This window comes from Actinacidiphila yeochonensis CN732, assembly GCF_000745345.1.
Lineage (GTDB): Bacteria > Actinomycetota > Actinomycetes > Streptomycetales > Streptomycetaceae > Actinacidiphila > Actinacidiphila yeochonensis.
Genome location: NZ_JQNR01000002.1, coordinates 111,883 through 221,497 on the forward strand (window position 1 = coordinate 111,883; position 109,615 = coordinate 221,497).

A 109,615-nucleotide genomic window follows, 5' to 3' on the forward strand; every position below is an offset into this window, starting at 1 on the left:
ACGGGCTGCCGAGGGAGTCCAGGAGGGGGCCGACCAGGGAGCGGGCCACCGGCATGTCCGCGTCGCGCCAGCTGGGGTGGGTGTCGATCAGCTTCCACAGGGCCGGGCTCATCGGCACGATGTCGAAGCGCTCCTCGGCGCGGACGTCCTGCGGGTCGCGGGCGCCGTCGGCGTCGATGAGGTGGCCGTCGTGCGGGCGGACGGCGGCGAGGTGCGAGAGCTGGCAGATGCACAGGCCGTCGGCGACGGCGTCGCCCATGCCGCAGGAGTCGTACTCGTCGGCGCACTCGCGGTCGGCCAGGACCACGGTGTCCCAGCCGGTGGTCTCGGCGACGGCGCGGGCCAGCGCGTGGCACTGGCCTTCGGTGAACGCAGTGCGCGCGGTCTCGTCGAGACGGCCGGGCGTGACCTGGAACTCCGCTCCGTCGGCGCCCAGGACGGTCACGGGCCGGTCGTCGGGAAGTCCGAAGGCGTCGGTGAGGAGCTGGATGAAGGTGTCCAGCTTCTCGTCGGCCTCCAGGGCCGCGACGCGGCGGGTCTCCTCGTACGCGTCGAACTCGCCGTCCATCACGCCCTCGACATCGCAGTGCTCCTTGAGCGCGGCGTGGTGGCGGGCGGCCATCTGGCGGTAGTCGGCGAGGATCTGGTGGACGACGGAGCGCGGGTCGGGCGTGGCGGGCAAAGGCGGTCCTCTCGGCAGCGAAGACGGCGCGGGTGCGCGTCTGCGGCGCCGGTGCCGGTGAGCGGGCACGTTGACCTCCGGGTCGTAAGCGGGGTGGGCGGGCGGTCGGGGGTGCGGCGGCCGGGGCCGCCGCACCCGGTCAGGCCGACGGGGCGGCGTGGGCTTCCTGGGCGGCCTGCTGCTGCATCGCCCGCCCGCGGTTGGTGATGTAGGTGTTGATCGGGACGGGCTGGCCGTTCTCGCCGGGGACCTGGAGGTCTTCGAGGTAGCGGCGGCGGACCGTCTCGCGTACGGCCCCCAGCTCCTCGAACGAGATGTCCGGGCTCATGACCCGCAAGATCAGTTCCTCGACCGGCTCGGGCGGCGTCATGGGGGCGCCCGCCTCCAGCCAGGCGCGGATCTTCGCGCCGAAGTCCTCGCCGGAGCGGTGGACGACTTCGGAGCCCAGAGCCGCGCCGAGTGCCTTGACGACCACGATGCTGTGGTCGGCCTCCAGGGCGGCGGTGATCTGGAACTCGTACTCGATGCCGTCGCGGGCTTCCGGCTTGCCGCCGAGGCGGCGGATGAAGTTCCGGCCCTGCTCGTCGATCTCGGGCACGTAGTGCGTCTTGGAGCGCAGGGTGACGATCACGTGGCCGGGATAGTTGAACAGGGCGTCCATCATGCGGCGTTCGCGCGGGCGGACCTCGCGCCAGCCCGCCTTGCTGTCCCCCGCGCTCTGGGAGGCGTCGTCGGCCTGGTCCCGCACTCCGCCGTTGCCGCTCCAGAACAGGCTGAACGAGTCGACCACCACGACGTCGTAGCCACGGGCCGCGCAGTCGGCGAGCGCCGCCACCAGCACCTCGGGCGAGCAGAACGTCAGCGGCGGGCAGACCTCGAAATCGACCTCGTCGGCGTACTGGGCCGCCTGCCCGTGGGCGGTCTCGATCATCCCGATCCGGCCGCCGAGAGCGGCGGCGACCTTCAGGGCCACGGGCGTCTTGCCGGACCCGCTGGGACCGCTGAGCGCGATCCGGCCGAAGGTCTGCGCCTTGACCGCAGGAACGAAAGGGAACTGCGAGTAGTGGATCAGCTGGCGCGGCGGAGCGCCGGACGGCTGCTGTTCATATGTGTCCGTCGTCAAGGTTCCTCCGGAGCCTCGAAGCAAGTCAGCGCGCGGTCCCGGTCCCGGAGCAGGGATGCCCATCACGAACTCCAGAGCCGGGACCACCAGCGCCTTTGACACATATAACATACCACATTGGGCGGTGTTTTTCCAGGTCAGAGCCTGTTTTCCGACTCCGAGAATCAGTCCGGTTCGGGGAACTACAGCAGCTTGTACGGCCGGCCGTCGTCGTCGAACCCGTCCGGCTTCTCCTCGGGCTCGGCCTTTCTGCGCTGCCCTCGCTTCTTCTTCTGCTCTTCGAGGGTTTCGCTGTACCAGAAGGGTCGGAACAGCTCGTCGTGCCCGTCCGGCTCGGGGATGACGCCCTTGGACCGCATCTGCTCGAAGGATTCGGTGGTGGCGTAGCCCAGTTCCTTCGCGGCGTGCGGGACGTAGTAGCGGTGCTTCGGCTTGCGACTGGTGCCGGTCGGGTCGATGGTCGGGCGAACAGGCAGCCAGCGGCCGCCGCCCTTCTCCTTGATCTCCTCCACCAGCGAACCGTCGGGGTTCATGTAGCCGACCGCCTTGAGGTAGGCCTCGACCACCCGGCGGGGGTAGCGGGGGCGGTCCTCGTGGGCTTCGGGGACCTCGATCTCGAGGTCGGCCGCCACTTTCTGCAGCGCGGAGGGCAGCACCGGCTTCTTGTTCTTCGCGTGCTGCGGCGGAGCCTTGTGCCATCTCTGCGCGGTCTGCCGGCTGACGCCGGCCAGTCTGCTGATCTCGGTCAGGCTGAGCAGCTCGTCGCCACGGGCCATCGAATTCTCCTGTCACTTAAAATGTACCTCGATGAGCGTACCGGTAAGTTATACGTGTCGCACAGTGTGTTGCGGGAAACGCCCCGCGCGCCGGCTGGAACCAGCCGGCGCGCGGGGCGGTGGATCAACGAAGGAACGTCGGTGCGGGGGCATTCACCTGCCGACCGGGGTGCGGTCCGGATCCTCCGCCTGCCGCCCGGGGGAGGCCGGCTCGCGGCGGGCCACGTAGGTGCCCGAGCGGGGGCCGGCGACGGTCAGGCCCCGCTCTCTCAGCAGGCGCAGCGCGTGCTGCGCGCAGTTGGCCGTGTAGTCGTACTGCTCGGCGACCTGGCGTGCGGAGGGCATCCTCGTCCCGGGCGGGAACGCGCCGTCGGTGATCATCTGCTCAAGCAGAGCGGTCAGCTGGAGGTAGCGGGGTACGCGGCGGTGCGTCAGGGGGCTGGCGGCCGGGGCCGGCTCGACGGGGACGAGGTCGTCGAGGCCGGGCAGCTCCAGCGCGTCGCAGGCGGTGTGGTCGGTGACGAACACCCCGCGGGTGCTGCGGTCCAGCAGCCCTTCGCCGACCAGGAGGGACTGGGCGCGCTCGATGGTCTGCAGGCCGACGTGGTACTGGGCGGCCAAGGCCCGCTGGGAGGGCAGTTGGGCTCCGGGGCGCAGGTGGCCGCCGTGGATCTGGGTGCGCAGCAGGTCGGCGAGCTGTACGTGGATCTTCGTGTCGAAGGACTCGACCAGCGGGGCCTGATCGCGGCCGTCGCCTCTCCACGCCCAGCCGTGATGGAGGACGACGGCGTAGTGCGCCGGGCCGCCGGCCTGCTGCCGGGCAAGGTAGTCGGCGTTGTACGCCGCCGCGGTGGCCAGGGCCGAGTCCCGGTGGGGGCGCTCGAGGACCTCCTCGAACTCGGTGAGCCACACCGCCCACGGCTGGTCGGGGTCGCCGGGACGTATGCGGTCGGGGCCGAAGAGGTTCACGTCGGGGTCGCTTTCGGGGCGGAGCGGGCGGTCAGGCGAAGGTCAGGTCGCCGCAGCGGCAAAGGTCGTGCCCGCAGGGGAGGCGGTCGTCCTCGGTAAGGCGGTGGGCGTGCCGGGCGGCCGGGTGTCCGCATACGCACGGCGCGTTGGGGAGACCGGCGGCGGCGCTGCGCGTGTACCGCTCCGCGAGGGCGGCGTTGACGTCGCGCTCGGCCTCGGCTTCCGCGAGCTCGGCGCGCAGACCGGCCTCGTCCAGCGGGCCGGTCATCTCGGTGGTGTCTATCCGGGCCAGCGCCGTGGCGATGGCCGGCTCCAGGCGGGCGTAGGTGAGCAGCAGGCGCAGTGACTGGGCGAGTTCGTCTGCACTGCGGGCCACCTGGGCGTGGCCGGCGGCTGTTAGGGCGTGGTCCATCTCATCTCCGCACGTGGGCTGTTGGGCGCCTCGGCCGGCTCCGGCCGGGTCCCGCCGCACAGGGCGGGACCGGTCCGGGAGCGGAGGGGGCCGAGCGGGGTCAGCGCAGGATGCCGGCGGCGCGGGCCGCGGTGAGGTAGGGGCCGAACTGTGCGGTGATGCCGTCGTACAGGGCGGCGTCGCCCACGCCGTCGGGGTCGGGCACGTGGAAGAAGCCGGTGTTGTCGATGCCCGGCAGCTGGTCGACGGTGCGCAGGAAGGCGATGTCGTCGCCGAAGCCGACGAAGCTCCAGAACATGGGCAGTTCCTTCGCGGCGGTGAGCATGTCTTCGGTGTCCTGGCGGTCGTCCCGGTCCGGGCTGCCGTCGGTCTGGAAGAGGACGAACGCCGGGTCGCTCGCGCCGGACTTCTGGTAGTGGTCGATGACGGCCTTGATGGCGTTCGTGTAGCGGGTGCGGCCCATGCGGCCGAGCCGCGCGTGCACCTCGTTGATCCGGCCGGTGTGGTTGCCCAGTTCCAGGACGGTCGTGCCGTCGAGGTCGGTGGAGAAGAACATCACCGGGACCTGGCCGTCGTCGTCCAGGGCGCGGGACAGGCCCAGCGCCCGCTCGCCCAGGTACTGCATGGTGCCGTCGTTGTAGAAGCGGCGCATGGAGCCGGAGCGGTCCAGTACCAGATACACCGCCGCACGCTGCCCCTCCAGACCGTTCTTGGAGAGGCTGAACGCCGCCTTCTTCGTCAGGTCCAGCACACCCGTGCGGGGCCGCGCCGGGACGGGGTCGGCGGCCGGGACCGGAACGGGCGCCGCGGCCGTGACCGGGGCAGCCGCCGGGGCGGGGGTGGGCTGGGAGAGGGAGGAGAGGAGCTTCTTGAGCATGTGCGTCCGATCGACAGGAGGGAGATCGCCTCCGGCGGGGCGCCGGAAGGACGGTGGGGAGAGGTTGCGGCCGCGGGCCTGTGGACAGAGGTCAGCCGCCGGCGGGCGGGTCCATCTGCCGGCCGGGGCGGTAGAGGGAGGCGAAGAAGGCCAGGTGGTCGCCGATGCCGCGGGCCCCGGCGAGGGGGTGGTGCAGGTCCGGCCACGCGCAGCGGGCGAGGGCGGCGTACGCCTTGCCAGCCAGTACGGTCACCTCGGCGCCGCTGACCGCGAGGTCGTGCGCCTGACGGCGCAGCACGTCACCGGCGACCGTGCCGTGCTGTCCCGCGCGCAGGTCGTAGTGCAGGATGCGGTCCTCGGCCCGGAGCAGGCCGAACTTCGCGGAGAGCACGAGGACGTGCGTGTCCGTGCCCGCGGCGAGGGCGTCCGCGGCGCGACGGGCGGCGCGGTGATAGCTCCCGACGTACATCTCCTGCGCCTGGGCGACCGGCAGGCCAGCCTTGGCGGAGGAACAAGGAACCAAGATCAACCGGGGGTTGGGCTCGTGTGCCGCACGCTCCCGGCCCCGGTCGGTGATCAGGCACCGGGGGGAGCGGGTGTGCGCGCCTTCCGGCTGCCGTGGCACCGGCTCGGCCAGGCCGCGTTCGACGAGGCCGACGAGGTCGTGGACGAGAACGGAAGGCGGCAGGTGGCCGCGCGGGTGGCGGACCGCTGCGTGCAGGCCCGCCCGCTGCCCGGTCGTCAGGTCGGCGGCCCGGGAGCCCGTCACCGGTTCCGTCCCTCGTCGACGAGGGCGAGCGGCATGGGCAGGCCGTAGTGGTGGGCGAGGAGTTCGGCCGCGGCCTGGTAGCCGCCGCTGGTGCGTCCGGCCTCGGTGCCGTCGGCGTCGGTGACGATCCAGAACGACTCGGGCGACGGGCCGCTGGTGGCGAGCGTGAGGATGCCGCCGACCCGGTCCGCCGGGTGGCCGTCGAAGCGAACGGCGCGCCGGAACGCATCGAGCACACCGACGCGGCGCATCCGGGCGGTGGTCTGGGCCGTATGCGGCATCACGGCCCGGGCGGACACCCGGTCGCGGCTGCGCCGCACGTCGGTGAACGCGGCGGACTCGATCAGCGCTGCCGCGATCCGGTCCAGGGCCTGGTCCCACTGCGCACGGACGACGGTGCCGGCGCGCGGCAGCGACAGGCTGTCTCCCCGGCCCCAGACGACACGCACCCGTTCCCCGTCGGGGGACACGCTGTATCCGGTGCCGCCGGCGGCGTCGTCATGGGCGGGCAGGTCGCTTCCGGCGAGGGTCGCACGGGCCAGCCGCAGGTCCCACCGCTCCGCACCGGGTACGGGTGCGGGGTGTCCGGTTGCGGGCACGGCGGAGTCCGGCACGGGCTGCTCCTTTGCCGAGACGGCGGATCGGTGGCCGGGCGGGCACTGCGGTGAGCGGCCCGAGCGGCAGCAGTCGATCGTCAGCTCGATCTGCTGGAGGTTCTTGCGGTCCCAGTCGGCGCCGCGCTCGGTGTGGCTGGTGCGGCTGTCCATGATGTGCGAGCCGCCCGGCCACTCCGAGGGGTTCCACGGGCTGTAGTGGTTGTCGCGCCAGGCGTAGGCGATCTCCCGGTGAACGGGACACAGATCGCGGGGAATCGGGGTGCTCAGCACGTGGTCTCGCGGCTCCTCACCACTCCAGAAATGACACGTAAAATATAGCCAATGCTCGAAGTGGAGTCAAGTTTTATGTGTCACTTGGGAGGTCGTCGAGACCGACTGGCCGCGCCGACAGCACCTCGGTGCACTCCCACAGCCGTACGGACTGCGGACAGGGAAGCCACGCCAGATGCGCGCGGACCGCGTCACCAGTCGGCAGCTCCTGCGGCCCCGGCTCGACGGCGAAGAAGCGGCGCGCCCGGGCCACAGCAGTCTGCGGTGGCGCGGCATCCACCGACGTGAGACGGCCCGGCCCGGGCAACTGCCCCTCCGTGATCGGCCGGCGCAGTACGGCGGTCGTGATCTCGGTGATCTCGATACGGGACACCCAGGGCCGTTCACTCGCCAGCCGGTAGTGTTCGCGCACGCCGTCCGCCGAGTCGAGACGGTGTGTCGTGTACTCGTGCAGTTCCAGGTCCCCGTGGCGGCGGTAGGAGCTGACCGACCACCTGGGCCGTCCCTGCTCCACCGCCACCACCGACCGCTCCAAGGTCACCGTCATCGCGCGCCCCGTCAGGCCTTCGCAGCGGGTTCGGGCAGGTGCGTCGAGCCCCAGGAGCGGCACGGAGCGCACGGGTGGTCCGTCCGCAGGGCCGGGCCGGAGCGACGGGCGGCGCCGAAGGTGCAGTCCGCGATCGCGCGCGCCAGCGCCGGGTAGAGAGCGGCCATCGTTTCGTCCAAGGTCTCGCCCAGCGGGATGCGCCGACCCGCCAACTCGTCCGAGGCGGACAGCTGGAGGGCGCCGTCGCGCTCGCTCAGGTGCAGGACGTGCGGGGCCAGGACAAAGCCCTCCCACATGGCCGGCACCCCGTCGAGCTTGAGTGCACCGGTGAGGGCGCCGTTGCGGAACTGCCGCGCGGTGGCGAAGTAGTGGCTGGGGGCGAAGTGGCGGCGCCCCTCGGGGCTTTCGGCGTTCCCGCCGAGCCGGTCCATCTCGGCGGCCCAGGCCCACAGGGTCAGCGGCGGCTCGTGGTGCGGGTCGGGGCGATTGCCGTACGCGGACAAGCCGGTACCTCCAGGATCAGGGGCGTCAGGGACGGGTGCTCAGCGCGAGCCGCGAACGAGGACCGGCGCATCGGCGTACCCGGCGTTCGCCTCGGCGCACATCACGTCGAGGCAGGTCCGGCTGACCTTCAGGTGGTACGCCCCGATACGCCGGTCGGGAAGGAAGTCGGTGCACTCGCCGTCGCAGCGCTCGCACAAGCCGTAGGTGGTCAGCTCGAAGCAGCCCTCGCACCGCTTGTGCCGGTCAGTGCCGAGGAAGTGCCCGGGGTACGGGCGCCGTGTCAGCCGCCCGCAGTCCGCGCAGGTGTACCAGCCCAGCTCGTTGAGGCCCGCCTCGGTGACCGCGTACCGCGCGCTGGCGGTCGTACGGGTTACGAACTCCCGGCGCACCAGCGAGTCCAGGACGCGCAGGGTGTTGGAGAGGCTGCCGATCCGCCATCCACTCTCGGGCGTCCACGAACCGGCGTTGAGGCGGGCAAGGGAATCCAGGGCTCGCCGCTGACTGCGGCCGAGCGGACGGTTGGTCAAGGCATCTCCGGGTCGGGAGTCGGCGGCTGAGCGCGAAGGCGCCCAGCCGCCGGGCGGGCGCAGGGGTCAGGCGGCGCAGGCCGGACAGTGGTTCTGGTCGTCGAGAACCTCGGTGTCGTCGCCGCAGGTGAGGCAGAGATCCGAACCGGCCACATAGGTGTCGGCCCGGCGCAGAACCTCGTCCCAGTCGATTCCGCCTGCCGCCATCCAGATCTGGAGATCGGCGACCAGGTCGGCGGCCGCGGTCTCCAGGTCGTCCTGCGAGCCGTAGCCGTTGTCGACGTACTGATCCACGGCCAACCGGCCGCGAAGAGCTGCTGAGTTCATGGCGGACTCCGTCCGTCCGGCCGCGGCGGAACCGCGGGTGCCGATGGAGTACGGCTCAGCGGGACCAGGACTGGGCCCGGCCCGCACACCGTCTGCTCGACACCCGCTCTCCCCTCTGCTCAAGCAACCCGGGCCGGTCTCCCCGACCCTCATTGACACATTAAATGTACCTTGATGGGTCTCTGCTGTCAAGTTTTATGTGTCACGGAGGCAAGGTGCAACTTCCATGAGTTGACACATAAAACTTGACTGCGTTCACGGTGTGGAGGTATGCTTTATGTGTCATCAGGTTGAGGGTGAGGGAGAAACCCATGAGCAACAAGCGCGGTCAGAAGGTCTCTGCGGTCATCGTCGGCGTTCACCGGGACGGCAGCGACTGCCCCGTCACCGGCGAAGACGCCCACCAGCACACGCCCTCCGGCCGCCCGCTCAGCCGCGACTGCGCAGCACACGGAGGCCGTATCCGCTTCGAGGTCCGCTGCGACTGCGGCCACAACATCCCGGCCGCCTTCAAGCTCCTCGCCATCGAGCACAAGGCCCTCCACCTGGCCCTGCACCGGGGAGCGCTCACCGTCACCCGCGTCGTCGACGACGGTGAGGGACCCACCGTGATCAGCAAGACCCTCACGCTCGCCTCCTGAACAGCGTGGCCCCGGCTCCCGGCGCCACGACGGCGCCGGGAGCCGCCCGGACCCCCTCCGCAGGCACACCAGCACAGCCTGACCGCACAAAACCAGCCCCCGCCGCCCACTCACGAAGGACGCGCCCCATGCCTGCCGGCCGCCCGATCGCCCTCGCCGCCGCTGTTGCCACCGCCCTCACCCTGCTCACCGCCTGCGGGCACGAGCCCCTCAAGCACGGCACGGTCAAGGACAAGCGGGGCCACTCCGCCTACCGCACTCCCACCTACACCGACAAGTACCGCAACACGAACTGCCGCACCGTGGTCACGAACGCCCTCACCCTGTCGTCCCTCACCGGACGCACCGGCGGCGGCTTCAGCAAGCCCAAGTCCGCCCCGCCCGCGAAGAAGGCCGCACCGCCCGCCTCGCCCAAGAAGCAGAAGCACTCCCGCACCACCAAGCAGGTGTGCGACCGCATCCGCGTCAGCCACCGCCGGACCGGCTGGCACTGGAACCCCGCCCACTGGGAGCTGAAGCTCAAGCAGAGCGGCCGCACCGAGTGGGTCACGGTCAACAAGACCACCTGGGACCGCGCCCGGATCAACCACAAGATCAAGATCTGACCCTCACGCCCCTCCGTCCTTTCGCCCCCGCAGGCCCCGCCTGCGGGGGCGATCTCTATCCACAGGCGAATCGCCGCACCGTCGGAGTACCCCGCGGGCAACAGGCCCGCTCCGACTCACGGTCACGGCCGTGCTCGCGGAAGGACCGCCGCCGGTGCACCAGCAACTCCAGTGGATCGTCACCATGACGGGCAGCCTCTTCGTGCTCGTCATGGCGACCCGCGCGTTCTCCATGTGGATCAAGCAGGAATACGGAGCTGCCGCGACGATGCTCGCCGGCGCCCTCGTCATCTCCGTAGCCGTCTTCTCCCCCGGCTTCGTGACCGGCCTGGCAGACAAGGCACTCGCCACCCTCACCGGCAAGGACACCCCCGAACCGAAGCCCGCGCCACGTCCCCACCCCGGCCCGACCGGCTCGGACATCCCGTGGACGCCCCTCCTCGCCGGCCTGGGCAGCCTCGCTGTCCTCGCGCTCCTCGGCGGCCTCGCCATCGCCCTCCGCGCCCAGCACCGCCGCCGAACGGCCGAGCGCCAACGCCGCGCCGACCTGGAAACGCGCCACGACACGGTCCGCGACGCCTACGCCGACTTCACCACCGACATCCTCGCCGTCCTCGACCGACCCGCCCTCAGTAACATCACCGTCCCCCAGACCGAGCGCCTCATCCTCGCGCTCGACGCCGCCCGGGACGCACGCAGCACCCCGGACACAACCAACTATCGAGCCTGCGTAATCGAGTTGGAGATCGCCTGGAAAGCCGCGGACCAACATGCCCGCAAGGCCGGCACCGCGCACCTGGCCCCCCACGAGCAGCGCGCCATCCAGCAGGCACGCGCCCTCCTCGCCACCGCCCTCGACAACGCCGGCAACACCCACGAACGCCACGCCGCCTACCAGAAGGCCATCAAGATCATCAATAACATCATCGAGATCCCCCACGAGGCTGCCACGGCGATCGAGACGGCCACCCGGTACGCGCTACCGAAGAAGTGACCGGACCCAGCCCACTTCGTCCGGTGACCGGTGACCGGAGTGACCCGAGAGCGCAGGCGGGCGTGGAAGAGGTGGCAAGAGATCCTGAGAGTGAACTCTTCCGGATCGACCTGCGGCGAGTTCCCGACGTTCGCGGAGGTATGACACGCTCCTTGGCCTAACTTGCCGCCGTCTAACGGGAGATGAACTGATGAACGCCACCCCTGAAGTCGCCGCAGCTGCTCAGGAGCGTTCCGGCGGATGTCTGTGCGGACGGATCCGCTTCACCGTCAGGGGCAAGGCCGTCTACCCACACACATGCAGTTGTCCGCACTGCCAGAAGCTCGGCGGCGGCCCGATGATGTGGTGGGCCGGCTTCGCCCCCGAGGATGTCAGCTGGACCAACGGGATCGAGCCGACCTGGTTCGAGACGTTCGAGGGCGAGGCTCAGCGCGGCTTCTGCCCCACCTGCGGAAGCCGTCTTGCGGCGGTCGACAGCGATATCCCGGAGATTGGCATCGTCGTTCCGGCCCTGGACGACACCACCGGTGACGATCTCGTCCCCGTCAACCAGTCCTTCCGCGACAGCTCCGTGCGCTGGCTGCCCCAGGTGCCGGACATCCAGGGCAGCTCCGTCGGCTGAAGCGCAGGAGATCCGGGGTGGCTTGGGGAAGAGGGCAGTTCTTTGCCGTGACCCGCAGAGCCGGGGCGGAACAAGCGGCATCGGCCAGTGGCCGCCGATAGACTCACAGTGACCCTTGCCGCTATATGACGGCGGCCAGCTACTTCAACCGGGGCGCCTTCGGCGGCCCTTAGATTGAGGCGTTCATGCAGGACGACCGACCCGTGGTCGGCGTGATCGACTACCGCACCGGAAACAGCCAGAGCGTGGTTCACGCGCTGAACTTCCTCGGTGTGCCGAACCGTCTGCTCACCTCGCCCGCGCAACTCGATGGCATCGACAGGATCATCCTTCCTGGTGTCGGATCAGCCGGGACGACGATGACCTACCTGTCCGAAGCCGGATGGCCCGAGGCGCTTCACGCTCGGGTTATCGAAGGCAGCACCCCTTTCCTGGGCATCTGCGTGGGCCTGCAGGTCCTCTTCGACACCAGCGAGGAACAGAACGCGACGTGTCTGGGCTGGTTGCCCGGGACCGTACGGGCCTTCAACGGCGCCGACGTGCGGGTGCCGCAGATGGGCTGGAACCAGGTACACCGCACCTCGACGCATCCCTTCCTGGCCGGCCTGCCGGAAGCGGGTCACTTCTACTTCGTGAACAGCTACTACGCCGACCCCTCGGACAGCAGGGATGTCGCGGCCACTACGGAGTACGGCCTGCCGTTCACCTCTGCGGTCGCGCGCGGCAACATCATGGCCACGCAGTTCCACACCGAGAAGTCCGGCCCGCTGGGGCTGGATCTCCTTGAGCGGTTCGCCAAGACCCCGCAGGAGGAGCTGTGCCCGGCCTGAACGCCGCGACCGGGCTGACCACCCGGCTGATCGCCTGCTTCGACATCATCGACGGTCGGGTCACCAAGGCCCGTCGCTTCGAGGACAACATCGACGTCGGCGACGCCGCCGAGGTTGCTGCGTCGGTGTACGCGGACGGTATTGACGAGATCATCTTCTACGACATCCTCGCCAGCGCGCAGCGCCGCCAGGCTGACCTGGCCACGATCCGCAAGGTCGCCGAGACGGTGTTCGTGCCGCTGACGGTGGGCGGCGGGATCCGGTCGCTGGAGGACATGCACGCGGTGCTGGCCGCCGGCGCGGAGAAGATCAGTCTGGACTCGATGGCGGTGCGCAATCCCTCGATCATCTCCGAGGGGTCGGCCGAGTTCGGCCGCCAGTGCATCGTGCAGTCCATGCAGGTCAAGCGCGTCCCGGTCACGGCCGAGATTCCCAGCGGGTACGAGGTGTTCATCGACGGGGCCCGGCAGGCCACCGGCATGGACGCCATCGTGTGGGCGCGCCGGGGCGAGGAGTTGGGGGCGGGGGAGATCTGCGTCAACTCCATCGACCAGGACGGCACGCACGAGGGCTACGACCTGGAGATCACCCGCCGGATCGCCGAGGCGGTCAACCTGCCGGTGATCGCCTCCGGCGGCGCTGGTTCAGCCGAGCACGCGGCGGCGGCGTTCACCGAAGCGGGCGTGTCAGCGGCGATCGTCAGTTCGCTGCTGTACTCGCCGCGCATGGAGCGCACCGTCCCGGTCGGGGAGATCAAGGCCGAGCTCGCCAAGCGGTACGGGCTCCCGGTCCGCCTGGTCTGAGCACGCTCCCTCCCGGAAACGAAGCCGGGCCCGGCCGCTGAACGCGGTCGGGCCCGGCCTTGTTTTCCGGCGCCGCACGGCCGTCCCGGGCGTACGGCGGGTCAGGGGCGGTGTGCGGTGACCAGGTGGCGGCTGCTGTCGGCGGTGAGGGGGCGGGCGTCGTAGCCGCCGAACTGCTCGTCGACGACGAAGCCGGCGGCGTGCAGCAGTTCGGTCAGTTCGGCGGGGATGTAGAGGCGGACCGAGCTGTGGCTGGTGTCGGTGGTGCCGTCGTCGTAGGCGGTGGTGGTGTGCCGGTTGAGTCTGCGCGTGGCGGGGTCCCAGGTGACCTGCTGGGCGGTTTCGGCGCGGTCGCCGCGGACGGTGCGGGTTCCCATGCCGGTGGTGTCGGGGTGCGGGGTGAAGTGGTCCATGGCCATGCGGCCGCCAGGGCGCAGGACACGGAAGGCTTCACGGAGAACGCCGAGGTCCTCGTCGGTGGTGTCGAGGAAGCCGAAGGAGTTGAACAGGAGCAGGACGGCGTCGGCGCAGCCGTCGTCCAGAGGAAGGCCGCGGACGTCCGCGTGCAGCAGGTTGATCCGCTCGCCGTCCGCCGCGGCGGTGGCGGCGGCGTGGTCGAGGAGGTCCTGGGACAGGTCGATGCCGGTGGTGTGGGTGTAGCCGCGGCGGGTCAGCTCGGCCGTGTGCCGGGCGAAGGCGCAGCACAGGTCGAAGATCGTGTGATGGGTCTGCAGGGCGAGGCGGGTGGTGAGGAAGGCGACGTCGCGTCGGGTGGTGGCGCCGTCGTGGCTGCCGTAGCGCTCCAGGTAGCCGGTGCCGCGGTAGTTGCTGATCCACCACGGGTCACCGTCGGGCGTCGGGGCGGGCGCGGGGGCGGGTTGGGTCATGTCCGGTTCTCCGTGGGCGGGGTGCGGTGAAGGCGGCCGTCGGCGTCGGGCAGGCCGCGGGGAGCGGTGAGGTAGGCGCGGCCGACGACGGCGCCCCAGCCGGTATGCCACAGGCGCGTCAGGTCGGCCCACCCGGACAGGCCGCCGGCGTACCACAGGGAGGCGTGCGGGTGGCGGCCCGCGAGGCGGTCGAGGACGTGCCAGGGGGGCGGGGTGCGGTGGGTTGCCGCGCGGGCGTCGGTGATCAGGACGGGCTGGGTGCCGCCGGTGGCGTCGAGGAGGGCGTCCAGGGCGTCGGTGAGCGCCACGCTGGTGGTGCGGGTGAAGCCGTCGGTGACGATCCGTCCGTCCACGGCGTCGAGGGACAGCATCAGTTGTCCGGCGTCGGCGAGGGTGGTGAAGTCCGGCCAGGCGTGCGGTTCGAGGCGTCCGTCGGGGAGCAGGCCGGTGGAGCCGAGCAGGACACCGGCGGCGCCAGCGTCCAGGAGGCGGCGGACGGCCGGGTCGCGCGGAGCCAGTCGGCCGCCGGCCCACAGCCGGCCGGGGTGGTGGCGCACGGCCGTCTCCAACAGCGCGGTGCTCGTGCTGGTGCCGGTGGAGCGGTCGAGGTCGATGACGGCGGTGGGCACGTCGTCGTAGAGGAGGTCGGCGAGCAGCCGTCCCGGCGGCAGGCCGGGGAGGGAGGTGACCGTGCCGTGGCGGACGTCGACGTTCACCCGCCACGGGCCGGTCGGCCCGGCGGGAGCGGCAGTGGGCAGTGTGCCCGTGGCGGTCGCCGGGGTGGGGGTGGTGGGCATGGGGGCGCCTCCGGGTTCAGGCGGCGGCGAGCGCGGCCGGGCGGGGGACGGGCGGTTCGTTCCAGGAGGCGGCGTGGGCGAGTTCGGCCCGCATGGCGGCCAGTTGGGCGGTGGTCCAGGTGCCGGTACTCACTGCGAGGTCGAAGCTGGCGGCCATCTGCCGGTGCAGTGTGCCCGCCGTACGGTGGGCTCCGTCGCTCAGGTAGGCGCCGGTGTCGCCGCGCAGCAGGTGTCCGGTCAGGCGGGTCTGGATGCTGTGGTGCAGGTTGGGGCGCAGGCTCGGCAGGTCGGCGGCGTCGGCGATGTCGTGCCGGCCGGAGCGGTGGTAGAGGGTCCAAGCGGATTCGACGCTGCGGGTGACGGCCCGACCGCCGAGCTGCTCGACCAGCTGGCGGCTGGCGCGCAGCGTGTCGCCGTAGCCCACGTTGTCGTCGATGACCAGCACGGTCGCATCCCGGGCCGCGGCGGTCAGGCGGTCGCGGTAGGCGCGGGGGGCTGTGGCGCGGTGGCGGACGGTGCCGCCGGCGCCGAGGTAGGCGACGTTGCCCTGGTCATGGAACCCAAGACGGACCAGGTGCACGTCGACCGGCCGGCCGAGCAGGGCGGGAAGGACGGTCCGGGCGGCCAGCGCGAGGGACAGCGACCCGTACAGCGGGGCGAGGACGGCGGTGACGTCGGGCCGGGGTGCCAGTACGTGCTCGGCGAGGAAGCGCAGCTCGTTGCCGATCTTGACCGGGTTGTCGAGCTCCCGGAACGTCCGCCAGCCCGCCTCGTGGGCCTGCAGCAGTGCGAGGTCGCCGGGGTCCGGGGCGAACGGGCCGGCGGCGCGGTGGCCGTGCAGCGCGGCAGCGGTGGAGGTGGCGGTCTCCAGCAGGCGTTCCAGCGCGGCCGGGCGCGGATCGTCGGTGAGGCTGGGGCGGTCGGTGAGGCCGTGCCACAGGGTGTAGGCGCCGGCGGCGGCGAGGTTGTGGAGGTTGTCGAGCAGCGCGTGCCGCAGTGCAGGGGCCTGCCCCGGCGCCCGGTGGTCCAGGCGGCCGAGGGCTTCGCCCAGCGCCGCCCAGGACGGCAGCGCCGTACGGGGCTGGTAGTAGGCCGGGCCCCGGCTGAGCCGGATGGTGCGCGCGCCCGCCGCGGGCCGGGGCCCGCCGGCGGCCGGGAGGAAGGTGTCCAGCAGGGCGGGGTCCAGGCCGGCGTTGGCCGCGAGGTGCAGCTCGGCGGAGGGAATGCGGACCAGGCCCAGCAGGTCGCAGGCGACGGCGCTCCCGGAGACGGGCGAGGCGGGGTGGGCCGTGTTCGCCCGGGGCGGGGGCGGGAGAGTGGTAGCCGTGGTGGTCACGTGGGCTCCGTTTCGCGGATCGGCCGGCGCGCGGCGTGGTCGCACAGCGCTCTCAGGCAGGAGGCGAGGCTGGTGAAGCGGGTGGTCGGCGGCGATCCGGGCGGGGGTTGCCCGGTGGGGGTGATCCAGACCGGGTGCAGTCCGGCGGCGCGGGCGCCGACGATGTCGGCGGTCCACTCGTCGCCGACGTACAGGCACTCCTCGGGCCGGACGGCCAGGTCCTCGCAGGCCTGGTGGAACGGCGCGGGATGCGGCTTGCGGTGGCCGTTGCCCAGCGCGCACACCACGGTCTCGAAGTACCGGTCGAGGCCGGCCTGTTCGAGCTTGGCGTGCTGCTGGTCGGCGTCGCCGTTGGTGACGACGCCGAGCTGGTAGACCGCCGCGAGGCGCCGGAAGGCGTCGACGGTGGCGGGGACGGTGCGGATCGCGCGCATCTGCCGGTGGGCGAAGTCGTCGACGTGGGTGGCCAGTTGCCGCTCGCTCAGTTCGATCCCGGCTTCGCGCAGGGCGGTTTCCCAGACGTGGCGGCGGGCGGCGGTGTGCGAGCCGAGCGGGGCCAGGGCGCGGTCGTAGTCGCCCCACAGCCGGTCGGAGGTGTGCACGTAGGTGGAGGCGATGGCGGCCGCGCTCACGCCGGGGTGGGCGCCGGCGAGTCGGGCGGCGACGGCGTCCAGGGCGTGCTGCCAGATCGCGCGGGTGGGGATCAGGGTGTTGTCGATGTCGAACAGGACGGTGGTGACCGCGGGCATCGGCGGCACGAGAGGCTGGTGGGGGGTGGGGGTCACTGGGCTGCTCCGTGGCCGGTCATCCGAGCGGCCAGCGCGAGGGCGGCCAGGCCCTCGGCGGCGGCGGGGGCGTTCTCGTCGCGGGTGAGGCGGAAGTACAAGTCCGGCATGAGCAGGCCGAGGATCCGGGCCCGGTCCAGGGGCAGGCCGTCGAACCGGTCCAGCAGCCAGGTCGTTTCGAGGAGCTGTCCCCCCAACGGTTCGGCCAGTGGGCAGGTGACCTCCAGGACGCCGCGGTGTTCGCGGACCGCGGCGTCGGCGAGCAGGCCGGTGTGCTTCAGGCAGGAGCCGGCGAGCTTGGCGAGCGTCTGGTCGAGGTCGTGCATGCCGGCGAACTCGGCGTCGATCACCCACCAGCGCGGCTCGGTCGGGTGGACGAGGACGTTGCCCAGGTGGAGGTCGCCGGTGGCGTGGACGAGCCAGCCGCCCGGGGCGGCCGGGGTGAGGGAGCGGCGCGCGAGGTGCATGAGGGAGCGGCAACTGAGGTGGGTCGGTGCGCCGTTGAGGTGAAGGGTGTGGTCGGCCCAGGGCCGCAGCCGGTGGGCGAGCTCCTCCACCCAGCCGGACAGCACCGCGGGGGTCTGGAGCGAGTGGTCGACGTCGTCCTCCCGGCGGGGGGTCAGCGTCGCGGTGGCGCCGTGGACCAGCCGGGCGGCCACCTCGCCCAAGACCGTCAGGAATCGCCCCGGGTCGGTGGCGGCCAGGTCCCGCAGGGGGACGCCGTCCACTTTCTGGGAGACCAGCGTCGCGTCCTCGCCGCGGTAGTGCAGCGCGGTGGCAGGCACGGGCAGATGCCGGGCGAGGGCCTGCAGACCGGTGTGCTCCCGTTCGGCGAAGGCTCGGCCGCGACCGGGCTTGACCACGACCGTGCCCGCGGTCGTGCGGGCGGCGAACACCGGCGTGCTGCTCGGCCGCAGCTGGGCCAGCGCCCCGTCGGGGGAGGCGTAGGCGGGCGCGGGGGCGTGGCAGTCCTCCGGGATCTCCCAGTAGGGGGCGGGGACCTCGTCGCGGACGCGGTCGACGGCGGCTGCGATCTCGTCGGTCAGCGGCAGCGGAGCGGGGCGCTCGGCCAGCAGCGCGGCGTCCAGCAGTCCGGCGTCCAGCACCGTCCAGCGCGCCTGGTCGTCCTCGCCCGCGTACAGCAGTCGGATCCGGCCGCCGCCCTCGGGCAGGAGCGCGGGGTAGAAGGCGTAGCGGGAGTCCGGGCTGCCGGGGCCGCCGCGGTGCAGGACGGCGCCCAGCGGCCGCCAGGTCAGGCCGTCGCGGGAGTGCGCGGCGGCCAACGAGCGGGAGGTGCCGGCGCCGTAGACCATCAGCAGGCCGCCGTCCGGGGCGGGGGCGACGGCGGGGCAGTCGGCGGCGTACGCGTCCGGGGCGCCGGCCGGGCCGGTGGTGACGACGACGCCGTGGTGCTGCCAGACGATGCCGTCGGTGGAGGTGGCCAGGTGGATGCGCCGGTGGTGGCCGTCGCGTCCGGCGTACCACATCCACCAGGCGCCGCCGCGGTGCAGCACAGCCGGCAGCAGCACGTGCTCGCCGTCGCTCGCCCCCTCCTCGGCGGCGGGGGCGAGGGCAAGGTGGGGGGCGGCCCAGGTGGTTCCGCCGTCGCGGCTGACGGTGCGGTAGATCGACCAGGCCCCGCCGTTGGGCCGGGCGCTGAAGTAGGCGTGTAGCGCCTCCTGTTGGACGACCAGGCTTACGCCGGTGACGTCGTCGCAGCCGTCCGGGACCGGCAGCGGGCGGGCGCCGTCCAGGGACACAGGCTCGTCGGGCTCGGGCAGGGCGGTGAGGACGATGCGGTTGCGGCCGCCGGTGTACCAGGGCTCGGGGGCGCGGCCGGGCAGCTGCCGGGGGATGTAGGTACGGGCGTCGGCCGGGCCGGTGGTCACGGCCAGCAGGCGGCGGCCGCGGTGGCGGATGAGGGCCGGGGCGAAGGTGATGCGGCCGTCGGTGCCGGCCAGCACGCCGCGGTGGCGCCCGACGAGGTCCGCCCGTCCCGCCTCGGTGCGGGTCCGGGTGCGCGGGCGCGGCAGTCCGGCCGGTGCGGCGGACAGCAGGAAGTGATCGCCCGCCTCGAGGAGTTCGCTCACCTGGGTGGTCTCCCGCACCGCGCGGCTCAGCGCGGTGAACGCCGCCTGGTCGGCGGCGCACTGGTCGACGTACGGGCGCATCCACGCCGCGACGCCCTCCAGCGAGTACCGGCCGGTGACCTCCAGTCCGGCCGCGGCCAGCAGGTCCTCGGCCTCGGTGAGGCGGTGGGTGCGGGTGGGCGGCATGTAGTCGTCGGCCGACACCGCAGGCAGCGGCTCGTAGCGGCCGTGGTCGAGGTATCCGCCGCCGGTCAGCGCGGTCATCTCCGTGAAACGGCCGCGCTTGAGCAGGTCCCGCAGCACCGAGGTGCGGGTCAGGAAGATCGCGTGGAACCGGCCACCCGGCGCCAGCGCGGTCGCGGCCCGGCGCACCGCCTCAAGGGCATCCGCGTCGTCGAGCAGGTGGTAGAGCGGGCCGAACATCAGCACCGCGTCGAACTGGCCCGGCGGCGGCGTCAGGCGCTGCGCCGGGCCGTGCTGCGTGCCCAGCAGGTGCCCTTCCAGACCGGCCTGGCGGAAGCGGGCGCGGGCGCTGTCCAGGCTGTTCGCGGACAGGTCGGACAGGGCGACCATGTGCCCGCGGCGGGCCAGTTCCAGGGCGTGGACGCCCGGGCCCGAACCGATGTCGAGGATGCGGCTTCCCGGGCGCAGCCCGGCCAGGACCTGCTGGTGGATGACCTCCGTCTCCAGCCGGTGGTAGGGGCCGGAGCGGGTGCGCTGCCACTCCCGCTCGGGGTCCGCGTCGTAGAACGCGGCCACCCGCTCGATGCTGCTGCCGGTCGCGGGATCAGCCGCCGTCCGGCCCGCCGGGAAGGCGCCAGAGGTCCCCATCGCGGTGGAGCCGGTCGCGGGCGGCGAGATGGTCGAGATGGGACTCAAGGAGGTCGGGGTCGATGTCATGGCCGAGGTCACGCAGCCTCTCGTCGAGCTGGGCGGTGGTCAGGGGGCCGGCGGCCAGCAGGCACCCGGCGGTCTGGTCGGCGTCGCGCAGGACCCGCCAGGGCAGGACCAGCGCGGGCAGGTCGGACATGGACCAGGCGGTGAAGTGCGGCGCCGGGTCCGCGGTGTCCGAGGCCGCCAGGCACGCCAACTGCGGTGCGTACAGAGCGAGGTGGTTGAGGAAGAAACGGGCGGTGCGGCCGGAGTCGACGACCTCGTCCACCACGATCAGCGGCTGCCCCGGCGGCGGCGTCCCGGGAGCAAGGAGCCCGTCGGCCGCGGCGAGCAGCTCCAGGCCGTCGGTGCGCTCGCCGCGGCGCCGGGCGGCGGCGGCCAGCACCGTCGAGCCGGGCAGGAGATCGGCCAGGGACTGGGCGGTGATCCACCCGCCCTGCAAGATGCCCACCAGCGTCACCGCACCAGGGTGGGCGCGGCGGATCTGCCCCGCGACGTCGGCGGCCATCTGCTGGTAGGCCAGCCAGGACACCATGCGGGCCCGGCGGCCGGCCCCTGCGGTGAACACCAGGTCCTCTACCGGCACGTCGGCAGACGGTTGCGGGCGCGGGCTGTCAGGCATCGCGGACCTCCGGGGCGTAGCGGCCCCACAGCAGTGCCAGCAGCCGGTCCGAGCCGCCCGCCACCCGCGCGAACGCCTCCTCCCACGAGCCTTCCTCCGGACCCCCGTCGGCGCCGACGGGCGGGGTGGGAGCCTTGCGGCGCGCCCACAGGCTCGGCGCGGGCGGCAGCGCCCCGCCCACGGCGCGCACGGCAGTTTCCAGGCCGGCCAGGTGCTCGCCGACCCCGCGGCCGAGCGCGGTGATCTCCTCGGGGTGGTTGAAGGGCGTGCCCACGTCCAGCGTCAGCGGCACCAGGTACACCGCGGCCGGGACGCCGGTCAGGGCCCGGCGCAGTCCGGCGTGAGTGCGGCCGGTGAACACGCTGTCGTCCAGGTGCACCACCACCTGCCCGCCGGCCTCCAGGCGCCCGGTGCGCCACGCGGTGCCCGAGACCCGGGCCATCTCCTCCTCGTGGACCGAACCCCGGGCGAGCGCGAGGCGGACCCGGCCACGCTGACCGGCCGGCAGCATCCCGGCGAGCACCGGACCCGCGGCCATCGCGCCGAATGCCTCGCTGACCAGCAGCACCGGCGCGCCCGGATGTGCTGCGTCTAGCGCCGGCCATCGGGTGTGGGCGACCGCGGCGATCTGCCACAGCACGTCGCCCTCGCGCACGGCGCGCACCGCGTCCGCCGCGACCTCGGGCCCCTGAAGCGCCCGCCCCAGCTTGCGCAGGACCTCCGGGATCCGGGCATCGGAGCTCAACGCGGCGGCCCGCTCCGCCCAGGTGGCCCGATCGTACGGACCGGCCTGACAGCCGTCCGGCTGCCACCGGTTCCAGGCCGCCTCGGCCAGCAGCGCACCGAGCCCCTCCAGGACCTCGTCCAGCACCCCGGCCGCCCCGCCGTCAGCGAGGACCGCGGCGCTCCACCGCGCGGTGCACACGTCCTGTACCGCCGATTCCAGGAACGCCAGCCACGCCAACCACGCGTACCACCCGGCCGGTTCGCGCGCCGCGGGCTCCGCCAGCGGACGGGCGAACTCCGCGTACCGGGGCCACCGTTGCTGGACGGCGGCGAACCTCGGGCCGGGCGCGGGAGCGCGGCCGGGCAGGTACATCTGCGCGTCGGCCGCGTAGTAGCCGAAGCCCCGCAGATACACCCAGCCCCCGCGCACCACACGGTCGTCGAAGAACACACGTGCCGCTGCCGGAAGTTGGTCCTCCCGGGCGGCAGGAAGGCGGAACCCGCCGCCGTCCGCCAGATGCTGCGCCGCCGCGACGCCCGGCGGCAGGCTGATCGCGACGTCGGCCCGGAGCGCCGCCGTCCAGCAGCGCTCCAGCTCCCGGCGCTGCCCGGCCATCTCCCTCGACCAGCCGAACAGCCGCCGTCGCACCGGCAGCACCAGGCCCGCCCGGCGAGGCTCGGCGGGCGCGGTGGGGACGGCGGCCCGGGCGGTCATGCCGCCACCGGCAGGGCCAGGGCCTGCGACGCCTCGGCGAAGGCGGCGGCGTAGGCGTCGATCGTCTCCTCGGTGTCCTGGTCGGTGACGCTCACGCTGATCCGGCCCACGTTGTAGACGCTCTCGCCGCGGAAGGGCCCGCACCGCCGCGGCCGCCAGGTGCCGTCCGCCGCGCGCAGCGGGACCGGACGCGTGAACAGCGGCATCCCGGACAGCGAGCCGACCGACGGGTAGTGCGCCGGAACCCCGGCGTCCTTCAGCCTCCGCAGGTAGGCGTCGACGTCCACACCGGGCCTCAGCTCGCCGGGCTGGATTTGCGGCCGGTAGGAGAACCAGCCGCCCATGCCAGCGCCGGGCCGCACCACCGGCGGCCGCACCCCCGCAAGGCCCTCAAGGCCCCGGCTCAGACGCTCCAGCAGCGCGCGGCGAGCCGCCAGGCGTTCCACCAGGTCCGCGGCGTTGGCCAGGCCCACCACCGCGGCCAGCGGGTGCATCCGCATCTTCAGCCCCAGCCCGGTCTCCCCGAACGCCGCCAGCTCCGGGTCCTTCAGCAGCAGGGCGCGGCCGCGGTAGTGGCCGGCCAGCAGAGCCCGCTCGCGCCACTGCGGGCGCGCGGCGCTGAACAGTCCGCCCTCACCGGCGGGCCAGGACTTCCTGTCCTGCATGCTGCCGACGCAGATGTCGCCGAACGTCCCCACCCGCTGCCCGCGCAGCGTCGACAGGTAGGCGTGGCTGATGTCCTCGATCAGGTGCAGATCCCGTTCGCGGCAGATCCGGGTGATCTCCTCCATCGCGGCGGGGTGCCCCAGGTAGTGCGTCACCGTCACGCACCGGGTCAGCGGGGTGATCGCCGCCTCCAGCGCCGCCGGGCACAGGTTTCCGGTGTCCGCCTCGACGTCGACGAGTACCGCGTTGAGACCGGCGTGCAGCGCCGGGCTCAGCGAGGCGTGGAACGTGGTGACCGGTCCGATCACCTCCGAGCCGGGCGGCATGTCCAGCGCGAGGTAGGCCGCGTGCAGTCCGGCGGTGCCCGAGGAGAACGACAGCGGATCCGGCAGGCCCAGGACCTTCTCGATCCGCTGCTCCAGCTCCCCGATCACGCCGGAGCCGTCCGCCACCGACAGCGCCCCTCCCGCGCGAACGTACTCCGCGAGCGCAGCCGCGATCCGCTCGCGCTGCGGACCCGGCTCGAAACGGTGCGGCATGGCGTCCTCCAACTCCCGCGTACCGGACGCCGGTAGGCGGCCGTACGCGTCGTGACAGGTGGCGGCGACGGCCCAGATGGTGGCCGGCCAAGCCGTCGGCGCGGTCGGCCGGCGGCGGGCTCACCAGCACACAGCGCCCGAAGAGGCTGCGGCAGGGGGGACCGGAGAGAACGTTGAGAATTTCGCGGCGAGAGCGAGAAAAGCCGAGAATTCGCGCCCCACGCAGGAGATCTGACGTAGCGTCCGGGCGTGATGACCCTCCGCGACGCGACGTCGGCGGACGCCGGGTCGGCGTCCGCGCCCCCCTTGAACCAGGCCCTGGCCGCCGCCCTCCAGGCAGCCCGGTGGACACCCCGTGATCTCGTCCGGGCCCTCAACCCCCGCCTGGAAGCCGCCGGCCAGCCCACCTTGCACCTGACCGCCGGCCGGGCCTGGCTCAACGGCACCCGGCCCCGCTCCGCGACCGTGCGCCGGCTCGCGGCCACCGTCCTCACCGAGGCCACCGGCGAACCCTTCAACGCCGCGGACCTCTGGGGAGAACCCGCTGCGGGCGGCGCGAAGGCCGAGAAGACCGCCACCGACGACCTCGTCGGCCGCCGCTCGGTCGCCGACGTCCTGGCCACCGCCACCGCGTGGACCGCCACCGACCCGCAAGAGCAGGCCATCCTCCACCCGGCAGGCGACAGCCAGCTCCTGAGCGCCGTCTGGGACGCCACCCGGCAAAGCCCGCTGCGCACCGCCGCACCGGGCACCCAGGAGCAGGTCCTGCCCGCGTTCGTCGACGTCCTCGAAGGCCACCTCGGCCGCCTGCGGCGCCTGGACGACACCGCCGGAGGCGGAGCCCTGTCCCAGCGGTACGTGCGCATCGAACTCGCCGGCGTCCTCGACCTGGTCCGCAGCAGCAGTTACACCACCGACGTCGGCACCCGCCTCCTGGCCACCGCCAGCGGCATGGCCCAGCTCAGCGGATGGATGGCCTTCGACGCCGACCTTCACGCCGCCGCCCAGCGCTATCAGCTCCTCGCGATCCGCCTCGCCCGAGCCGCCGGCGACACCACCACGGTCGCCAACGTCTTAGGCATGCTGGCCTACCAGCACGCCGCGACCGGCAAGCCCGCCGCCGCCCTGCGCTACGCCGAAGCCGCCGTCGACCACACCGCCCGCAGCAGCCCCGTCGTCCGCGCCCGCGCCTGGGGCCGTATGGCCACCGCCCACGCCGCCGCCGGCGACGTCAGTGCCTTCCGCGACGCCACCGACCGCTGCCGGACCCTCCTGGAACACCGGCGCGACGACGACCCTCCCTCCTTGTACTACTTCACCCCCGAACAGGTCTCAGCCGAGGCCGGCCACGCCCTCGTCGAACTCGCCGCCACCAACCCCGCCCACACCAGGCGCCTGCTCGCCGAGGCAACCACGCTCCTGTCCCCCCTCACCGACCACGGCCCCACCAGCGGATTCCCCCGCTCCGCGCTCCTGCACGGCATCCACCTCGCGCATGCCCACCTCCTCGCCCGCGACCCCGACGCCACCGCAGCCACCCTCCTGCAACTCGCCGACCGGGTACCCGACGTTCAGTCCATCCGCTGCCGCAACCTCCTACGCCGGATCCGCCGTTCAGCAGGTGCCCGTATGCGCGCACCGGACGGCGCCCGTGCGCTCACCGCCGTCGACAGGGCACTATCGGCTACATGACCTTCGTGCCCACCGCCTCCGACGCCCCGGCCGCGATACGCCTGACGCCCTCCGTGATCGCCGCACCCTACGACCACCCGGACGCGCGCCGCCTGACCCAGGCCCTACGCGCCGAACAGCACACGTTGTACGGCTTCGCCGACGACCCGGACGCCACCCCCGAGGCGGACTTCGATCCGCCCGCCGGCCTGTTCCTCATCGCGAACGTCGGCGACGAGGCGGTCGGGTGCGGAGGCGTACGCCTTCTCGACGAGCACACCGCGGAGATCAAACGCATGTATGTCTCTGGCGTCGCCCGCGGCCACGGAATCGGCCGGTATCTCCTCGAACGCCTCGAACAGCACGCTGTCAGCCGCGGGGCAAAGCGGATCATGCTGGAGACCGGGCGGCGCAACTCGGCCGCCCTTGCCCTCTACCACCGCGCCGGTTACCTGCTCTGTCCCTCCTACGTTGCCGGACGCGACCCCCAAGTCAACCGGGCCATGACCAAGGCCCTCGGCAGCAGCTCACCGCGATAGCCGGGGGACCGCCCCGTCCGGCGCCGGCCTCCTGCCAAGGAGGGTGAAGTACTCCGTCGCGATGATCGACTCCCGCTCCGCTGCGGGAAGCCGGGACAGGATTCCGGGAAGGGGCCGCTCCCGCGCCGCTCCACTGCGGTGCGCCAGGATCGCGGCCAACTTCAGGTCCGTGCAGTCGCTCACGTCGACCGTCTCAGTGACGTGCTCGTCCGGAACGCTGAGCACCTTCTTACCGACCCGTGTCAATAGCACACCCAGATCGCCCACCCCCGAATCCGGGTGCGTCGCGGCGTACAGCGCATCGGGCTGCCACGGATCCCCGGCCTGCGGGTAGAGGTGCTCCGGGCCCGCGGCGTGGAACGCCAACAGGGCCAGCCGCCTGGTGGGTGCGGAGGTGGTCCGGATGGCCAGTCAGCTGGCCGTAGGCGCGGAAGAGGACGGAGGCACGGGTAAGGCCCTTTCCGGCGAACGCGGTCGCGGGCGTGGTCGGTGGCGGCCTACCGGCCGGGGGAGCCGTACGGCTGGAAGTGGGCGGGCGGGTGATCGAGCGCGAGGGTGGCGTCCCAGGCGATCAGGCACTGGGCGCTGGGAACGAACAACGGCTGGGGCAGCGCGGTAAGAGGCCAGAACCGCCAGGACCCGATGGCCTCCTCTCGTTGCTGGGGAATGCCAGACCAGCGGGTGACCAGGACGGGCACCGTCAGCCGTACGACGTCGCCCACCCGGTCCAGGAGCGTGCCCAGCACCTGTACGCCGTCGGGCTCGGCCACGAGGCCGGCTTCCTCGCGGAGCTCGCGAACAGCGGCCTCGGCAAAGGTCTCGCCCGGTTCGACGGTCCCGCCGGCGAGCTCCCAGGTACGGCGCCGGTGTTGGCCGAGCAGGATGCCGTCCGGGCCGTGCACGATCACGCCGACTCCGAGGGCGGTGTTCGGCGGAGGAGGTGCGCTGGTGCGGGGGCGGCTGGGCACGCGTTCCGGACGGCGGGCCGTGTACAGCCGGTAGGAGACCGCGTTGTCCGCCGTCGGGGAGTCGATCGCCGTGACCGTTTCCAGAGTGAGGCCGTGCTGGACCAGGAGGTCCTCCCAGAGCTGCACGCTGAGGACCCACATGTTCACCGGGTGGTCCTCGGTCGTGCCGGGCAGCCGCAGGATCTCGGGGCGCGGGGTCACCTCGGTTGAGGGCCCGGCGCCGCCGGAGTTGGTGTGCAGCGCGGAGAAGACCAGGCGTCCGCCCGGTTTGAGCCCGTTGGCCAGGGCGGGCACCAGCCGGCCCGGGTCCAGGTACGGCACGGAGCCGACGGAGTAGATCAGGTCGTACGGGTCGGCAGCACGCAGGTGGGCCACCGCGTCGGCGCACACCAGGTGCAGGCCGGGGTGGTCCGGGTAGCGGGTGAGGGCGCGCTGGTGCTGGGCGGGTGAGGCGTCGACGGCGGTGACCTCGGCGCCCAGGGTGGCCAGGTGCGCGGCGTGCCGGCCGAGGCCGCTGCCGAGGTCGAGGACACGTAGTCCCGCCACCTCGCCGAGGACGCTGATGCCGGGGCCGGTCTCCGGGATTCCCCAGTCCCACCGGTCCAGCTCCGGCAGCTGAAGTCCTCTGGTCAGCTGGTGGGTGCCGTAGGTGTTCCAGATGTCGAGGGTGTCCTTCTCGGTGGTCACCGAGTCCTCCAGCGGAAAGGGGTGAGTGGGAGTCAGGGGCGCAGGGCGTAGCAGCGGAGCACGTCGAGGTCGGCAGCCTGGGCAGCGGACCAGCCGGCGGTGAGGATTTCGGCCTCGGCGGGGCTGATCCCGAGACCGTGGAGGGGGTCGGTGCCCTCGCGGCGTCCGGCGATCTCGGTGACCACCCAGAACGTCCCGCCCGGGACAAGGAGGTGGCGGACGCGGTTAAGGAAGGCCGCCTTGTCGTCCATCCACCGGTAGACCAGGCGGCAGGTGATGACCGCGTATGCGGGCTCCGGCAGCGCCGTGAGGTCGCTGGTGGTGATGTCGCCGCACCGCCACACGGGACCGGGGACGGGGCCGTCGTCGTGGGCGGCGGCGAGTGCGACGGCGCTGGGGGAGATGTCGATGCCGGTGGTGCGGTATCCGAGCTCGTGGTGAAGGTGGCGGGCCAGGGTGCCGTCGCCGCAGCCGAGGTCGAGGGCGGGGCGACTGCGACCGGGGCCGAGATGTTCGGCCATCAACTGGGTTTCGGGGCCGTCGAGTTGCCGGTAGCGACGGCCGCCCGCCCAGAGCGGTTCCCAGTACGCGGCGGTCGAGGTCGTCGTCATGAGGCTCCTTCACGGGCGGGCGGCACGGCGGTGCGCGCGGGCGGGACGGGCATATCCCGCAGGGCGCAGACAGGGGAGGCGAGCAGAAGGATCACGGGGACGATCTGGAGGACTGTGCCGACGGTGAGGGTGCCGCGGACGCCGAGGAAGAGGGCCAGTGCGCCGGCCGCTGCGGCGGCGAGGGGCCGGGCTCCGGCGGTCACCGTGGTGCTCGCGGCCTGCATGCGGCCCTGGAAGCGGGGTTCGCACAGGATCTGTCTCAAGGACCGCTGGCTCGTCCCGGAGGCTGTGGCCCAGAACAGCTGAACGGCCAGCGTTCCGGCAAGCGCGATCTGCCAGCGCAGTCCGGACCCGGCGAGCAGGAGGGGGATCTGGGCCAGTGGGCTGACCGCGAACCCGATGATGATTGTCGGCCCGATGCCGATTCGGGAGGCGATGCGCGGGGCGAGGAGCGCCCCGGCCAGGCTGCCCGCGCCGCCGACGCCCATGATCACGCCGAACGCCGTCGGGGATACGTGCAGGTCGGCGAGGAGGTAGTACGCCCAGTACGTGTTCATGACCGCCAGGCCGAAGCTGAGCGTGGACAGGGCCGCGATCACCGTGCGGATCGTGGGCTGCCCGGCCACGTAGCGCAGGCCCTCACCGATGTCCCGCGCGAGGGTCCGGCGGCCCCCGGGCGGCGGTGCGGCGACCGATTCGGGGGTGCGGATGCGCCACACGAGCAGCGCGGAGAGAAGGTAGGAGAGGACGTCGGCGAGGAGCGAGCGGGCCGCGCCGACGGCGCCGACCAGCGCGGCGCCCGCGTTGTTGCCCGCGCTGTCGGCCACCGACGAGGCCGCGCCGAGCCTCGAGTTCGCGCGCTGTAGCAGGTGAGGTTCGACGAGGGCGGGCAGGTAGCTGATTGCGGCCGCGTCGTGCACGATCTTGGTGATGCCCAGCACGACAGCGACCGCGTACAGCTGGCCGATGCCGAGCACCCCGGCGAAGGCTGCGGCCGGGATGGTCGCGAGGCCCGCGGCCGCGGTGAGGTCCGCGGCGATCATCTGGGGCCGCTTGGCGTACCGGTCTGAGAGCGCGCCGGCCGGGAGCGCCACGACGGCGTTCGGCAGTTGGCCGAGGATGGCGAGCGCGGCGATCTGGGTGGTGGAGGCGTGGAGTTCCAGTACGGCCAGGGTGGGGAGGGCGACGGTGCTGACCGCGGATCCGGACAGGCTCGCGCACTCGCTGGCGACCAAGCGGCGCAGATCCGGGGTGGTGACCGTCGCGGCCTTGGGCGGCTGGGTGGAGGTCGTCACCCGGCCTCACCGCCCAGCAGTTCCGGGGCGATCACGTTGGCGTAGAACCGGCCGGTGGCGAAGTGGGTGAGGACCGCGTGGGTGAAGGGGTGGCAGTCGGGCGGCGGGGCGGACGGGTCGACCCACACCAGCTCGGTGTGCTTGTCCGGCTCGCGGTTGTACGGGGTGCCCTCCCACTCCCGCACGGTGAAGGCGGCGCCGATCACCCGTTCACCGTCCGCCGCGTGGAAATGGAGCAGCTGGCACAGCCGCAGGCGGTCCGGGCTGATGCGGATGCCGACTTCCTCGGCAAGCTCGCGCGCCGCTCCCTCGTTAAGGAACTCGCCCTTCTCAAGGCGCCCTCCGACGACCGTGAGCATCCCGGGTGAGTGCCACGACGTCTCCTGGTGGCGGACGGTCAGGACCCGTCCGTCGCTGGGCCGTTGGAGCAGAACCATGACGTTCCCGATGCTCCGGTGGACGGCGCTCACGACCGGTCCTCCCTCATGAGCCGGTCCAGGGTCCGCCGGCCCCGGGCGGTGACCTCGGCGTCGCCGTTGTCCGGGCCCCAGGCCAGGCAGTTGACCGCATCCAGCGCGGTCAGGCAGCGCAGCGCGTGCCGCTCGGCGTCGGACAGCTCCCGCCCGTAGGACCGGAGGAACGCCGTCTCGCGGTCCGGATGGTCGGCCCACTGGGTGGTGGCGAGGATGACGAAGTCCTGGACACGGGCGGCGGGCCGGGACCGTTCGAAGTCGACGAGGGCGAGCCTCTGGGACCACAGCCAGTTCCTCGGCTGGTTGTCGCCGTGGATGTAGCCGACGGGCACCGGGCCGACGCGGCGAAGGCGCGCAGCGTGATCCCGGATCAGCTGCTGCTCGTCCTGGGCGAGCCGGGCCCCGGCGCGAGCCAGGTACTTCTCCGCTCCGTCAGCGGCGGCGGCCAGAGAGGCTTCGGCCTCCAGGCGGTCGCCGCGGTCGAGTTCACCCGCTTCGTGGAGCCGGGCGCAGAGCGCCCCGGCCTGCTGGTGCACGGTCCGCCACCCAGCGACATCCAGGCCGAGTTCCTTCACCGGGGCGCCGAGGACCGCGGTGAGCAGCAGGGCCAGGTCCTGGGCGCGGCTGTCGATGAGGTGGGGCGCCCGGGTGTGTCCGAGGGCGGGGACGATGTGACGGTAGGCCCGGCTCTCACGGGTGAAGAACTTCACCGAGGGCGACACCTTCAGGTAGTGGTGCACCCCGCGTTCGCCCTCCAGGTCCCACACCCGGGAGCGATCCCAGTCGTGCGAGGCGTCGCGGACGGACACGACGGGGCCGATCCGTTGTTCCGCCCAGTGCTGCAGGGCCGCGGGCAGCGGCTTCGTCGGGCTCATCCGGCACACCTCGCGCCCGGGTGTGGGACGGCGGAGCGCCAGGGCACACCGCCATCAGGTTCGGTGCGGTCGGGGAACACGGTTCCTCCCGGTAGGGTGTGGGTCGCGTTGGTCGTCGGGGCGCCGGATCGGCCGACCAGGCCGGCGGATCGGCCACACCCGGCTGTTGGCGGCGGTCGGGGTCGGCTCAGGACTGCGGCGGCCGGGCTCAGGTCGGATCGGGTGCGCCGCCGGTGCGCTGCTCCAGTTCCCACAGGGTCCGGAAGAGCCCCGGTTCGCGGGTGAGCTGCGCGTACGTGCCTTCCTGGACGAGGCGGCCCTGGTCAAGGACGACGATCCGGTCGGCCACGGCGACGTTGGCGAGGCGGTGAGTGATCAGAAGGATGGCGCGGTCCTTGGCCAGGTCCCGCAGGCCGGTGAAGACGTGGTGCTCGGCTCGGGCATCGAGGGCGGCCGTGGGCTCATCCATCACCAGCAGCTCGGCCTTCCGGTGAAAGGCCCTGGTCAGGATGACGCGTTGCCACTGCCCGCCGGACAGCTGGTGGCCGCCGAACCATTCGCTGGTCAGGAGGGTGTCGAGGCCGGAACGCAGAGCAGGCAGCATGTCCGCGGCTCCGGACGCCTCGCAGGCCGCCATGAGCGCGGCGTCGCTAGTATCGCCCTGCCCCAGGGTGACGTTGTCGCGCAGCGTCAGCGGCAGGTAGGTGAACCGCTGCGGTGCCACCGCCACGTGCTTCCACGCCTCCCACGGCTCCAGCCGCGCGGTGGTCGTGTGGTCCCAGGCCACTTCCCCGGAGGTCGGCAGCAGCAGCCCGCAGATCAGCCGGGACAGCGTCGTCTTCCCCGACCCGTTCTCCCCGACCAGCGCCACGATCTCCCCGCGCCGTACCTTCAGCGACACCCCGGCCAGGCTGTCCTTGTCCGCGCCGTCGTACCGGTAGGTGACGTCGCGGACCTCGAACCGTTCCGGCGGCGCCGGCAGCACCTCGGAGCCGCGCGAGGCCACCATCGCCTGACCGTGCGCGTTGTCGATGAAGTTCTGCCAGTCCTGCACGTACCAGCCGGTGCGCACCAGCCTCGCGCCTCCGTTGATGATGCCCCGCACCGAGCCGGTCGCCGTCTGCAGGGCGAAGACCGCGCCCCCGCCCGCCGCCAGGTCCATCCGGCCGGAGACCAGCAGCCACAGCAAGGTCGCCCAAACCGCCGCCGAGGCGACTCCGCCGGCCGCCGCACCGGCCAGGCCCATCCAGGCCCCGGTGTTCGCGGCCTCGCGCTCGGAGACGTTGACGGAGGCGGCCAGCCGCCGGTAGCGGCCGAGGAGGAACGGACCGGCGAGACAGGCCCGCATCTCCTCGCTGGACTCCATGTAGGACATGTGCCAGCGCAGCTTGTGCAGCATCCGCCGGCGCCCCGACGTCTCCAGGCTCGCGAGGTACACCACGCGGGCCGCGCGCACGTACGCGGCGGCCTGCGGCAGGCACGCCAGCAGAAGCAGAGGAAGGAGAATCGGGTGGATCACGGTGAGGACGGTCGCGCCGGCGGCGAGGGTCGCCGTGGCGGCCAGCACGTCCTGGGCTTCCTCCACGAGGTCGGGAGTGACCTGCGCGCCGCGGTCGGCGATGTCGTACTGGTCGTTGTACCCCGGCTTGTTGTTCGCCGCGGCCTCGGCGCCGAGAGCCGCCTCGACCATGCTGACTTCCGCGGCCCGGGCGAGCACCGGCCGCAGACGCCCGGTCAGCCAGGTCACCGTGACCCCCAGCAGGGCGCGCAGCCCGGCAGCCACCGCGATAACGGCCAGCTGCGGAGCCGCCTCCCGCAGCCGCTCGGTGATGTCGCCGGAGGCGATCAGCGCGCTCAGGGTCCCGGTCACGGCGAACAGGCCAAGCGCGGCCAGCACGCCGGTGCCGATCTGGCACGCGAGCAGCCCGGCCGTCGCGCCCCGGTCCACCTGCCACGCCATCCGCAACGACCGGCGCACCAGCACGGGCAGGCGCCGCGCCATCGTGGTCGTCGTCATCTGCGCACCGGCCTGGAGCCGGGACTCGTCCCGGTACTGGAACTCCTCCTCCTGCGCCGCGCCCCCGCTGTCCGGAGGAGTCCCCTCCCCTTCGTTCGTGCTCGGCTGTGCTGCTGTGCTGCCCGAGGTCAAGTCGATCCCCCTGTCGGTCGGTCACGGCTGGTTCGCGAGGCTCAACGACATAGCCCGGATATCGAACACACGTTTTTCGGTCGGTCCTGAAGTCCCGGGATAGAGCGTTCGAGGAACCGTGGAAACAGCACCGACCCAGCTCTCGCAACGGCACTGCCACAAGAGGCGGTTGGCCGAATCGCCGAGGTTCCCAGGCGCCGTACGCCAGCGGGCGCGTTGGTGCGTATGGGGCCCGTCGGACTTGTAGAGTGCGGGGCTTCCGGTACGCCACGACCCTTGTGGAGCTGACTGTGCACGTGCTTGGTGGCCGCCCTCGAGCGGCCCATCTCGGCGGAACCCTCCTCGGGCCGAGCGGAGGGCGATGACCTGTGGCGATCGCTGATTGCGACATCGCGGGAGTGCTCACCGCCTACCTTGAGCGCTACCCGCAAGAGGCCGGACAACTGGCCGAGCCTCTGCGGCTCCTGGCCGAAGGCCGGGGGGTCGCCTCGCGGCGGACCTTCCCGATGCACGTCACCGCCGGCGCGCTGCTGGTCCGGGACCACGCCGAGGTCCTCCTGATCGAACACCTCGCGTACGGGATCACTTTGCAGCCAGGCGGTCATCTGGAGCCGACCGATACGACGCTGGTCGGCGCGGCGCTGCGGGAGCTGTCCGAGGAGACCGGCATCGACCCCGGACAGGTCGCCCTCGTCTCTGCGCACCCTGCCTATGTCGAGTTCGGCCAGGTGCCGGCCAGGCCCGCAAAGGGCGAGCCGGACCACTACCACCTGGATTTCGGCTATGTCTTCACGACGGCCGACGCCGAGGTCGGGCGTATCCAGGAGTCCGAGGTGACCGGCGCCGCCTGGTACCCGCTGGATCTCGCGGAGCGCCTCGTCGGGCCCCGGATCGCGCGGGCGGTCACCACATCGACCGGAATCAGGTAACCCCTCTGCCACCGGGAGCTCTCGTGGCGGTCGGCTGACGGGCAGGGAACATGCCGTCGTAGAAGACGCCGGGGCAAGCGTGTTCGGCGTCATGCCTCTTCCGGCAGCTCGGCGACGATCACGAGCCAGCTCGTCACGGTGACGTCGTCTGGCTTGGTCTGGGCGGTGGCCTCGGCGAGGATCGCCATCTTCTGCTTGTAGGAGAGGGCACCCTCGGGGTGGGCGAAAACGGGAATGGAGAGCCAGGCCGCCCTCTCAGCGGTCGTGGTGTGCTGGCCGGTGACCTCCGCGGCGACAACGTGCAGCCCGGCATCGGCCAGCAGCCCGGTGATCATGGGGAGCGGGAGCTTCGGAGGGACGGCGGTCGTCGGCGGGACGATGCCGTAGTCCCGGGTGGCGATCTGCTCGACCAGTGCGCTGAGGGAGGGCGCGGTCGGCGGGGGCAGCGCGTCGGGGTGGGTGACGCCGGCGAAGGCGCCGCCGATGTTGAAGACGAACCGGCCTCCGGGCCGCAGTACACGGTGCACCGCAGTGATCACGGCGGCGACGTCCGTCTTCCACACCGCCGAGTTGCACACGACGGCATCCACGCTGCGTGCTGGGACATGGTCGGCCAAACCTTCGGCAGGGGCGTTGATCCAGGTCAGCCGGGGGTCGCTCAGGAGTCGGCGGCCGATGTTCTGCATGGCGGCGGAGCTGTCGAGGGAGACGACGGTGGCGTCGGGCGGCGCCAGGGCGAGGATCGCCTCGGCCGTCGTACCGGTGCCGCCGCACAGGTCGACGATCACACGGCTGCGGGTGAGGCCGGCACGCGCGGCCAGATCGCGGCTGGAGGCGCTGTACATGGGGTAGGCCCGGGTGAAGGCGGCGTAGGTCTCGGCGGTGGTGTCGTCGTCCCAGCCGGTGAGGGCGTCGTACTCCAACGGGTTCCTCGTTCTCCTGGTCGGGTGCCGCACGTGGCGGGCGTGGAGTGATCTGGATCCGCTCGAACCGATCCGAACCGAACCGAACCGGCGGTGCGGGGCCGGGTGTTCTGCGTGTCCTTGGAGCCGGTCGGGTCGCGGTGGGCTCAGTCGAAGGACGGCTTGACGTTGCGGCTCCGCTTGAGCTCGAAGAAGCCGTCCGTCGCCGCGACCAACGCCAGGCCGTCCCAGAGCTGTCCGGCGGCTTCGCCGCGGGGGGCCGGAGTGATGACGGGACCGAACAGGGTCGTGCCGGCGATCCGCAGGACGGGGGTCCCGACGTCGAGGCCGACCTCGTCGAACGCCTCGTGGTGCGAGTCCTTGATGCGCTGGTCGAACTCCGTGCTGGAGGCCGCCGCGGCCAGCGAAGCCGGCAGCCCGGCCTCCGCCAGGGCTTCGGTAATGACGGTGGGGTCCTCGCGGCGCCGCTGGTTGTGCAGCCGGGTGCCGATGGCCGTGTACAGCGGCCCCAGCACGGGGCGGCCGGCGTGTTCGGCGGCGGCGGCGCAGACCCGCACCGACCCCCAGGCCGTGTTCATCAGCTCCCGGTAGTCCTCGCTGATGCCCTTGCCGCCCCGCTGGTCGAGGTTGAGGTAGGCGAGCGACATGATCCGCCAGTCGGCGCGCACCGGCCGAACCTGCTCGACTTCCAGGAGCCAGCGGGAGGTGATCCAGGCCCAGGGGCACAGCGGATCGAACCAGAACGGGACCTGGACCTCGTCGCCGCGGGTCTCTTCGGTGATCGTCATGATGCGTACCGTCCAATCTGCGAGTGGCACTGCATGGCTCGTCGTCGGGCGGATGGACTAGATGTTGAAGAGCCCGCCCTGGACTGGGATGTTGCTCTTGGCGGTGCGCCCCGCCACCTTCACCAGGGCGGCGAGGTCGGCGAGCTGCGCGGCGTCGTCTGCAGCACCGAGGAGGCGGAGGAACACCTGCGCGGTGACGTCGACGTCGGCGTAGGCCCGGTGGCGGGCGGCCGGCTGCGCGATGGCGAAGTGCGCAAGCAGGGTGTCGAGTTTGTAGTTCGCCAGGCCCGGGATGAGGTACTTGGCGAGGGGGATGGTGTCGAGGAAGTCGACACGGGACAGGGCCGGGCAGTGCTCTCGGGCGTTGTGGATGACGTTCGCCTCGGTCGCGGCGTGCTGCGCCACCAGCAGGTACCGGCCGCCAGGGGTGAAGCGCCGGTCCAGGGCGCCCATGACGTGCGCCACGTCCGGGGCGCCTGCCAGTTCGGCCGCTGTCAGGCCGGTCTGGGCCGTGTCAGCCGGTGTCACCGGGGCGAACGCGGGCGGCCGGATGAGGGAGGTGCTCCGGCCCGCCTCCGTCCACGCACCGTCCGGGCAGCGCAGGGCGAGAGCGGCGACTTCGATGGGCTGCGCCGGGTAGCCCGTCGGCGTCGTCGTCTCGAAGTCGATGACCACGAACGTCGTTGCCCGGAAGTCAGGGTCGTCGGTCAAACTGCCCATAAGTTCGCCGTTCATCTAGGTTGGGTGGCACCGCTGGCGCGCGCCCTGCTCATCGAGGAGAGCACGTGCCAGCGCCTGCCCGGGTGGGTTCTCGTCAGTGCCCGATGAGCCGGACCACGGCCGCCGTGGCCGCGGGCAGATCCGGCGCGTTCCAGAGGCGCTCGCCGGTCCAGGTCTCGCTCAGGGACCGGTAGAGGTCGGACATCACCGACAGAAACTCGTCTGGCAGGGGGGTGGGAGTGGGCCACCGGTGCCGGGGCACGCCTTCAGCGATCAGCTGGTTGACGGGGACTTCGAGCCCGTTGTTGACGTACCAGTTCCGCAGGACCTGCTTGCCGCAGTGCACGCCGTCGAAGAGCAGGCGGCTCTCGTCGGGCGTGCCGGGGCTGTCGGCGAGCACGAGGCCGCCGTCGGCCGCCACCACGAATTCGAGTTTCCCGTCGCAGTGCCGCAGGCCCACCGTGCGCGCGTGTTCGGTCAGCACGCGGTTGACTGTGACGGTGGTGTCGAGCAGGGCTTGGAACCGGTCGTCGTCCAGGCCCGTGAGGCGTTGGGCTTGTGCCGCGTCGATGTACTGGTTGACGTCGTCCAGCATGGTCGCGAACTCGAGGAGCGGGTCCTTCAGTTCCTCCCCGACCGCGGGGAGGGAGCTGAGTCCGGCCTGGGCCGGGGTGAGGGTGCCGGCTGCGAGACGGCGGTGGACGGAGCTGCCCTGCGGGAGTTCGGTGCGGACAAGGACCTGCACGGGGAGCAGGGTGTTGCGGACGTCGGGGGCCAGGGGCACGGCGTCCGGGGCGGGTAGGCGGGCGAGATCGAACTCGATGTGGCGGGGGGCGGTGAACCGGCGGAAGTGGGTTCGCACGCCGGCCGCCTCCAGCAGGGCGAAGTTGAAGGCGGCCATGCGGGCGATGGCCTCGCCCTTGCCGGGGATCAGGTCCGGCATCCGGCCGTAGTGGAACACCGTGTAGGCGTCGGTGTACTCGAAGATCCCGACGCCCGCACTGGATTGCGTGACAGGGGTGGCGACCTTCAGGTTCTTGGTCGAGTGGAGGACGGGCATCATGCTCCTCTGCTGCGACGGCCGGGAGCCGTCACCGGTCGGAATCGGCGGTGGACGGCGCGGGGACCGATGCGGGGCCGCTTTGGGTGGCCGCCCGGCGGGCAGCAGCCAGCCCGAGCGCGCAGCCGGGCGGCATCGGAACTCCGGCTCGTGACAGCAGACCCGTGGTGTCTTCGCCGCTATCGCCGGTGGGGGCCAGGTGGCCGTCGACCACCCTGAGCACGTGCATGCCGGCGGCGAGCGCGGAGGCGATGCCGTCCGGGGCGTCTTCCACGGCGAGGCAGCGCTCCGGCGGGACGCCGATGCGGCGGGCGGCCTCCAGGAACAGGTCGGGGGCGGGCTTGCCGCGTGCGGCGTCCTCCCGGGTGACGACAGCTTCGAACTGGGGGGCCAAACCCAGGGCCTCGATCCCGGGATGGACGAGGATGCGGCTGGCCGCCGACGCCACGGCGCAGGGCAGCCCGGCTTCGCGCGCCGCGTTCAGGAGCGCGACGCTGCACGCGATGGGGGCGATGGTGTTCATGTGGGCCAGGAGGTGGGCGCGGCTACGGCCGATGATCTCGTCGTGGGGCAGCTGCCGTGCGCCCGGCAGCGCGGCGAGCAGGTCGTGGATGGACAGGCCGAAGCGTCGGCGGTACCAGTCCGTGTCCAGGTCGAGCCCGTACGGCTGGAGTGCCGCCCGCAGCGACTGCTCCTGGTTGGCCGTCGTGTCGGCGAGGGTTCCGTCGAAGTCGAAGATCACGGCCAGGATGCCGTCGGGGATGGCCGGCGAGCAGCTCGCGCCGAGGGCAGGGTTCGGGCTGCTCGGTACAAGGGTCCTCTTGTTCATGTCGGCACCACTTCCGCGCGCTGTCCGCAGCACATGCACGGCGCCCCCTCGCCCGCCCACGGCTCACGCAGGCAGTCCAGGCCGGACCCCGCGCCGCCGATCCAGTCACGGATCTGCGCGGCGGCCTCGTACTCGTCGATGACGCGCCGGTCGATGACGCGGTAGCGGGCCGGGTCGGTGGCGGCGACCTGTTCGAACAGCGCGCACGCCCGGCGCATGAATGTGGCCTGCTCGGGGGTGAAGACCCGCCGGTCGCGACGCTGCGCGCGCACCAGCGCCTGGTCGGCGTCGTCGGTGACCAGGATCGTGAGATCGGGCAGCGGCCGGTAGAAGGAGGCGAGGTCGAGCAAGGCCAGGGCCGTCTCCAGAGCTTGGTCCGGGCGATCGGGGTGCAGCAGCAGTGCCTGGCACACCGCCGTGGTGTCGACGCTGCGGCCTTCGACGACCGTGCGCCCACCGGCCAGGTCGGGGAGCAGGGTGTCGAGGTCATGGCGCTTGATGGCCATCAGGAGGAGAGCCTCGGCCATGGGGGTGCCGCCGCGGAGGAACGGGTCGCCGGTGCTGGCCGCGCGCAGCGCCTGGAGCAGGGCTTCGCCCAGTCCGGGGCGTCCGTTCGCCCGCTGGGAGAACTCGTCCAGCATCAACGGCTTCTGGTCGAGGGCTTCGACGGCGCGGTTGGTCAGGTAGGTCTTGCCGACGCCGTTGAGTCCTTCGGCGGAGATCAGCGGGCCGCGCGTGCACGCGTGGCGTACCGGGGTGATCGTCACGGGCGGGAATCCTTTCGGAGACGAGGACAGGGCGCCGGAGCGGCATGCGCGGACGGGTCCGGCGGTACCGGCTTCCCGGTCGGCGGTCACGGTGCCCACGCGGCGGCCGCCTGGGCGATGACATCGGCGGAGTGGTCGAGGGTGGCCTGGGTGTCGCCCTCGGCCAGGACGACGGCGAGCGTGTGGTCGAGGATCTCGGCCGTGCCGCGGCAGGGCTGCTCCGGCCGGGGGAAAGGGGGCCGGGTGTCGCAGGGCACGAGGCGGAAACTGCCGGTGGAGTTCGGCACGCCCTGCTGCGCGAGATGTTCGGCGAATGCCCGGGGGCTGGGTAGGCCGATGTGCAGCAGTGGGGAGAAGCCGTTCCAGTCCTCATCCGCGGCAGGAGCGAGGGCGGTCAGGCCCGGGACCCGCTCCAGGGCGTTCAGGAGGTAGCGGGTCTGGGCGCGGCGCCGTTCGATCAGATCAGGCAGGCGGCGGAGGTTGGCCAGGGCGAGAGCCGCCAAGGGGGCGGCGAGGCGGGAGTTGGTGGCAAGGCGGCTGAGCGGGGCCTCTCCCGGTGGGGCGGGCTGCCAGTGGCTGCGGAAGGCGCGCGCGTGCTCGGCGACCTGGCCGCTGGCCGTGGTGAGGAACCCGCCTTCGCCGCTCCACAGGATCTTGCCGTCCTTCATGCTGAAGCAGCCGGCCGTGCCGACCGTGCCGGCCAGCCGTTCCTTCCGGACGGTGCCGACGGCCTGGGCCGCGTCCTCGACGACGGCGAGCCCGTGCTCGGACGCGAACGCTGCCAGGGCGCCGGGGTCCCCCATCCGGCCCCACAAGTGGACCGGGATGATCGCCCGGGTCCGCGCGGTGAGCTTCCGGGCCGCGTCCTCGTAGTCCAGGTCCAGGGTGGCCGGGTCGCTGTCGACGAACACCGGCGTGGCCCCGAGCGTGCGAAGGGGTGCCACGGTCATGATCACGGTGAGCGCCGGGACGAGGACTTCGTCCCCCGGCCCGATCCCGCAGGCGGACAGCGCGGTGTGCAGGGCTGCGGTGCCCGAGGACACGGCGACCGCGTGCGCGGTGCCGAGGAAGTTCGCTGCTTCGTCCTCGAACAGCCGCAGATGGACCGAGGCCGCCGGGTCGGGCATGGCCGACAGACTGGCGGTCATCTCTCGGAGGAGCGGCGACTTGTCGGGGGGCGGGGGCAGGGTCATCGGCTGGACTCCTTGTTGAGCAGACGCGGCATGTCCAGGACCAGGGGCCACATGTTCACGCAGTCCCGGCTGAAGTGAGCACAGTCCGTGCACACGGGCCGCCCGTCGAACAGGGTCCGGGCGTCCGCCCCGGCGATCGTGCGCCGCCGCTCGGCGGGGGTCGCGGCGATCCGCCGGTCGGACGGGCAGTCCCACAGCGAGCCGTCCGGCTGGACGAAGAACAGCTGCGCACCGCCGAAGCACTCCTGCACGCGCCCGCTGGCCTGGGTGGAGATCGCGGAGACGAAGCGCAGCATGGAGCCGGGCGATGGAACCTCCAGGCCCGCCGGGTCGGCCTGCAGACGGCCCAGTTCCTGGGCCACGGTCACCGTGTCCTCGGGGGTGTGCGCGAGCTCGTCGAACAGCTTGTGATCGGGTGCCAGGGAGATCGGCTGCGGCACGAAGTAGTCCACGCCGAGGTCGGCGCCCAGCCGCGCCACCTGGGTGATCTCCTGCGGCGCCGGCCGCATCACCACGCTGTAGATCCCGACCCGCGGCGCCGGGCCGGTGCCGCGGGCCCGCAGCAGTGCCTGGATGCCGGCCACCACGTCGGCGTGGCCGAACTTCCCGGAGCGCGAGGGCCGCAGGCGGTCATTGGAGGCCGGGTCCACGCTGTCCAGGGACACCGACACCCCGTCCACCTGCAGTTCGACGAGACGTTCGGCGATCCCCGGCCGGGTGAGGGGGATGCCGTTCGTGGCGATGACCACCTCGCATCCCGCGTTCTTGATGATCTCGATCAGGTCCAGGGCGGCGGGCCAGTCCAGCGGCTCGCCGCCGGCGATGACGACCCGCTCGACCGGGGAGCCCTCCAGGGTCCGCGCGAACGCGGTGATCTCCTCCCGGCTCAGGTCGTTGCGGGAGATGTGCGACAGGATGCCGAGCTGGTCCGGCGGGCTGGTCTTGTGCTCCTCCACGGTGCCGAAGTAGCAGTACAGACAGGCCACCGCGCAGCGGGAGCGCAGTCCCCACAGGAGCGTGATGTCACGACGCATGGACGGCCTCCCGCCGCTGGATCAGGTCCTCCACGGCCGCCCGGAGTGCCTTCGCGCTCTCGTCCCGGCTGCATCCGTTCACGTCCAGCACGGTGAACCGGTCGGGGTGGGCGCGGGCGAAGTCGCCGTAGAGGACATCGGCCTGTTCGATCACCACGACGTCCCGGCCGTCGAGCACCCGGCCGGTCCGGGCGGCGAACCGGCTGGTGGCGACCTCCCGGTCGCCGGTCAGCAGGACCGTAGCGTCGGGAGCGGGGCGCCAGGGGGCCATCGTCGCCAGGATGCGCTCTGCCAGCGCGAGAGGCTGTACGCCTGGGTGCTGGGCGGCCAGGATCACCGCCTGGTAGATGGCCGTGCTGTCGACCCCGCGGTCTTCGAGGATCACCTCGACGCCGGTCAAGTCGCTCTCGCTCAGGCGCTCGTACTCGCGAACCTTCAGGGCGAGGAAGGCCAGGGTCTCCACGACGGGATGCCCCGTCCGCAGGAAGACGTCCCCCGTCGAGCGGAGGGCGGCGATCACCTGGCCCGGCAGCGTGTCGCCGTCCTGGTCCGTCAGTTCGCTCAGCCGCAGGCACCGCGGGCCCAGCTCGGCCGCGACCGCACGGATCGCCTCGCTCTTGCCTACCCCGTTGAGACCCTCGACGCTCACCCACAGCGGCCGGACACGGCCGGCAGCGGCACGGGGCCCGGGAACGGTGGGGGCCGTCGCCCTCCGATCTGCGGCGCGCCCGGCCGGGGGCTCCAGTTCAGCGCTCATGCTGCTCCTCCCAGGGGAAGACGACCCAGGTGTCCGTCAGTGAGGCGATGTAGTCGATGTCGCGGTGGGGGGCGGAGCTCTGCGTCCAGTTGGCCCGGTTCACGGCGAGGACCGCGGTGCGTACCCGGGCGGGGCCGAGGTCATGGATCATCCGGGCCGTGTGAGCGAGGGTCACGCCACTGCCGGCGATGTCGTCGACGAGCAGAACGTCAAGGCCGGTGAGGTCGCCGAGCGACGCGGGGTTGCGGACGGTGGGGACCGTGCTCTTGGCGGCGTTGATGCCGTCGCTGGTGGTGCGGGTGACTTCGACGGTCCGCACGTCGCGGATCGCGAGCCGGTGGGCGAGCCACGCGGCCGGGATCATGCCGCCGCGGACGATACCCACAACCACCTGCGGCATCCCCGCGGCCGCCACCTGATGCGCGAGGGTTGCCGTCGCGGTGGTGAGGTCGTCCCACGTCAGGAACAGCGGGCCGGGCCGATCAGCACGTAACGGTGAAGTCGACGATGGTTCCATCTGCTCTACCTCCTTATCGGTCGACTCGCCTGCCGGTACCTGGGAGCGCGTCACTGGGCGGCGGCGAGGGTGAGGAACTGCTGGGAGAGCACCGGGTCGCTTTTGAACCGGCCGCCCACCTGCAACGTGGTGGTGCGGGCAGCATCCATCCGCACGCCCCGCATGCTCATGCACAGGTGCGTACCGCGTACGCGGACGGCGACGTCCTCGCGCCCGATCACGTCGGTGAGGTATCCGAAGAGTTGGCGGGTGAAGCGTTCCTGGACCTGGAGCCGACCAGCGAAGCGCTGCGCGATCCGCCCGAATTTGGACAGGCCCAACACCTCACCGTCCGGTACATATCCGGCGGTGACCTCCAGGCTCATGGGCAGCATGTGGTGCTCACACAGCGACCAGACGTTCATGCCGCCCACGATGACCAGCTGGTCGTTCAGCTGGGATTCGGTGAAGCAGGTGTCCACTGCGGCGCCGTCGGGGGACAGGAACGCCTTCCACCAGGCCGCGACGCGGCCCGGGGTGCCGATCAGCCCGTCCCGGGTGGGATCCTCGCCCAGCTCGACCAGGAGCTGGGCGATCAGGCCGGCGACGCGGTCGGTGTCGATGCCCGGCGCGGACCGGGCGGGTGCGGGTACGGCGGCACTCAGGGCCGTCTCAGGGCCGGTGACTGACGTCGTCATGGGCTTCTCTCGCTTCCGGGGGCAGGGGAACGAAGGGGCAGGGGCGGGAGATCAGCGGCCTCGCGCGTCCGCGAAGGCCAACACGTGCAGCCGGGTGGTGAAGTACCAGTGCCGGGCCGCGACCGCGTCAGCGAGGACCCGGGTCGTGGCGGTGATCTCGTCTGCGGTGGTGCCCTCGGGCATCACCCACACCGGCGTCAGCCGGTGCGAATCGGCGAGCTCGGCGATGCGGTCGAGGTCGGCCACCGAGGAGGCGACGAACTTGAACGTCGCTCGCCCGGACGCTGCGAACGCCTCGAGCACGGCGGGCACCACGCTCTTGGCTTCGTCCATGCCGAAACTGGCGATCTTGGGCGACACGTTGAAGCGGACCCCGCAGACCACCAGTTCGGGCACGGGCGCGATGGTGCCGTTCGTCTCGAACTCCACCCGCTTCCCGGCGGCCAGCAGTCCCTGGACGAGCGGCACCAGGCGGGCCTGCTGGAGCAGCGGCTCCCCACCGGTGATCACGATCAGCTCCACCGGCGAGGACGTGGCCCAGGCCACGAGGTCCGCCGCCGTCTGCTTCGTCGACTCCTTGCGGGGGTCGAAGTGGTCCCAGTCCCACGTGTACTTCGTGTCGCACTTGGTGCAGCTGAGGTTGCACCGGGACAGGCGGATGAACAGGGCGGGGTGCCCGCAGCTCGGGCCCTCTCCCTGGAAGGTCGGCACCTTGACGCCGAAGCACTCCGCGACGATCAGCCGGAGTGCGGCGTCGCTTGCCGCCGGGTCGATGTCGACCGGCTCGAAGGTGGTCACCGCTCCTCCACGTCGAAGCGAGCCCAGCTGCTCGCCGTCTCGCGTACCAGGACGGCGACCAGGCGGCCGGGGATCTTGGGCTGGAGGTTCTGGATGACCCAGCCGGCCAGGAACTGAGCCAGGCGCTCCGAGGTCGGCTCAAAGGGGAGAATCTCGTGCAGGTTGCGGTGGTCCAGCTCGGCGGCCAGGAACTCCTTGAACGGGGCGAGCGCGCCGAAGTCCGTCACGAAGCCGGGCCCCTCCAGGGTGGGAGCGGTCAGGATGACCTCGACCTCGTAGCTGTGGCCGTGCTGGCGGGCGCACTTGTGCTCGGGCGCCAGCCCGAGAAGGCGGTGGCCGGCCTCGAATCCGAACTTCTTGCCGATGGTGAAGGCCCCGGGCGGCAGCTGAACGGAACTCAAATCCATGATCTTCCTTCGAGAGTCGATGACGAGGCGGCCATGGCCGCCACAGGGATGCGCATCGAGTCGGCCGCCGGCGGCGATCCCTGGCGGCTTGGGCGCTCGCTCCTCGTTCCAAGACCAGAGCAGACGGGCGGACCAGGGTGCGGTTCAGAGCGCGGTAGACGCCGCTCATCACGATGCATTCGCGACTGACTAGCCGTCATTGCCGGTGTTCTGTAGGAACATTGACGGGTCTGCGCAATGTCCGTCCGAGGGCCTCGTCGGCCTGGACGGCTCAGGGATTTGGCCGAGCGGCGGAGGGCCGGGCAGTGGGCGGAGTTACCCGAGGTCGGCGTGCGGAGATCCAGCGGGAGGCATCCCGGATTCGTGCTCAATGTCAACGAGACGGGCACACCCAGGAACGGATCGTGACTATCCTCCGGACGGCGTTGCCAGAGCTGACAGCCCTGGAGGCGTGGCGCCTCGCGCTGGGATGGTCGCGGCCACAGGCGATCCGCGAGGTCGCCGCCGTCTACCGGTCCGATGGGCTGCTGCCGCCAGGGCTGACGCCGGCCACGCTTTGCCGGTACGAGCACGGGCAGGAGGAGCCCGGAGACGAGTACCGCCTGATGATCTCGCGAGCGTACGGGGCACGCCCCGACCAGCTCGCCCTGGAGACACGCCACCTGTGGTGCAGCACCTGCGCGTCCCCGCCCCCGCTCCACTACGGTCAGTTCCAGCGCGAGGAGACGAACACCAGTCGAAGGGGATCCATGACGACCGCCAGTGGCCTGCCTGCCATCCGCGAATCCGTGCAGTGGGCCGTATCGGAGGCGCCGGACGACTTGCCCGCCCTCGCTGCCCTGGCCGAGGCGGCCGTGGAGCACTACGCCCTCAACTACAGCAAGCACGCCCCGGCCATCCTCTTCGGCGAAGTCCGGGACACCCGCAACCTGCTGTCCAACGCCATCGCAGCAGCCGAGCCCGCGATCGGCCAACGCCTTCGCCGCCAGGTCGGCTGGCTCTCCGCGCTCCTGGGGAATCTGTGCTTCCACCTGGACGACCGGCCGGGCGCCCGAGCACACCTCACCCTCGCCTCGACATTCGGCCAGTCCACTCAGGAGCCGGCGCTGACCGCCTGGGCCAGCGGAGCGCTGTCCATGGTCGCCGCCGCCCGGCAGGACTGGGACCATGCACGCGAACACGCCGACTACGGGCTCCAGCACGCGCCAGCGGGCCTGCGCCGTGCCCAGCTCCTGGGCTGGGCCCTCCTCCCCACCCTGGCTGCCCTCCACCGGGCATCGGAGGCCGACGACGTCATTGCAGAGAGCGACTCGATCATGGCGTCCGGCGTCGGGCTGCCCGGCCGCTTCGGATACGACCTCGCAGAGCACCGTCTCCACGTCGCTGAGGCGTACCTGACACTCGAACGCGGCGACCGGGCTGCCGACGTGGCACGCCAGTCGGTGGCCGCCGCACCCGAGCAGACCCCCGGCTGGGTGGCTGCCACCCTCGTCCTTGCCCTCGCCGAAGCCCGCGACGCCCCGGAGCAGGCCGCCACCCGCGCGCTCGGCGTACTCGACCTCATCCCAGCGCCGCGCCTTCGCGCGACCTCCCGCCACCGCTTGGTGCGTCTCGGCCGCCTGCTTGACAGTGCCACAGTCACTCCAGCTGCCGAACTCGCCGAGCGACTGCGAGCCCTTCCGGAACCGATCCGCCCGGACGGAACCGCTGCATAGCCGCCCCGGACGGTCAAGGAGCCGCACCTCCGGTGAGGGACACTCCGAGCTAGTTGCTACAGGCGCGGGTGTGGCGGTACTAGGTCGACGGCGCGTCACGTGATGACCTGGGCGAGCTGCCCCAGCCGGGAGATGACGACGGTCCGCTCCGCCCGGCAGGTACCAGCCCCGCTGGTTGTAGGTGGGTAGGAGCAAGGCGATCTCACCGTCCAGTTGCCACAAGGCGAGGGATCCGGCCGCTCGGGGATGCCACCGGGGCGTATCCGGCTGAAGCTGCCGCCGGTGGCGGCGCAGCAGCGTGGTTATCGCCCTGCTCATGAGGTAGTGCGACGGTTGAGGATGTCGTTGAGTCGTTCACCGTTGAGGGTCAGGCGGAGGATGTGGTGGTCGGAGACGTCCTCGTCCACTTCGATCACGTCGAACCCGGCCACCGCGGACAGCAGTTCGGGGGTGAGGTAGGCCCGGTCGACCCGGCTGTCGGGGCCGTGCGTGTCGCAGGCGTTGACGGTGCGTGAGAGCGCGGTCGGGCTGCCGTGGGCGGAGGTCGCCCAGTACAGCGCGGCGTCCTCAAGGCCGGCGGTGCGGAAGGCAGCGTCCGGGCGGGTGTCCGGCACTCGCTCGCCGGACGGGCCGGCGTAGGAGCGGTGAAGTCTGTGGGGCTCGTTCTTGATCGAGGCGAGGTCCGGCAGTGTCGGATCTCCCGGCGTGCCCGGTGTCGGGTAGGAGTTGTGGTCGCCGGCGAGGACCGCGGGCAAGGTGTGACGCTGCCCGTCGGACGTGGTCCAGCCCTTGTCCGCCCAGGTGGTCGCCCACTCGGCCTCCAACTGGCGCTGCGTGGAACTGGCGTAGTTGAGGTGGATGGACACCGCGTTGAAGGGCAGGGCGTCGGGGCCAGCGTCCTCGTATTTCAAGGTGAGGGCGGTGGGCGGCAGGACGAAGTGCGGCCCACGGCTGTGCGACCAGTCCCGGACGACGGTGAACTTCGCCGGGTTGTAGAACACGGCCGTGCAGGACTCCTGGCCGAGGACACCCTGCATGTCGAGCGTGCGGGCCTGCGCGTTGAAGATCGTGCCGCCGTTGTCGCCGGCGTCCCAGAGTTCCTGGCGGAAGAGGATGTCGGGCTTCAGCCTCTTCAGCAGTTCGTCGCCGGCACGGCGCCGGTCAGGGTCGCTCTTGCCGTTGTTCTCGAAGTTCCAGCAGAGCAGCGTCAGCGGTTTGGCACTCATGCGTGAGTCGTCCCTTCCGGGGTGGTGGTCAACGGCTTCTCCGTTGCGACGGAGCGGGTCAGGGCGGCGCTGGGAGGAAGCGGGGAAATCTCCCGCCGAAGGGCTTCGGCCATCCTTCGGCGGGAGATGACGACCTCGACCGCGTGGTGATCCGAGAGCCCTGTGGTGTCCAGGACCTGCACGGCAAGGACCGCCTGCACCAGCCAGGGGTCGAGGTAGACACGGTCGATGCGCTGTCCGCCGCCCTGGCCCTCAGCCGCGTGTCCGGCGGTCGGTCCCAGCGCGCCGGTCATGCCCAACTGACCCGAGGCGTAGCGCGCCGGATCGTGCAGCCCGCATCCCAGCAAGGTGTCGTCGAGGTAGGTGCAGCTCACGCGGGACCCGCCGGGGCCAGCGTTGGTGCGGTGCCGCACGTGGGTACGGTCCGTGACGGCCGGGCTCGTCCAGTCGACGTGCGCGACCTGTTCGCCATGGAGGAGGGGGTATTCGTTGCAGTCTCCGCCGCCGAGGAATGCCGACCCCTTCTTCATCTTGTCGGCGAGAGCCGTGAGTTCCTCGGCTTCGCGCTCCCGACCGCGGGGGGAGTTGAAGGCGGCATGCCACGAGGACACGACCAGGTCGACCTCGGGCACTTCGGCGAGCTGGGTGACGACGATGGTGGGTGGGGTCCGCCAGTACCGCAGTTGCTCCAGGCGCTCGGCGCGCGGGAAAGTCTCGGGGCGCAGGAAGAGGGCGGTGGGGTTGCGGCCCGACCCGTTCGGACTCAGGAAGCCCTTCATCCCCAAGATGTCCTCCGCCGCATGAAGTCGACGTTGGCCGTCCAGGTCGCTGTAGGTCGCTTCCTGGCGAAGGATCACGTCAGGGCGGCGGGGCGCGAGAAGCTCCTCGTGCGCTGCCCGCCACCTCGGCGGGTGGTCTCCGTTTTCCTGGTCCTTTCCGCCGTCCTTCTCCAGATTGAGGGTGATGACGCGCACGACCGGCTCGCCGTACTCCTTGAGCGCCGAAGACGTGGGCACGGGTCCTCCTTGGGGTTCGTCGTAGAGCTGGGGCGGGTCAGGGGATGGTCGCGGCGGCGATCTCGCGGTCGAGGTCGACCACGGTCACGTCGTGGAGGGAGATGGCCAGACGGGAGCCGAGGAAGAGGTGGCGCCGCGGATCGTCGAAGGCGCCCGGTAGAGGGTGAGCAGGTGGCAGTTGTGGCTGTTGGACGGGGCGAACTGGGCTTGCAACCCGAGAAGTTCGGCGAAGCCGAGCATGCGGGCGTAGCCGCCCTCGTCCCACTTCTTCGCCTCCTGCAGGCACAGGACGTCCAGGTTCTGCGCCCGCAGGAACTCCGCCTGGGCGCGCCAGCGCTCACCGCCGCCGTGGAGCAGGTTGTACGTACCCAGCCGAACGGTGGTGGTCATGCCGCACCGCCGGCGGCGGCCGGGTGGTGGCCGTGGGCGGACGCGGCGTGCCGGTTGTCGTGCGCCTGATACATCGCGGCGGGCCGATGCAGGATGGTGCGCATCTGCGCCACGTCGAGCTTGGCGCGCAGGGGCAGGTGGTCGGACAGCCGGCGCAGTTCCGGGGTGTCGCAGACGGTGAAGTCGGCCAGGGCGGGGGCGAGTTCCGCGCTGAGGTATCCGCGGTCGATGCAGTACCGGGGTCCCTTCGGTCGGCCGGGGTGGTCGCGGTAGCCGGAAGAGGGGTTCAGGGCACCCGGCTGACCGAGGTGCTCGGCGGCGTGGCGGCCCATCTCGACGTATCCGGCGGCGAGCATCTCGCGGTCCGGGCGGTCGTCGGTGTGCCGGCGGCCGCCTTCGAAGTAGGTGCGGTTGGCTACGAAAGCGAGGTCTTCGTAGTCCTCCCACGGACCGCCCTCGTCGACGCGGTAGCTGTTCCAGTCCCAGAAGTGGAGGGCGAGCCAGCCGGGCTTAGCCAGGGTGGAGCACCACTTCGCTTCGGTCAGCCGGTACTCGGCGGACCAGTAGCAGGCGTGCCCGCTGACGCAACTGATCTGCCGCGGGCTGAAGGTGCCGTCGTCGTCGCGCAGTTTCACCGCGATGTTGGCCGGGGCGTGCCAGGGGGCCCAGCTCTGCTCGTACTCCTCGACGAAGGCGAGCGGGCCGCCGCGCTTGAGGAAGACGGCGTTGTCGTTGTTGCTGCCCGGCCGGTGGACGGCGATGTACCCGTCCATGCCCAGCCGCTCGGCGAGGACGTCGAGCTGTCCGGGCTGAACCTCCTGCTGGAAGAAGATGTCCGGGTCCTGCTGCTGCACCCAGGCAGCAGCCTCCTCCCAGTTGATGCCCTTTTCGACGTTCCAGTTCAGCGCGGTGATCGTGCTTGGGTTCATGCCGCGTGCCTTTCGGGCAGAGGGGCGGGCTCCGCAGCAGCGGAGACGGATAACGAGGCGTGGGGCCCGTGGCGCTCACGCAGACCGCGGGCCTGGTCGTCGTAGGGCGGCAGGCCGGCACTGGCCCTGCGGGTGTCGAGCTGGGCGGGGCCGGTGATCGGGTGCGGTTCGAGCCGGCCGTCGGGGCGGTACCAGTGCTGGGTTCCATACACCTGGGCCTGTCCGGCGTTGACGAGACAGCGATCGTGCAGGTGGGCGAGTTGGGCACTGGTGGCGTCGCCAACTTCCACGGCCTTGCGGAGCAGGCTCAGCAGCGTCCGCTGGAGCGCCGGGTTGTGGTCGCTGTGCACCGCGATGTTCACGGCGGCCTGGCAGGCTTCCGGGCCCACGGTGCTGCGGCCGGGCCACTGCCCGAGCCGTTCGACGATCCGCTTCAGTCCGGCGGTGTTTTCTCGCTGGGCTTGGTCGAGTGCCGCGAGCGCGCCCGGCGTCATGGCCAGGCGTTCGGCGCCGGGCGTGCGCCAGTGCTCCCTGGCGCGCTGCTGGCGGCCCAGCAGGTCCTCGGCGAGAGCGGGGTAGCCCGGCGCGGGCTGGCGGGGGTCGTTCACGATTTCACCTGCCCTGCCGCACCGCCGGTGCGGGGCCCGCGCCTGGTGGCTCCGGCCTCGCTCAGGACGGAGTGGATGGCGCCGTAGGAACGCCCCGTCGCCTCGCAGATCTCGCGGATGGTGACCCGGCGACCGGGGGTGCGGTAGGCGGCTACCACCTGCTTCGCGAACTTCTCCCGTTTGGCGCCGGTCAGCTTCTTGCCCGTCTCGATGACGGGCAGGTCGAGGCGCTCAGGGGGTGGCTTCGGGCTCGGTGTCGTCACGGCAGCTGCTCGCGCTCTGGGCGGGGTCACAGCACGTTCTCCTCGCGCGCGAGGGCGAGCGCGGCGCCCGCGTCCCGGATCTGGGCGAGCATTGCGGCGTACTCCCTGTCGTCGTCGCTGATGTCGATTTGGGAGGCGGCGAGGATGCCGTGGATCTCCCGTCGCCGGGCCGCGCCGAGCAGCCGGGCGAGCTGCGGTCTCGTGGCCGGGTGGGTCGGCCCCGTGAGGTCGAAGGTGCGGTCCGCGACCGTCCAGCCGTGCCGTGTCGCGAGGGCCTGTGCGGCGGCAAGACGGGGTGCGGGATCCTGCCGGGGGCCGACCAGGACGTAGAGCGCAAACCGCGGCTCGCCCGCGATATCCCGCAGGACCGTCTCCAACTGCGTGCGTCGCAGCGCGCCCAGGTGCGACTGCGCCGAACGGGGACGCGGGAGCGCCGTTGCGGCGTTCATGCCGAGCCTCCCGCCGTCGTCAACTCGCCCCACGCACGGACCGGTCGGGGCCGCACACGGGCGTCGTGGAACGCGGCGTACGGTCCGGCCGTGATGAATCCGGGAAGGGGCACCCGTAAGGCGAGAAGGAGCTCCGCCACCGTCACCGATATGCGCAGGGGCAGGTCGCTCAGGGCGGTCACCGGTTCCTCCCCGCGGGGTTCAGCGCGCGGGCGCCGTCGGCGCGCGGGGAGGGGACGGCGGCCGCGGCGCGTTCCAGGGCGGTGGCCGTGTCGATGAGCGCGACGTGGGAGAAGGCCTGCGGGAAGTTCCCGACCTGCTCCTTGCGGCGGCCGTCCCATTCCTCGGCGAGGAGCCCGACGTCGTTGCGCAGCGCCAGCAGCCTCTCGAAGAGCTCCCGGGCCTCGTCGATCCGGCCGATCATCGCCAGGTCGTCGGCGAGCCAGAACGAGCACGCGAGGAACGCGCCCTCATCGCCCTCCAGGCCGTCCACGCCTTCGTCATCCCCTGCCGTCGGGTAACGCAGGACGAAGCCGTCCGGGGTCGCCAGCTCCCGCTGGACCGCCTCGATCGTGCCGATCACGCGCTTGTCGTCGGGCGGGAGGAAGCCCATCTGCGGGATCAGCAGAAGTGAGGCGTCCAGTTCGGCGGAGCCGTACGACTGCGTGAAGGTGTTCCGCTTCGGGTCGTATCCCTTCGCACACACGTCGCGGTGGATGGCCTCGCGCAGGCCGCGCCACCGCTCCAGCGGGCCGTGCGCCGCTCCGGACTCGATCAGCTTGACCGTGCGGTCGACGGCGGCCCACGCCATCACCTTGGAGTGCACGAAGTGCCGGCGCGGCCCGCGGACCTCCCAGATCCCCTCGTCCGGCTCGTGCCAGTGCTGCTCCAGCCACTCGACCAGAGCGATCTGGAGGTCGGCGGCCGTCTCGTCCACCCCGAGGCCGGCCTGCCGGGCCCGGTCGAGGGCGTCGGTGACCTCGCCGTACACGTCCAGTTGCAGCTGGTGGGCGGCCTCGTTGCCGATGCGGACGGGCCGGGAATCCAAGTGGCCTGGCAGGTGGGCGAGTTCGGATTCCGGCAGGCGCCGCTTTCCGGTGATCCCGTACATGATCTGCAGCCTGTTGGGATCGCCCGCGACGGCGCGCAGCAGCCACGCGGCCCAGTCGCGGGCCTCCTCCCGGTAGCCGGTACGCAGCAGGGAGGACAGGGTGATCGCCGCGTCCCGCAGCCAGCAGTAGCGGTAGTCCCAGTTGCGGGAGCCGCCGATGTCCTCGGGCAGCGATGTCGTCGGTGCCGCGACGATCCCGCCGGTGGGCGCGTAGGTCAGCGCCTTGAGGGTGATCAAGGAGCGCATCACCGCCTCGCGGTACGCGCCGTGGTAGGTGCACTGCGCCGCCCACTGCTCCCAGTAGGCGAGTGTCCTGGCCAGGGCGCCCTCGGGGGAGATGACGGCGGGGGGCGCCTGGTGGGAGTCGCGGTAGGTGAGGGTGAAGGTGACACGGTCGCCCTCGGACACGGTGAAGTCCGAGCACAGGACGCCGTCGAATACAGCGGTGGGTGCCGGAGTGTCGAGCCACAGCGCGTCCGGGCCGGCGACCAGCACGTGGCGCTCGCCAACGGGCACGATCCGGGGGCGGACGAGGCCGTAGTCGAACCGGGGGCGCAGCCGGGAGCGGACGGTGACCCGGCCGCTGACGGCTTCGACGATCCGAACGACGTGCGGGGTGTGGGTCTGGTCCTCGGACGGGGGCATGAAGTCGGTGATCCGCAGGGTGCCGCCGGAGGTGACCCAGGTCGACTCCAGGGCGAGGGTGTCGCCGACGTAGCGGCGGCGGGTCGCCGGTGCGGGCGGGGTTCCGTCGCCGAGTGGGCCGAGCTGCCACGAGCCGTGCGTCTCGTCTCCCAGGATCGCGGCGAACGCGGCAGCGGAGTCGAAGCGCGGGAAGCAGCTCCAGTCCAGGGAGCCGGTCCTGCTGATGAGGGCGGCGGTGTGGAGGTCGCCGATGAGGGCGTAGTCCTCGATACGCTGAGACATAAGTGATATATCCGTCCGATATGGGCGTGCTGCGGCTCGTGTGCGAGGGTGCCGGAGGTCAGGTAGCCGGGCGGCGCGGCTTCGTGCGGGCCAGGGCGATTGCTCTGGCCAGCCGCCAGGCGGTGCCGTCGAGGGCTTCGTCCGCCAGGTGAAGGTGTGCGGTGAGCAGCACGCGCAGCACGGTGTCCACGTCGGCGCGCTGTGACGCTTCGAGGGCGGCCCGCTGCTGGTCCAGGGCCTTGCGCCGGGCCGCCCAGTGCTCCTCGACGAGGACGCGCCCGGCGGTAGTGCGGCGCAGCGCGGCCCAGTCGCCCGGGAGGATGAGGTCGCGCGCCTGCTGGAGCAGCGCCTTGGGGAGCTGTGCGGTCGAGCGCGGCTTGGGCTGGGCGGACAGCCAGCGCATCCCGCCGGTGACGTCCTGGCACAGGCCGGCGGCGATGGCGACGAGGTTCGCCGCCGCGAGGACCGGCCGAGGGGGCAAGTCGTGCTGGCGGGCGTGCTGGTGGGCAAGCACGGCCGAGTCGGCCGCCCAGACCTCTTCCGCGGCCACCAGGACCTGATGGCCACCCCACACCCCACTGTGCGGGCGGTACGGCACGAACGCCATGTCGCTGATCACTCCGGTCTCCACCAGGTGACCGGCCCATCCGCCGAGGGCACGCATTGCGTCGGTGGCCTGTGTGGGATCGCCAAGGCGGACGGTCAGCTCGGTGTGCACGACCTCGTCTTCGTCGCGGGGGGTGATCCACCAGATCGCGTCGGGGAGTTCAGCGGCGAGCTGGGGAAGGTGGTCGACGAACAGGGCGTGGCGGACCTGTGGCTGGCAGACCAGCCGGACGGACAGGTACGGCGAGGCGCCGGGCAGGTGGACCTGGCCGCGTCCCGTCACCGGCGCCCGCCGTACGTCCGGGGCGGGCCGGCGCGGCGCGGTGGAGGACAGGTAGGTGACGATCTCGTGGGGCCGGCCGCCGCACCAGCCGTAGGCGTCTGCCGGCTCGGCCTCGATCAGCGTGAGCTGCCCAATGGTGCGCGGCCGCTCCAGATGCGAGCGCAGCAGCACACGGTGGGCCGGCTGCTTCAGGTCCAGGCGCAGCGGAGTGTCGAAGTGCTCCAGGTAGACGTGGCGGGGCAGGCGCCAGTGCGCGCGCAGCCCGGCGAAGGCCTCCTCCCACACGTTCGAGGGCGCGTCCGGGCCAGGAAGGCCGGTGTGGGCCAGGCGCCAGGTGGCCGGGGCGAGGATAGTGCGTCCCACCCGAACGCGGGGCCGGGCGGCCAGGTGCCGCGCGGTGCCCCAGTCCCAGGCTGCGAGGTCGCCGATGCTGCCGATCAGCCGGCTGCTCTGTCCGCGCTGCAGCTCGTCCAGGAACCGGGCGATCCCCGGGGTCTGACATTCGAGCTGGAGCGGGTGCGGGATCGCGGCCTCGATGACCTGCCCTCGGGAGAGCGAGACCAGGTGCAGACGCCCTTGGTGGCAGAGCACGGCCAGGTCACCGAGCACGATGACGTCCGGGTCGCCCTCCCGGAACTCCGACAAGGAGATCAGCGGCGCGTTCAGGCGCGGCGTGTGCGTGATGTGGATCGCCTGCGGCCGCAGGGAGGGAAATGACAGTTGCGCGGGCAGCGCTCCTCGTACGGTGGTCGGCCGGCGGCCCAGCATGCCGAGCAGGTCGCTGGGCGCGTCCTGGTCGGCGAGCACGGCGGCGAGCCGGCCGCCGCTGAAGTGTCCCCAGCCGCGGCCGACGCGCCGCACCTGGAAGGTGAAGTCCCCAGCGTCCAGGGCGCCCGTGCTGGAGGCGTGCAGGGAGCCGGCCAGCTCGAGGTGGGCGGGCGCGTCCGCGGCGCCTGGTGGCCGGTCTCCGGCGAGTTGCTCGATGAGGGCCTCGTCCAGGACGAGGTCCTGCCCTTGGGTGACGGCGCGCTGGGCGAGCGCCGTCAGCAAATCGTCGCGGCGGCCCGTTTGCGGCTGGGGGGCCCGCTCGGTGCCGTGGTAGTCCTCGGGCAGCCCGAGCCCGGTGTGCGGGTCCAGCAGATCCAGCAGCGGTACCGGTGTCTCGTCGCCGTACCACGCGCGGAAGCGGTCGCGGTAGCGGACCCAGGCGCTGGTGCCGCGCGGCTCCGGCGTGACGCGGGCCAGCACGCCGGCCGCCTCTTCGACCTCCCAGGCCACCACCCGGGGCAGCGTCAACTCGGCGTCCAGCCGGGCGTCCACGGCCAGCGGTGAAGCCTCGTCGACCACCTGACGCATCCGCTCCGCGACAGCGACGCGGCGCCGGTCTGCTTCCTGCGGGGCTGTGGCCGGCCGCGGGTTGAGATCGCGGATCTGGGCGTGGATCTGCGGGAGCGTCGAGACCAGCTCAGCGCCAGGGCCGTCCGGCGCGACGGCCGCGCGCTCCAACTCGCGCACCACATGGGCGAGTCCGTCGATGACGGTGCCGGAAGGCTGGAGGCTGGTCAGCAGCATCCGCCGCTCGATCAGCAGATCCAGCAGCTCCTCGGCGCCGCGTGGACCGAGCTCGGGATGGCCGGCGGCGAGTTTGTCGGCCACGTCGCGGTAGGGCAGGGCGGTGGTCGTCAGCCGCACGGCGTCCTCGACCGCCGGCGTGCGCAGGACGCTCACCTCTTCGACGGCCGTGCCCGTCGCGTCCAACGCGCGCTGCTGCCAGGGCAGCACCAACCGCTCGCCGCGAACCCGAAGGATGTTGTTGGCCGTGACCCGCAGCCCCTTGCGTACCTGGGGCAGTGCTTCGAGCTGCGCCACCACGGCCGCGAGCCACTGCCCGTCCGCGCGGGTGAGGAGGTGGTGGTCCTCGCCCCACCGTGCGTCGGTCGCGTTGCCGAAGCGGCCCTCGGCGATGCCGGCGAACAGGCCGAACGGTGTGACCCGGTACGACAGGCGCAGGACGTAGCTGAGCAGGGACAGCACCAGCCGTCCCAGCCCTTCTGGGTCCTCGGAACGCGCTGCGAGGTTGTCCAGGTCGCGGGCGAGGTCGGGGCTCGCGTACCGGACAGCTGCGGCGACCTGCGGGATGCTCCAGGTCTCGAGCAGCCAGGGACGCCAGGACTTCGTCCCGGAGGGCGCGCGACCAGTCAAGTCCGGTGCCGGCGGGATCGGCAGGCGGTGGAGGAGCACGGAGCGCACCATGAAGCCGCGCTGGGCGGTAAAGGCGGATCGGGAGCTCATGTCACCTCGTTCTTCTCGCTGATAGGGGGTGGGGACCGGCCGGGTCTGTGGTCACACGTCGCCGAAGAAGTGCTGAATCGCGTTCGCGGTGCCGGGCACTTCGACCACCTGGACGTCGAGGACAGCCGCGAGCGAGGGCGTACGGGACGCCGCGTCCTCGCTGCGTTCGGTGCCGTCCGAGGTGGTGTTCGCGGCCGGTTCGGTCAGGCAGGCAGTTGTCATGTCCGGGGCTCCAGGGCGGTGGTGGCGTGGGACTGGTCGGCGGCGAGGGCTGTGAGGACGGGATGGAGCAGCAGAGGGCGGCTCAGCGGTGAGCCGTCGAGGCTCACCCACCCGGAGGTGCTGTCGCGCTCGGCCCCTCGCTGGCTGAAGGGCGGGAGGGTGACGTGCGCGCCCGTCTTGAGGTAGGTCGTTTCCGGCGGCCAGGCGGGGTCGTCGGACTCCTCGGGCAGGAAGATCCCCCATTGCCCGGAGGCCGCGAAGACCCAGCCCAGGGGGGCGGTTCGAGCCGGTCTTCTCGCAAGGGCGGCCGTCACGAGCTGGCCGAGCGGCATCGGCATGAGCAGGACCTCCCAGCCGGGCCCTACCTGCCGCGATCGTGACGTTTCGGCCGGATGGGGCGACGCTTCTGCCGCGGAGCGCGGCGGCAGGGTCGCGAGGGTCATGTCACGGGTCCTTGCTGGCAGGCCTCCGGCGAACGGTCGGCGCTGTTGGAAGAGGGGGCGAGTTCGACGGCGATCGGCGCGGCACTGTGGCCGCGCAACAGGTTGTTCAGGACGCGGACCGGTTCGCCGTCGAGGGTGAGGTGGGAGCAGCGGGCGGCCAGGGCGCGCAGGACGGCGCGGGCCTGGAGCTCTGCCAGCGGGATGCCGGCGCACAGGTGCGGTCCGCCGCCGAAGGCAAGGTGCTGGTGGTTGTCGGGGCGCTGGATGTCGTAGACGTCGGCCTCGTCTCCCCACTGGCGGGGATCGCGGCCGGCGGATCCGTACAGCAGCCACACCTGTTCACCGGCATCCAGGTGGACGCCGCCGACATCGGTGGCCTGGGTCAGCAGACGGCCGAACCCTTGTATGGGAGCCTCGCGCCGCAAGGACTCGTGGAAGGCGGGCGTGGCCCAGCGGTCGGGGTCGCGGCGCAGGAGCTGCCACTGCTGGGGGTGCTGCGCGAGCTGGACGAGGCAGTCGGCCAGCCCCAAGACGGTGGTGTCGATCCCGGCGGCGGTGTACGCGGAGGCCAGGGGCACCGCGTCGCCTTCGTCTATCTCTCCGGCGTCGACGGCCTCGAAGATCGCCCCCATCCACGACTCGCGGTTGACCTTCTCGCGGATCAGCTTCTCGTGGAGCATCTCGACCATGCGGGACGCCAGCGGCAGGGCCTGCTGGTAGCGGTCGCCGTGCGGGCCGAAGACGTCGAAGGTCGCCGCGGCGCCGTCCAGCAGCACGTCCCGGTCGGCGTCGGGCAGGCCCATCAGCTCCATCACCGTGTCGCAGACCATGTGCCGGGACAGGGCGATGGCGTCGAACCTGCCGGAGGCCGTGTACTGGTCCACCAGGCGTTCGGCGCGGGCGGTGATCCGGCTGGTCAGGGCTTTCATCGCGCGGGGGGCGAGCTGTTTGGACAGCACTCTGCGGAGCTTGATGTGCCGGGCGCCGTCGGAGGCGAGCACCGTGCCGCCGAGAATCTCCTGGTTGGCGAGGGCTGTGAGGGCTATGCCGCCATCGGATCCGAAGGTGTCGGGGTCCTTGAGGATCGCGGCGACGTCGGTGTGCCGGGGTATCGCCCACACGCCGTACTCCTCCAGGTGCACGGCGGCGCCGGTGCATCGCAGGGCTCCGTACGAGGGGTATGGGTCGGCCAGGACGCGGTCGTCGAAGAGGCGGAGGGAGCTGGAGGGGGCGAGGGCGGACATGGAGGGACCTCCGGGTCTCAGGCGGTGACGGGCGGGGCGAGCCGGTATTCCAGGAGCTTGATCAGCGCGAGAGTGCTGGAGCCGGACTCGCGGGCGTCCAGCTGAAGCAGGGGGACGTGGGTCGGTAGGTCTATCGCTGCACGCAGGTCGCTGCTGCTGTATGCCGGGGCGCCATCGAAGCGGTTGACGGCGACGATGTAGGGCGCGTTGCGGGCTTCGAAAAAGTCGATACTGGGGAAGCAGTCGTCCAGGCGCCGGGTGTCGGCGAGGACGACGGCGCCCAGGGCGCCGCGGATCATGGCGTCCCACATGAACCAGAACCGCTCCTGGCCAGGGGTTCCGAACACGTACAGCGGGATGTCGTCGACGGTGCGTCGGCCGAAGTCGAAGGCCACCGTGGTGGTGGTCTTGGTCTCCACGCCGCCGGTGTCGTCGATGCCGAGACTGGCCGCGGTCATGATCGCTTCGGTGTTCAGCGGCTCGATCTCGCTCACCGCGCCGACGAACGTGGTCTTGCCGACGCCGAAGCCGCCGGCGACCACGACCTTGACGGGTGCGGGAGACAGTTCAGTTGGCACGCCGGTTCCCCTTGATGTCTTCCTGGTATTGGGCTTTGAGCCCGTTGAGCACGCGCGTGATGAGGCCGTAGCTGACGTTGTCGATCTTCGACATGTCTGCCGGGGCCTGGAGGGTGACAAGGCTCAGGTGGTGCAGGTCCGCGACCAGGACGGTGATGACGCCCACCGGTAGCTGGAGAAGTCCCGCGAGCTCGGAGACAGCTCTCGGCGACTCCGTGCACAGCCGCAGAGCGCTCAAGTGCGCCTCACTTAGCGGCTGTTCGGTGTATGCACCGCTCACGATGATCTGCGTGTCGATCGTCAGCCCGGTGCTCGGGGCCTGGATTCGGCCGCCGGTCCCGGCGTACGGACGGGACCGGCGGCCACCTGGCGCCGTCGTCACCGGGGCTGCTGGCCGGCCTGGGCCAGCACCAGCTCACGGCGGTCGACGTCCAGCATGTCGCCGAGGCCGTTGGCCAGGTCGGTCACCGCGAACCCGAGGGCCCCGAGGTTGGCCTCCGCCTTCGCCTGAAGAGCGATCACGCAGTACTGGCCGGCGCGGCTGGTGACGCACCAGCCGCCCTCCATCTCCACGACGATGCGCTGCACCGCTCCGCCTGCCTGCTTCTGGGCCTGCTGACCGGCCATGCTCGACATACCGCTCGCGAGCGCGCTCAGGTGCTCGCCGAACTCCTGGCGGGCCTTGGCCGCGTCCTGCGGCGTCTGGGCCGGGAAGGCCTGCGCGGGCCAGCCGCTGATGTAGCGGTGGATGCCGTCCTCGGTGACCACGACGGCTCCCAGGACGTGCGGAATCTGTGCGATGCGCTCGTCGAGGATGCGCTGGATCTCGGGGTTCGGGTTCATCGGTGAATCGGTCCTCACTGATTCGGGTGCTGGTATTGGGGCTGCTGTGCGCTGTCCTGGAAGGCGCCCCACTGGCTGGCTACCTGCTGGGGGTCGGACGTGGCTGGGGCCTGCGGCTGCGGGAGCTGGCCGCCGTCACGAAGAACGGCAGGGATGTGCTCTCCCCTTCTGCGCTGCGGCAAGCCGGCGGCGTGGGGGTCGGTGGCTGCGGGAAACGGCTGCTCGCCGTGATGGAGCCGCTGCCGTTCTGCGTGCGCGTCGGCCGGATCCGCGGCCGGAACCGGAGCCGGGGCTGTTGGGCGTCGACGGGGCAGTTGGCCTTGAGGGTCTGCGGTCGGGGCCTGCGCCGGCGGGTGCGTGAGGGAGCCGGGCGTCGTCGCCGGGTGTTGCTGTGGCGCCGCACCTCCGTGGTTGTCCCTTATGAGCGCCGCGGCCCCGATCAGCACGATCGCGGTGATGCCGCGGTAGGGCGAGGGGCGCAGCGAGACGTGCAGGTGGTGGCGGCCGGCGAGTCGCGCCACCACGAACAGTCCGAGCCGGCCCTTGCGGCTGGCCATCGCCTCGAACGTCGCAGGGTCGTGGTGGGTCAGCGACTTGTTCGCCGCCTCGATCGCGCCCGGGACCATGCCGAATCCCGCGTCCTCGACCTCCAGTGCGGCGCCGTGCACCGCCATGCGGCTGCGGACGACGACCTGGGCATTCGACTTGCCCAGTCCGTTGTCGAGGAGAGCGGCCACCACCTTCACCACTCCGGCGACGTGCTCGGGAGACACATAGAGGGTGTCGGTGACCTGGTTGTCCACGCGCTCGGCCGAACCGGTCTCCACAGCCGCGTCGTTGACGATGTCGAGCAGCGACTTCGGCTCGGTGTAGAAGGCGCCGTGGTCGATGGTGCCGGCCAGCACGCCGACGTGCTCCTGATGGCGCCGGGCGGCGGTGACGGAGCCGTCGATCCGGACGAGTTCTTCCAACAGGGAGGGGTGGACGTCCTGCCGGTTCATCACCTGTTCCAGGTGACCGAGGCCCTGGCCGATGTGGCCGAGGGTCCTCTCGGTCGCGGCCGACATGAACGCGCCGATCCCTCGGCGGTCGGCGGCCTGGTTCGCCGCCTGGAGCACGGCGGTGCGCTGCGCGCCGACGAGCGCGGCGGCGACGTGCCCGAACTCGTCCTCACGGGTCGGTTCGGGGAACTCGACCTCAGCATCGACCGGTTCGCCGCGCCGCAGCCGGTTCACGACGTCCGGGAGACGGCGAGCGCCGTCCTCTGTCTGGGCGCGCAGCTGCCGCAGCCGGGCGGAGATGGACCGGATCAGCCACACGATCAGTCCGGCGATCGCGAGGATGGCGGCCAGGAGAACGGCGCCCTGGATGAAGACCTGGGTCCGGATCTCGTCCGCCCGTTGGAAGCCGTGCGCCAGCAGGCCCTGGGTACGCTTCAGGTTCAGGGCCGCGATCTGGCCGCTGACCTGCCCGTAGGCGGCATCCCAGCGCGCGAGCGCGGCCGGATCGCCGATCTTCTCCTTGCCGATGTCGTCGGTCGGCGGAGTGATCACCGACCGCTGAGCCGCCTGGAGCTGGCCCCAGGCCTTGCTGGACGTGATCTTGTCGTAGAGCGTCTTCTCCGACGCCGGGAGGTAGGGGGCGATCCACCGCTCGTACATGACCTGCTGAGTGCCGTACGCCTCCGCGAAGGCAACCCGGTGCGCGGCCGTCATCGTGCTGGCGTCGCGGGCCTGCGTGATGAGCATGTCCTGCTGCGCCAGCGCGTCCGAGGCGTAGAACAGGCCGACCAGGGGCCTGGTCTCCAGGGTGAGCGGGCCGTCGTCCATCGCGCTGAGCGCCTGGTAGAAGGCGATCATCTTGTTGACGAGAGTGGTGTAGTAGCCGGTGGCCTTGTCCGGATCGCCGGTGCGCGCATCGACCTGCTCGCGGACCTTCGGAAGGCTCTTGAGCTGGGTGTAGACGGCCTCCACGTACTCCCAGCGGTGCCTCTGGTCGGTCTGGAGCTCGGTTCCCGACAGCTTGCGGAAGCTGGCGAGCCCGGCGTCGGTCTTCGCCCGCTGTTCCTGCAGCGCCTTCTTCGCCGCGCTGGTCGGGTCGGCCAGGTAGGCGGCCGTCAACTTCCGCTCGAACTGTGCCCCGACGAAGAGCGGCAGCGACGCCTCGCCGCCCAGCCGACCGGTCGTGGAGTCGTTTCGCAGGCTGCGCTGCTGATCCCACGCCGGCACGGCGTTGGTGATCACCAGGCCGAGCAGCGCGGCGATGGCGACGAACGCCAGCACGAACAGGCGGGTCCGCACCGTCATGGTGCGCCGTGGTGCTCGGTGGGCTGTGCGGTCTATGGGGGTCATGAGTCCTCGGACGAAGATGGTCGAAGCGTCGGGCACGAGAGGGGTGGACCGGCTGCCGCGCCTGTGCGGCGCGGCAGCCGGGACGGGGCACCGTGTCAGGACGGTGCTGTCGTCGCTGTCGGCCTCCGGGATCGGGTGGCACAGTGCCAGCCGGTCCTCGGGGGATCGGAAGCCGAAGCCCACGGGCAAGCCCATGCGGCGGGACATCGTGTGCCGCCGGGCTCGCGTCTACGGGGGCGGCCCACAGTCCCCCGGCGGACCCGCCCCAGCACTGATCAACTCGGCCGCCGGACCCGATCCGGGGCGCGATTGGCCGGCGGGGACGGCGTCCAGCGCCGGCATTCCGGCGAGCACCGCGATGGGAGACCGCTCGGTCTCCTCGTGTCCGGCATAGAAGGCGCTGTGGGGACTGTCCGCTGCCCGGCGTTCGCGGGAGAGGACACGTTGGGCGCCCGTGCGATGCGGCACGACGCTCGCCGGTGCGGCGTCGATCAGGGCCTGCGCGATCTCTGCGAGCCTGATGGTGAGGATCACCAGCGGCATCCGGCCCTCCGGCAACGGCTCCGCGCGGATGCGGCGTGCCTGGCTCACCAGCTCCGGGGCCGCGTTCGTGTCCTTGAGGATCCGTTCCAGGCCGGGGAGCTGACGGCGCAGACCCACGAGCAGGAGCGTGACTTCGTTGTCGGTGCGGGGCAGCGCCGACGTTCCCAACACCCGCTCCACCAGGTCCTCCACGGCGTGCACGACATCCAGGTGCCGCCGCGGGCGCCCCCACACCGGAACAGCGCGCGATGTGAGGCGCCTGCGCCCACCAAGGGCCGACCGCAATGGGGATAACACGTTGTCTCCGATCAGGGGATTCATCGAGTGGACGCTCACGAAGCCCGCCTCCGGGGGCAGTCCAGCTCCGTCCAGACGGTCTTGCCGCTGCCGGAGGGATCGGCCTCCACGCCCCATCGGTCAGAGAGCTCATCAACGAGCCGCAGGCCGCGCCCGCTCGTCCGGCTCGCGGAGAACTCCTGCTCCCGCGGCCGCACGACGGACGGATCACGCACGCCCAGACGCAGCTGGACATCGGACCACACCACGGTGACCGTGATCGTGATCCCGGACGGGAAGCCGATGCACCCGTGCAAAATCGCGTTGGCCATGAGCTCCGTGCAGATCAGGACGACATCGTCGGCAATGCCGCCAAGACCGTCCCCTTCCAGCCGTTCACGCAGCTCGCGCCGTACGCGCGAGACGGCCTCCCGCTCTGCGGGAAACGACGCTTCGAACCGCGGCTCGTGCGCAGCGAGCGCGACATCACCGGCTGCAGGGAGATTCGGCACCGCACACACTCCTTGAGTCGGCAGGCCCGTGCCCCCGCGGGACACGACGGCGGACGCAGTGGTCCGGCAACCAGGCCTGCGCGTCAGGTGGTTCATCGGCCGCTTCTCCTCGCCTGCCATCGGACGTCCCCAGCTACTCGCCCAGCGAGTCCATGTGGATGAGCTCCTCGAATCCCCCGCCCCCCGGAGGCGGTTGAGGAATATCGTCTTCACGAGACAACCGCGTCCGCGAAGCGCTGGGTATCCCGGCAAGGCCGCGGGACCAATGAACGTCATGAAAGATCGTTTCGGGGACAGGGGCGCACCATGGGGCGCACGCGCAACGTCAAACTGGCCGCTGTGATTGCCCAGACAGGCCTGTCTCAGGCCCGCCTGGCCGCTCGCGTCGGACCGGTCGCGGCGGAACATGGGGCCGACGAGCTGGCCGGCGTTGGCCAGTCCCACATTGCGAAGTGGGTCAGCGGAGTCGTCCCTGAACCTCCGGGCCCACGTATCTTGGCCGAGACGCTCTCCCGAAGCCTCGGTCGCCTCGTCACCCCCGCCGACATCGGGCTGACGACGGACAACGAGATCGAGCCGCCGACGTGGAGCGATGACACACTGACGGCGCTGGTGACGCTCGGGAGCACGGACATGGTGGACATCGACCGCCGACGACTGCTGGCAAACTCGGTCTACTCGGTAGCCGCCCTGGCCCTTCCCGAGGACGGATGGTTCGAGCGGGCCATGGATCGGGCCCGGGTACGCAAGCCCCTGTCGAGCTACGTCGTCACGGCACAGGATGTCGAAGACGTCCGCGAGATGGCCGCCATCTTCTCCCGACGCGACCAGAAACGCGGCGGCCGCGCCGGCCGGACCGCTCTCGTCGCGTACCTCCGCACTGACGTTGCCGAACTGCTGAGCGGCCGGTTCCTTTCCGAGAGCACCCGACGAGAGATGACCTCCGCAGCAGCCGAACTCGCCTACCTCGCTGGCTGGACAGGATTCGACGGCGGTGAACACGCGCTCGCCCAATACTGGTTGACCATCGCCACGAAGCTCGCCGAGGAGGCCGGAGACGCTCCGCTGGCCGGTCACGCACTGCGGGCGATGGCCCACCAGGCCGTCGATCTCGGACATCCCCAGCAGGCTGTCCGCCTCGCCGAAGCATCCTTGTCCAGCCGCCGCTACACACACGCCTGCTGGCGTGAGCGATCGCTCCTCGGTGTTGTACATGCTCGCGGCCTGGCCGCCGCCGGCGAAAAGAAGGCCGCCGTCGCCGCACTCCTGCGCGCGGAACAGGACCTCGGACGGGTCAGCGACGGAGACGACGAGCCGAACCGGGTGTTCTTCTACACCGAGGCCAGCCTCGCCCACGAGACCGCCGCCACTCTGCGCGATCTGGGCGACCTCCCCGGCGCCGAAGCCCAGTTCACTCGCAGCGTCAGGACACGGCGCGCCCAGTTCGCCAGGACGCACTCCGTCACCCTGGGATACCTCGGCGCCGTCCAAGCCCAGCAAGGACATCTCGACATGGCCTGCGACACCTGGAGCCAGGCTCTCGACGCCATGACCGGAGTCCAGTCGGGGCGGGCGAGGGAGACCGTCGTGCAGATGCGCCGATCCTTGTCGCCCTTCCGGAACCGGGCCGGAAGCCACGCCGCGGAGCTGGACGCGCGCGCTCGCTCCATGCTGAGCCAGGCGTAGACCGCGGGCCCACGAGCGTGAGAACTCGCATCCTCCGAAGCTGCGCTCATCGCGGATGCCGGCGTTGATCTGGCCGGGCGAAGGGGGCACGGGTCCCGCAACGTAGGCTGACCGCGTTGAATCGCCAATGTCCTTCTGCCGGGGCCGGAATGGCCGACCGTGCAGGTGATGAGGGGGAGACGAATGCCCGACCCTATGCGGATCGAGATCACGGCCGTCGCGGAGGTCGTAGCGGGCCACACGGACCCGGTCGACGACTTCCAGGGCGGTGTGGAGTCGATCATCCGCATGAACGAGGACTTCCCGCTGGAGACCCTCGCGGGTCTTCAGGACTTCTCGCACCTGGAGATCCTCTGGCGCTTCCATCGAGCCAGTCCGACGGATGTGGCACTGCACGCCCGAAGCCCGCGCAATAATCCGAACTGGCCGGCTACGGGTACCTTCGTCCACCGCAACCATCGACGCCCGAACCAGCTCGCCGTGTCCCATCCCAGGCTCGTACGAGTCGACGGACGGGACCTTCACGTCACGGACTTCGACGCGGTCATCGGCACGCCCGTTTTTGACGTATCGCCGTACTTCCCGGTCATGGGCCCTCGAGGCGAGATCCACGTGCCGAAATGGGTCGAGGAGATGCTCGAACGCTACTGGGACACCCCGCACGAGAAGCGGTAGGCCGTGGCATGGGCATGCCACATGAAGGTATGGCTTGACCCCGTCGCGACAGAGTGGAAGCACCATCACGGCTCCACCACCCCGGCGATCAGGACAGCCCGTACGGTCTTGCTCTGAGCTTCGGGGCTGACGAACCAGGTCAAGTCCGTGATCGCTCCCCTCCTGACGAGTTCGGCCAGGAGGCCATCGCCAACGCCGGCTCGAACATCTCGGAAGTCGGCGAACACGGGATTGAAGTCCCTCACGTCGACCAGCAACTGCTGCGATTCGGTGATGCTCAGGCACACCTGCAGGGAGGTGTCGACGTGTTGTGAGGTGCTGCCGTGCTGGAGAGCGTTGTCCACCAGCGCGGACAGCACTTGCAACGCGGCCGGAACGCTTCCACGCCAGTTCAACATCGTGAGACCGACGCGCCCCTTGACCCGGGCCATCTGGCGCGCTGTGGGTACGGCGAGCTCGACAGGATGCTGCCTGGTGATTGGACTGCCAATCGGAGACAGCTTCGATGCGGGCGCCAACCACCCTGCTCCCACCCCGTCCAGGGGAACCACCCACGCGCTGTCCGCTGCGTAGACACCGGGGCCGGCCGCAACTCGAACGTCACGTCCCTGCGTCTCGTCGCGGGCTAACTGATCAGCCAACTCAGGCCGGCGGTCCGCGGCGTCCAACGGGATGTCCTCCCGCCGAGCGACGGTGGGGACCTCCCCGTCGTCCGCTCCTTCTGACCTCATGGACTTGCCTCTCGAAGCCTCGGCAACACCGCCGGCAGACCCGTGGCCTTGCCTCGGGGACCGCCAACATCCAGCACGGCACGGCAGTTCACCACCACGAATTGGTTGCACATCGTGGTCGCCCACTTACGATGGACCTAACTTAGTGCCGTCCGCAACCCTCCGAGCTACAAAATGCAGGACTGGCATCTGATGAAGGACAAGCGCCCCCCTCATGGCGTTGCAGCGTCGATGTCCGTCACACTGGCGGTAGACATCGGCAGAGGAGGACGAAGGTGGGACAGCCAGCGCGACGTACGGCTCGCCGGCGCCGGTTGGGCACCGCTCTGCGCGAGTCGCGCGAGAAGGCCGGAGTCAGTCCGGAGCAGGCCGCCAGGGCCATTCACGGTGACAAGTCGAAGATCAGTCGCATTGAGACGGGGCGTCACCGCGTCAGCCGTCTCGAGCTGGAAACGCTGATGGACCTCTTCACCGTGACCGACTCGAAAACGCGTGCTTGGCTCGTGGCGCTCTCGGCCGAGGGGCAGCGCCGAAGCTGGTGGCGCACCCATGGCGACAGGCTTGAGCAGGACTTCAAAGAGTTGCTCACCCTCGAAGAGGATGCTGAGCGAATCGTTGCGTTCCAGCCGCAAGTTCTTCCCGGCCTCGTCCAGACGAAGGAGTACGCCGCTTCGGTCATCAGCTCCAATGACCCGGCCCTGGCTGCTGAACAGGTGGAGTTCTTCGCGGACTTCCGGCTCCGCCGCCAGGAGGTGTTCGGGAGGGCCACGCTCGTTGACTACCTCTGCATCGTGACGGAGGGCGTCTTGCGTCAACGGGTCGGCGGCCCAGAGGTGATGAGAGGTCAACTGCGTCACCTTCTGGAGATCGGGGCAAAGCCCAACGTCGAGATCCGTGTCGTGCCATTCAGTGAGCCGGGCTATATCGGGAGTAGCAGCGGGGCGTTCACGCTCTACAGTTATCCCGATCAACTCGATCTCGACGTCGTGCAGGTGGAATACCTGGACGGAGCCCTGTACCTGGAAGAGGAGAAAACTATTCGAAAATACAGAGAATCGCTTGATCTGCTGCGATCGTCGATGCTGTCGACATCGGAGTCGAACGACCTGATCTCGGAAATCTGCCGAGAGCTGTGACAAACGAAGAAAGTGAAAAAATGCGGCACGACCTGCCGGAACACAAGTGGAAAAAGTCGTCCTATAGCGGGGCGCAACAAGGGGACTGCTTGGAGGTACAGACGACAGACGATGGCCTCATAGCTGCTCGCGACAGCAAGGCGCCTCACCTGGGCGCCTTCGTGTTCGACGCCGCTCAATGGGCGGCGTTCGTCGACGATGTGAAGCACGGTCGCTTCGGATGACCAAACCGTCGGCACCCTGACGCCCTCGGCGCAGCGGCGCCCGGCAGCTACATGTGACAGCGTCCCTCCCCAAGCGTAGTGGGGAGGGACGCTGTACTACTTTCCACCCTCGGAGTCTAATTCGCAACCACTCCTCCGGTGTGAGGGTAACTGGCAAAAGAAGTCTCTCCGAGGGAACTTCAGCGGCGTCACCAGGGTTGAGGCGGGTGCCCATGGGGCCGCCCGTCGGCGCGGCTGGATAAACCTGGTGTCGGTCAATATGCGAGCTGAACTGAGGCCGATTCGAGGCTCCCGGAAGTTACTCCGCCGGATTCCCCAGTCGCGAGAGAGCCGTCCCGACTGAGCGAGCCGGACGCTGGCCCACCCAACCTGACCCGTAGGCCTCCGGCGCGTCGACGGTTCGGACGTGTCGGAAGCCGAGGTGCTTGTAGTAGCTGTGGAGGCGGGTGTTGGTGGTCCAGGCGTCGAGGCGTAGCCATCTGGCGCCGGCACGCGCGGCGTGGTCACCGCACCAGTCGAGGAGTTGGGCACCGAGTCCGGCGCCGTGGCCTGGTGTAGCGAGGGTGAGTTTGTGGACGTAGAAGGCCGGCTCCTTCGCTTCGGCGTCCGTCCAGAGCACGGGATCGGCCAGCCTGTCGAGGGTCACGGTGGCTATGGGGTCCTCAGCCGGGGCCGGTTGGACGAGGTAGACGTCGCCGGCCCGGATGCTGGCGAGGAGGAGTTCGTCCGGGTAGGCGGTGGACCATTGGTCGCTGCCGCGGGCGGATAGCCAGGCGGCGGCGTCGGTGCGGAACCGCTGAAGGCGGGGTACGTCGGCGGTGCTGGCTCTGCGGATGATCACTCGGTGTCGCCGGCCTCGGGGTGCTCGGGCTTCTTGCGCTCGTACACGACCGTGTTGCGCCGGCGGGGGAGGGTGAAGCGGGTGACCTGGACGGGGTTGTCGTCACGGTCGAATCCGGTTGAGGTGAGCTGGATGGCCGGCAGGGAGTTGCCTTCCCCGAGGCCGAGCCGCTCGTTCTCCTCGTCGGTCGTCATGCGGGGCTCCAACTCGTCGATGCTTCTGACGAGTTCGTGTCCGAGCTCGGCGAGGACGGTGTTGGTCCCGCGGGCGACGTTGCCGGGCAGGAGCCAGTCGGTGCCGTCGACGATGCGCATCGCAACGTAGGAGTCGTCGGTGTGTGCGGGGACGCCGTCGACGATGTTCGTGCGCAGCCGTACGCCGACGTGCTCTCCCGGGCGCAGGCCGAGCTTGGTCCTGATCTCCTCGTCGGCCTGCACCACGGTGACGTCGTCCATCCGGGAGGTGCCCTCGCGGGCCGCGGCGTTGACCAGGCGCGTGTAGATGTCGGTGTCCGCGCCGGAGCCGCGTCCGCGGTCGAATTCCTGCTGGGGCAGGAAGATCAGCGGCTGCCAGTCCCGGACCATTGCGCCGCGGGCTCCTGGGCGTGTGTGGACCAGCCCTTCCGCTTTCAGCCGTTCGATCACCCGGTTCATCGCCTGCCGGCTGAGGCCGTAGGCCGTGCCCAGGTCGCCGGCGGTGGGCAGTTGGCCGGCGTTTCCATCGGGCTGCCGGAACTCGCCGCTGAGGATCCGGCTCTGCAGGTCATCGGTGGCGGATTCGACCGTCCACTGTCCTGCGTCGCGAGGGCTGGTGCGCTTCATGCGCGCACTTTACAACCTGACACAGCAGCTTTCTGAATCAGTCTCCAGTGCCTTTTGCCATTCGTTCCAGGCTTTTTGGCGTGCGAGTCTGCGGCTGACGCTCAATCAACTCAACCTGACATGTCAGGTCTTGACGCCTCCGCGTTGATCCCCTACCGTCTTGATCGTCGGCAACCTGACATGTCAGGTTGCAGTTACTTGATCGGTACATCCCAGTAGCTCCGCAAATGCCGCACACAGGACTGATCTCACATTCGAGCACCAGTTCGCTTTCGTGTGCGGCGGGCTCTGGGCGCACGCCCCCGCCCGGACGTCTCCGCCTCGGCGCGAGCACCGAAGGAAGCGGCCGTTCCTTGAGAACTCCACAGCGCGATCCACCGCAGCACGACGGCCGTGAGGACACCGGCCGAGGCGCGTGGAGATCAGCCGGCCGAGAAAGGGCGAACTGCCCACGACGTATCGCGCAACCGGCTCTAAGAACGACGCGGCACACCTTTTGTACTGCGATGACCTGCGGGAATGGCCTCCCCGTAGGAGCAGTCCGCGTCGAGATGAGGTCAACGCGCGCTGGAAACGCGCACCGCACGAGCTATCGCGGTCGCCGACGCCTGCAATCCCGGGCGTCGACGTCCGCGGCCGCTTGTGGCCAGCTTCCGCCGCTACACCGACCACGACGACAAGGAGAACCCGATGGACTGGCGTCACCGCGCCACCTGCCGCTACGAGGACCCGGAGCTGTTCTTCCCGATCGGCAACACCGGCCCCGCCCTGATCCAGATCGAGGAAGCGAAGGCAGTCTGCCGCCGCTGCCCGGTGATGGAGACCTGCCTGCAGTGGGCGCTGGAGTCCGGCCAGGAGGCCGGCGTCTGGGGCGGCCTGAGCGAGGACGAGCGCCGCGCCATGAAGCGCCGCGCCGCCCGCCGCCGGGCGAGCCAGAGCGCCTGACCAGGCGACCCCATCCCGCTTCGGCGGCCTGACCAGCCCCCGGAGCAGTCGAGCACTACCCCGCCCCAACGGGAGCGGCCCCGACGCGCGGACCAGGCGCAGTCGGGGCCGCGGAGCAACCAACTCGGATCTCGCCAGATCTCACAACGGAGTTGATCGCGTGGACACCACCATGCCCGATGCCGCACTCACCGCGGTACCCGATCCCGCCTCGCCGGCCCTCCTCCGCCCCGTCAGCCCCGCCTTCGCCCGCACCGCCCAGCTCTCCACGCTCAGCGCGATCGAGCGCGAGGACGACCAGGCCGGCTTCGAGGCCGAGCCCGACAACGCCCCCGCCGCCACGCCCCGGCTGCGGGCCGTCCGTACGGCGGTGGCCTGATGGACCGCCGCGCGTGGAAGCACCACGCCGCCCAGGCCCACGACGCCGGCTCGGCCGCCGACAACGCCCGGGCCCTCGCGCAGCGCCTGCGGCACAAGGACGACCAGGCCGCCCCGTCGCGTCCGGCGGCCGCCACCGCAGGGGGAGGCGCCTGATGCCCCTCAACTTCAGCTTCGGCGACGCCCGCCGCCACGGCAGCAGCGGTAGCGGCAACACCATGGGCAAGCCCTCCAAGACCGCGAAGGCCGCGGACCGCGCCGGCTGGAAGACCTACGACGAAACCGACGGATTCCGGCCTGGCAAGAGCGCGGGCGGCCGCCGGTGGGGGAGGCGCTCGTGAGCGACCAGCGCCTGCAGCTGGCCTGCGGCACGATCACGGCCCGCCGCCTGCACCTGTTCCGCATCGACGAGAACGGCCAGCGGGTCCCGATGACCGAAGGCGAGATCGCCAGCGCGGTCGAGGACGCCCGTCGGCTACGTCGGCGGCTGTTCACCGATCCACCCCCTCGTCCCACCGAACTCGCCCTGCTCCTCGGACACGACGCCGAGGCCGCGCCGGGCGGCTGACCTGACCCAGAACGGCGAACGAGGCGGGCCTCGACGGTGACGCGTCGGAGGCCAAAGACCGCTCGCGCGATCGCCGAGGCGGCTCCCGCCGCACCACCTGGTGACCACCCAGACCGGCCGCCCCGGAGAAATTCTCCCCTCGGGGGCGGCCACCCCTCGTGAAGGATTCCCATGCCCACCGGCGCCCGCATCCAGCTGACCCCTCTGCAGCGCAGGCTCATCGTCGCCGTCGCCATCGGAGCGGCAGTGATCGCGGCCATCGGCTTCGTCGGCTCTTACGCTGCCGTCCGCACCCTGGCCGAGGCCAAAGGGTTCGGCCGCTTCGCCCTCGCGTTCCCCATCGGTGTCGACGCCGGCATCCTCGTCCTCCTCGCCCTGGACCTGCTCCTGACGTGGCTGCGGATGCCGCTCGGCATGCTCCGCCACACCGCGTGGTTCCTCACCGGGGCCACCATTGTGTTCAACGCCGCCGCGGCCTGGCCCGACCCCGTAGGCACCGGCATGCACGCCGTGATCCCAGTCCTGTTCGTCGTCATGGTGGAGGCGGCACGGCACGCCATCGGCCGGGCGGCGGACCTCACGGCCGGCCGCCACATGGACTCCGTCCGCGTCTCGCGCTGGCTGCTCGATCCAGTCTCCACGTTCTTCCTGTGGCGCCGCATGAAGCTGTGGGAGCTGCGCTCCTACGACCAGGTCATTGCCCTGGAGCAGCAGCGGAAGATCGAGCGGGCACGCATGCGCTCCAGGTACGGCCGGAGGTGGCGCGACAAGGCGCCGGTCGAAGCCGTGCTCGCGCTGCGCCTTACCCGGTACGGCCGCGAGATGGGCGCCCCGATTGAGGGGGTGCTCGACATCGAGCACGCCCCGACCGACGCATCGCAGCTCGCTCTGGCGACGCCGCGCGTGGCGATTACGGCGAGCACGTTCGACGCCGTGGCGAAGGAAGCCATTGCCGTCGTCGAGGCGCAGCCGAGTGCAGCTCTGCCGCCCGCTCCCAAGCCGCAGCCGCAGCCGCAGCCGTCCCCGCAGCCGCAGCCGCAGCCGCAGCCGCAGCCGTCCCCGCAGCCGCAGCCGCAGCCGTCCCCGACCCCGCAGCCGCAGCCGTCCCCGCAGCCGCAGCCGTCCCCGCAGCCGCAGCCGCCTGCGCGCTCCAGGGCCAAGCCGAAGGCGAGTGCGCAGCCGAAGGCCAAGCCGACGCCGCCGCGCACCCCGGAGGAGATGGCACAGCTCCTCCTTGACGCCCTCCCGATCAACGAGAAGTGCCTGCGCGCCAACAACAAGCAGGCGTCGCTCCGGACGCTCCAGAGCGAACTCGGCATCGGCCAGCGCACCGCCCAGACCATCCAAGCTCAGCTCCCCAAGACTCTCGCCGCCGCGCTCGCGGCCGACCAGAACATGAAGGAGGCGTGACATGCCGGCCGAACCGGACATCGACGAATGGGCCGTCCAGGCCGGCTCATCGCCCTCATCGACGGCACCACGGCGGATGCGCAGCCGCAGCCGAGTGCGCAGTTGGATGCACTCGCAGCCGCAGCCGCCGTGGTGCAGCCGTAGCCGCAGCCGACCGCGGATGCAGATGCGCAGCTGGATGCGAGTGCGCAGTCGGATGCACCGCAGCCGCAGCCGACCGCGGATGCAGATGCGCAGCTGGATGCGAGTGCGCAGTCGGATGCACCGCAGCCGCAGCCGCCGTGGTGCAGCCGTAGCCGCAGCCGACCGCGGATGCAGATGCGCAGTTGGATGCGGCTGCGCAGTCTTCGCGCCACCAGCGCATCCATCCGTGGTGGTCCGGCCGGTCCACCAACCTCCCCCAGGACGAGGCGGATGCGGCTGCGCAGCCCCTGCCCGCCCAGGCCAAGGCCGACGTCTTCAAGGACGCGGCTACGCAGCCGGTCGAGACGGAGGAAAGGGAGGAGGAGAGGTCGAGAGGTTGAGGGCCAAGAAGTTGGAGCCTGAGTAAGAACAACCTCGACGACGAGGTCCGTAAGGCCGGCGGCGCCCTCTCCACCGACCGCGCACTATTGCTTGCTCGCGTCCTCGAGTAGCCGCCCTCAGTGGCGGGTAACGCCGGCAGCGGACCGCACCGTGCCGCCCTGCGGAGGTCCGGGCCCTACCAGCAACTGGCGAATCGGACCTCCTACCCGAGCCCTACCGACCTTCCTACCTACGGTAGAAATGCCTGGTCAGAGGGTTGGTAGGCGGTAGGTCACGCCACCCGGCCGGCCGCATCACGGCCGCCACCCTCGCCGGGGGAGAAGCGCGCATCGCGCCCCCGGGCCTTCTCCCCGCCGTCGGCATGTGCCGACCGCCATCGAAGTCCCCCTGGAGCCATCCATGTTCTGGCACCGTCTCGCCGCCTTCTTCGGGCGCCGTGAGCAGTTCCCGGAGATCGACACGGTCACGATCTACCCGCCCAGCGCAGCGTCCCCCCGCTCCAGCGGCGACGCCCGTACGTGCGCGTCCGGACCGCAGGCCGACTCGCTTCCGCGCGGATTCCACCCGGCCGACACCGAACGGTCCGCCGACCATCCGACCGGTCCGGACCGGCCGGAGACCCGCGAGCCGGGCCGGACCGCGGACCGCTCTCCCGATCCGGCGCTCCCCGCCGCCGACGAGCTCGCCGCCCGCGAACACATGACCACGGCCATCAACCGCTTCGGATGGGGGACCGCATGAGCACCGATCAGGGCCAGACCGGCGCGGTCGACGTCCTCCTGGCGTCGATCGACGAGGTCCTGGCCGACGCAGGGAGCGCCCCGCCGGCCGCAGATCCGGCACCGGCGGCCGCTGCCCCCACCCCGACCCAGGACCCGACTCCCGACCAGCCCCGCGCCGAGCCGTCCACGCCGCCGGTGAAGGCCGCTGAGCCCGTCACCGGCTGGTCCGGCGTTCCGCGGCCCGGCGCCCCCGAGCCCCGCACGGCCCCCGACCGCCCCCGCCAGGACGACTGGTGGGACCACGTCTACAAGGACCAGAACGCCGACCTCGACACCAACACCGGCAACCTGCCGAGCCGCCGTCCACCCGCGGGTAAGGCGCCCGCCGCCGCGCAGGCGCCGGGCGTTGTCAGCGGGGCGCCGGCAACCGTCGCCGATCTGGACAAGCACCAGGAGCCGGTGCCCTCCACCGAGCAGGAACCCGCGATCCCGCCGGACGACGCCGAGGAGAGCACGGCGAGTAACTGGGCCCGGATCACCGAACTGCTCTTCATCCAGACGACCGGCACGGAGTCCGGCGGGCCGAAGGGCCCCAACCACCGGCTGCGGAAGCTCGCCTACAACGGCACTGCCGCGGGCGCCGGTTGGGGGCTCGGACTGGTCTCCCTCTTCGAGTACGTCGTCGACAGTTCCACCGCCTACGCCGTCCCGGTCACCGCGGTGGCGCTCGCGGCCGGCGTCACCTCGATCGCCCTGCGCATCAAGGGGAGCGGCTTCATCCTTATCGGCGCGCTCGGCCTGACCACGCTCTTCCAGATGGTCACACCCGGATGGGTCGTCGGCGCGGGAATCCCGCTGGTCCTGTGGCCGATCGACGCGCGCTTGCGGATCTGGCTTCAGCGGGCCGATCCGACCTCGAAGGCGTGGAAGGCCGTCGCCTGGGTGCTCCGCATCCCCCTTGCCACCGCCGCCATCGCACTCCTCCTGCACGGAACCAACTGAGAGGCCCCGCCACCATGTACACCGCAGCCGGCCCCGTGAACCTCGCCGCCCCGTCGGCCGGCACCCACTTCCTGGGGGCCGTCGGCTCCGGCGGTGCGGCCCTCGTCGTGACCGTGGTCCTCATCCTCGGTATCCGGGGCAAGGGCAAGATCCGTCTCACCCACGACAGCGCGGTCATCACCGGCTTCATCGCCGGACAGCTGTACGCGATGGCCGGCGGAGTGTGGACCGCCCCGGGAAACATGTCCGACGGCCTCGCCCAGGCGGTCCAGCAGGGCTTCGGCTCGGGCGGCAACGTCGGCATGGGCGCCGTCGCCCTGTGCATGGGCGCCATCGCCTACGGCTCCAAGCTCAAGCCCGGCCCGGCCTCGGTCCTTGGCATCCTGACCGCGCCGATCTTCGCCGCGGCCGGCGGCATCTTCGCCATCTTCACCACGGTGCTCTCGTCGGGCCTGAACCAGCTGATCGGCTGACCATGACCATCAACCTGCACAAGCCCAAGGACATCCGGGAGCAGCAGCCGGCCGCCGACCCCGACCTGCCCGACGAGGTGCCCGCGGCGGGGTACGAGCCGAACGGCCCCGATGAACCCGCGGAAGAAGTCGGCGACAGCCCGCAGGACGAGGGCCAAGAGGAGCCCTCCGCGGAGGTCGGGGAGCCGCGCCGCCGGGCGCTGGCCTTCCCGGACCTGCGCCCCTACCTGGTCGTCAGGGGCGGCCGCAAGGCCGTCGTCCGCGGCACCGTGATCATCGTCCGCTGGGCGCACGGTCTGACCGCCGGCCAGTCGGCCCCTGCTGGTAAGCCGGCGGAGAAGGACAAGCCGGCGGAGCCGGCGGCAGGCGGCCGGAAGCGGCAGGGGGAGCGGGTGACCGCGGACGTCGTGCTCGCCACGGTGTTCGTCGGCGGCTGCGTCGCACTGACCGCGGCGCGCTACCTCCTCTACGTGATCATCTTCGTGGTCGTCGTCTTCCTCCCGGCGGCCTACCTGGTGGGCGCCTGGGCAGCCGAAGCCGCCGGGGGAGAGGCCAACAACCGGCCTTCTCCCCCGGCGTCGGACGCCGCGCGGGCACTGGATCAGGACAACGTCGCCGAACCCCCGGATCGACGAGGGGAGATGGGGCACACTGACCGCGGCGAGCCCCGGGCGGAGGACGGCGCCGACGCCTTCTCGGAACCGACCGAGGAGGAGCGGCAGGTGGCCCTCTACGAATGGGTCCGGGGCATGATCGGGAAGAGGAACGGTGTCCACCTGCGCACCCTCTTGGACGACCTCAACCATGAGCGTGAGCGGGAGGGGCTGGGAGAGGTCTCGATGGCCGACCTGCGGGCCTTCCTGGAGGGCCGCGGCATCCCCGTCCAGGACCAGCTCAAGGTGGGCAAGCACAACCGGTCCGGTGTGAGGCGAACCGACCTTCCGGAGGGCTTCACTCCCCTCCTTGGCCCTGACGGGCACGCGGTGCGCCTACTTCCCCGCCTACCACCCTCTGACCTGCGATAACTACCTACGACCTACCAGCCGCCTACCTCCGAGGTAGGCGGCGCGTCCGGCCACTGCCGGGCGTTTCGTCCCTCGTCGAAGCGCCCGGCGGCCCGCCGGCGACCAGACGAGGAGCCTTGCTTCTGTGCCCGGCTACCGGTGCGAATCGTGCCGCACCACCTATCCCGTGGGCCCCGAGGGCCTGGACGCCGTACGGGACCGTCACCGCCACAAGTTCCACGACGACGGTGTCCCCGACGAACACATCGTCGACGATGGCGTCCGGCCGCTGTCCGGCCGGCAGGTGCTGTTCGTCCTCGCGGTCCTGATCGCGGCCTCCCTCGTCTGGAAGGCCATGGCCGTGCTGGGGTGAGCCGGGCCGGCGAACGGAAACGGCCCCGCGGGCGTTCCGCGGGGCCGTGAACGAGCTTCGGGACCTACTGGTCGGTGGGCCAGCCGCCGCCGAGCTGGCTGAGCTGCGCGGCCGCCTTCACCGTGGCGTCGATGAAGTGCTGCGGCGCCTCGGGCATGACGTGCACCGGCTTGAGCAGCAAAACGGCGCCCTGGATGGTGTCGTCCCAGATGACCGGCGCGGCGATCGAGTTCCAGTTCGCCATGCACTCCTGCAGGCCCAGGGCGAAGCCCTGCTCGCGGATGTCGCCCAGGGAGGCCAGGAACGCGTCGCCGTCCTTGATGACCCCGGGCCCGGCCTCGTCGGGTATCGGACCGTGGGCCACACGCTTCTGTATCGACTCGTTCATGAAGGCGAGGATCGTGCGGCCCGAGGCCCCGGTGCGCAGCGACCGGGACACGAAGAGCACGTCGCGCGGTGTCATGCCGAGCTCGATCAGGTCGCTGTCACCGACGGCCATGTCGTAGCACTGGCGGCCGGCGCCGCCGAAAGGCGCCTTGAGGTAGAGGAACACCAGGCCGCCGTCGGTCTGCAGGCGCAGGTTCTGCAGGACTTCCCGGGACTCGTCGCCGGACAGGTTGTCGTCCGAGAGGGCGTACAGGCCGAGGTCCGCCGCGCCGGTGCCGAGCTGGTACAGCCCGCGGCCGGCGCGCACGAAGGTCTTCTTGTACGTTCCGCTGGTCAGGATCCGGCTGACGGTCGAGTCGTCGAGGTCGGCCGTTCTCGCGATGTCGGTGAGCCGCTGCGCACCGCCTCCTAGCTCGATGAACGCCTGCTGCACACGGAAGACGCGTTCGGTATGGCTGGATCCCTTGGCGCTGCGCTCGGTCATAGGCCGTACTCCCCTTGGTGCCGCCCCGCACCCCTCCCGCAGGGGCGCTCCGCCTGACGCGAAGGGGTGACCTTCGCGTGAGCCGGCACCTCGGATATTACTTGTTGGTATCGAGGCTGACCTTGCCGGTCGCCGACCGGGAGCTGAGACTACGGTGCGCCTCCGCGGCGTCGGCGAGCGGGTACGTGCCGCCGTCGATGACCTTCAGGCTGCCGTTGCTGACGGCCGCGAACAAGCCCTTGGTCGAGCGGGCCAGAAGCGTGCCCCGTTCCGCGGCGTACAGGTGCGGGAGCCAGAAGCCGGCCATGGTGATCGAGTTCTGCAGCAGGGTGTGCACCTCGACGTTGGTGAGCTCGCCGCTCGCGAAGCCGTAGACCGCCAGGCGGCCGCGCGGGGCGAGGGCTGCGACGGTCTGGTGCAGCGTCGAACCGCCGGTCATCTCGAGCGCGGCGTGCACGGGTCCGCCGGCGGCTTCCTTGATGCGCTCGGCGAGGTCCTCCTCGGTGGAGGAGTCGACGACGGCGGAGGCGCCGAGGTCCAGCGCCAGCTGACGCTTCTCGTCCGTGCTCGCCAGGGCGATCACCTTCGCGCCGACCTGCGCGGCCAGCTGCACGGCGAGTGAGCCGACTCCTCCGGCGGCGGCCGGGATGACGACCTTCTCCCCTTCCGTGACGCGGGCGACCGTGAAGAGCAGATGCCAGGCGGTGTTGCCCTGCAGTGCCAGGGGGACCGCCTGCTGGTCGCTCACGCTGTCGGGGATCTCCCAGTGCAGGCTGCGGCGTACCGCGACCTTCTCCGCGTACCCGCCTCCCTGGGTGAGGGCGACCACGCGCTTGCCTTCGGGGGTCGTTCCGACGACCTCGTTGCCGGGGATATAGGGCAGTTCGACCGGGGCGAGGTAGGTATTGCCCCTTACGTGAATATCTGCGTAGTTGATTCCGGCTCTGGTGACGTCGAGGAGCACTTCGGTCCGGCGCGGCTCGGGGTCCGGAACCTCCTCCAGCTTCAGGACCTCGGGTCCGCCGAATTCGTGCATCGTGATGGCGCGCACAGTTCTCCAGGTTCAATGATCAAGTCCGGGGGTGGTTGCCCAACAGGCTAAGCCACGTCCCCGGGGCGCCCCTGACCTGCACCCTTCTTAGCCCCGATTTCTCACCTGCTGAGAAATGAGGCCCCCTTTTCTCGCCCGCCGAGAAAGTTTAATGGCTAACTTTCTCGCCACATGAGAAAAGGAATTCATGCTTGCATTTTTGCGATAGGGGTGGACATAGTGATGCCCGCCTCCGTGCGCGTAGTGACTGAAAAGTTGCTCGCCGTTGCGGCCGCCGGGGGTGCAGGGGGTCTCACACCCATGGGTTCGCGCGTGCGGCGCGTACCTCTCTGACGCACGAGTAGAACATGTGTTCGAGTAGGGTGGTCCTCCTCCTGCGGAGCCGTACGGGACGGACGAGGGGTGGAGGACCGATGAGGAGCTGGGGACCGCGCATACGATCGATCAAAGGTGCGGCGGAGCCCCTGCTCTCCAGAGTGCCCTCCCCGCACACCGCCGCACTGCGGCAGCTGTCCTCCCACCGTGAAGGGCGGCGCCAGCGGCGGGAACTCCAGCAGGAAGTCGAGGAGATCGTCGCCTCGATGCCGATCCCGGAGCCCTTCGACCTCGACCGTCTCGTCGCCAACATCGAAGAGGTCCGTAACCGCCAGATCGCGTTCGTGCCGATCCCCGACGCACTGGTGGCCGACACCGGCCTGTGCGGGCTGTGGGTCAAGCACGCGAGCGAGCCGATCGACCTGATCCTCCACGCGCAGAGCGCCTCCCCCTTCCACCAGCAGCGCATCAAGCTCCACGAGCTCGTGCACGTCTGGCGCGACGACGCCGTCGGCGTCACAGCCGAGGAGATGGCCGAACTGCTCCAGACCGGCCTGTCCTCCCCACTGGTCGAGCGCCTCATCGGCAGCGGGAAGATCGCCGCCCGCCGCCGCTACGAAACACGCAAGGAACTGCGCACCGAGTCGGCTGCCGCCCTCATCCACGAGCAAGCCCTTCAGCCCGCGTACATCGAAGACGTCACCGCCCGCCGTCTGGCCGAGGACTTCACCTTCCCCCTCGGCGGCCCGTCCACCACCCGAGGGGATCACCATGTCTGACGTATTCGCCTACCTCATAGCGGGCCTGCTGCTCCTGCAGGCCCTGCTCAGAATCCCCGCCGCGCTCAAAGGCAGAGTGCGCGAACGCTCCTTGTGGGGCGCCTTCGCCGCCCTGGCCGCCGCCTGGCTGACCCGCACCACCCTGGGCCGGTCCGCCATCAACACGCTCGGCATCGAGGACTTCTCCTACCTGGTCAAGCACGTCCTCGCCATCCTCGGGATCTGCGTCCTGCTGCGGTACGTCACCGCGGTCTACAGCAGCACCGAAAGGTCCGCGGACCTGCCGCGCACCGTCCGCATCTCCGCCCTCGTGCACCGGATCGCGACCCGGGCCTCCCTGCTCACCGTCGCGGTGATGGCCGCGGTGTTCTTCACCCTGCTGGACACCGCGGTCTCCGACACCCCGTACTTCATGGCCCGGCACGCCGGCCAGCCCGGACTCGCCGTCTACATGTCGCTGTTCTACCTGTACACCGCGGCCGCCGCCGCGGTCTGCGCCGTGCAGTGGGGAGGCGCCGTCCGCCAGGCGCCGATGCGGTCCCTGCGCATCGGCCTGAGCATGATGTCGCTGGCCATGAGCCTGGCCGTCCTCTACGCGATCCTGCGCACCGCCTACGTCGTGCTCATCACGATCACCCCGGTCTCCGAGAGCTTCGCCAACAACCAGGAGACGGTCACCGACTCGCTGCTGTACGCCACGTTCCTGCTCTGGGGCTTCGGCGCCATCGCACCGGCCACCCGCGCCGCGCAGGGCCGCTTCCGGGCGATGCAGGACCTGACGGCAATCCACCCCCTGTGGCGCGACCTGGCCCTCACCGCCCCCGACGTCGTCCAGCGCCGCCCCAGCCAGCTCCTCGCCGGCGTACCGCTCCTCGCCCGGTTCGACACCGTGCGGGACCTGGTCGGCTACGACAGCTCCCCGTCCATGCGGCTGGCCCGTTACGTCACCGAAATCCGCGACGTCATCCACGAGCTGCGCCGCCACGCGCCCCACGAGCTGGCCGAGCGTTCCGTACAGCGGGCCGAGGAGACGGCCACCGGCCCGGACCGCGAGACCGCGGCCGAGGCCTACTGGATCCGGGCGGCCCGGGCTGCGTTCTTCGGCCGCCCCTCCGGGCAGCCGGCGCCCTTCCCGTTCCCGGCCGGCGACGACTTCGCCGCCGAGGTGCCCCATCTGCGCGACGTGGCCGCCGCGTACGGTCGCATCAAGCCCACCGAGGTGACCGCGCTGCTCAGCGGCCCGCCGGCCGTCCAGCCCGCCTCGTCCTGACATCCTGACCGGCCCCGAGCAACGGAGCACAGCACCATGACCCACGCGACCACCGAGGCCTCGGCCGCGGCCATCCTCACCGACGAGGAGGGCCGGGTGCTCATCGTGAAGCCGACCTACAAGCCGGGATGGAACCTGCCCGGCGGCCGGATCGACGAAGGAGAGACGCCGCGGCGCGCCTGCGCGCGCGAACTGTTCGAGGAGCTCGGCGTCCGGGTCACGCCCGGGCGGCTGCTGGCCCACGCCTACGTGGCGCCGCCCGGCCGGCCGGGCGCCCACGTGTACTACGTCTTCGACGGGGGGCCGCTGACCGTCGAGCAGCAGAAGGAGATCCGACTCCAGGAGAGCGAACTGGCGGAGTGCCGGTTCAGCTTCCCCGACGACATCCCGATCGAGGACATCCCGCCGGCGGTCCGGCCGCTGTGGTCGGCAGCGCTCGCAGCCCGGGAATCAGAGGGCCCGGCCTACCTCGAATTGCCGGAGAACGGCTGATTAGTGACCTTCACCAGCCGGCCGCTGGCCGGCCTTGCCCAGCAGGCCGGCAAACGTGTCGCTGATGAACTGCATGAGCTCGGGAGGGACCCCGCCGCTCTCGCCGCCGCGGGCCGCCATCACGCCGAAGTCCTGGCGCACGTTCTTGATGCGGGCCACGATCTGGGCGACCTCGCGGTCGTTGCTGCGGAAGAAGACCGGCGGCACGTCCATGGCGGCCGCCAGGGCGTCCAGGACGTCGTCGCCGGCCTCGGTCTGCTCGCCGGTGCGCAGCGCGCGCACCAGCTGCTCGTTCAGCAGCAGCCGGCCGGCCGCCTTGTTCGCCGCGCGGGCCAGGTCCTCGTCCGAGGGCCGGTTCGCCGGCACGTAGGTCCGCTCCAGCAGGTATGTGATCTTCTCCGCGACGGTCTGCGGGGGCGCAGCGGCCGCCATCAGCACCGGCGCGGAGGCCGGGACGTCGGGCACCACGGCCGGCACCTCGTTGCCGAAGCTGCGCTCCTGCGCGGCAAGCAGCTCCTGGAGCGTCACGCCGTAGGCGACGGCCAGCGGCTGCACGAAGTCCTCGGACAGCCGGCGTACCCCGCCCTCGGCCTTGCGGATCGGGCTGGGGCTGGAGGTGCCGATGAAGGCGGGGGTTTCCTTCTGCGTGTAGCCGGCGTCGCACCGCAGGTCAGCAAGGTTCGGCAGGCCGTGCCGCGGGGCGAGCTCGTTGAGGTCCATCTCGACCAGCGCGGCCAGCTTGGGCAGCTTCTCCGGGGGCGGGGTGGTCTCTCCGCCCTCGTACTTGGCGACGGCCGCTTCGCGGACGCCGAGGCCCTCCGCGATGAAGCCCTGGGTCCTGTTCCGTTCCCGCCGCCGCGCGCGGAACTTCTCGCGGTCGAAGATGCGTTCGGGCATACGGGGAACTCCTGAACTGCGCGGAAGCGGGGGCGGGGACACTTTAGCTACTTGATCGGGTCTCCAGAAGAGGATAACTTTCCTCGGGTGACCTTGGCGGTTGGATGCCGCCAGGTGGCATATGCCCACCCTGTTCCGCTATCGAACGCCCGCCCCGGCGAGGGGCGGATCGCCGGACCCGGCCATCCAGTGGCCTAGGAACCGTGAAATGACCGGGTCCGGCAGGTTCCCCGAAGGGAGATCTGGATGAGTGTTGCATCTTCCACAGCACTTTCGCACCGTACCCGCCGGATTCGGTATCCGGTCGTTGCTGCTACGGCGGTTGCGCTGGGCGCAGGCATTCTGCTGGCGCCGAGCGCCAGCGCGGCGGACAAGTGGGGCCCCGGATACCTGATCCCGGACAGCTCCGGGAAGCCGGACACCTCGCACATCGGCGCCTACGGCAAGCCGGGCTCGCTCTTCCCGAATGCCGCCGGTCACGCGTACTGCGCAGACCCCACGCTCGAGGGCCCCGAAGCCGGCGGCCACTACGGGCCCATCACCACGTTCACCTCCTGGACCTCCAAGACCACCGGCCAGCCGGTCCCCGCGCAGAACGTCGCCCGCGCCGCCTACGTGCTGAGCACCTACGGCGACACCACCGACGACACCCAGGCCGCCGCGGTCGACGCCGTCGTCTACACCTACCTCGACCCGGGCACCACCTACGCCCTGCCCTCCGGGCAGCGGGCCCTGCAGCGCCTGGGCTACCCAAACGTCCCCGCCACGGCAAAGAACAAGGCCGAGGCGTTCCTGACCGAGGCCGCGACGTTCGCCGGCCCCTACACGGTCAACATCCACACCCCCAAGGGCCCGGTCCACCCCGGCGACAAGACGCCCATCACCCTCGACGTCACCTCCGCCTCGGGCGCCAAGCTGCCGAACGTCAAGATCCACCTCGACGGATCCGGCGCCGCCGACGGCTCCGGTGACGTCACCACGAACTCCGCCGGCACGGCCACCGCCAGCGTCACCGCCTCCAAGGACGGCACCGTCGACCTGACCGCCGAGGCCGCCGCCCTTCCAGCGGACCAGCTGCGCGCGCAGATCCCGAGCAACACCTCTGCGCAGCGCATGGTCGTCGCCGGCGGAACCTCCAGCGCCAAGGCGACCGCCCACCTCCAGGTGACGACCGCCAAGGGCTCCGTCAAGGTCACCAAGACGGCCTCGGACACCCACAAGGCGCTGGCCGGCGTCGAGTTCGAGATCAGGGACAAGGGCGGCAAGACCATCGCCTCGGGCAAGACGGATGCCCAGGGGCAGTGGACGGCCGACGCCCTCACACCCGGCACCTACACCGTGCACGAGGCCCAGGCCGTCGATGGCTACCAGCTCGCCGCCGACCGACGCGTCAGCGTCGGTGACCTGAAGACCTCCACGGTGTCGGTCACGGACACCCGGATCCCCCAGCCGGCCAAGCCGAAGCCGCGGCCGGTCACGATCACGCAGCTGCCGAAGACCGGCGCCTGATCCCCGGCGGCCCAACGGCCGCCCGTACGGCGGGGCGACGCCCCAGTGTCGCCCCGCCGCCCTCACCTTCTTCCTGCCCGCAGGCCTTGACCGCTGGATGCGCCATGCCCGAAAACCGCACGTCCCCGGCCCAGCCGGACCCAGAATCCGAACCGACCACCTCACCCAGCCGCAAGATCATCATCGGGGCCGGCGTGGCCCTGGCCGCCCTCGGCGTGACCGCCGCCGCCCTCCTCACGCCCGGAAGCGACGCCCACGAGCAGCGCGCCGCGTCCGGCTCCACCGCCGCGGCACCTTCCGCGGCAGCCGACCCGCTGACCGGCACCCCGCAGTCGAAGGCCTCGCACGCTCCCGACCACACCCGCGACTCCACCACCCAGGCCGACAAGGCCCTGCGCACCTGGCGCTCCACCAACCCCGCAGCGGGCAGCGGGGTCGGCGGCAAGCCCGCCGCCGGCACCGCCGGAGCCATCCACGAGGTCCTGCGCATCCCCGCCCTGGGCGCCACCTGGTCACAGCCGGTCTACGAAGGCGTCGACGACCCGCAACTCCGCGCGGGCGTAGGTCACTTCCCCACCACCGAACAGCCCGGCCAGATCGGGAACTTCGTACTCGCCGGCCACCGGAGCGGTGTCAGCGCTCCGGCCTTCCGCGACATCGACCGCATCAAGCCCGGCGCCACGGTCACCGTCACCACCGCCCAGCGGGTCACGTACACCTACACCGTCACCCGCGTGCGCACCGTCGCCCCCACCGACGTCAACGTCATCGCCCAGGTCCCCGACCACCCCGCCGCCACCCCCACCAAGGCGAAGCTGACGCTCGTCACCTGCTGGCCGGCCGACGGTCACGCCAAGCGGGTCGTCGTCGAGGCAGACCTCGCCTCCGCAAAGGGGGGAGCGTAGTGAGCGACGACCTTGACGAGCCCACGCCGGCCGCCGAGAAGGTCACCGTCCAGCCCGCAGCCCCGTGGCCCGTCTACAACGTGGATCGCGCCCAGGCCGAGCTGATCGCGATGGAATTGCTGACCAAGGGCTTCTCCCAGTTCCGGGTCCGCCACATGACCCAGCTGTCGGCCTACAACGTGCGCCGCCTGGCGAGCATCGTTGCCGAGGAAGCGGCCAACCCCGCCACGCCGCGCATCGTGTGCCGCACCCCCCAGCGCGCGCCCCGCCCCCTGCGATCCTCCCAGGGCGTACGCATCCAGCCGGCCCGCCCGCACCGCGTGACGCGCCCGGCGCCCGAGCCGCAGCCCGAGCCGGAGCAGATGGCCCTCCCGCTCGACTGACCCGCGCAGCCCCGGCTGCCCGGCACCCCCGTCCAGGCCCGCGACGCCGCGGGTCTACCCCGTCGCACCCAAAAACACCTGGACCCACCGTGCCCCGCCTCTCCGCCCCACCCGCTTTCGCCCCGGCGGCCGCCGCGACCGTGCCCGGCCCCGCCCAGTGGCTGGCCCAGTCCGACTGCCGGATCGCCCCGGACGCCTGCAGCTGGCTCCAGGCCGTCCACTGGTTCCACGACCACGGCCCCCGCGCCCACGGCCGGTCCCACGGCCCCAGCCGCATCGGCCGCACCACGCTGCGCCTGGCCGTCGTGCTCGCCCGCCTCAAGGAGTGCCGCCCCGGAGTCGACACCCTCGCGTCCTGGCTGCAGCTGTCCGAGCGCACCGTCCAGTACCACCTGCGCCTGCTGCGCGAGGCCGGACTGCTCGCCTACATCTCCAAGGGCACCAGGATCTCCGGAGTCGGCGGCCGCGCCAGCGAGTTCGCCCGTACCGTGCCCCCGCTCTTCGACACGGCCCTCGGCCTGCGCACCGGTCCCTCCGAGCAGTACATCCGGGCCGTCCACGGGATCGACGAAGACCACCGCCCCCTGATGGCACGTCTGGTGAAGAAGGCCCGGCGCAGCCTCAAGCCGAAGCGGACAAAGGCCGTGAAGTCCCCTAATTCTGCTGCCGGTTCGGCGCCCTCGTCTTGCACCCCAAGGGGGGTTGGTACTTCTAGTTCTTCTACTACCGGTACTACTTCGCTTCCCCCTGAGAGCAAGCTCGGGGGCGGGACGAGCAAGTCCACCTCCGCCGAGAAGAATCAGCGCGCCCAGCGCGGACCGCGCCGGCTGAACACGGTCGGACGGCGCTACCAACTCGCCTTCGAGCTCGTCCAGCAGCTCGACTGGCTCAGCCGCGCCGCCGTCCCCCGGATCGCCTGGATCTGCCGCGACGTCGCCGACGCCGGCTGGACCGCGACCGAGGTCATCGCCGTGGTCAGCCAGGACAGCCCGCCGCACCGGGTCCGCCGCCCTTCCGGCTTCCTCGCCGGCCGCCTCAACGGCGCCCACCGCCTGTACGACACCCCCGCCAAGCGGCAGGCCATCGTCGAGTGGTGGCGGGCATCCCGCCAGGCGGCACGGGACCGGCACGCCGAATGGGCCGGCGACTGGCAGCCCCCGGCCAGCAGGGCCGTCGCCCGCCGGGTCAACGACGCCCTCGCCCAGGTGCTCCGGCCCGCGCCCGCTCCCGCCCTGGACGCCCTGCCCGTCGGCGACGACGGCCTCGCCGACCTCGAGCACCTCACCCGCGACGAGATCGTCGACCTGCGCGCCGCCGCGATGAAGGACAGCGGCCTCATCGAGACCACGATCGCCGTGTGCGGCGAGAACTACGCCCGCCGGCTGTTCACCAACCACCTCGTCGACCAGGCCCGCCGCCTGCGCGGCACGGGCCGGCTGACCCTGCACCCCCACTGGGAGCCGGCATGAGCAACCCAGAACCCACCGGCGTCGACCTCGCCCGCGTCGCGCTCCTGGCCGCCAAGGAAGCGGCCAGGAAGCGCGGCGCCGACGGAGGACCTGCTGCCCGAAAGCCCAAACACCGGCCCCAAAGCCTCCAGCGCGGGGGTGACGGACGCGATCCCGTCGGCCTCGGCGCCGCCCTCAGCCGCCTGATGACCGAACGCGGATGGGAAGCACCCGTCGCCGGCGGAAACGTCCTGGAGCACTGGGACGAGATCGCCAGCCCCGAATTCGCCGGCCCCGACTTCGCCCGACACGTCCGCGCCGTCGCCTTCGACGCCGACAGCGGCCGACTCGACCTCCTGCCGGACTCCACCGCCTGGGCCACCCAGGCCCGCCTCATCGCCGTGAAGCTCATGGCCCGCGCCAACGACCACGCCCAACTGCGCAGCCACGGACCGCTCGTACGCCGCATCGAGGTCCTCCGCCCCGGCACTCGGTCCCGCAACGGCACCGCGGCCGCAGCGCCAGCGGCCGAGGAACGCCGCACCCCGCCGCAGCCGTCAGCCGGCAGTCGCTCCCGCCCGCCGACTCAACTCTCCGACGAATACCAGCAGCTCAGGGAACGCATGACCGCGCAGCGGGCCGAACGAAGGCGCCAGGACCAGGCCGCCCCGTACGAGGACCGCAGCAATCACCACCGCGAGCCGGCCGAGGCCTTCACCTCCGCCAGCACCCGCCGCACCGCACGAACGGACGTCTCCCGATGAACGAACCGGCCCAGGACCCCGAGACCACCGCCCGGCCGACCGCCTCGACCGTCACCGACCCCCAGCTGGAGGACCTGTACCGCGACCTGGACGCGACGCGCGCCCAGCGCGACTACCTCCTGCTGCTGCTCGCCACCCGCATCATCGGAGGCCGCCCGTGACCACCGCCGTCGCGCTCCCCCACCAGGACGACACCGTCCTGAACTGCACCACCACAGATCCCGAAGCCTTCCACGACGACGCCCACGCCGCCCTGGCCAAGAAGCTGTGCGAGGACTGCCCGCTGGCCAAGGCGTGCCGCAGCCGGGCACGGACCCTCCGGGAGTGGGGAACCTGGGGCGGCGAGACGACCGCCGAGCGTGCCGCCGCCGGATTCGCGCCGCCCGGATGGCGCGGCCGCGGCCACCAACGGGAGAACCGCCCATGCGGCACCCCGGCCGCCTACCGCCGGCACATCCGCGCCAAGGAGAAGCCGTGCACATCGTGCAAGGCAGCCGAATCACGCCGCCGCGCCGGCTCCACACGGCGCCCCCGGCGCCGCGTGCGGCGACGGCCGCGGACCACCGCCGGCGTCTGAACCCGGCCCCGCCCGCTACGGTGCACCACCACGGACCGACCGACCAGGACGCCGAAGATGATCTTCCGCAAGCTCGACCCGCCACTCGGCCCCGACGGGCGCCCGGACTACGGCCTGCCCGCCGCCGTCCTGGCCGCGCTGGCCGCCCTCACCTTGGCGATCGCGGCCATGTACGCGGCACTGGCGTCGCGATTCCTCCACGACCACCCCCGCTGGGCAAGTACGGCGATCGTGGCAGCGGCCGTACTGCCGGGCACCGGGATCTTCCTCCTCGCCCGCCGACTCCTCGCCCGCCACGGCCTCTACCTCTGGCAGAGCTGGGCGGCGGCCGCAGTCGCCACCACCCTCATGTACGCAACCCCCGGGTGGGCCTACGGCATCTTCCCGCGCGTCGACGACCGCTACGAACGCGAGCTCGGAGGCCCCGGGCACTGCTTGCACGACACCCCCTACGACCTGAAGCGGGCGAGAACCACCTACGCCGGCGACCACCCCGGGCGGATGGTCGTCGAACCGCTCCACAGCGGCCTGCCAGCCCTGCAACTCGACAACGCGGTCAACGGAGGACTCCGCCACCTCACCCCCGCCGACGCGGCCGCCCGCCGGATCCTCGCCCAGCACAACTGCTGACCCCAACCGCGGCGCCACCGGCCGAGCGGCCCGCCCTCCTCCGAGCCATCACGCCACAGCAGCGCACGGCACCGACATCACGGCGTCTCGGCGTACGCACAGGGCCCAGCTCCCTGACACGCCGGTCCCGCGATGGGATGATGAAGGCGGCCCAAGCACCAACCGCTCCTTCGAACAGCACCGGGCCACGAGTAGAAGGAACCCCTTCATGCCCATCACGCCCGAGCAGGAGAACCTGCTCACCCTGTGCGCCGTACGCCACAACGATTCCCTGCTGGACTGGCACCTGCTGGCCCGGACCTGCCAGACCTCCGCAGGTCTGGACGCCCTCCTCGATGGCGAGGTCCCCGAGGACTCCGCCGCTGCCAAGCGGTGCCTGCCCATCCTGCGCGGAGCCCTCGCCGAAGGCCTGGACGACGCCCGCGCCCGGGCCCGCCACGAAATCGACGCCGCCGAGAGCGCCGGCGCGGAACTCGTCACCGTCCTGGACCGGCACTACCCCGACAACCTGCGCCTGGTCCCGAACCTGCCGCCCTTCCTCTTCCACCGCGGGCCCCTGCTGCCCCGAGACGCGCGCTCAGTCGCCGTGGTCGGCACCCGCAAAGCCTCCGCGGACGGCCTCAAGCGCGCAGCCCGGATGGCTCGAGGACTCGTAGAGAACAACGTCGCCGTCTTCTCTGGCCTGGCGAAAGGCATCGACTCCGCCGCTCACCAGGCCACCCTCGACGCCGGCGGCCGGACCGTCGCGGTGATGGGCACCGGCATCGCCGCCCCCATCTACCCGGCCGAGAACCGACCCCTCGCCCGCCGCATCCTCGACGCCGGCGGCGCCCTCGTCTCGCAGTTCTGGCCCAGCAGCCCGCCAGCCAGGTGGACCTTCCCCCGCCGCAACGTCGTCACCTCCGGGGCCACCCTCGGCTCCATCGTCATCGAGGCCTCCAGCACCTCGGGCGCCAAGATGCAGGCGCGGATCGCCGCCGAGCACGGCAAGCAGGTCTTTCTGCTCCGCTCGCTCGCCGCCGTCCAGCCCTGGGCCCAGGCGATGCTCGAGGAGGGACGAGCGGTCGAGGTGAGCGAGCTCGACGATGTCCTGCGGCGCCTGGCCACCCCCGAGCGCATCCAGCAGGCCAGCGAGCAGCGCATCCAGCTCGCCCTGGCGGTGCAGTGACCGACTTCGCCCTCCCGGAACCCCTCGGGTTCCCGAACTGCCGGCGCTGCGCCTACCTCATCAACGGCACCCCGCGGATCTGCGGCACCTGCGCCGGACGAACGCTCCAGCCGATCCCCGAATCACACTGCCTGACCTGCAGCCAGGCCCTCGCCCCCGGCCGGCCGTGCGCCAACACCCTGTGCGGCTGGCGCGAGGGCAACGACCGGCGCACCCGCAGCATCAGCCGCATCGACGCCGTCGCCCAGTACAGCGGCATGTTCGCCGCTTACCTGCGCATCTTCAAGGAGACGCCCGGGCAGGAATTCCTCGCTGCCATCTTCGGGCGTCTGCTGGTCGGATGGATGGAGACCCATCCTCACCTCGTCGCGGACATCGACCTGATCGTCGGCAACCCCACCCACCCCGACCGCAAACCCATCCAGCACATCGAAGCGATCATGACAGCGGCCTACGCCGAGGACACCGCCAGCCGGTGGCCCATCGCGCCACCGGGTGACACCGTCCTGATCAAGACCAGCGTCACCGAGGCATCGAAGGATCGCGGCTTTGCCGGCAAAGAACAGGCGGCCTGGGACCATGTCGGCGCCGTCCGCCGCAACGCCGCCTACCGGGAGACGATCCGGGACGCACGCATCCTGCTCGTCGACGATGTGTGCACCACCGGCCTGCAACTCAACTACATCGCCGGCGGCCTTCTGCGTGCCGGCGCGCGAGAAGTCCGCGGCCTTGTCCTGGCCCGCGTTCCGTGGAGGTACTGACCCGTGCCCACAGCTACTCTCACCGGCGAACTCCACGCAGCCCTGCACAGTTGCTTTCCCGAGCGCCTGCCCGAGTGGCTCACCGCCACCGCACCCCGCTGCGGCACCGGCAGCACCACTGCCGTCGACCTCACTGCCGAGCAGGACCAGGAACTCGCCGAGCTCACCGCCCTGGCCTGGTGGGAGTGCGAACAGGCCGTCGGCGACGCCGACCCCTTCGCCGCAGTGTTCGCCGAGGCCTGCGCCCGATATCTACAGACGCAGCACCAGGGCTGATCACCGAAGTCTCGTCACCGTCACGGTCGCATGCCGGGTCGTCCCGGCGAGCACCTCGGCGACCAGACCCGTGTCCACGGCTGTGTACGGCTCCCCAGCGCCGGTGCGAGACCGGGATCCCGTCCCCACCCCGAGCAACCGGTCACCGACCGCGGCCGCCACCGGCGCCGGCACCGCCCGCGACAACGCCGTCCGCCCGTCCGGGAGTCGTACCGCCAGGGCGCGGGGCCGCCGCGGCGATCCGGTATAGCCCACCACCTCGGCGTCCACCGTCTCGGCATGCCGGACCTTCAGCCACCCGGATCCGCTTCGCCCTGAGCGGTAGCTCGACGAGGCACGCTTGGCCACGACTCCCTCCAGACCTTGAGCGCGAAGGGAGTCGTACCAGACCATCGCGACCTCGCGGTCATCGGTCGCCGGCACCGCCTGCAGCGGCGGCCCGACGCCGCCCAGCACGTCGAGCAGCAGCGCACGCCTCTCGCTGTACGGCCGGCTCCGGACGTCTCCGAACTCGCCGTGCGACAGGATGTCCCAGGCCGCGAACGACGCGGGGTACTGCTCAGCCAGCCGCGCGGCCCGCGCGGGGGAGGAGGCGGCGCGGGACTGCGCCGCTGCGAAGTCGACCACTCCGTCGATGAACACCACCGCCTCGCCGTCGATCACGGTTCCAGTCGGCAGCACGACTCCCGCGCGGGCCAGGTCGGCCCACACCGATGTCACATCCCGCCCTGAGCGGGCCTGCATCCGCACCGAATCGTTCTGCCTCCACAGCAGCGTTCGGTGACCATCGAACTTAGGTTCGAACCACCAGCCGGGCCCCTGGGGCAGATCGGACACCGACTGCGCCAGGGCCACGGACACCGGAAACTCCACACCCCCAGCCTGCAGCCCGCTGCCGCCTCTCGCCCGTCCAGGCGCCCCGGCGCAGCGAGGCCCGACCATGCCCCTCACGAAGATCACCCGACCGAGGAGTGCCGCCGCAAGTCCCGGGTACCGGACGGCCGCCGAACCGTGCTCCGAGCTGGCGTCGAGCCGTCCATTGTCAGACCCCCTCCTTAAGCTGATACGTACACATATTCGAAATGGGGTGCGCCCTGACTCCCGAGCAGGTTCAGCAGATGTGCTGCGACGTCCTGGCCAAGGGGCCTGACATCGCGGACGCGTCCCCCTGGTCCGCCCGCACCGGCCTGGAGCTGACCTTCAGCACCGGCGCCCGCCTGTGGCTCGCCATCACCACCGCCAGTGCGGATGCCGCCTCCGTGCCCACCGATGCGCCGGCCCCGCCTCAGCTGCTCCCGAAACTGATCCGCCAGGACCAGACCATTCCGCTGCTCGACGCCGAGCTCTACCTCGCCTCCGTGTTTCAGGGAGCCGGGGAACCGCAGATCCGCAGCGCCTATGCGTACAGCGCCCGTGCCGCGCGCCCTCGCAATCCGGGAATCGGCCTCCTGCTGGCCGACGGCGGAAGGGCGTACCTGCCGATCGCTCACACAGCGCGAGCCGGCCAGGGTCCGGGACGCCGGCCCTTCGAGCAGCTGCAGGAACTCCTCTGACGTGCAAGCAACGGCAAGATGAACAGAAATACGCCAAAGATTAGAATTTCTGTTCCAAAGTGACGGCATGGCGGGTTATCGTCCGATGTAAAGCCAGAGGGGGAGACAATGCACGACGCCGCCGACCGCCCCAGACGCCCGAAGGGTATCCAGGGAGGCGCAGACGCCCTAACTGAGCGTCAGGCCAAGGTCGTCGACGCGATCCGAGACCACACCCTGCGACGCGGCTACCCCCCGTCCATGAGGCAAATCGGCGAAGCCGTCGGACTCGCGAGCACCTCGGCCGTCTCCTACCAGCTGCGCCGGCTCGAAGAGATGGGCGTCGTCGGCAAGGACCCCCGCCGGCCGCGGGCCTACTGCGTCCTCATCGCCGAGCCGAAGCCCGCGGACGCCGACGAGCCGGCCGCCCAGCGCGCTGTACCACCACATTCCGTCACGGCCCCCGTCCTGGGGCGCATTGCCGCCGGAGCTCCGATCACCGCGGAAGAGCACGTCACCGACGTCCTCACCCTGCCCCTGCAAGTCGTCGGCAGCGGTGACCTGTTCGTCCTGACCGTCACCGGCGACTCCATGGCCGGTAACGGCAGCATCCTGGACGGCGACCTCGTGGTGGTGCGCCGCCAGCCCGACGCGGAGAACGGCGACGTCGTCGCCGCCATGATCGACGGCGAGGCCACGGTGAAGAGGTTCCGGAGGACGGACGGCGCCGTCTGGCTCCTTCCCGACAACCCCGCCTACGACCCGATCCCCGGCGCCGACGCCACCGTTCTGGGCAAGGTGACCGCCGTCCTGCGCAGCCTCTGAAGTCCCCTCACCACGCGGCTGCGGCCGGACGAGACCCCTCTCGTCCGGCCGCAGCCGCGTCGGCGTGTGCGCGGCAGGCACACGCAAATTCTCGACCAAAGCCCCTAAACAGGGCGGGTGTTCGTGCAGCGGCGGCCCGGCGCCTACGCCCGAGCCGCCCGGCCGAAAATCCCGAATCTTATCCACAGGCAAGTTCTTCTAGCTTTCCCGTGTGCCTTTCCGCACCGGGACAAAGCGAATTCCCGAACAGCGGGAAAGTATCCGACGCTGATTCGAGAGGTTGAAGATGAACGCACGCCGCATAGCCGTACTCGCTGCCACCGCTGCGGCCGTAGCCCTGCCCGTACTCTCCGCGCCTGCGGCGACCGCCGCTCCCCAGCAGGTCACAGCCGCGGCTTCCCGCGACTGCCACGACCCCGGCCCGTGGGGCATCCACGCCAAGGCCGTGACCCTGCGCAGCAAGCCGTCCACCGCGTCGACAGCCCTGGGAATCCTCTACAAGGGCCACAAGTTCTCCGTCCATTCCACCAAGGGAAATTGGGTGAACGTGACGGACAAGACCACCGGAGTTCGCGGCTGGGCCTCGCAGAACTACGTCTACCGCGACGTCTACATGTGCCTGGACTGATGCGCCGCAATTCCGGGCGCGCCGCACGGCGCACGCCGTCGCGCCCCGCATAAGCCCCCAGCCCGCAGGTACCCCCGTCCGCGGCTGGGCCCGGCCGAGACCCGCTCCCGTCCTTCACGCGGGTCTCGGCCCGGGGGCGCCGTCCTCCCGCACCCGGGCGGCGCCCCCTTCCTTCATCTCCACCAGCCCTTCGAGGAGCGCAGTTGACGAACCACCACGTCCAGGCCGCGTCCCTGACCGCCGGCACCCTCTTCCCGGTCGTCGTCCTCGACGACCACCCGAGGTGGACGCAGTCCGCCGCCGGCGCAGCTCCCGAGCCTGCCACGCACCCCGCGGGACTTCTCGTGCTGCGCGCCGCCGCGCCGGCCGGCAGGGCGCGCGACGGACTCACCCAGCTCCAAGCCGCCGCGGCCCAGTTCCCGAAGACCCCGCCCACCGCGCAGAGCGTCGCCGAACTCCACCGCCGCCTGCCTCCCTACGTCCAGGCCGTCGCCCTCCCCGCCCCGGCGCTCTACGGGCCGTGGACGGCACGCACACCGACGGCTGCCTGAACCGCGCTCCGCTCACCGCGGACCGGCGCCTCACCCGGACGCCGGCGAGCGTGTCGCACCGCCACGGCGCACCAGCTCCGGAGGAGACCCGTGTCCCACACCGCCGCACCCTCACCCCCGCACCCGGGGACGGCCGTGCCCGGACCGGCTCGCACCAGGAACTGGCCGGCCCCGATCTGGACCCTCATGCTCGGCACGTTCGCGGTCAGGGCCGCCGGCTTCACCTACCCCTTCTTGCCCTACCACCTGAGCACCCTCGGCTTCGGGACGGCAGAGGTGGGCCAACTCCTCGCTGTCTTCGGCGTCGGCTGGCTCACCGGGTCACTGGTCGTGGGCTGGTGCGCCGACCGCCTCGGACGGCGCACCACCCTGGTGACCGCGATGCTCGCCGGCGCCGGAACGCTGCCGCTGCTCGCCGGGGCGCACACACCCGGGGCGGTCGCCGTGACGGCCTTCCTGGCCGGCGCGGTCTACGACGCGAGCCGGCCCGTCTTCTCCGCGACCATCGCCGACACCTTCCCCGACGACGGGGCCCGCGCCTCCGTCAACGCCTGGAGACACTTCGCGGTCAACGCCGGCGCCGCGGCGGCCGGAACCGCCGGCGGCCTGCTCGCCGGCCCCCTCGGCATCACCACTCTGATCTGGATCAACGCTGCCATGTGCGCCCTGTTCGGCGTGCTCTCCTGGCTGGTTCTCCCGCCCGACAGGCGAACCACCCCAGGTCAGTCCGCTCCCGCGCGTTATTACCGCTCCGCCCTGGGCGACACACGGCTATGGCTCCTCCTGGCCGCCAGCCTCGCCGCGTTGACCTGCGTGGCCTGCCTGTTCAGCACGCTCCCGATGCTGATGACCAGCCGGGGCCTGTCGGCGGCGGACTACGGGCTCACCCAGACCGCCAACGCCGTCGCGGTGCTGGTCCTCTCCCCGCTGCTCAACCGACGGCTCACCGCCCTGGCGTCCCGGTCCACGCCGATGACGGGCCTCCTGGCGTTCAGCTCCCTCCTGCTGGGCACCAGCATGGGCGCGGCCGGCCTGGCCTCGACGACATGGGAGTACAGCCTCACCGCGGCCCTCGCCGTCCCGGGCGAGATCCTCGCCTTCGTCGCCGCCGGCGACATCCTCAACCGGATCTCCCCGCCGCACGCCCGCGGCCTGTACGCGGGGGCCTGGGGTACGACATTGGCCGGCGCGATCATCCTCGCCCCGTCGCTGGCCGCCTGGTCTCTCTCCCTCGGCGGGACCGCCGCCGCCGCAACCGCGACCCTGACCGTCGGCGTCCTGGGCGCCCTTCTGTGCTGGCCCCTCGCCCGCAGCACCACGGCGCCGTCCGGCCCGGCACGGCCCGCCCGACGGAGGAGCCGGTGGTGAACCTGACCCCGCGCCTGGCGCCGACCCGCCGCCGAGGGGCACCGGCCAACCCGCCGACGGCCAGCGCGGGTGCTGGCGGTGCCGAACCCTCCACGGGCCGCGCCCGCTTCACCGGCCGGCTGCGCCGCATGGGCCAGGGGCTGGCTCTGCCCATCACCGCCATGCCGGCCGCCGGGCTGATGCTGCGCCTGGGCCAGGATGATTTGCTCGGTCGCGTCGACGGTCTGCACCGCGCCGCAGCCGTCCTCTCCGGAGCAGGCGGGGCCGTCCTCGACTACCTTCCGGTGCTCTTCGCTATCGGCGTCGCCCTGGGACTGGCTCGCGGCAAGGACCACGCCGGGCCCGTCGTCGCCTGCGTAGTGTCCTACCTCGTCCTGTCCCGCGCCGTCCTCGTCCTGAACCCGCTGCCCGCCGACCAGCTCGGCACCCCGCCCGCACGCTGGCCCTACGGCGCACTCACCGGCATCGTTGCCGCGCTGCTGGCGATGGCCGTCTGGAACCGGGTCGACGGCCGACGCCGGATCCCGCCCTTCGCCGCCTACGGCATCATCTGCGTGGCCGCGCTCACCGCCGGCAGCCTGCTCGGCTTGGCCTACCCCGCCGTCGACCACGCCCTGACGGCATCCACGGCGGCCGTCGCCGACCACCCGGTGCTCGGCGGCGGCATCTTCGGGTTCTTCAACCGGCTCCTGCTGCCCCTGGGCCTGCACCAGGTACCCAACGCCGTCGTCTGGTACGTCGCCGGCGACTGCGGCAACGGAGTCCGCGGTGACATCCCCTGCTTCTTCCAGCAGCACGACCCGCACGCCGGCATCTTCATGACCGGCTTCTTCCCGGTGTCCATGGCTGGCCTGCCGGCCGCCGCGATCGCCATGTGGCGCAGCGCGCTCCCGGAGAACCGGCGCCGCGTCGCCGGCCTCCTGCTCCCGGCCGCCGCCATGTCCGCGATCGCCGGCGTCACCGAACCCATCGAACTCGCCTTCGCGTTCACCGCGGCGCCGCTCTACCTCGTCCACGCCGTCCTCACCGGCGCCAGCCTGGCCCTGGTCAACGCCTTGGGCATCCATTCCGGCTTCGTCTTCAGCGCCGGGGCCCTCGACTACGCCTTCAACTACCCGATCTCCACGAAGCCCCTGCTCCTGCTTCCCATCTCCGCGGGATACGGAGCCCTCTACTACGTGTTGTTCCGCTTCCTGATCACCCGGTTCAACCTCCGCACCCCAGGCCGCATCCCCCAGCAGCCGCCCGCTGACGGCGAGCGGATTTCCGGAACCCCCGACAGGACCCCTGGTCCCGCCCCTGCCACCCACGACCAGCGGGAGACGACATGAACGAACGGACCGTCCAGACCGCCTACTACGGCATCGGGGCGTTCTTCCCCGTGATCGTGCTCGACCTCCGCGCACGCTGGGGCAGACCCGTGCCTCCAGCACTGCCCGCACTCGCCTCGACGGGCCCGGCCGAGATCCTCGCCGTCCGATGGACCGGCACCGAGCGCGATGCCGCAGACGCCGAAGCACTCCTGCAGCAGGCCGCTCAAGACGCCCCAGCCGAGCCGAGCGGCGACCGACTGGACCGGTTCCGAGCGCGACTGCCGGCCTCTCTGTTCCTCATTACGCTGCCCCCGACCGCCCTTCTCGGGCCCTGGTCCGATCGCCCCGGCCGCCGTCCGCCCCGACCTGCCCCGAGCACCCGAGCCGCCTGAGCCGAACCTGCCCCGCACCGCCCGAAAGGCCGACGTGTCCCGCCCCACCGCCCAGATCGCCGTCATCACTCCGACCACCCTGGACCCCGTACGCCTGGGCTACCTGACCGAACTGCACGACAGTCTGGAGCGCCAGACCGTGCCCTTCGAATGGATCCTGGCTCCCAACGGCCCCGACGCCGAACTCCGGCGCCTCCCACCGCAGATCGCGGCCGACCCCCGCGTCATCATCTGCGCCAGACCACGCCCCGGCGCCGCCTACGCCCGCAACACCGCCCTCAACTACGTCACCGCCCCCTACACCTGCTACGTCGACGACGACGACCTCCTGCCGGAGGGCTCCCTCGCCACTCGCCACGAACACGCCGTCCGTACCGGTCTGGACTGGGTCGCCGGCTGGAGCGCCGACCTGCACGCGGACGGCACCACGCGCACCTGGGTATGCCCAACGCCCGTCGGCAGACACACGCCAGGACAGGTGTGGACCTACTGGAACTCCCCGGAGACCAAGCCGCCGCTGGGGCACACCATGCTGCTGACCCGCACCGAGCTCCTGCGTTTGTCCGCCGGCCACGGCGGACTGGTCAAGGGCGAGGACTACGTCCTGGTCCTGGGCGTCACCGGACGAGGCGCCGGCGAACTCCTGCCCGAAGTCGTCTACCTCTACCGGGATCACGCCCACCAGATGACCGAGCAGACCGACTACCGCGACGCCTCGGAGTACGACGCGCGGCGCTTCGCCTTCCTCCACGGTCAGGAACTGCACCGGGCAGCTCAGCGCCAACTGCTCGCCGGATCGGCCACCCCTTGAGGACCTCGTGCGCGCCGCGGCCGCCCGCTCCGCCCGCGTACGCTGACCGTCCGGCGGCCGGCCCGGGAGCGCTTCGCCCGGGGGCTTGCCGGAGCTGCATACGAGGCAATCCGTGCATCACCGCAGACGAAGGAGACCGAGGATGGCCGTCGATGCCGTACCGCCGAACGCCGCGTCCGCCGGCCTGACGTCGATACGCGCCCGGCTCGCACGAATTGCCGTCCTGCCCCTCCTCGCGGGGGCCGCGGTACTCCTCCTGGCGCCGGTCCTCCTGGCGGTCCTGCCCCCCTCGTTCCTGTCCGGCGCTCTCGCCGCCGCGGCCGCCGTGACCGCCGTCGCCACCGTAGGCCGGGGCATGCGCCTGATCAGGCGGGCCTGCACCACCGCCGAGACCCGCCTGTCCCGGGTCCGGCTGTTCTTCCGCTACCCCCACACCACCAGCCAGTCGATCGACGAGGATCTCCACGACCTGGAACTGGCGCTGCATGCCTGCCTGTTCGGAGTGGTGGACCTCGTGCCCGAAGACCAGGCCAACACGCTCGTCGACATGCTGCGCCGCGCCGCTCAGGACAGCCCCGCACGCCTCAACGCCGAGCTGGACCGACAGGTCTCGGCGCTGTCGGAGGACTTCCGGCGCTGGCTGGACACCCTGGCCTGAGACCCCGCGTCAAGACGTCACGGACCTCCTGCTCCTCCGCGTAGTGCTCTGCGCACCGTGATGCCGAACCGCCGTCGAAGCCGGCGCAGCTCCCACAGCGACAGCGCGGTCACCGACACCGGCGGACCGAACAGGAACAGCATCCGCACCACCGCCGGCGCGTCGACGGGGGAGGGGTCGGCCACCTGGAAAGCGAACAGCGCCCACACCAGCACGGGGGAGAGCAGCGCCGGCAGGACCTCGTGAACGTCGGCCGCCCGGAACACGTAGTGCACGCACAGCACGACTGCGGTCAGCCCGTACGGAACCGCGAAGAGGACGGCGCCCAGCGCGAGCGGCAGGAAGACGATCTGCCACATGCCCAACTGCTGGGCCAGTCTGGCCCCGGCACTGTCCTGGAGCAGACCCCACAGGACCAGGACCGACGTGAAGAGTGCGAGGAACCCCTTGGCCGGGCCGGCGAGTCTGCGCATGTAGAGAGATCTGGCGGGCGGCCGGGACGCGGCCACGAATATCCCGAGCGCCACCGGCGCGGCAATCAGCAGGACGCCGGCGCCGATGAACGTCTGGGCCGCCTGGTCCTTGGCGAAGTCCGTCGCCGACTCCCGCAGCGGGTAGGCGTACAGCAGCCAGGCGGTCGCGGCAACACCGACCGCGGTCCGCAGGACCTGGACGGTCTCCGTAGCGCCGTCGGTGACGCGGTCCGGCCGGGACGGCGTGAACGCCCGGGCAGCCAGGGCGAAGGGCAGGGCGAGGCATCCCGGCCGGGACCTGGCTCTGGATGAACTGCGCACGTCTCACTCCTCCTCGACACGGCAGCCGCGGCCACCGCATTAGCACATAAAACTTGATCTGATCGGCAATTAGAGGTATACTTTACGTGTCACGCGGTGGTGCTCGCACCCCGCCCCCCTATCCACGGGAGCCGTATGCCCGCCACCCCGCTCTTTCCGACGGTCAGGGAAATCCCCAAGGACATCAAGTGCGAACACGAGTTCCACATGCGTGTCCGCAAGTCGATGATCATCGCCTACAACCTGTTCTGGGACCACTTCGACGGACAGCTCACCGCGAGCGGCATCGACACCCTCTCCACCACCGCCATGGCCGACGCGGCCCGCGAGATCGGTCAGCGCCCGCCCGGCGGACCGGAGACCGAGAACCTGATCCGCTCCCTCCTCCACCAGATCCGCAAGGCCCACGACGCCAGCCGGGTCGACACCACCGGCTCCGCCATCGAGCAGGCGGTCGCCGCGGCCCGGACGTCCGGCCAGCCGGTTGTTCTGGTCCTTCCCGTCCAGCAGTAGCAGCGGCGCCGGGTCGGCCAGCCCGCCAGGCTGGCCGACCCGCACGGTGACGTGCGACCCGTTCCGGCCGACACGTCCCGCCGCACCCACGCCCTCCCGCTCGGAAGACGCGATGGACAGCCCCACCAGCTTCACCCTGCTCATCCTCACCATCACCCGACCAGGCGGATACCTCGCGCTGGACCTCGTCTACGGCCTCAGCGCCACCCACCCGGACAAGGAAGCCGCCCGGGACCTCGTCGCCCAGATGCTGACCGACCGGATCACCAGCCACCCCCAGGAAATCCAGCTCCTGCGCCTCGCGTGCGACACCTGGCCACTCAAGCCCGAGGTCACCGGCTTCACCGTCACCGTCGAGACACCCGCCTGACCACATCAGGAGCCCACGGTGCCCACTGCACAGCCCACCGACAAGCCCAAGCGCCACGTCGCCCCCATCAAGCGCGTACACACCGCCGACGGCAGCGTGTGCACCCACCCCATCGCCCCCACCGGCAGCCCCCGTACGTCGGAGTGCCCCGGCGGGTTCGGCTACACCGCAGCCTGTTGGTGCGGTTGGAGCACGAACAGCGGCCTGCGCGCGATCGTCGAGGAGAACGCCCGCGGCCACCGCACCCGCTGACCGGCCGCCCCAGCACGTTGACCGGCTCGCGTCGGCCCGCGGACCCGGGCCCACCGCGGCGGCCTCGATCGCCGCCTGAACCACGACCGTGCACGGTCCCCGCCTACACGGCACCCCGCTGCACCCCGGCCGAAGGGACACCCACCCCTGTGAGCACCACCGGCACCGAAGCCGCCATCCGCACCGCCCTGCACGAGGCGCTGACCGCGTACCGCGCCACCGGCAGCGCCGCCGCTGACCACGCCCTTGCCGTGTACTCCTGCTCGCTCGCCGCCCACGTGGTGCTGCGGCACGATCCGCGCGCTGTGGCCCTCGTGATCGTGGAGGGTGATTCCCCGAACTGGCGGAGCGTCCGCGGCGTGGTCGGCGCCGACGGCACCGTGCGTCCCCTGACCGACGACGAGGACGAGGACGTGGAAGAGGCCGACGCCGTGCACAACCTGGTCGACGGCAACGCCGCGTCGTGGCGGCCGCTGTGCAGTCGCTTCGACCGCGGGTACGGCGTGTACCACCTGGACCTCGACAAGGCCCGCGACGCGGGAACCGCCCTGCTCGCGAAGTAGCCCACCCCCTGCCGCGCCTTGGCTACTCGCCCGGGCCCGGGCGCGGCACTCCTGAAGCGACAACTCATGAGCGCATCTGCGCCGAACACCGTGCCAACCGGTCCGGCGCAACCCGCCGCCGTCACATCTCCCGTTCCCCTCGAAGGACTTCCGCCTTGCACATCGACCTGGAAACCACCGTTGCCGCGCTGAAAGCCGGCGACCACGTCCACGCCCACGGCGCGGACAGCCGAGGCGTCGACACCTCCCGCGCCGGCTACCTTCTGGCCGCGCCCCGTCCCGAGACCGGACAGCGCAGCAGCGGCCGTGCCGAGGGCTGGCTCGTCTACGTCGGCAAGCGAGGTGATGCCCCAGCCCTGTCCAACCGGCTCATGCTCTACCCGGACACAGGACGCATCGCGCACACTCCCGAGCAGGATCTCAGCCTGTGGCGCGCCACCACGCTGCGGGAGACCGGCGCGAGCTCACGCACCACGAACCTGCGGATTCGCTTCGGCGGCCAGGCCACGCGCAGCGCCGTCGAACCGACCCAGGACACCACCGTGTGCGTCACCTACAACACCGAAGGCTGGTACAGCCTGGACGCTACGGACGACAACTGCACGCAGGTCTTCGAATGCCGCCTCGGCACGAAGATCTGGTGGGCACCGCTGCCGGACGCCCCGGTGGGCCTGTTCGCCGACGTCCTGTGATCACTGCCTACCAGCAGGCCCTGCCTCTCGCCGAGTTGACGGAGGTCCCCACCGCCTCCGACTGGTGCAGACGCTGGACCCATCGCACACCCTCCTGGCGGCACCGGAGCGACGGAGGCTTTGACGCCAGCTGCTTCGAGGTCCATCCCCTGCCGGAGAAGCCGGCCAAGGCCTTCGTCCTCGCGCACCACTACTCGGCTTCCTACCCGTCGGCTACCAGGAGATTTGGCCTCTACCGGGTGGATTCGGGCGAGGCCCGGCTCTCCGGGGTGGCCGTCTTCGGCATCCCGGCCGGCGCGAACGTGCTCACGCGATCACTGCCCGAACTGGACCCCAATGTGGAATCGTTGGTGTGCTCAAGGTTCGTGCTGACCGACGCCTGTCCCGGAAATTCCGAGTCGTGGTTCCTGTCGAGATGCTTCTCCGAGCTGCGCGCCGTCGGCGTCAAGGGGGTCGTTTCCTTCGCTGATCCCGTTCCCCGGCGCAGTGCGGACGGCAGACTCACCGCCATCGGACATATAGGGCGAATCTATCAAGCGACGAACGCCGTCTACACGGGCCGCGCGACAGCACGCACTCTCGTCCTCCTGCCTGACGGCACCATCCTCCACGACCGGGCCGCCCAGAAAATCCGCAGGCAGGAGCAGGGTCACCGGTACTGCGAGGAGAAACTGATCCAGTTCGGCGCCGCCGTCCCGCGAGCCGGAGCGGATCCCGCCGAGTGGCTGCGCCAGGCCCTGGCCGACATCGGCGCCCGCAGGATCAGACATCGCGGTGCACATCGTTACATTTTTCGGCTGGGGGCCAACCGCCGGGAACGCGAGGCCATCCGCCTGGGCGACCCGCCCCTGACTGCGTACCCGAAGCTCCCCGACCCGCCCGGCTGAGCGACGCCCCTGCGACATCGCCGGCCTCCATCCACAGGCGCTCTCCTCCACTCTGCGTCGAACCCCGCGAAGAGGAGAGCGATCCCGATGCCCGTCCCTCGGATCACCCACGTCCGCACGCTTGAGGACGATGCGGCCACCACATGGATCAGCCGGTGGTGGCCCACCCTCTACGAGGCCGACCCGCGGGCGACCGCCTACCAGTCACCGCAGTGGGTGACCGCCTGGCTGCGCCAACTGCCCTCCTCCAGCAGCCCCGTCGTCATGACCGTCGCCGACGAAGGAGGCGTCAGCGCCGCCCTCCCGCTTGCCCGGCACCGCACCGGATCCACCGACGTGATCTCCGCCCTCACGCCGTACGCCGAGTACAACGACCTCGTCGGCCCCGGCGCCCGACACCCCCACATCGTCCAGGCCCTCGCGGCCGACCTCGACCAGCTCCTCCAGGACGGACAGAACCCCGAACTGGCCCACGTCCCCCTCCACTCCGCGCTCGGTCGCGCCCTCGACGGCCGATCCGCCTGGCACGCGACCCGCACACGCACAGCTCTCGTGCCGCTCCCGCTCGACTGGGAGGCCCTGCCCGGCAACCTGCGGCGCCAGCACGCCAAGCGGGAGCGGCGGATCCGCGCCGGCCACGCGATCACCTACGCCCGCACCCGCACCACCGGCGAACTCCTCCGGATGCAACCGGAACTGGAGCGACTCCACGCCGCCCGCTGGGCATCGGCTCCGCGGCTGAGCACGTCCCAGCCCGACTGGGGAGCTGTGCTGAGCGAACTCACCGACACCACCGCCTTCATCGCCACCATCACCATCGACGGCACTCTCGCCGCCGCCCAGCTCTGCCTCTACCGCGGCACGACGTGCTGGTCACTCAGACCCGCCATGAACCCCGACGCCGCCCGGCTGGCTCCCGGACACCTTCTGCTGCGCCGGCTCATCGACGACCTGTCCAGCCACGGATTCACCGGCCTCGACCTCGGCCGCACGGCCGAGACCGACGGGCAGACCGGCTACAAGGAGCAGTACCAGCCGCGGTGGAGCATCGCGCTGAGCTTCACGCCGATCCGGCCGCCCCGTCCGGCTGCCGGGCAGGTGGCACTCGCCACGTCGGCCTGAACGCAACCCGGACGGTCACCGCCAGGCGTCGCGCTGCGCGAGCACCTCGCCGCCAGGCGCCGGCCGCTGTCCACAGGCCGTCGGCCGCACCATCACCCCGAACCCGACCAACCCCCCGAAGGACGACGGCATGTCCCTGAACGGCTCCAAGCGCCGCGCCGGCGCCGGCGCCAGCGCCCAGCGCATGGCCGACACCATCCGCGCCGACGAGCGCAGGAAGCAACACCGCACGGCTGCCTGGGCCGTTCCTCTCCTCGTCGCACCCGCCGCCGGAGGCGCCGCCTACCTGACGGCCACGGTGACCAGCGTCCGCGCCGGCTTCGCCGTCGCCCTGACCATCACCGTCCTTGCACTGCGACGCCTCTACCGCAACGGCGGCAGCACCTGGGCCCGCGGGGCCGCCGGCGAACGGAAGACGGCGCGCATCCTGCGCACCCTCGTCTGGTGCGGCCTCGGAGCCTGGACCGTCATCCACGACTTCCGCGTCGGCTCCAAATACAACGGCGACCACCTCGTCATAGGCCGCTGCGGCCCCGTGTACGTCGACACCAAGACCTGGAACGCCAAGAACGCCCGCGTCACCACCGACCGCCACGGCCGCCTCTGGTACGGCCGCTACCCCCAGAACAAGACCATCGAGACCGTCCTGTGGGAAGCCGACTCCGCAGCACAAGCCCTCGGACACCCGGTCCGTGCCGTCATCGCCGTCCACCACGCCCCCGTCCCCCGCGGAGGCCTGTACAGCGGCGGAGTGACCATCGTCCAGTCCAGCGAACTGCGGCGCCACCTGCGTGACCTGCCGCGGGTTCCCGGCTGGAACCGGACCCGCGTCGCCTCGACATACCGGCTTGCCCGCCACCGTCTCCAGCCCGCCGCATAAGGCCCGCCATCCGCACACCGAGTTGCTCGCACCCAACCCGAGGACGAACCATGACCATCGCCATCGTCGACGGCTACTCGACCGGAGCCGCCCTCGCAGCGCGGCTTCACCACCTGGGAGTGCCCTGCTCCCACATCCAGAGCCAGCCCGTCGCCCACGACTTCCTGCGCCGCACCTTCGACCCGAAGCACTACACCCGTGATCACGGCTTCGTCCCGGACGCTGCGGACCTGGCGGACCTGCTCAGACGAGACGGGACCACGCGCGTCGTCGCCGGCACCGAGTCCGGGGTCACCCTCGCCGAGACCCTCTCTCACACCCTGGGGCTGCCCACCAACCGGCCCGAGCAGCGAGCAGCCCGCCGCGACAAGAACCTCATGGCCGCCGCCGTCAGCGCCGCCCGCCTCGCCACCCCGCGCACGCAACTCGTCACGTCCGCCACCGCCGCGGCCAGCTGGTTCACCGCCTCCGGCCTCCCGGAAGCCGTCGTCAAGCCTCTCGACTCCGCCGGCTCGGACGGGGTGCGCTTCTGCCGCACACCCGCAGAGGTCCGCGACGCGACCAACACCGTGCTGCACAGCCGCACCGTCTTCGGCCGCCCCAACACCGCCGCCCTCGTCCAGGAACGCCTCATCGGCACCGAGTTCTACATCAACACCGTCTCCCTTGACGGCCGGCACAAAGTCGCCGAGACCTGGCGCTACAGCAAACTGGTCGGCCCCGGAGGCGGCCCCATCTACGACTACGAGGAGCCCGTGCCGGCGGACACCGGCGAAGCCCGCCTCGTGCGCGACTTCACCTTCGCCGTCCTCGACGCCCTCGGCATCCGCAACTCCGCGGCCCACACGGAGGTCATGCTCACCCGGCGCGGTCCCGTCCTGATCGAGACGGGCGCCCGCCTCGGCGGCGCGACGGCCCCAGCCGTCGTCGAACGCTACTGCGGCATGTCGCAGACTGCGCTGGCCGCCGCCGCCCTGGCCTCCCCGCAGGCATTCGACGACTTCGAGGACCACCGCCTCACCTGGTCCGGGGCCCTGCGCAACGTCGAATTCATCAACCACCGCACCGGTCACGCCGACCACGCCGCGATGACCCGCGTCGCCACGCTGCCCAGCGCCGTAGCGGTCTGCCCCGCAGTCGACCACGGTGATCCACTCCAGCCGACCACGGACCTGCTCAGCACTCCCGGATTCCTGTACCTCGCCGCAGAATCGGCGGACCTCGTGGAGCGCGACTACGCCGTGCTGAGGGACTGGGAGCGGCAAGGGCTGCACACCGGCGATATGGCGGTGCCGGCCGGCAGCATCCGTGCATGAGCCGTGCGCAGCCCGGCGCGGACCTCCGTGCCCCGAGTGCCGGCCGCCGTGCGAGCCGCACCTGCAGACGGTCTGCCGGGTGGCGCGAGCACTCTGCCCGACACGGGGCACAGGGCAGGGGAAAATCCGTGCTCAGGCGCGTGGTCAGCAGTATCGTGAAGCCACGAGCCGTCCGCGCGGAGTGCCACCCCCCCCCGACACTCCGCCCCGACCTCGCCCGGTGAGGCTCCGGCCTCCGCGCTTTCCCCCCGAGACCGCGGGCCGGAGCCTTACGGCTGCCCAGCTCCGGTCACGAAGGCGCGTACCAGCGAGGCGCCCAGCAACGTCAACTGCATCACGCCGCCGACGTCCTCGACCAAGTGCACCTGGACCAACTCCGTCGCCCTGCCGTCAGTGTGCGCGAGGGCCACGCTGCTGTCACCGAGTGCGGTGAGCAGCTTGCGCTGCCGAGCGGTCAACGCGGCCCAGCGTCCGCGCGGAGTGACCCTCCAGGCGGTGCCGCCCTGGAACGTCAGCGCCTCGTCGGCTTCCAGCCGGTAACCGTCTGCGTCCTCCCGGTAGATCCACTCCTCGGCCAGCATCGCCGCCACCAGCCGGGTGCTGACCTCCCCCGGCAAGTGCCCCAAGCGGTGGGAGCCGGCGCACTTGAGGTACTGCCGCTCCCGCGCAGTGGGACCCCGCGCACCGTCGGGCTGCGCAGAACCGGACCCGCTGACGCGACCGGATCCCGCGAGGGACAGGCTGTTCGACACGATCGGTATCTCCCTCCTCTTGTCAGACACCGGGCCGGCCGTCGGCCTGGCCGAGCAGCGACCGGTACTCGGCCTCCCGACGCCGGTGCCGCCTCGCGGCACGCTCCGCCCGCCTCTGCTCGTCCAGCAGCTTCCGCAGCTCCTCGCGGGCCTGGGCGCGCTGGGAAAGGACGTTGGCCTGAGCGGCCGCCAACTGCAGAGCAGCTCGGTCGGACCGGGCCAGGTAGTGCAGTGCGAGCGCCCGCAGGACGGCGGAGCAGTACCGCTCGGCGGCATCGGAGGCGGACATACGGGTCCGCACGCCAGTACGGGCGTGCGCCGACAGGCGGCCCGGCGCGGTAGCAGTGATCTTCCCGGCCTGCTCGCAGTCCCACAGTCCGCCGACCCGCACACCGAACACCCTTGGCTCGTGCGGGTGTTCATGGCGGAAGGGGCTGGAGTCCTCGACATGGCCGTAGGTGACGCGGACGCCCTGTGGAAGCGGCTCCGGCCGCCACTGGTCGCAGCCGACCGTGAAACGTCCCTCGAGGCGGCGACCCTCGACCTCGTACACCAGGGCCCCGGGCAGGGCCTCGCTGAACTCGACCTCGCGCACCCGCATGGTTCCCATGCCGAGCCCCTTGCTGTCGACCAGGCCGACCGGCACCCATCCCGGACGGAGCGGACCCAGCGGCCTGGGACGCCGGCGGGAGATGCCGTTGACGGCGTACAGCCGGGACCGTACCCGCGCCCGCGCGGCCCGGACGGACGCCGCCTTCGCCTCCTGCTCAGCGGCGAGTTCAGCCTCGTGCTTCGCGTACTCGGCCGCCCTGGTGGTCGCAGCAGTCAGCACCAGCGCGGCACGCTCGGGAAGGCGGCTCCAGTGGCGGACGACCGCCTGCACGACAGCTTCCGTACGCCGCCGCGCCCCCGTGGTCAGCTCCCGCTCGATGCCGTTGTCCCGCAGGTTGACGGCGTACCGGCCGAGGTACCAGCCGGAGGGCGGGTTGTCGGGGTCGATGCCGTCGGTCCAGCCGTGGACGCGGACGTTGTGGACGAAGGGCTCGTCCTCGCGTGGGGTGCGCCAGTAGTCCTCGCCGCCGTCACAGCCGAACTGGACGCGGACCGTCTCCGGCAGGACCGGCCCGCCCTTGGTGGCTTCGGGGATCACCACGAAGGAACCGCGGACGTGCCGGCCCCGTACGACGTAGCGCGTCCGGCCGTACTTCAAGAGGTGGACATCGAAGGTCAGCAGGCCGAGTGCGGGGTTGCTGGGGCGGAGGGCAGAGCGGGTGCCCCGCATCAGATGATCATCTCCTTGGAAGTTGAGTCGGGGGATACGCGTTCAGGCCAGCAGGTCGGCCAGTAAGGAGCGCAGGTCCTGCTCGCTGGCGCATCCGCCGGCCAGAAAGGCCAGTTGGTCGGTGACGCTGGCGTTGATGCTGGATGCGCGCTTGTCGGCGTCGTTGTGCACCTGGTCGTGCGCGTCCTCGTCGCCGAGTTCGCCGTAGGCGCCGTTGTTGTAGGCGTCGGCGGCCTTGTCGTGGACCGCTTCCAGTACGACTTCGTCCAAAGCGCCTTCGTCGACGCCGAGTTCCTCAGCGAGAGCGTCGAGTGCCGGCGTGAGCTGCCAGACCGGAATGTCGTCGGCCAGGGGCACGGGTCCTCCTCCGGAGGGGCTGGAATTCAGCGGGGCACGGGGTGGTTCACGCGGCGCAGGACTTCTCGTGCTGATGCAGGGCGGCCAGCACGGTGACGCCCAACAGGCCGTCGCCGTCACCGGACAGCCAGTCCCGGACCGTGGCGTCCTGAGCAAGGCGGCCCAGGCGTGCCGCGAGATCGACCACGTCTACATGCGGCGTTCCTTCTGCGTCACAGCCGGTCTCGTAGCTGCCCACATCGGGCACGTGCGCAACGAGGTGGCCGTCCGCGGTCATGTAGGGGTCCTGCCACAGCGTGAACACGGCGCTCGGAGCGCTGCCCCGTAGCAGATCCGCGAGTTCGTCCGAGCTGCCGAGCGTGGCCTCGTGCACGCCGTAGCAACGACCGAGTTCCAGATGCCGAGGAGGGTTCTCGCCCTGGCCCCATTCGAGGTCCAGGCTGAACTCGGCGATGGCTTCGAGGACGGCCGGCCGGTCGTTGTCGTCGACGGCGTAGACGTACAGCTGCAGCGGTGTGCGGTCGGACAGAGTGGCTCCTTGGTCTACGGGTGGGTGCGGTCGGAGGTGGTGACTGCCGTGGTGCGTCCGACGTGGTCGGTCAGGGTCCACAGGGCTTCGGTGACACCGGGATCGAGCTGCCGATCGCGTGCCTCGGCGGCAGCGCCGGCCGCATCGTCGCCGTCGACGTCGATCTGCCAGGTCGCGATGTACTGGCCGGGCTCCGCGTCGAGCGGGACATCGGGGATCAGGACGAGGCTCTCCAGATCCAGTGCCCGGCGCCAGCCTGCGTGCCGGAGGGTCAGGGCGTAGGCGGCGCAGTGTTCCGGCTCCTGTGCCCAGGAGTCGCCGTCCGGGTTGTAACGGACGATGACGTGCCGCGGTCCGGCACCGAGGGACAGGACGAGAAAGTCGCCGGGGTCGTGTCCGCCGTCGGCGAGCGCCGTGCGGATGGCCTCGACGGCCGCGTCGTTGGGGGGAGGGGCGATCGAGGTCACGGGCAGGGCTCCAGGATGTGAGGAGAGGTCTGGTCGGCACCGGCGAGCGCGTCCTGCAGAACCGCGATGCGCTGTCCCGTCTCGGCCACGGCGAACCGTGCGCGCTCCAGTGCTTGGCGGCGGCGGTCCATCTGGCTGCGGTAGCGAGTGAGGAACAGCAGTGCGGCCTGTCGATGCGCGGCGCGGTGCAGGTCCTCGCGGTCGCTGCGCTGCCGCCAGTGCTCCAGTACGGCCGTGATCACGGTTCGGGCGTGGTCGCGTGTGCGCGGGGGTACCGGCTCGGGCTGCCCCGTCCGTCCTGAGCGGCGGGGGCGAATCGTCGAAGGGTCGTCCGCGTTGAACAGCAGGGGGCCGGCCAGGACGATGGCGTTGACGGTGAGGGGACGAGCTTCGGTCAATCCGGGCGGGAGCTGGGGAGCTGGGTCGACGATGACGTCCGCAGCGCGCGTCCTCGGTGCCGTTGGGTCATCGCCGGCGGCCGCGGGCGTGAGCATGAGGCAACCGCGGACGTGGGGCGCGTACAGGCGGTAGAGCGTCCAGGGCGTACCAGGGCGGGTGGTGGAGACCATCTCCAACTGCCCGTAACGGCCCAGGTCGCGGGTTGCCCGGGACTCGACGAGCCGAGGGGGCTGAGGCATGCCGGGGCCTTCCGCTGGATTCCTGGGAGAGGGCCTGGCCCGCTCCGGGGGGTGGGAGCGGGCCAGG

General features: G+C 71.3%; 129 protein-coding genes (1 of these 129 cut by a window edge). 57 read left to right on the top strand and 72 right to left on the bottom strand.

The window, feature by feature from the left end:
* The 12 genes from BS72_RS31860 to BS72_RS00920 form a co-directional block, all read right to left on the bottom strand.
* On the bottom strand, window positions 1–682 hold the 5' portion of the coding sequence (locus tag BS72_RS31860) for a hypothetical protein (RefSeq protein WP_051950372.1). The gene continues 35 nt to the left of window position 1, outside the view; only the first 682 of its 717 coding nucleotides appear in the window; it begins with the start codon at window positions 680–682; its stop codon lies off the left edge, out of view.
* 139 nt (window positions 683–821) lie between these two features.
* On the bottom strand, window positions 822–1,805 hold the full coding sequence (locus BS72_RS36185; RefSeq protein WP_051950373.1) for an AAA family ATPase: 984 nt from the start codon (window positions 1,803–1,805) through the stop codon (window positions 822–824).
* A gap of 182 nt (window positions 1,806–1,987) precedes the next feature.
* Window positions 1,988–2,581, bottom strand: coding sequence for a helix-turn-helix domain-containing protein (locus BS72_RS36190; protein WP_051950376.1), 594 nt, complete (start codon window positions 2,579–2,581; stop codon window positions 1,988–1,990).
* 153 nt (window positions 2,582–2,734) lie between these two features.
* A complete protein-coding gene (locus BS72_RS31870; RefSeq protein ID WP_051950383.1) occupies window positions 2,735–3,550 on the bottom strand; it encodes a winged helix-turn-helix domain-containing protein in 816 nt (271 codons plus the stop codon).
* Between the two features lie 31 nt (window positions 3,551–3,581).
* On the bottom strand, window positions 3,582–3,962 hold the full coding sequence (locus tag BS72_RS00885; RefSeq protein ID WP_037905342.1) for a hypothetical protein: 381 nt from the start codon (window positions 3,960–3,962) through the stop codon (window positions 3,582–3,584).
* A 100-nt stretch (window positions 3,963–4,062) separates the two neighbouring features.
* Window positions 4,063–4,839: a VWA domain-containing protein gene (locus BS72_RS00890; protein ID WP_078900911.1), complete on the bottom strand. Its 777-nt coding sequence runs from the start codon at window positions 4,837–4,839 to the stop codon at window positions 4,063–4,065.
* Window positions 4,840–4,930: 91 nt separating this feature from the next.
* Complete coding sequence (locus BS72_RS31875) at window positions 4,931–5,608, bottom strand: DUF6884 domain-containing protein (protein WP_051950385.1); 678 nt, start codon at window positions 5,606–5,608, stop codon at window positions 4,931–4,933.
* Window positions 5,605–6,495, bottom strand: a complete 891-nt coding sequence (locus BS72_RS36195) for a hypothetical protein (RefSeq protein ID WP_051950390.1) — start codon at window positions 6,493–6,495, stop codon at window positions 5,605–5,607. Before BS72_RS36195 ends, BS72_RS31875 begins: the two co-directional genes overlap by 4 nt.
* A gap of 73 nt (window positions 6,496–6,568) precedes the next feature.
* Window positions 6,569–7,042, bottom strand: coding sequence for a hypothetical protein (locus BS72_RS00905; RefSeq protein WP_037905346.1), 474 nt, complete (start codon window positions 7,040–7,042; stop codon window positions 6,569–6,571).
* Window positions 7,043–7,053: 11 nt separating this feature from the next.
* Window positions 7,054–7,545 (bottom strand): hypothetical protein, encoded by a 492-nt coding sequence (locus BS72_RS00910; protein ID WP_037905350.1) that lies wholly within the window; start codon window positions 7,543–7,545, stop codon window positions 7,054–7,056.
* A gap of 39 nt (window positions 7,546–7,584) precedes the next feature.
* Complete coding sequence (locus tag BS72_RS00915; RefSeq protein ID WP_037905353.1) at window positions 7,585–8,073, bottom strand: hypothetical protein; 489 nt, start codon at window positions 8,071–8,073, stop codon at window positions 7,585–7,587.
* 66 nt (window positions 8,074–8,139) lie between these two features.
* Window positions 8,140–8,400, bottom strand: a complete 261-nt coding sequence (locus BS72_RS00920) for a hypothetical protein (RefSeq protein WP_157856110.1) — start codon at window positions 8,398–8,400, stop codon at window positions 8,140–8,142.
* 311 nt (window positions 8,401–8,711) lie between these two features.
* Between BS72_RS00920 and BS72_RS31885 the strand changes: the two genes are divergently transcribed.
* The 6 genes from BS72_RS31885 to hisF all read left to right on the top strand — a co-directional run bounded on the left by BS72_RS31885 (window position 8,712) and on the right by hisF (window position 12,895).
* Entirely contained in the window at window positions 8,712–9,041 is a 330-nt protein-coding gene (locus BS72_RS31885) for a hypothetical protein (protein ID WP_051950392.1), read from the top strand.
* A gap of 128 nt (window positions 9,042–9,169) precedes the next feature.
* The gene (locus tag BS72_RS00930; RefSeq protein WP_037905357.1) at window positions 9,170–9,646 is read left to right on the top strand and encodes a hypothetical protein; all 477 of its coding nucleotides are present in this window, start codon (window positions 9,170–9,172) and stop codon (window positions 9,644–9,646) included.
* Window positions 9,647–9,776: 130 nt separating this feature from the next.
* Window positions 9,777–10,640: a hypothetical protein gene (locus tag BS72_RS00935; protein WP_157856111.1), complete on the top strand. Its 864-nt coding sequence runs from the start codon at window positions 9,777–9,779 to the stop codon at window positions 10,638–10,640.
* Window positions 10,641–10,830: 190 nt separating this feature from the next.
* A complete protein-coding gene (locus BS72_RS00940) occupies window positions 10,831–11,262 on the top strand; it encodes a GFA family protein (RefSeq protein ID WP_037905361.1) in 432 nt (143 codons plus the stop codon).
* A 185-nt stretch (window positions 11,263–11,447) separates the two neighbouring features.
* Complete coding sequence (gene hisH, locus BS72_RS00945; RefSeq protein ID WP_051950395.1) at window positions 11,448–12,092, top strand: imidazole glycerol phosphate synthase subunit HisH; 645 nt, start codon at window positions 11,448–11,450, stop codon at window positions 12,090–12,092.
* Complete coding sequence (hisF, locus tag BS72_RS00950; RefSeq protein ID WP_078900912.1) at window positions 12,080–12,895, top strand: imidazole glycerol phosphate synthase subunit HisF; 816 nt, start codon at window positions 12,080–12,082, stop codon at window positions 12,893–12,895. The genes hisH and hisF overlap by 13 nt, the downstream gene beginning before the upstream one ends.
* Before the next feature lie 101 nt (window positions 12,896–12,996).
* On the opposite strand, the gene BS72_RS31890 is transcribed toward hisF, so the two are convergent.
* The 8 genes from BS72_RS31890 to BS72_RS31905 are packed head-to-tail and all read right to left on the bottom strand — an operon-like array spanning window position 12,997 to window position 22,952.
* A complete protein-coding gene (locus BS72_RS31890) occupies window positions 12,997–13,782 on the bottom strand; it encodes a class I SAM-dependent methyltransferase (protein ID WP_051950397.1) in 786 nt (261 codons plus the stop codon).
* The gene (locus tag BS72_RS00960) at window positions 13,779–14,579 is read right to left on the bottom strand and encodes a HisA/HisF-related TIM barrel protein (protein ID WP_037905362.1); all 801 of its coding nucleotides are present in this window, start codon (window positions 14,577–14,579) and stop codon (window positions 13,779–13,781) included. Before BS72_RS00960 ends, BS72_RS31890 begins: the two co-directional genes overlap by 4 nt.
* 16 nt (window positions 14,580–14,595) lie before the next feature.
* A complete protein-coding gene (locus BS72_RS00965) occupies window positions 14,596–15,915 on the bottom strand; it encodes a phosphoribosyltransferase (protein ID WP_037905365.1) in 1,320 nt (439 codons plus the stop codon).
* Entirely contained in the window at window positions 15,912–16,700 is a 789-nt protein-coding gene (locus tag BS72_RS31895; RefSeq protein ID WP_051950399.1) for an HAD family hydrolase, read from the bottom strand. Before BS72_RS31895 ends, BS72_RS00965 begins: the two co-directional genes overlap by 4 nt.
* Window positions 16,697–19,669: a methyltransferase domain-containing protein gene (locus BS72_RS31900; RefSeq protein ID WP_198545728.1), complete on the bottom strand. Its 2,973-nt coding sequence runs from the start codon at window positions 19,667–19,669 to the stop codon at window positions 16,697–16,699. The genes BS72_RS31895 and BS72_RS31900 overlap by 4 nt, the downstream gene beginning before the upstream one ends.
* The gene (locus tag BS72_RS00980) at window positions 19,578–20,306 is read right to left on the bottom strand and encodes a phosphoribosyltransferase family protein (RefSeq protein ID WP_078900914.1); all 729 of its coding nucleotides are present in this window, start codon (window positions 20,304–20,306) and stop codon (window positions 19,578–19,580) included. The genes BS72_RS31900 and BS72_RS00980 overlap by 92 nt, the downstream gene beginning before the upstream one ends.
* Window positions 20,299–21,747, bottom strand: coding sequence for a hypothetical protein (locus BS72_RS00985; protein ID WP_037905371.1), 1,449 nt, complete (start codon window positions 21,745–21,747; stop codon window positions 20,299–20,301). The genes BS72_RS00980 and BS72_RS00985 overlap by 8 nt, the downstream gene beginning before the upstream one ends.
* Window positions 21,744–22,952, bottom strand: a complete 1,209-nt coding sequence (locus BS72_RS31905) for a DegT/DnrJ/EryC1/StrS family aminotransferase (RefSeq protein ID WP_051950407.1) — start codon at window positions 22,950–22,952, stop codon at window positions 21,744–21,746. Before BS72_RS31905 ends, BS72_RS00985 begins: the two co-directional genes overlap by 4 nt.
* Window positions 22,953–23,204: 252 nt before the next feature.
* Here BS72_RS31905 and BS72_RS00995 point away from each other — a divergent pair, with 252 nt between their 5' ends.
* The gene (locus BS72_RS00995) at window positions 23,205–24,644 is read left to right on the top strand and encodes a hypothetical protein (protein WP_037905373.1); all 1,440 of its coding nucleotides are present in this window, start codon (window positions 23,205–23,207) and stop codon (window positions 24,642–24,644) included.
* The gene (locus BS72_RS01000) at window positions 24,641–25,162 is read left to right on the top strand and encodes a GNAT family N-acetyltransferase (RefSeq protein WP_063835934.1); all 522 of its coding nucleotides are present in this window, start codon (window positions 24,641–24,643) and stop codon (window positions 25,160–25,162) included. The genes BS72_RS00995 and BS72_RS01000 overlap by 4 nt, the downstream gene beginning before the upstream one ends.
* Here the strand turns inward: BS72_RS01000 and BS72_RS01005 are convergent.
* The 7 genes from BS72_RS01005 to BS72_RS01035 all read right to left on the bottom strand — a co-directional run bounded on the left by BS72_RS01005 (window position 25,151) and on the right by BS72_RS01035 (window position 32,220).
* The gene (locus tag BS72_RS01005) at window positions 25,151–25,528 is read right to left on the bottom strand and encodes a hypothetical protein (RefSeq protein ID WP_051950409.1); all 378 of its coding nucleotides are present in this window, start codon (window positions 25,526–25,528) and stop codon (window positions 25,151–25,153) included. The two genes, BS72_RS01000 and BS72_RS01005, sit on opposite strands and share 12 nt — an antisense overlap.
* 131 nt (window positions 25,529–25,659) lie before the next feature.
* Window positions 25,660–26,817, bottom strand: coding sequence for a bifunctional class I SAM-dependent methyltransferase/NUDIX hydrolase (locus BS72_RS01010; protein ID WP_037905376.1), 1,158 nt, complete (start codon window positions 26,815–26,817; stop codon window positions 25,660–25,662).
* Window positions 26,818–26,849: 32 nt separating this feature from the next.
* Window positions 26,850–27,428, bottom strand: coding sequence for a class I SAM-dependent methyltransferase (locus BS72_RS01015; protein WP_037905378.1), 579 nt, complete (start codon window positions 27,426–27,428; stop codon window positions 26,850–26,852).
* Complete coding sequence (locus tag BS72_RS01020; RefSeq protein WP_051950412.1) at window positions 27,425–28,723, bottom strand: MFS transporter; 1,299 nt, start codon at window positions 28,721–28,723, stop codon at window positions 27,425–27,427. Before BS72_RS01020 ends, BS72_RS01015 begins: the two co-directional genes overlap by 4 nt.
* Window positions 28,720–29,193 carry an NUDIX domain-containing protein gene (locus tag BS72_RS01025; protein WP_037905380.1) on the bottom strand — a complete coding sequence of 158 codons (474 nt, stop codon included), beginning with the start codon at window positions 29,191–29,193 and terminating at the stop codon, window positions 28,720–28,722. The genes BS72_RS01020 and BS72_RS01025 overlap by 4 nt, the downstream gene beginning before the upstream one ends.
* Window positions 29,190–30,071 (bottom strand): phosphotransferase, encoded by an 882-nt coding sequence (locus tag BS72_RS01030; RefSeq protein WP_037905381.1) that lies wholly within the window; start codon window positions 30,069–30,071, stop codon window positions 29,190–29,192. The genes BS72_RS01025 and BS72_RS01030 overlap by 4 nt, the downstream gene beginning before the upstream one ends.
* 208 nt (window positions 30,072–30,279) lie before the next feature.
* Window positions 30,280–32,220 carry an ATP-binding cassette domain-containing protein gene (locus BS72_RS01035; RefSeq protein WP_037905384.1) on the bottom strand — a complete coding sequence of 647 codons (1,941 nt, stop codon included), beginning with the start codon at window positions 32,218–32,220 and terminating at the stop codon, window positions 30,280–30,282.
* A 368-nt stretch (window positions 32,221–32,588) separates the two neighbouring features.
* On the opposite strand from BS72_RS01035, the gene BS72_RS01040 reads away from it, so the two are divergent.
* Window positions 32,589–33,149, top strand: a complete 561-nt coding sequence (locus BS72_RS01040; protein ID WP_037905387.1) for an NUDIX hydrolase — start codon at window positions 32,589–32,591, stop codon at window positions 33,147–33,149.
* A gap of 89 nt (window positions 33,150–33,238) precedes the next feature.
* On the opposite strand, the gene BS72_RS01045 is transcribed toward BS72_RS01040, so the two are convergent.
* The 13 genes from BS72_RS01045 to BS72_RS01105 form a co-directional block, all read right to left on the bottom strand.
* Window positions 33,239–34,072, bottom strand: coding sequence for a class I SAM-dependent methyltransferase (locus BS72_RS01045; protein WP_037905388.1), 834 nt, complete (start codon window positions 34,070–34,072; stop codon window positions 33,239–33,241).
* A gap of 146 nt (window positions 34,073–34,218) precedes the next feature.
* Window positions 34,219–34,860, bottom strand: a complete 642-nt coding sequence (locus BS72_RS01050) for a mycothiol-dependent nitroreductase Rv2466c family protein (RefSeq protein WP_037905392.1) — start codon at window positions 34,858–34,860, stop codon at window positions 34,219–34,221.
* A gap of 57 nt (window positions 34,861–34,917) precedes the next feature.
* Entirely contained in the window at window positions 34,918–35,595 is a 678-nt protein-coding gene (locus BS72_RS01055) for a 3'-5' exonuclease (protein WP_232792172.1), read from the bottom strand.
* 79 nt (window positions 35,596–35,674) lie between these two features.
* Window positions 35,675–36,640: a phosphoribosylaminoimidazolesuccinocarboxamide synthase gene (locus tag BS72_RS01060; RefSeq protein WP_078900916.1), complete on the bottom strand. Its 966-nt coding sequence runs from the start codon at window positions 36,638–36,640 to the stop codon at window positions 35,675–35,677.
* Window positions 36,641–36,671: 31 nt separating this feature from the next.
* Window positions 36,672–37,469, bottom strand: coding sequence for an HAD family hydrolase (locus BS72_RS31910; RefSeq protein ID WP_063835935.1), 798 nt, complete (start codon window positions 37,467–37,469; stop codon window positions 36,672–36,674).
* A complete protein-coding gene (locus BS72_RS01070) occupies window positions 37,466–38,236 on the bottom strand; it encodes a nucleoside/nucleotide kinase family protein (protein ID WP_037905403.1) in 771 nt (256 codons plus the stop codon). The genes BS72_RS31910 and BS72_RS01070 overlap by 4 nt, the downstream gene beginning before the upstream one ends.
* A gap of 86 nt (window positions 38,237–38,322) precedes the next feature.
* Window positions 38,323–39,429 (bottom strand): DegT/DnrJ/EryC1/StrS family aminotransferase, encoded by a 1,107-nt coding sequence (locus tag BS72_RS01075; RefSeq protein WP_037905407.1) that lies wholly within the window; start codon window positions 39,427–39,429, stop codon window positions 38,323–38,325.
* Window positions 39,426–40,463, bottom strand: a complete 1,038-nt coding sequence (locus tag BS72_RS01080; protein ID WP_037905410.1) for a radical SAM protein — start codon at window positions 40,461–40,463, stop codon at window positions 39,426–39,428. The genes BS72_RS01075 and BS72_RS01080 overlap by 4 nt, the downstream gene beginning before the upstream one ends.
* A complete protein-coding gene (locus BS72_RS01085) occupies window positions 40,453–41,220 on the bottom strand; it encodes a dTMP kinase (protein WP_078900917.1) in 768 nt (255 codons plus the stop codon). Before BS72_RS01085 ends, BS72_RS01080 begins: the two co-directional genes overlap by 11 nt.
* Window positions 41,210–41,737: a phosphoribosyltransferase gene (locus BS72_RS01090; protein ID WP_051950415.1), complete on the bottom strand. Its 528-nt coding sequence runs from the start codon at window positions 41,735–41,737 to the stop codon at window positions 41,210–41,212. Before BS72_RS01090 ends, BS72_RS01085 begins: the two co-directional genes overlap by 11 nt.
* Before the next feature lie 50 nt (window positions 41,738–41,787).
* The gene (gene folE / locus BS72_RS01095; protein ID WP_037905414.1) at window positions 41,788–42,414 is read right to left on the bottom strand and encodes a GTP cyclohydrolase I; all 627 of its coding nucleotides are present in this window, start codon (window positions 42,412–42,414) and stop codon (window positions 41,788–41,790) included.
* Window positions 42,415–42,465: 51 nt separating this feature from the next.
* A complete protein-coding gene (locus BS72_RS01100; protein ID WP_051950416.1) occupies window positions 42,466–43,212 on the bottom strand; it encodes a 7-carboxy-7-deazaguanine synthase QueE in 747 nt (248 codons plus the stop codon).
* Window positions 43,209–43,619 (bottom strand): 6-pyruvoyl trahydropterin synthase family protein, encoded by a 411-nt coding sequence (locus BS72_RS01105; RefSeq protein WP_037905417.1) that lies wholly within the window; start codon window positions 43,617–43,619, stop codon window positions 43,209–43,211. The genes BS72_RS01100 and BS72_RS01105 overlap by 4 nt, the downstream gene beginning before the upstream one ends.
* Window positions 43,620–44,044: 425 nt before the next feature.
* Between BS72_RS01105 and BS72_RS01110 the strand changes: the two genes are divergently transcribed.
* Window positions 44,045–45,334 (top strand): Twin-arginine translocation pathway signal, encoded by a 1,290-nt coding sequence (locus BS72_RS01110; protein ID WP_232792173.1) that lies wholly within the window; start codon window positions 44,045–44,047, stop codon window positions 45,332–45,334.
* 314 nt (window positions 45,335–45,648) lie between these two features.
* Here BS72_RS01110 and BS72_RS01115 read toward each other — a convergent pair whose 3' ends face one another.
* The 18 genes from BS72_RS01115 to BS72_RS01200 form a co-directional block, all read right to left on the bottom strand.
* Window positions 45,649–46,560: an exonuclease/endonuclease/phosphatase family protein gene (locus tag BS72_RS01115; RefSeq protein WP_037905420.1), complete on the bottom strand. Its 912-nt coding sequence runs from the start codon at window positions 46,558–46,560 to the stop codon at window positions 45,649–45,651.
* Window positions 46,557–47,576, bottom strand: a complete 1,020-nt coding sequence (locus BS72_RS01120) for an endonuclease/exonuclease/phosphatase family protein (protein WP_051950421.1) — start codon at window positions 47,574–47,576, stop codon at window positions 46,557–46,559. The genes BS72_RS01115 and BS72_RS01120 overlap by 4 nt, the downstream gene beginning before the upstream one ends.
* 84 nt (window positions 47,577–47,660) lie before the next feature.
* The gene (locus BS72_RS01125) at window positions 47,661–47,966 is read right to left on the bottom strand and encodes an endonuclease/exonuclease/phosphatase family protein (RefSeq protein ID WP_037905423.1); all 306 of its coding nucleotides are present in this window, start codon (window positions 47,964–47,966) and stop codon (window positions 47,661–47,663) included.
* A complete protein-coding gene (locus tag BS72_RS01130) occupies window positions 47,963–48,895 on the bottom strand; it encodes an exonuclease/endonuclease/phosphatase family protein (protein WP_037905426.1) in 933 nt (310 codons plus the stop codon). Before BS72_RS01130 ends, BS72_RS01125 begins: the two co-directional genes overlap by 4 nt.
* Entirely contained in the window at window positions 48,892–49,503 is a 612-nt protein-coding gene (locus BS72_RS01135; protein WP_051950423.1) for a DUF6624 domain-containing protein, read from the bottom strand. Before BS72_RS01135 ends, BS72_RS01130 begins: the two co-directional genes overlap by 4 nt.
* A complete protein-coding gene (locus tag BS72_RS01140; RefSeq protein WP_078900918.1) occupies window positions 49,500–49,766 on the bottom strand; it encodes a helix-turn-helix domain-containing protein in 267 nt (88 codons plus the stop codon). Before BS72_RS01140 ends, BS72_RS01135 begins: the two co-directional genes overlap by 4 nt.
* 26 nt (window positions 49,767–49,792) lie before the next feature.
* Window positions 49,793–50,215: a recombinase family protein gene (locus BS72_RS01145; RefSeq protein ID WP_051950425.1), complete on the bottom strand. Its 423-nt coding sequence runs from the start codon at window positions 50,213–50,215 to the stop codon at window positions 49,793–49,795.
* A gap of 178 nt (window positions 50,216–50,393) precedes the next feature.
* Complete coding sequence (locus tag BS72_RS01155; RefSeq protein WP_051950427.1) at window positions 50,394–52,253, bottom strand: glycoside hydrolase family 15 protein; 1,860 nt, start codon at window positions 52,251–52,253, stop codon at window positions 50,394–50,396.
* 58 nt (window positions 52,254–52,311) lie between these two features.
* Window positions 52,312–55,434 carry a lantibiotic dehydratase gene (locus BS72_RS01160; protein ID WP_037905430.1) on the bottom strand — a complete coding sequence of 1,041 codons (3,123 nt, stop codon included), beginning with the start codon at window positions 55,432–55,434 and terminating at the stop codon, window positions 52,312–52,314.
* A 51-nt stretch (window positions 55,435–55,485) separates the two neighbouring features.
* The gene (locus tag BS72_RS36200; RefSeq protein WP_157856112.1) at window positions 55,486–55,656 is read right to left on the bottom strand and encodes a hypothetical protein; all 171 of its coding nucleotides are present in this window, start codon (window positions 55,654–55,656) and stop codon (window positions 55,486–55,488) included.
* Entirely contained in the window at window positions 55,653–56,099 is a 447-nt protein-coding gene (locus BS72_RS01165; RefSeq protein ID WP_051950430.1) for a hypothetical protein, read from the bottom strand. The genes BS72_RS36200 and BS72_RS01165 overlap by 4 nt, the downstream gene beginning before the upstream one ends.
* Window positions 56,096–57,343 carry a cytochrome P450 gene (locus tag BS72_RS01170; protein ID WP_037905432.1) on the bottom strand — a complete coding sequence of 416 codons (1,248 nt, stop codon included), beginning with the start codon at window positions 57,341–57,343 and terminating at the stop codon, window positions 56,096–56,098. Before BS72_RS01170 ends, BS72_RS01165 begins: the two co-directional genes overlap by 4 nt.
* A 17-nt stretch (window positions 57,344–57,360) precedes the next feature.
* Window positions 57,361–57,921: a GTP-binding protein gene (locus BS72_RS01175; RefSeq protein WP_232792174.1), complete on the bottom strand. Its 561-nt coding sequence runs from the start codon at window positions 57,919–57,921 to the stop codon at window positions 57,361–57,363.
* A complete protein-coding gene (locus tag BS72_RS01180) occupies window positions 57,911–58,303 on the bottom strand; it encodes a DUF742 domain-containing protein (protein ID WP_037905433.1) in 393 nt (130 codons plus the stop codon). Before BS72_RS01180 ends, BS72_RS01175 begins: the two co-directional genes overlap by 11 nt.
* Entirely contained in the window at window positions 58,300–58,764 is a 465-nt protein-coding gene (locus BS72_RS01185) for a roadblock/LC7 domain-containing protein (protein WP_037905436.1), read from the bottom strand. The genes BS72_RS01180 and BS72_RS01185 overlap by 4 nt, the downstream gene beginning before the upstream one ends.
* Before the next feature lie 14 nt (window positions 58,765–58,778).
* Complete coding sequence (locus BS72_RS01190) at window positions 58,779–61,310, bottom strand: nitrate- and nitrite sensing domain-containing protein (RefSeq protein WP_037905439.1); 2,532 nt, start codon at window positions 61,308–61,310, stop codon at window positions 58,779–58,781.
* A gap of 33 nt (window positions 61,311–61,343) precedes the next feature.
* Window positions 61,344–61,850, bottom strand: coding sequence for a hypothetical protein (locus BS72_RS01195; RefSeq protein WP_157856113.1), 507 nt, complete (start codon window positions 61,848–61,850; stop codon window positions 61,344–61,346).
* 140 nt (window positions 61,851–61,990) lie between these two features.
* A complete protein-coding gene (locus BS72_RS01200; RefSeq protein ID WP_051950434.1) occupies window positions 61,991–62,446 on the bottom strand; it encodes an ATP-binding protein in 456 nt (151 codons plus the stop codon).
* 306 nt (window positions 62,447–62,752) lie between these two features.
* Here BS72_RS01200 and BS72_RS01205 point away from each other — a divergent pair, with 306 nt between their 5' ends.
* Both BS72_RS01205 and BS72_RS01210 read left to right on the top strand, forming a co-directional pair.
* Window positions 62,753–64,132: a hypothetical protein gene (locus BS72_RS01205; RefSeq protein WP_037905445.1), complete on the top strand. Its 1,380-nt coding sequence runs from the start codon at window positions 62,753–62,755 to the stop codon at window positions 64,130–64,132.
* 183 nt (window positions 64,133–64,315) lie between these two features.
* Window positions 64,316–64,807 (top strand): TrmO family methyltransferase domain-containing protein, encoded by a 492-nt coding sequence (locus BS72_RS01210; RefSeq protein WP_037905448.1) that lies wholly within the window; start codon window positions 64,316–64,318, stop codon window positions 64,805–64,807.
* Window positions 64,808–64,872: 65 nt separating this feature from the next.
* On the opposite strand, the gene BS72_RS36205 is transcribed toward BS72_RS01210, so the two are convergent.
* Complete coding sequence (locus BS72_RS36205; RefSeq protein WP_157856114.1) at window positions 64,873–65,238, bottom strand: ATP-binding protein; 366 nt, start codon at window positions 65,236–65,238, stop codon at window positions 64,873–64,875.
* A gap of 614 nt (window positions 65,239–65,852) precedes the next feature.
* Here BS72_RS36205 and BS72_RS01220 point away from each other — a divergent pair.
* Window positions 65,853–66,674 carry a helix-turn-helix domain-containing protein gene (locus BS72_RS01220; protein ID WP_063835936.1) on the top strand — a complete coding sequence of 274 codons (822 nt, stop codon included), beginning with the start codon at window positions 65,853–65,855 and terminating at the stop codon, window positions 66,672–66,674.
* 20 nt (window positions 66,675–66,694) lie between these two features.
* The gene (locus tag BS72_RS01225; protein ID WP_037905453.1) at window positions 66,695–66,898 is read left to right on the top strand and encodes a DUF397 domain-containing protein; all 204 of its coding nucleotides are present in this window, start codon (window positions 66,695–66,697) and stop codon (window positions 66,896–66,898) included.
* A 298-nt stretch (window positions 66,899–67,196) separates the two neighbouring features.
* Here BS72_RS01225 and BS72_RS01230 read toward each other — a convergent pair whose 3' ends face one another.
* Together BS72_RS01230 and BS72_RS01235 are read right to left on the bottom strand one after the other, a co-directional pair.
* The gene (locus tag BS72_RS01230; RefSeq protein ID WP_037905456.1) at window positions 67,197–67,739 is read right to left on the bottom strand and encodes a GNAT family N-acetyltransferase; all 543 of its coding nucleotides are present in this window, start codon (window positions 67,737–67,739) and stop codon (window positions 67,197–67,199) included.
* Complete coding sequence (locus BS72_RS01235; RefSeq protein WP_051950439.1) at window positions 67,736–68,560, bottom strand: GntR family transcriptional regulator; 825 nt, start codon at window positions 68,558–68,560, stop codon at window positions 67,736–67,738. Before BS72_RS01235 ends, BS72_RS01230 begins: the two co-directional genes overlap by 4 nt.
* Before the next feature lie 690 nt (window positions 68,561–69,250).
* On the opposite strand from BS72_RS01235, the gene BS72_RS01240 reads away from it, so the two are divergent.
* From BS72_RS01240 to BS72_RS01290, 11 genes are all read left to right on the top strand, one after another.
* Complete coding sequence (locus BS72_RS01240) at window positions 69,251–69,505, top strand: WhiB family transcriptional regulator (RefSeq protein WP_037905762.1); 255 nt, start codon at window positions 69,251–69,253, stop codon at window positions 69,503–69,505.
* A 160-nt stretch (window positions 69,506–69,665) separates the two neighbouring features.
* A complete protein-coding gene (locus tag BS72_RS01245) occupies window positions 69,666–69,884 on the top strand; it encodes a hypothetical protein (protein ID WP_037905459.1) in 219 nt (72 codons plus the stop codon).
* Window positions 69,884–70,039 (top strand): hypothetical protein, encoded by a 156-nt coding sequence (locus BS72_RS36210; RefSeq protein WP_157856115.1) that lies wholly within the window; start codon window positions 69,884–69,886, stop codon window positions 70,037–70,039. The genes BS72_RS01245 and BS72_RS36210 overlap by 1 nt, the downstream gene beginning before the upstream one ends.
* Window positions 70,039–70,224, top strand: coding sequence for a hypothetical protein (locus BS72_RS01250; protein ID WP_037905461.1), 186 nt, complete (start codon window positions 70,039–70,041; stop codon window positions 70,222–70,224). The genes BS72_RS36210 and BS72_RS01250 overlap by 1 nt, the downstream gene beginning before the upstream one ends.
* Window positions 70,221–70,451 carry a hypothetical protein gene (locus BS72_RS01255; RefSeq protein WP_157856116.1) on the top strand — a complete coding sequence of 77 codons (231 nt, stop codon included), beginning with the start codon at window positions 70,221–70,223 and terminating at the stop codon, window positions 70,449–70,451. The genes BS72_RS01250 and BS72_RS01255 overlap by 4 nt, the downstream gene beginning before the upstream one ends.
* 171 nt (window positions 70,452–70,622) lie before the next feature.
* Entirely contained in the window at window positions 70,623–71,861 is a 1,239-nt protein-coding gene (locus BS72_RS33445) for a DUF2637 domain-containing protein (protein ID WP_078900922.1), read from the top strand.
* A 924-nt stretch (window positions 71,862–72,785) separates the two neighbouring features.
* Window positions 72,786–73,127 carry a hypothetical protein gene (locus BS72_RS01270; RefSeq protein ID WP_037905483.1) on the top strand — a complete coding sequence of 114 codons (342 nt, stop codon included), beginning with the start codon at window positions 72,786–72,788 and terminating at the stop codon, window positions 73,125–73,127.
* Window positions 73,124–74,110: a hypothetical protein gene (locus BS72_RS01275; RefSeq protein WP_157856117.1), complete on the top strand. Its 987-nt coding sequence runs from the start codon at window positions 73,124–73,126 to the stop codon at window positions 74,108–74,110. The genes BS72_RS01270 and BS72_RS01275 overlap by 4 nt, the downstream gene beginning before the upstream one ends.
* 14 nt (window positions 74,111–74,124) lie before the next feature.
* Complete coding sequence (locus tag BS72_RS01280) at window positions 74,125–74,583, top strand: hypothetical protein (protein WP_051950441.1); 459 nt, start codon at window positions 74,125–74,127, stop codon at window positions 74,581–74,583.
* Between the two features lie 2 nt (window positions 74,584–74,585).
* The gene (locus BS72_RS01285) at window positions 74,586–75,608 is read left to right on the top strand and encodes a hypothetical protein (RefSeq protein WP_037905490.1); all 1,023 of its coding nucleotides are present in this window, start codon (window positions 74,586–74,588) and stop codon (window positions 75,606–75,608) included.
* Window positions 75,609–75,774: 166 nt separating this feature from the next.
* Window positions 75,775–75,960 (top strand): hypothetical protein, encoded by a 186-nt coding sequence (locus tag BS72_RS01290; protein ID WP_157856118.1) that lies wholly within the window; start codon window positions 75,775–75,777, stop codon window positions 75,958–75,960.
* A 64-nt stretch (window positions 75,961–76,024) separates the two neighbouring features.
* Here BS72_RS01290 and BS72_RS01295 read toward each other — a convergent pair whose 3' ends face one another.
* Both BS72_RS01295 and BS72_RS01300 read right to left on the bottom strand, forming a co-directional pair.
* Window positions 76,025–76,831, bottom strand: a complete 807-nt coding sequence (locus BS72_RS01295; RefSeq protein WP_037905498.1) for an IclR family transcriptional regulator — start codon at window positions 76,829–76,831, stop codon at window positions 76,025–76,027.
* A gap of 97 nt (window positions 76,832–76,928) precedes the next feature.
* Window positions 76,929–77,882, bottom strand: coding sequence for a quinone oxidoreductase family protein (locus BS72_RS01300; protein ID WP_037905499.1), 954 nt, complete (start codon window positions 77,880–77,882; stop codon window positions 76,929–76,931).
* 476 nt (window positions 77,883–78,358) lie between these two features.
* On the opposite strand from BS72_RS01300, the gene BS72_RS01305 reads away from it, so the two are divergent.
* From BS72_RS01305 to BS72_RS01315, 3 genes are read left to right on the top strand one after another with little or no spacing between them, the layout of a single operon-like run.
* Window positions 78,359–78,976, top strand: coding sequence for a hypothetical protein (locus tag BS72_RS01305; protein ID WP_051950443.1), 618 nt, complete (start codon window positions 78,359–78,361; stop codon window positions 78,974–78,976).
* Window positions 78,969–80,246, top strand: a complete 1,278-nt coding sequence (locus tag BS72_RS01310) for an MAB_1171c family putative transporter (RefSeq protein ID WP_051950445.1) — start codon at window positions 78,969–78,971, stop codon at window positions 80,244–80,246. The genes BS72_RS01305 and BS72_RS01310 overlap by 8 nt, the downstream gene beginning before the upstream one ends.
* A gap of 36 nt (window positions 80,247–80,282) precedes the next feature.
* Window positions 80,283–80,738, top strand: a complete 456-nt coding sequence (locus tag BS72_RS01315) for an NUDIX domain-containing protein (protein WP_037905509.1) — start codon at window positions 80,283–80,285, stop codon at window positions 80,736–80,738.
* On the opposite strand, the gene BS72_RS01320 is transcribed toward BS72_RS01315, so the two are convergent.
* Window positions 80,739–81,635: a helix-turn-helix domain-containing protein gene (locus BS72_RS01320; RefSeq protein WP_037905511.1), complete on the bottom strand. Its 897-nt coding sequence runs from the start codon at window positions 81,633–81,635 to the stop codon at window positions 80,739–80,741. It abuts the gene before it with no gap.
* A gap of 246 nt (window positions 81,636–81,881) precedes the next feature.
* Between BS72_RS01320 and BS72_RS01325 the strand changes: the two genes are divergently transcribed.
* From BS72_RS01325 to BS72_RS01370, 11 genes are all read left to right on the top strand, one after another.
* Complete coding sequence (locus BS72_RS01325; RefSeq protein WP_051950447.1) at window positions 81,882–83,144, top strand: prealbumin-like fold domain-containing protein; 1,263 nt, start codon at window positions 81,882–81,884, stop codon at window positions 83,142–83,144.
* A gap of 104 nt (window positions 83,145–83,248) precedes the next feature.
* Window positions 83,249–84,049 carry a sortase gene (locus tag BS72_RS31915; RefSeq protein ID WP_051950450.1) on the top strand — a complete coding sequence of 267 codons (801 nt, stop codon included), beginning with the start codon at window positions 83,249–83,251 and terminating at the stop codon, window positions 84,047–84,049.
* Window positions 84,049–84,432: a hypothetical protein gene (locus BS72_RS01335; protein WP_051950452.1), complete on the top strand. Its 384-nt coding sequence runs from the start codon at window positions 84,049–84,051 to the stop codon at window positions 84,430–84,432. Before BS72_RS31915 ends, BS72_RS01335 begins: the two co-directional genes overlap by 1 nt.
* 89 nt (window positions 84,433–84,521) lie before the next feature.
* Window positions 84,522–85,901: a helix-turn-helix domain-containing protein gene (locus BS72_RS01340; RefSeq protein WP_051950454.1), complete on the top strand. Its 1,380-nt coding sequence runs from the start codon at window positions 84,522–84,524 to the stop codon at window positions 85,899–85,901.
* Window positions 85,898–86,644 carry a DciA family protein gene (locus tag BS72_RS33010; protein ID WP_063835937.1) on the top strand — a complete coding sequence of 249 codons (747 nt, stop codon included), beginning with the start codon at window positions 85,898–85,900 and terminating at the stop codon, window positions 86,642–86,644. Before BS72_RS01340 ends, BS72_RS33010 begins: the two co-directional genes overlap by 4 nt.
* A complete protein-coding gene (locus tag BS72_RS36975) occupies window positions 86,641–86,805 on the top strand; it encodes a hypothetical protein (protein ID WP_198545729.1) in 165 nt (54 codons plus the stop codon). Before BS72_RS33010 ends, BS72_RS36975 begins: the two co-directional genes overlap by 4 nt.
* Window positions 86,802–87,221: a WhiB family transcriptional regulator gene (locus BS72_RS36980; RefSeq protein ID WP_051950455.1), complete on the top strand. Its 420-nt coding sequence runs from the start codon at window positions 86,802–86,804 to the stop codon at window positions 87,219–87,221. The genes BS72_RS36975 and BS72_RS36980 overlap by 4 nt, the downstream gene beginning before the upstream one ends.
* Before the next feature lie 57 nt (window positions 87,222–87,278).
* Window positions 87,279–87,851: a hypothetical protein gene (locus tag BS72_RS01355; RefSeq protein WP_037905514.1), complete on the top strand. Its 573-nt coding sequence runs from the start codon at window positions 87,279–87,281 to the stop codon at window positions 87,849–87,851.
* A gap of 208 nt (window positions 87,852–88,059) precedes the next feature.
* Window positions 88,060–89,019 carry a DNA-processing protein DprA gene (locus tag BS72_RS01360; protein WP_037905517.1) on the top strand — a complete coding sequence of 320 codons (960 nt, stop codon included), beginning with the start codon at window positions 88,060–88,062 and terminating at the stop codon, window positions 89,017–89,019.
* Window positions 89,016–89,780: a ComF family protein gene (locus tag BS72_RS33455; RefSeq protein ID WP_051950456.1), complete on the top strand. Its 765-nt coding sequence runs from the start codon at window positions 89,016–89,018 to the stop codon at window positions 89,778–89,780. The genes BS72_RS01360 and BS72_RS33455 overlap by 4 nt, the downstream gene beginning before the upstream one ends.
* Before the next feature lie 3 nt (window positions 89,781–89,783).
* Complete coding sequence (locus tag BS72_RS01370; protein ID WP_037905520.1) at window positions 89,784–90,056, top strand: hypothetical protein; 273 nt, start codon at window positions 89,784–89,786, stop codon at window positions 90,054–90,056.
* Here the strand turns inward: BS72_RS01370 and BS72_RS01375 are convergent, their stop codons facing one another.
* On the bottom strand, window positions 90,057–90,929 hold the full coding sequence (locus BS72_RS01375) for an ATP-dependent DNA ligase (protein ID WP_232792175.1): 873 nt from the start codon (window positions 90,927–90,929) through the stop codon (window positions 90,057–90,059).
* Window positions 90,930–91,138: 209 nt separating this feature from the next.
* On the opposite strand from BS72_RS01375, the gene BS72_RS01380 reads away from it, so the two are divergent.
* The 9 genes from BS72_RS01380 (at window position 91,139) to BS72_RS01420 (ending at window position 98,134) form a co-directional block, all read left to right on the top strand.
* Window positions 91,139–91,609 carry a hypothetical protein gene (locus BS72_RS01380; protein WP_157856119.1) on the top strand — a complete coding sequence of 157 codons (471 nt, stop codon included), beginning with the start codon at window positions 91,139–91,141 and terminating at the stop codon, window positions 91,607–91,609.
* A gap of 108 nt (window positions 91,610–91,717) precedes the next feature.
* A complete protein-coding gene (lexA, locus tag BS72_RS01385) occupies window positions 91,718–92,413 on the top strand; it encodes a transcriptional repressor LexA (protein WP_037905526.1) in 696 nt (231 codons plus the stop codon).
* 286 nt (window positions 92,414–92,699) lie between these two features.
* Window positions 92,700–93,041 carry an SH3 domain-containing protein gene (locus BS72_RS01390; protein ID WP_051950457.1) on the top strand — a complete coding sequence of 114 codons (342 nt, stop codon included), beginning with the start codon at window positions 92,700–92,702 and terminating at the stop codon, window positions 93,039–93,041.
* A 203-nt stretch (window positions 93,042–93,244) separates the two neighbouring features.
* Window positions 93,245–93,592: a hypothetical protein gene (locus tag BS72_RS01395; protein ID WP_037905529.1), complete on the top strand. Its 348-nt coding sequence runs from the start codon at window positions 93,245–93,247 to the stop codon at window positions 93,590–93,592.
* A gap of 90 nt (window positions 93,593–93,682) precedes the next feature.
* Window positions 93,683–94,960, top strand: coding sequence for an MFS transporter (locus BS72_RS01400; protein ID WP_232792176.1), 1,278 nt, complete (start codon window positions 93,683–93,685; stop codon window positions 94,958–94,960).
* Window positions 94,957–96,291, top strand: a complete 1,335-nt coding sequence (locus tag BS72_RS01405) for a PTS transporter subunit EIIC (protein WP_232792177.1) — start codon at window positions 94,957–94,959, stop codon at window positions 96,289–96,291. The genes BS72_RS01400 and BS72_RS01405 overlap by 4 nt, the downstream gene beginning before the upstream one ends.
* Complete coding sequence (locus tag BS72_RS37630) at window positions 96,288–96,665, top strand: hypothetical protein (protein ID WP_051950460.1); 378 nt, start codon at window positions 96,288–96,290, stop codon at window positions 96,663–96,665. Before BS72_RS01405 ends, BS72_RS37630 begins: the two co-directional genes overlap by 4 nt.
* A 34-nt stretch (window positions 96,666–96,699) precedes the next feature.
* Window positions 96,700–97,476 (top strand): glycosyltransferase family 2 protein, encoded by a 777-nt coding sequence (locus BS72_RS01415; RefSeq protein ID WP_051950461.1) that lies wholly within the window; start codon window positions 96,700–96,702, stop codon window positions 97,474–97,476.
* 142 nt (window positions 97,477–97,618) lie between these two features.
* Window positions 97,619–98,134 carry a hypothetical protein gene (locus BS72_RS01420; protein WP_037905531.1) on the top strand — a complete coding sequence of 172 codons (516 nt, stop codon included), beginning with the start codon at window positions 97,619–97,621 and terminating at the stop codon, window positions 98,132–98,134.
* Between the two features lie 17 nt (window positions 98,135–98,151).
* Here BS72_RS01420 and BS72_RS01425 read toward each other — a convergent pair whose 3' ends face one another.
* A complete protein-coding gene (locus BS72_RS01425; protein ID WP_037905533.1) occupies window positions 98,152–98,928 on the bottom strand; it encodes a hypothetical protein in 777 nt (258 codons plus the stop codon).
* A gap of 135 nt (window positions 98,929–99,063) precedes the next feature.
* On the opposite strand from BS72_RS01425, the gene BS72_RS01430 reads away from it, so the two are divergent.
* From BS72_RS01430 to BS72_RS01470, 9 genes are all read left to right on the top strand, one after another.
* Window positions 99,064–99,441 carry a hypothetical protein gene (locus BS72_RS01430; protein ID WP_037905534.1) on the top strand — a complete coding sequence of 126 codons (378 nt, stop codon included), beginning with the start codon at window positions 99,064–99,066 and terminating at the stop codon, window positions 99,439–99,441.
* A 112-nt stretch (window positions 99,442–99,553) separates the two neighbouring features.
* Entirely contained in the window at window positions 99,554–99,811 is a 258-nt protein-coding gene (locus tag BS72_RS01435) for a hypothetical protein (RefSeq protein ID WP_037905537.1), read from the top strand.
* Between the two features lie 18 nt (window positions 99,812–99,829).
* Entirely contained in the window at window positions 99,830–100,063 is a 234-nt protein-coding gene (locus tag BS72_RS01440) for a hypothetical protein (RefSeq protein WP_037905540.1), read from the top strand.
* A gap of 149 nt (window positions 100,064–100,212) precedes the next feature.
* On the top strand, window positions 100,213–100,626 hold the full coding sequence (locus BS72_RS01445; RefSeq protein WP_037905543.1) for a hypothetical protein: 414 nt from the start codon (window positions 100,213–100,215) through the stop codon (window positions 100,624–100,626).
* A 155-nt stretch (window positions 100,627–100,781) separates the two neighbouring features.
* Entirely contained in the window at window positions 100,782–101,318 is a 537-nt protein-coding gene (locus tag BS72_RS01450) for a hypothetical protein (RefSeq protein ID WP_037905546.1), read from the top strand.
* Window positions 101,315–102,205: a Mom family adenine methylcarbamoylation protein gene (locus BS72_RS01455; RefSeq protein WP_198545730.1), complete on the top strand. Its 891-nt coding sequence runs from the start codon at window positions 101,315–101,317 to the stop codon at window positions 102,203–102,205. The genes BS72_RS01450 and BS72_RS01455 overlap by 4 nt, the downstream gene beginning before the upstream one ends.
* Before the next feature lie 87 nt (window positions 102,206–102,292).
* On the top strand, window positions 102,293–103,327 hold the full coding sequence (locus BS72_RS01460) for a GNAT family N-acetyltransferase (RefSeq protein WP_037905548.1): 1,035 nt from the start codon (window positions 102,293–102,295) through the stop codon (window positions 103,325–103,327).
* A gap of 130 nt (window positions 103,328–103,457) precedes the next feature.
* Window positions 103,458–104,207 carry a nuclease-related domain-containing protein gene (locus BS72_RS01465; protein ID WP_037905551.1) on the top strand — a complete coding sequence of 250 codons (750 nt, stop codon included), beginning with the start codon at window positions 103,458–103,460 and terminating at the stop codon, window positions 104,205–104,207.
* A 50-nt stretch (window positions 104,208–104,257) separates the two neighbouring features.
* The gene (locus BS72_RS01470) at window positions 104,258–105,523 is read left to right on the top strand and encodes a hypothetical protein (protein WP_051950462.1); all 1,266 of its coding nucleotides are present in this window, start codon (window positions 104,258–104,260) and stop codon (window positions 105,521–105,523) included.
* 269 nt (window positions 105,524–105,792) lie between these two features.
* Here BS72_RS01470 and BS72_RS35085 read toward each other — a convergent pair whose 3' ends face one another.
* The 6 genes from BS72_RS35085 to BS72_RS01500 form a co-directional block, all read right to left on the bottom strand.
* Complete coding sequence (locus BS72_RS35085; RefSeq protein WP_157856120.1) at window positions 105,793–106,140, bottom strand: hypothetical protein; 348 nt, start codon at window positions 106,138–106,140, stop codon at window positions 105,793–105,795.
* A gap of 157 nt (window positions 106,141–106,297) precedes the next feature.
* Window positions 106,298–107,557, bottom strand: a complete 1,260-nt coding sequence (locus tag BS72_RS01480; RefSeq protein WP_037905553.1) for a hypothetical protein — start codon at window positions 107,555–107,557, stop codon at window positions 106,298–106,300.
* Between the two features lie 42 nt (window positions 107,558–107,599).
* On the bottom strand, window positions 107,600–107,914 hold the full coding sequence (locus BS72_RS01485) for a hypothetical protein (protein WP_037905554.1): 315 nt from the start codon (window positions 107,912–107,914) through the stop codon (window positions 107,600–107,602).
* Between the two features lie 46 nt (window positions 107,915–107,960).
* The gene (locus tag BS72_RS36985; protein WP_198545731.1) at window positions 107,961–108,524 is read right to left on the bottom strand and encodes a hypothetical protein; all 564 of its coding nucleotides are present in this window, start codon (window positions 108,522–108,524) and stop codon (window positions 107,961–107,963) included.
* Entirely contained in the window at window positions 108,458–108,910 is a 453-nt protein-coding gene (locus tag BS72_RS31930; RefSeq protein ID WP_051950465.1) for a hypothetical protein, read from the bottom strand. The genes BS72_RS36985 and BS72_RS31930 overlap by 67 nt, the downstream gene beginning before the upstream one ends.
* Window positions 108,907–109,548 (bottom strand): hypothetical protein, encoded by a 642-nt coding sequence (locus tag BS72_RS01500; RefSeq protein WP_051950469.1) that lies wholly within the window; start codon window positions 109,546–109,548, stop codon window positions 108,907–108,909. The genes BS72_RS31930 and BS72_RS01500 overlap by 4 nt, the downstream gene beginning before the upstream one ends.
* Window positions 109,549–109,615: the final 67 nt, after the last annotated feature.

What these genes read in the sequence shown, in the direction of transcription:
- BS72_RS36190 (WP_051950376.1), bottom strand. Translation starts at nt 2,581, where the DNA reads ATGGCCCGTGGCGACGAGCTGCTCAGCCTGACCGAGATCAGCAGACTG.
- BS72_RS36200 (WP_157856112.1), bottom strand. Translation starts at nt 55,656, where the DNA reads ATGACAACTGCCTGCCTGACCGAACCGGCCGCGAACACCACCTCGGAC.
- BS72_RS01500 (WP_051950469.1), bottom strand. Translation starts at nt 109,548, where the DNA reads ATGCCTCAGCCCCCTCGGCTCGTCGAGTCCCGGGCAACCCGCGACCTG.
- BS72_RS01225 (WP_037905453.1), top strand. Translation starts at nt 66,695, where the DNA reads ATGCGGCACGACCTGCCGGAACACAAGTGGAAAAAGTCGTCCTATAGC.
- BS72_RS01275 (WP_157856117.1), top strand. Translation starts at nt 73,124, where the DNA reads ATGAGCACCGATCAGGGCCAGACCGGCGCGGTCGACGTCCTCCTGGCG.
- BS72_RS01060 (WP_078900916.1), bottom strand. Translation starts at nt 36,640, where the DNA reads ATGCCCGTCCTCCACTCGACCAAGAACCTGAAGGTCGCCACCCCTGTC.
- BS72_RS01055 (WP_232792172.1), bottom strand. Translation starts at nt 35,595, where the DNA reads ATGAACGGCGAACTTATGGGCAGTTTGACCGACGACCCTGACTTCCGG.
- BS72_RS01480 (WP_037905553.1), bottom strand. Translation starts at nt 107,557, where the DNA reads ATGCGGGGCACCCGCTCTGCCCTCCGCCCCAGCAACCCCGCACTCGGC.
- BS72_RS01080 (WP_037905410.1), bottom strand. Translation starts at nt 40,463, where the DNA reads ATGCGTCGTGACATCACGCTCCTGTGGGGACTGCGCTCCCGCTGCGCG.
- BS72_RS37630 (WP_051950460.1), top strand. Translation starts at nt 96,288, where the DNA reads ATGAACGAACGGACCGTCCAGACCGCCTACTACGGCATCGGGGCGTTC.
- BS72_RS01420 (WP_037905531.1), top strand. Translation starts at nt 97,619, where the DNA reads ATGGCCGTCGATGCCGTACCGCCGAACGCCGCGTCCGCCGGCCTGACG.
- BS72_RS00920 (WP_157856110.1), bottom strand. Translation starts at nt 8,400, where the DNA reads ATGAACTCAGCAGCTCTTCGCGGCCGGTTGGCCGTGGATCAGTACGTC.
- BS72_RS00985 (WP_037905371.1), bottom strand. Translation starts at nt 21,747, where the DNA reads ATGACCGCCCGGGCCGCCGTCCCCACCGCGCCCGCCGAGCCTCGCCGG.
- BS72_RS31905 (WP_051950407.1), bottom strand. Translation starts at nt 22,952, where the DNA reads ATGCCGCACCGTTTCGAGCCGGGTCCGCAGCGCGAGCGGATCGCGGCT.
- BS72_RS01000 (WP_063835934.1), top strand. Translation starts at nt 24,641, where the DNA reads ATGACCTTCGTGCCCACCGCCTCCGACGCCCCGGCCGCGATACGCCTG.
- BS72_RS01470 (WP_051950462.1), top strand. Translation starts at nt 104,258, where the DNA reads ATGACCATCGCCATCGTCGACGGCTACTCGACCGGAGCCGCCCTCGCA.
- BS72_RS01115 (WP_037905420.1), bottom strand. Translation starts at nt 46,560, where the DNA reads ATGAGTGCCAAACCGCTGACGCTGCTCTGCTGGAACTTCGAGAACAAC.
- BS72_RS00890 (WP_078900911.1), bottom strand. Translation starts at nt 4,839, where the DNA reads ATGCTCAAGAAGCTCCTCTCCTCCCTCTCCCAGCCCACCCCCGCCCCG.
- BS72_RS01050 (WP_037905392.1), bottom strand. Translation starts at nt 34,860, where the DNA reads ATGACGATCACCGAAGAGACCCGCGGCGACGAGGTCCAGGTCCCGTTC.
- BS72_RS31890 (WP_051950397.1), bottom strand. Translation starts at nt 13,782, where the DNA reads ATGACCCAACCCGCCCCCGCGCCCGCCCCGACGCCCGACGGTGACCCG.
- BS72_RS01430 (WP_037905534.1), top strand. Translation starts at nt 99,064, where the DNA reads ATGCCCGCCACCCCGCTCTTTCCGACGGTCAGGGAAATCCCCAAGGAC.
- BS72_RS01160 (WP_037905430.1), bottom strand. Translation starts at nt 55,434, where the DNA reads ATGAGCTCCCGATCCGCCTTTACCGCCCAGCGCGGCTTCATGGTGCGC.
- BS72_RS01145 (WP_051950425.1), bottom strand. Translation starts at nt 50,215, where the DNA reads ATGAACGCCGCAACGGCGCTCCCGCGTCCCCGTTCGGCGCAGTCGCAC.
- BS72_RS33445 (WP_078900922.1), top strand. Translation starts at nt 70,623, where the DNA reads ATGCCCACCGGCGCCCGCATCCAGCTGACCCCTCTGCAGCGCAGGCTC.
- BS72_RS31915 (WP_051950450.1), top strand. Translation starts at nt 83,249, where the DNA reads ATGCCCGAAAACCGCACGTCCCCGGCCCAGCCGGACCCAGAATCCGAA.
- BS72_RS01380 (WP_157856119.1), top strand. Translation starts at nt 91,139, where the DNA reads ATGGGGTGCGCCCTGACTCCCGAGCAGGTTCAGCAGATGTGCTGCGAC.
- BS72_RS01075 (WP_037905407.1), bottom strand. Translation starts at nt 39,429, where the DNA reads ATGACCCTGCCCCCGCCCCCCGACAAGTCGCCGCTCCTCCGAGAGATG.
- BS72_RS36210 (WP_157856115.1), top strand. Translation starts at nt 69,884, where the DNA reads ATGGACCGCCGCGCGTGGAAGCACCACGCCGCCCAGGCCCACGACGCC.
- BS72_RS01210 (WP_037905448.1), top strand. Translation starts at nt 64,316, where the DNA reads ATGCCCGACCCTATGCGGATCGAGATCACGGCCGTCGCGGAGGTCGTA.
- BS72_RS01105 (WP_037905417.1), bottom strand. Translation starts at nt 43,619, where the DNA reads ATGGATTTGAGTTCCGTTCAGCTGCCGCCCGGGGCCTTCACCATCGGC.
- BS72_RS01325 (WP_051950447.1), top strand. Translation starts at nt 81,882, where the DNA reads ATGAGTGTTGCATCTTCCACAGCACTTTCGCACCGTACCCGCCGGATT.
- BS72_RS00885 (WP_037905342.1), bottom strand. Translation starts at nt 3,962, where the DNA reads ATGGACCACGCCCTAACAGCCGCCGGCCACGCCCAGGTGGCCCGCAGT.
- BS72_RS01280 (WP_051950441.1), top strand. Translation starts at nt 74,125, where the DNA reads ATGTACACCGCAGCCGGCCCCGTGAACCTCGCCGCCCCGTCGGCCGGC.
- BS72_RS01125 (WP_037905423.1), bottom strand. Translation starts at nt 47,966, where the DNA reads ATGACCACCACCGTTCGGCTGGGTACGTACAACCTGCTCCACGGCGGC.
- BS72_RS01030 (WP_037905381.1), bottom strand. Translation starts at nt 30,071, where the DNA reads ATGAGCCCGACGAAGCCGCTGCCCGCGGCCCTGCAGCACTGGGCGGAA.
- BS72_RS01165 (WP_051950430.1), bottom strand. Translation starts at nt 56,099, where the DNA reads ATGACCCTCGCGACCCTGCCGCCGCGCTCCGCGGCAGAAGCGTCGCCC.
- BS72_RS01390 (WP_051950457.1), top strand. Translation starts at nt 92,700, where the DNA reads ATGAACGCACGCCGCATAGCCGTACTCGCTGCCACCGCTGCGGCCGTA.
- BS72_RS31885 (WP_051950392.1), top strand. Translation starts at nt 8,712, where the DNA reads ATGAGCAACAAGCGCGGTCAGAAGGTCTCTGCGGTCATCGTCGGCGTT.
- hisH (WP_051950395.1), top strand. Translation starts at nt 11,448, where the DNA reads ATGCAGGACGACCGACCCGTGGTCGGCGTGATCGACTACCGCACCGGA.
- BS72_RS01015 (WP_037905378.1), bottom strand. Translation starts at nt 27,428, where the DNA reads ATGACGACGACCTCGACCGCCGCGTACTGGGAACCGCTCTGGGCGGGC.
- BS72_RS01185 (WP_037905436.1), bottom strand. Translation starts at nt 58,764, where the DNA reads ATGAACCCGAACCCCGAGATCCAGCGCATCCTCGACGAGCGCATCGCA.
- BS72_RS00905 (WP_037905346.1), bottom strand. Translation starts at nt 7,042, where the DNA reads ATGACGGTGACCTTGGAGCGGTCGGTGGTGGCGGTGGAGCAGGGACGG.
- BS72_RS33010 (WP_063835937.1), top strand. Translation starts at nt 85,898, where the DNA reads ATGAGCAACCCAGAACCCACCGGCGTCGACCTCGCCCGCGTCGCGCTC.
- BS72_RS01465 (WP_037905551.1), top strand. Translation starts at nt 103,458, where the DNA reads ATGTCCCTGAACGGCTCCAAGCGCCGCGCCGGCGCCGGCGCCAGCGCC.
- BS72_RS01270 (WP_037905483.1), top strand. Translation starts at nt 72,786, where the DNA reads ATGTTCTGGCACCGTCTCGCCGCCTTCTTCGGGCGCCGTGAGCAGTTC.
- BS72_RS00960 (WP_037905362.1), bottom strand. Translation starts at nt 14,579, where the DNA reads ATGCCCACCACCCCCACCCCGGCGACCGCCACGGGCACACTGCCCACT.
- folE (WP_037905414.1), bottom strand. Translation starts at nt 42,414, where the DNA reads ATGACGACGTCAGTCACCGGCCCTGAGACGGCCCTGAGTGCCGCCGTA.
- BS72_RS31910 (WP_063835935.1), bottom strand. Translation starts at nt 37,469, where the DNA reads ATGAACAAGAGGACCCTTGTACCGAGCAGCCCGAACCCTGCCCTCGGC.
- BS72_RS01170 (WP_037905432.1), bottom strand. Translation starts at nt 57,343, where the DNA reads ATGTCCGCCCTCGCCCCCTCCAGCTCCCTCCGCCTCTTCGACGACCGC.
- BS72_RS01250 (WP_037905461.1), top strand. Translation starts at nt 70,039, where the DNA reads ATGCCCCTCAACTTCAGCTTCGGCGACGCCCGCCGCCACGGCAGCAGC.
- BS72_RS01235 (WP_051950439.1), bottom strand. Translation starts at nt 68,560, where the DNA reads ATGAAGCGCACCAGCCCTCGCGACGCAGGACAGTGGACGGTCGAATCC.
- BS72_RS00930 (WP_037905357.1), top strand. Translation starts at nt 9,170, where the DNA reads ATGCCTGCCGGCCGCCCGATCGCCCTCGCCGCCGCTGTTGCCACCGCC.
- BS72_RS01190 (WP_037905439.1), bottom strand. Translation starts at nt 61,310, where the DNA reads ATGGGCTTGCCCGTGGGCTTCGGCTTCCGATCCCCCGAGGACCGGCTG.
- lexA (WP_037905526.1), top strand. Translation starts at nt 91,718, where the DNA reads ATGCACGACGCCGCCGACCGCCCCAGACGCCCGAAGGGTATCCAGGGA.
- BS72_RS01295 (WP_037905498.1), bottom strand. Translation starts at nt 76,831, where the DNA reads ATGACCGAGCGCAGCGCCAAGGGATCCAGCCATACCGAACGCGTCTTC.
- BS72_RS01130 (WP_037905426.1), bottom strand. Translation starts at nt 48,895, where the DNA reads ATGAACCCAAGCACGATCACCGCGCTGAACTGGAACGTCGAAAAGGGC.
- BS72_RS36205 (WP_157856114.1), bottom strand. Translation starts at nt 65,238, where the DNA reads ATGGCCCGGGTCAAGGGGCGCGTCGGTCTCACGATGTTGAACTGGCGT.
- BS72_RS01285 (WP_037905490.1), top strand. Translation starts at nt 74,586, where the DNA reads ATGACCATCAACCTGCACAAGCCCAAGGACATCCGGGAGCAGCAGCCG.
- BS72_RS00940 (WP_037905361.1), top strand. Translation starts at nt 10,831, where the DNA reads ATGAACGCCACCCCTGAAGTCGCCGCAGCTGCTCAGGAGCGTTCCGGC.
- BS72_RS01320 (WP_037905511.1), bottom strand. Translation starts at nt 81,635, where the DNA reads ATGCCCGAACGCATCTTCGACCGCGAGAAGTTCCGCGCGCGGCGGCGG.
- BS72_RS01360 (WP_037905517.1), top strand. Translation starts at nt 88,060, where the DNA reads ATGCCCATCACGCCCGAGCAGGAGAACCTGCTCACCCTGTGCGCCGTA.
- BS72_RS01090 (WP_051950415.1), bottom strand. Translation starts at nt 41,737, where the DNA reads ATGGAACCATCGTCGACTTCACCGTTACGTGCTGATCGGCCCGGCCCG.
- BS72_RS01310 (WP_051950445.1), top strand. Translation starts at nt 78,969, where the DNA reads ATGTCTGACGTATTCGCCTACCTCATAGCGGGCCTGCTGCTCCTGCAG.
- BS72_RS01435 (WP_037905537.1), top strand. Translation starts at nt 99,554, where the DNA reads ATGGACAGCCCCACCAGCTTCACCCTGCTCATCCTCACCATCACCCGA.
- BS72_RS01355 (WP_037905514.1), top strand. Translation starts at nt 87,279, where the DNA reads ATGATCTTCCGCAAGCTCGACCCGCCACTCGGCCCCGACGGGCGCCCG.
- BS72_RS00995 (WP_037905373.1), top strand. Translation starts at nt 23,205, where the DNA reads ATGACCCTCCGCGACGCGACGTCGGCGGACGCCGGGTCGGCGTCCGCG.
- BS72_RS01460 (WP_037905548.1), top strand. Translation starts at nt 102,293, where the DNA reads ATGCCCGTCCCTCGGATCACCCACGTCCGCACGCTTGAGGACGATGCG.
- BS72_RS01155 (WP_051950427.1), bottom strand. Translation starts at nt 52,253, where the DNA reads ATGTCTCAGCGTATCGAGGACTACGCCCTCATCGGCGACCTCCACACC.
- BS72_RS36975 (WP_198545729.1), top strand. Translation starts at nt 86,641, where the DNA reads ATGAACGAACCGGCCCAGGACCCCGAGACCACCGCCCGGCCGACCGCC.
- BS72_RS01205 (WP_037905445.1), top strand. Translation starts at nt 62,753, where the DNA reads ATGGGGCGCACGCGCAACGTCAAACTGGCCGCTGTGATTGCCCAGACA.
- BS72_RS01240 (WP_037905762.1), top strand. Translation starts at nt 69,251, where the DNA reads ATGGACTGGCGTCACCGCGCCACCTGCCGCTACGAGGACCCGGAGCTG.
- BS72_RS01085 (WP_078900917.1), bottom strand. Translation starts at nt 41,220, where the DNA reads ATGAGCGCTGAACTGGAGCCCCCGGCCGGGCGCGCCGCAGATCGGAGG.
- BS72_RS01315 (WP_037905509.1), top strand. Translation starts at nt 80,283, where the DNA reads ATGACCCACGCGACCACCGAGGCCTCGGCCGCGGCCATCCTCACCGAC.
- BS72_RS00980 (WP_078900914.1), bottom strand. Translation starts at nt 20,306, where the DNA reads ATGCCTGACAGCCCGCGCCCGCAACCGTCTGCCGACGTGCCGGTAGAG.